At 66.2% G+C, this 109,701-nt stretch carries 117 protein-coding genes and 1 tRNA gene (2 of these 118 cut by a window edge); 60 read left to right on the top strand and 58 right to left on the bottom strand.

Annotation, left to right across the window (positions count from 1 at the left end; all coding sequences use genetic code 11):
• The 3 genes in view from HMUK_RS10840 to HMUK_RS10850 are tightly spaced (each overlapping or abutting the next) and all read right to left on the bottom strand, a layout consistent with a single transcriptional unit that may run on beyond the window.
• Window positions 1-628, bottom strand: the 5' portion of a protein-coding gene (locus HMUK_RS10840) for a class I adenylate-forming enzyme family protein (protein ID WP_015763203.1). Its footprint begins 914 nt before the window's first position; 628 of the gene's 1,542 nt are visible here — the first part of the coding sequence; the start codon lies at window positions 626-628; the stop codon falls past the left edge of the window.
• Window positions 622-1,659 carry a mandelate racemase/muconate lactonizing enzyme family protein gene (locus HMUK_RS10845; RefSeq protein ID WP_015763204.1) on the bottom strand — a complete coding sequence of 346 codons (1,038 nt, stop codon included), beginning with the start codon at window positions 1,657-1,659 and terminating at the stop codon, window positions 622-624. Before HMUK_RS10845 ends, HMUK_RS10840 begins: the two co-directional genes overlap by 7 nt.
• Window positions 1,656-2,606, bottom strand: a complete 951-nt coding sequence (locus HMUK_RS10850) for a 1,4-dihydroxy-2-naphthoate polyprenyltransferase (protein WP_015763205.1) — start codon at window positions 2,604-2,606, stop codon at window positions 1,656-1,658. Before HMUK_RS10850 ends, HMUK_RS10845 begins: the two co-directional genes overlap by 4 nt.
• Window positions 2,607-2,818: 212 nt before the next feature.
• Between HMUK_RS10850 and HMUK_RS10855 the strand changes: the two genes are divergently transcribed.
• On the top strand, window positions 2,819-3,259 hold the full coding sequence (locus tag HMUK_RS10855) for a DoxX family protein (RefSeq protein WP_015763206.1): 441 nt from the start codon (window positions 2,819-2,821) through the stop codon (window positions 3,257-3,259).
• Window positions 3,260-3,313: 54 nt separating this feature from the next.
• On the opposite strand, the gene HMUK_RS10860 is transcribed toward HMUK_RS10855, so the two are convergent.
• The 3 genes from HMUK_RS10860 to HMUK_RS10865 form a co-directional block, all read right to left on the bottom strand.
• Window positions 3,314-4,270, bottom strand: coding sequence for a 1,4-dihydroxy-2-naphthoyl-CoA synthase (locus HMUK_RS10860; RefSeq protein ID WP_015763207.1), 957 nt, complete (start codon window positions 4,268-4,270; stop codon window positions 3,314-3,316).
• 207 nt (window positions 4,271-4,477) lie between these two features.
• On the bottom strand, window positions 4,478-5,062 hold the full coding sequence (locus HMUK_RS17220; RefSeq protein WP_126967098.1) for a hypothetical protein: 585 nt from the start codon (window positions 5,060-5,062) through the stop codon (window positions 4,478-4,480).
• 326 nt (window positions 5,063-5,388) lie between these two features.
• The gene (locus tag HMUK_RS10865; RefSeq protein ID WP_049940814.1) at window positions 5,389-6,636 is read right to left on the bottom strand and encodes a mandelate racemase/muconate lactonizing enzyme family protein; all 1,248 of its coding nucleotides are present in this window, start codon (window positions 6,634-6,636) and stop codon (window positions 5,389-5,391) included.
• A gap of 184 nt (window positions 6,637-6,820) precedes the next feature.
• Here HMUK_RS10865 and HMUK_RS10870 point away from each other — a divergent pair, with 184 nt between their 5' ends.
• The 6 genes from HMUK_RS10870 to HMUK_RS10895 all read left to right on the top strand — a co-directional run bounded on the left by HMUK_RS10870 (window position 6,821) and on the right by HMUK_RS10895 (window position 14,234).
• Entirely contained in the window at window positions 6,821-8,293 is a 1,473-nt protein-coding gene (locus tag HMUK_RS10870; RefSeq protein WP_223270949.1) for a methyl-accepting chemotaxis protein, read from the top strand.
• A gap of 59 nt (window positions 8,294-8,352) precedes the next feature.
• Entirely contained in the window at window positions 8,353-9,318 is a 966-nt protein-coding gene (locus HMUK_RS10875; protein WP_015763210.1) for a sugar phosphate isomerase/epimerase family protein, read from the top strand.
• 178 nt (window positions 9,319-9,496) lie between these two features.
• A complete protein-coding gene (locus HMUK_RS10880) occupies window positions 9,497-10,219 on the top strand; it encodes a TIGR00266 family protein (RefSeq protein ID WP_015763211.1) in 723 nt (240 codons plus the stop codon).
• A 68-nt stretch (window positions 10,220-10,287) separates the two neighbouring features.
• On the top strand, window positions 10,288-11,403 hold the full coding sequence (locus HMUK_RS10885; protein ID WP_015763212.1) for a Gfo/Idh/MocA family protein: 1,116 nt from the start codon (window positions 10,288-10,290) through the stop codon (window positions 11,401-11,403).
• Window positions 11,400-12,497 (top strand): M24 family metallopeptidase, encoded by a 1,098-nt coding sequence (locus tag HMUK_RS10890; protein ID WP_015763213.1) that lies wholly within the window; start codon window positions 11,400-11,402, stop codon window positions 12,495-12,497. The genes HMUK_RS10885 and HMUK_RS10890 overlap by 4 nt, the downstream gene beginning before the upstream one ends.
• A 78-nt stretch (window positions 12,498-12,575) precedes the next feature.
• Window positions 12,576-14,234 carry a glycoside hydrolase family 13 protein gene (locus HMUK_RS10895; protein WP_015763214.1) on the top strand — a complete coding sequence of 553 codons (1,659 nt, stop codon included), beginning with the start codon at window positions 12,576-12,578 and terminating at the stop codon, window positions 14,232-14,234.
• On the opposite strand, the gene gfcR is transcribed toward HMUK_RS10895, so the two are convergent.
• Both gfcR and HMUK_RS10905 read right to left on the bottom strand, forming a co-directional pair.
• Entirely contained in the window at window positions 14,231-14,869 is a 639-nt protein-coding gene (gfcR, locus tag HMUK_RS10900; protein ID WP_015763215.1) for a transcriptional regulator GfcR, read from the bottom strand. The two genes, HMUK_RS10895 and gfcR, sit on opposite strands and share 4 nt — an antisense overlap.
• Window positions 14,870-15,310: 441 nt before the next feature.
• Complete coding sequence (locus tag HMUK_RS10905) at window positions 15,311-16,102, bottom strand: hypothetical protein (RefSeq protein ID WP_015763216.1); 792 nt, start codon at window positions 16,100-16,102, stop codon at window positions 15,311-15,313.
• A 272-nt stretch (window positions 16,103-16,374) separates the two neighbouring features.
• Between HMUK_RS10905 and HMUK_RS10910 the strand changes: the two genes are divergently transcribed.
• The 10 genes from HMUK_RS10910 to HMUK_RS10955 all read left to right on the top strand — a co-directional run bounded on the left by HMUK_RS10910 (window position 16,375) and on the right by HMUK_RS10955 (window position 26,983).
• A complete protein-coding gene (locus HMUK_RS10910; RefSeq protein WP_015763217.1) occupies window positions 16,375-17,451 on the top strand; it encodes a TrmB family transcriptional regulator in 1,077 nt (358 codons plus the stop codon).
• Between the two features lie 284 nt (window positions 17,452-17,735).
• Complete coding sequence (locus HMUK_RS10915; protein WP_015763218.1) at window positions 17,736-19,280, top strand: extracellular solute-binding protein; 1,545 nt, start codon at window positions 17,736-17,738, stop codon at window positions 19,278-19,280.
• Between the two features lie 77 nt (window positions 19,281-19,357).
• The gene (locus HMUK_RS10920) at window positions 19,358-20,347 is read left to right on the top strand and encodes a carbohydrate ABC transporter permease (protein WP_015763219.1); all 990 of its coding nucleotides are present in this window, start codon (window positions 19,358-19,360) and stop codon (window positions 20,345-20,347) included.
• Between the two features lies 1 nt (window position 20,348).
• Complete coding sequence (locus tag HMUK_RS10925) at window positions 20,349-21,341, top strand: carbohydrate ABC transporter permease (RefSeq protein WP_015763220.1); 993 nt, start codon at window positions 20,349-20,351, stop codon at window positions 21,339-21,341.
• Between the two features lie 2 nt (window positions 21,342-21,343).
• On the top strand, window positions 21,344-22,525 hold the full coding sequence (locus tag HMUK_RS10930; RefSeq protein WP_015763221.1) for an ABC transporter ATP-binding protein: 1,182 nt from the start codon (window positions 21,344-21,346) through the stop codon (window positions 22,523-22,525).
• Window positions 22,526-22,527: 2 nt separating this feature from the next.
• On the top strand, window positions 22,528-22,734 hold the full coding sequence (locus HMUK_RS10935; protein ID WP_015763222.1) for a hypothetical protein: 207 nt from the start codon (window positions 22,528-22,530) through the stop codon (window positions 22,732-22,734).
• 49 nt (window positions 22,735-22,783) lie between these two features.
• The gene (locus HMUK_RS10940; protein WP_015763223.1) at window positions 22,784-23,848 is read left to right on the top strand and encodes a Gfo/Idh/MocA family protein; all 1,065 of its coding nucleotides are present in this window, start codon (window positions 22,784-22,786) and stop codon (window positions 23,846-23,848) included.
• A gap of 145 nt (window positions 23,849-23,993) precedes the next feature.
• On the top strand, window positions 23,994-25,058 hold the full coding sequence (locus tag HMUK_RS10945) for a glucose 1-dehydrogenase (protein WP_015763224.1): 1,065 nt from the start codon (window positions 23,994-23,996) through the stop codon (window positions 25,056-25,058).
• Between the two features lie 81 nt (window positions 25,059-25,139).
• The gene (gene trmB / locus HMUK_RS10950; RefSeq protein WP_015763225.1) at window positions 25,140-26,192 is read left to right on the top strand and encodes an HTH-type sugar sensing transcriptional regulator TrmB; all 1,053 of its coding nucleotides are present in this window, start codon (window positions 25,140-25,142) and stop codon (window positions 26,190-26,192) included.
• An 80-nt stretch (window positions 26,193-26,272) separates the two neighbouring features.
• Window positions 26,273-26,983, top strand: coding sequence for a dolichyl-phosphate hexose transferase (locus tag HMUK_RS10955; RefSeq protein WP_015763226.1), 711 nt, complete (start codon window positions 26,273-26,275; stop codon window positions 26,981-26,983).
• On the opposite strand, the gene HMUK_RS10960 is transcribed toward HMUK_RS10955, so the two are convergent.
• Genes HMUK_RS10960 through HMUK_RS10985 form a run of 6 tightly spaced genes read right to left on the bottom strand, consistent with a single transcriptional unit; the run spans window position 26,984 to window position 34,650 of the window.
• Entirely contained in the window at window positions 26,984-27,523 is a 540-nt protein-coding gene (locus HMUK_RS10960) for a gluconate 2-dehydrogenase subunit 3 family protein (RefSeq protein ID WP_015763227.1), read from the bottom strand. It abuts the gene before it with no gap.
• Complete coding sequence (locus tag HMUK_RS10965; protein WP_015763228.1) at window positions 27,520-29,517, bottom strand: ArnT family glycosyltransferase; 1,998 nt, start codon at window positions 29,515-29,517, stop codon at window positions 27,520-27,522. Before HMUK_RS10965 ends, HMUK_RS10960 begins: the two co-directional genes overlap by 4 nt.
• Window positions 29,514-30,647, bottom strand: a complete 1,134-nt coding sequence (locus HMUK_RS10970) for an ABC transporter ATP-binding protein (RefSeq protein ID WP_015763229.1) — start codon at window positions 30,645-30,647, stop codon at window positions 29,514-29,516. The genes HMUK_RS10965 and HMUK_RS10970 overlap by 4 nt, the downstream gene beginning before the upstream one ends.
• Complete coding sequence (locus tag HMUK_RS10975; protein ID WP_015763230.1) at window positions 30,637-32,262, bottom strand: ABC transporter permease; 1,626 nt, start codon at window positions 32,260-32,262, stop codon at window positions 30,637-30,639. The genes HMUK_RS10970 and HMUK_RS10975 overlap by 11 nt, the downstream gene beginning before the upstream one ends.
• The gene (locus HMUK_RS10980) at window positions 32,262-33,455 is read right to left on the bottom strand and encodes an extracellular solute-binding protein (protein WP_015763231.1); all 1,194 of its coding nucleotides are present in this window, start codon (window positions 33,453-33,455) and stop codon (window positions 32,262-32,264) included. The genes HMUK_RS10975 and HMUK_RS10980 overlap by 1 nt, the downstream gene beginning before the upstream one ends.
• Before the next feature lie 34 nt (window positions 33,456-33,489).
• The gene (locus HMUK_RS10985) at window positions 33,490-34,650 is read right to left on the bottom strand and encodes a hypothetical protein (RefSeq protein ID WP_015763232.1); all 1,161 of its coding nucleotides are present in this window, start codon (window positions 34,648-34,650) and stop codon (window positions 33,490-33,492) included.
• 204 nt (window positions 34,651-34,854) lie between these two features.
• Here HMUK_RS10985 and HMUK_RS10990 point away from each other — a divergent pair, with 204 nt between their 5' ends.
• Genes HMUK_RS10990 through HMUK_RS11000 form a run of 3 tightly spaced genes read left to right on the top strand, consistent with a single transcriptional unit; the run spans window position 34,855 to window position 37,533 of the window.
• Window positions 34,855-35,598, top strand: a complete 744-nt coding sequence (locus HMUK_RS10990; protein WP_015763234.1) for a beta-ketoacyl-ACP reductase — start codon at window positions 34,855-34,857, stop codon at window positions 35,596-35,598.
• Between the two features lies 1 nt (window position 35,599).
• Window positions 35,600-37,195 carry an acyl-CoA carboxylase subunit beta gene (locus tag HMUK_RS10995; RefSeq protein WP_015763235.1) on the top strand — a complete coding sequence of 532 codons (1,596 nt, stop codon included), beginning with the start codon at window positions 35,600-35,602 and terminating at the stop codon, window positions 37,193-37,195.
• A gap of 2 nt (window positions 37,196-37,197) precedes the next feature.
• Window positions 37,198-37,533 carry a hypothetical protein gene (locus HMUK_RS11000; RefSeq protein ID WP_015763236.1) on the top strand — a complete coding sequence of 112 codons (336 nt, stop codon included), beginning with the start codon at window positions 37,198-37,200 and terminating at the stop codon, window positions 37,531-37,533.
• A gap of 3 nt (window positions 37,534-37,536) precedes the next feature.
• Here HMUK_RS11000 and HMUK_RS11005 read toward each other — a convergent pair whose 3' ends face one another.
• Window positions 37,537-37,752 (bottom strand): DUF7836 family putative zinc-binding protein, encoded by a 216-nt coding sequence (locus HMUK_RS11005; RefSeq protein ID WP_223270950.1) that lies wholly within the window; start codon window positions 37,750-37,752, stop codon window positions 37,537-37,539.
• 121 nt (window positions 37,753-37,873) lie between these two features.
• Here HMUK_RS11005 and HMUK_RS11010 point away from each other — a divergent pair, with 121 nt between their 5' ends.
• Together HMUK_RS11010 and HMUK_RS11015 are read left to right on the top strand one after the other, a co-directional pair.
• Window positions 37,874-39,025 (top strand): thiolase family protein, encoded by a 1,152-nt coding sequence (locus HMUK_RS11010; RefSeq protein ID WP_015763238.1) that lies wholly within the window; start codon window positions 37,874-37,876, stop codon window positions 39,023-39,025.
• A 79-nt stretch (window positions 39,026-39,104) separates the two neighbouring features.
• A complete protein-coding gene (locus HMUK_RS11015; protein ID WP_015763239.1) occupies window positions 39,105-39,470 on the top strand; it encodes a Zn-ribbon domain-containing OB-fold protein in 366 nt (121 codons plus the stop codon).
• A 170-nt stretch (window positions 39,471-39,640) separates the two neighbouring features.
• Here the strand turns inward: HMUK_RS11015 and HMUK_RS11020 are convergent, their stop codons facing one another.
• Both HMUK_RS11020 and HMUK_RS11025 read right to left on the bottom strand, forming a co-directional pair.
• Entirely contained in the window at window positions 39,641-40,120 is a 480-nt protein-coding gene (locus HMUK_RS11020) for an HTH domain-containing protein (RefSeq protein ID WP_015763240.1), read from the bottom strand.
• A gap of 312 nt (window positions 40,121-40,432) precedes the next feature.
• Window positions 40,433-41,026 (bottom strand): DUF7547 family protein, encoded by a 594-nt coding sequence (locus HMUK_RS11025; protein WP_015763241.1) that lies wholly within the window; start codon window positions 41,024-41,026, stop codon window positions 40,433-40,435.
• Window positions 41,027-41,120: 94 nt separating this feature from the next.
• Here HMUK_RS11025 and HMUK_RS17620 point away from each other — a divergent pair, with 94 nt between their 5' ends.
• On the top strand, window positions 41,121-41,279 hold the full coding sequence (locus HMUK_RS17620) for a hypothetical protein (RefSeq protein ID WP_015763242.1): 159 nt from the start codon (window positions 41,121-41,123) through the stop codon (window positions 41,277-41,279).
• A 48-nt stretch (window positions 41,280-41,327) separates the two neighbouring features.
• Here HMUK_RS17620 and dpsA read toward each other — a convergent pair whose 3' ends face one another.
• Entirely contained in the window at window positions 41,328-41,873 is a 546-nt protein-coding gene (dpsA, locus tag HMUK_RS11030) for a DNA starvation/stationary phase protection protein DpsA (protein ID WP_015763243.1), read from the bottom strand.
• 216 nt (window positions 41,874-42,089) lie between these two features.
• Complete coding sequence (locus tag HMUK_RS11035; protein ID WP_015763244.1) at window positions 42,090-42,467, bottom strand: hypothetical protein; 378 nt, start codon at window positions 42,465-42,467, stop codon at window positions 42,090-42,092.
• 111 nt (window positions 42,468-42,578) lie between these two features.
• Between HMUK_RS11035 and acs the strand changes: the two genes are divergently transcribed.
• Together acs and HMUK_RS11045 are read left to right on the top strand one after the other, a co-directional pair.
• Complete coding sequence (gene acs / locus HMUK_RS11040; protein ID WP_015763245.1) at window positions 42,579-44,678, top strand: acetate--CoA ligase alpha subunit; 2,100 nt, start codon at window positions 42,579-42,581, stop codon at window positions 44,676-44,678.
• Window positions 44,675-45,742 (top strand): phosphotransacetylase family protein, encoded by a 1,068-nt coding sequence (locus tag HMUK_RS11045; RefSeq protein WP_015763246.1) that lies wholly within the window; start codon window positions 44,675-44,677, stop codon window positions 45,740-45,742. The genes acs and HMUK_RS11045 overlap by 4 nt, the downstream gene beginning before the upstream one ends.
• 134 nt (window positions 45,743-45,876) lie before the next feature.
• Here HMUK_RS11045 and bioD read toward each other — a convergent pair whose 3' ends face one another.
• The 8 genes from bioD to HMUK_RS11085 form a co-directional block, all read right to left on the bottom strand.
• Complete coding sequence (gene bioD, locus HMUK_RS11050; RefSeq protein ID WP_079979656.1) at window positions 45,877-46,551, bottom strand: dethiobiotin synthase; 675 nt, start codon at window positions 46,549-46,551, stop codon at window positions 45,877-45,879.
• Window positions 46,548-47,747 (bottom strand): aminotransferase class I/II-fold pyridoxal phosphate-dependent enzyme, encoded by a 1,200-nt coding sequence (locus HMUK_RS11055; protein ID WP_015763248.1) that lies wholly within the window; start codon window positions 47,745-47,747, stop codon window positions 46,548-46,550. The genes bioD and HMUK_RS11055 overlap by 4 nt, the downstream gene beginning before the upstream one ends.
• The gene (locus tag HMUK_RS11060; RefSeq protein ID WP_015763249.1) at window positions 47,747-48,811 is read right to left on the bottom strand and encodes a hypothetical protein; all 1,065 of its coding nucleotides are present in this window, start codon (window positions 48,809-48,811) and stop codon (window positions 47,747-47,749) included. Before HMUK_RS11060 ends, HMUK_RS11055 begins: the two co-directional genes overlap by 1 nt.
• Window positions 48,812-48,815: 4 nt before the next feature.
• Entirely contained in the window at window positions 48,816-49,943 is a 1,128-nt protein-coding gene (gene bioB / locus HMUK_RS11065) for a biotin synthase BioB (RefSeq protein ID WP_015763250.1), read from the bottom strand.
• A gap of 158 nt (window positions 49,944-50,101) precedes the next feature.
• Window positions 50,102-51,529 (bottom strand): phosphomethylpyrimidine synthase ThiC, encoded by a 1,428-nt coding sequence (gene thiC / locus HMUK_RS11070; protein WP_015763251.1) that lies wholly within the window; start codon window positions 51,527-51,529, stop codon window positions 50,102-50,104.
• 88 nt (window positions 51,530-51,617) lie between these two features.
• On the bottom strand, window positions 51,618-52,409 hold the full coding sequence (locus HMUK_RS11075; protein WP_015763252.1) for an Nmad3 family putative nucleotide modification protein: 792 nt from the start codon (window positions 52,407-52,409) through the stop codon (window positions 51,618-51,620).
• Between the two features lie 45 nt (window positions 52,410-52,454).
• Window positions 52,455-53,084, bottom strand: a complete 630-nt coding sequence (locus tag HMUK_RS11080; RefSeq protein ID WP_015763253.1) for an RAD55 family ATPase — start codon at window positions 53,082-53,084, stop codon at window positions 52,455-52,457.
• A gap of 28 nt (window positions 53,085-53,112) precedes the next feature.
• A complete protein-coding gene (locus HMUK_RS11085) occupies window positions 53,113-53,739 on the bottom strand; it encodes a MinD/ParA family ATP-binding protein (RefSeq protein WP_015763254.1) in 627 nt (208 codons plus the stop codon).
• A gap of 82 nt (window positions 53,740-53,821) precedes the next feature.
• On the opposite strand from HMUK_RS11085, the gene pyrB reads away from it, so the two are divergent.
• The 3 genes from pyrB to HMUK_RS11100 all read left to right on the top strand — a co-directional run bounded on the left by pyrB (window position 53,822) and on the right by HMUK_RS11100 (window position 55,644).
• On the top strand, window positions 53,822-54,736 hold the full coding sequence (pyrB, locus tag HMUK_RS11090; protein WP_015763255.1) for an aspartate carbamoyltransferase: 915 nt from the start codon (window positions 53,822-53,824) through the stop codon (window positions 54,734-54,736).
• A complete protein-coding gene (gene pyrI / locus HMUK_RS11095; protein ID WP_015763256.1) occupies window positions 54,733-55,197 on the top strand; it encodes an aspartate carbamoyltransferase regulatory subunit in 465 nt (154 codons plus the stop codon). Before pyrB ends, pyrI begins: the two co-directional genes overlap by 4 nt.
• 75 nt (window positions 55,198-55,272) lie before the next feature.
• Window positions 55,273-55,644 (top strand): TRAM domain-containing protein, encoded by a 372-nt coding sequence (locus HMUK_RS11100; RefSeq protein WP_015763257.1) that lies wholly within the window; start codon window positions 55,273-55,275, stop codon window positions 55,642-55,644.
• 187 nt (window positions 55,645-55,831) lie between these two features.
• On the opposite strand, the gene HMUK_RS11105 is transcribed toward HMUK_RS11100, so the two are convergent.
• Window positions 55,832-56,794, bottom strand: coding sequence for an FKBP-type peptidyl-prolyl cis-trans isomerase (locus tag HMUK_RS11105; protein ID WP_015763258.1), 963 nt, complete (start codon window positions 56,792-56,794; stop codon window positions 55,832-55,834).
• A 132-nt stretch (window positions 56,795-56,926) separates the two neighbouring features.
• Here HMUK_RS11105 and cyaB point away from each other — a divergent pair, with 132 nt between their 5' ends.
• The 4 genes from cyaB (at window position 56,927) to HMUK_RS11125 (ending at window position 60,671) form a co-directional block, all read left to right on the top strand.
• Complete coding sequence (gene cyaB, locus HMUK_RS11110) at window positions 56,927-57,472, top strand: class IV adenylate cyclase (RefSeq protein ID WP_015763259.1); 546 nt, start codon at window positions 56,927-56,929, stop codon at window positions 57,470-57,472.
• A gap of 60 nt (window positions 57,473-57,532) precedes the next feature.
• Window positions 57,533-58,735, top strand: a complete 1,203-nt coding sequence (locus HMUK_RS11115; protein WP_015763260.1) for a methionine adenosyltransferase — start codon at window positions 57,533-57,535, stop codon at window positions 58,733-58,735.
• Window positions 58,736-58,968: 233 nt separating this feature from the next.
• A complete protein-coding gene (locus HMUK_RS11120) occupies window positions 58,969-60,156 on the top strand; it encodes a tRNA sulfurtransferase (protein ID WP_015763261.1) in 1,188 nt (395 codons plus the stop codon).
• 41 nt (window positions 60,157-60,197) lie between these two features.
• Window positions 60,198-60,671 carry a DUF5804 family protein gene (locus tag HMUK_RS11125; RefSeq protein WP_015763262.1) on the top strand — a complete coding sequence of 158 codons (474 nt, stop codon included), beginning with the start codon at window positions 60,198-60,200 and terminating at the stop codon, window positions 60,669-60,671.
• A gap of 15 nt (window positions 60,672-60,686) precedes the next feature.
• Here the strand turns inward: HMUK_RS11125 and HMUK_RS11130 are convergent, their stop codons facing one another.
• Together HMUK_RS11130 and HMUK_RS11135 are read right to left on the bottom strand one after the other, a co-directional pair.
• Complete coding sequence (locus tag HMUK_RS11130; protein WP_015763263.1) at window positions 60,687-61,646, bottom strand: hypothetical protein; 960 nt, start codon at window positions 61,644-61,646, stop codon at window positions 60,687-60,689.
• Window positions 61,647-61,872: 226 nt separating this feature from the next.
• Complete coding sequence (locus tag HMUK_RS11135) at window positions 61,873-62,799, bottom strand: PLP-dependent cysteine synthase family protein (RefSeq protein ID WP_015763264.1); 927 nt, start codon at window positions 62,797-62,799, stop codon at window positions 61,873-61,875.
• Between the two features lie 199 nt (window positions 62,800-62,998).
• On the opposite strand from HMUK_RS11135, the gene HMUK_RS11140 reads away from it, so the two are divergent.
• On the top strand, window positions 62,999-63,382 hold the full coding sequence (locus tag HMUK_RS11140) for a thioredoxin family protein (protein ID WP_015763265.1): 384 nt from the start codon (window positions 62,999-63,001) through the stop codon (window positions 63,380-63,382).
• A gap of 12 nt (window positions 63,383-63,394) precedes the next feature.
• Here the strand turns inward: HMUK_RS11140 and HMUK_RS11145 are convergent, their stop codons facing one another.
• From HMUK_RS11145 to HMUK_RS11155, 3 genes are all read right to left on the bottom strand, one after another.
• Window positions 63,395-64,048, bottom strand: coding sequence for a trimeric intracellular cation channel family protein (locus HMUK_RS11145; RefSeq protein ID WP_015763266.1), 654 nt, complete (start codon window positions 64,046-64,048; stop codon window positions 63,395-63,397).
• A 224-nt stretch (window positions 64,049-64,272) separates the two neighbouring features.
• The gene (locus tag HMUK_RS11150) at window positions 64,273-64,554 is read right to left on the bottom strand and encodes a DUF7322 domain-containing protein (RefSeq protein ID WP_015763267.1); all 282 of its coding nucleotides are present in this window, start codon (window positions 64,552-64,554) and stop codon (window positions 64,273-64,275) included.
• Window positions 64,555-64,605: 51 nt separating this feature from the next.
• On the bottom strand, window positions 64,606-66,753 hold the full coding sequence (locus HMUK_RS11155) for a thioredoxin domain-containing protein (protein ID WP_015763268.1): 2,148 nt from the start codon (window positions 66,751-66,753) through the stop codon (window positions 64,606-64,608).
• 266 nt (window positions 66,754-67,019) lie between these two features.
• Here HMUK_RS11155 and HMUK_RS11160 point away from each other — a divergent pair, with 266 nt between their 5' ends.
• From HMUK_RS11160 to HMUK_RS11180, 5 genes are all read left to right on the top strand, one after another.
• Window positions 67,020-68,057 (top strand): hypothetical protein, encoded by a 1,038-nt coding sequence (locus tag HMUK_RS11160; protein WP_015763269.1) that lies wholly within the window; start codon window positions 67,020-67,022, stop codon window positions 68,055-68,057.
• Window positions 68,058-68,242: 185 nt separating this feature from the next.
• Complete coding sequence (gene purD, locus HMUK_RS11165) at window positions 68,243-69,583, top strand: phosphoribosylamine--glycine ligase (protein WP_015763270.1); 1,341 nt, start codon at window positions 68,243-68,245, stop codon at window positions 69,581-69,583.
• 67 nt (window positions 69,584-69,650) lie between these two features.
• Window positions 69,651-70,169, top strand: a complete 519-nt coding sequence (locus HMUK_RS11170; RefSeq protein WP_015763271.1) for an acyltransferase — start codon at window positions 69,651-69,653, stop codon at window positions 70,167-70,169.
• A 24-nt stretch (window positions 70,170-70,193) separates the two neighbouring features.
• Window positions 70,194-70,928, top strand: a complete 735-nt coding sequence (locus HMUK_RS11175; protein WP_015763272.1) for an NRDE family protein — start codon at window positions 70,194-70,196, stop codon at window positions 70,926-70,928.
• A gap of 27 nt (window positions 70,929-70,955) precedes the next feature.
• Window positions 70,956-71,306 carry a helix-turn-helix transcriptional regulator gene (locus HMUK_RS11180; RefSeq protein WP_018258646.1) on the top strand — a complete coding sequence of 117 codons (351 nt, stop codon included), beginning with the start codon at window positions 70,956-70,958 and terminating at the stop codon, window positions 71,304-71,306.
• Between the two features lie 45 nt (window positions 71,307-71,351).
• On the opposite strand, the gene HMUK_RS11185 is transcribed toward HMUK_RS11180, so the two are convergent.
• The 3 genes from HMUK_RS11185 to HMUK_RS11195 are packed head-to-tail and all read right to left on the bottom strand — an operon-like array spanning window position 71,352 to window position 73,173.
• A complete protein-coding gene (locus HMUK_RS11185; RefSeq protein ID WP_015763274.1) occupies window positions 71,352-71,777 on the bottom strand; it encodes a hypothetical protein in 426 nt (141 codons plus the stop codon).
• Between the two features lie 39 nt (window positions 71,778-71,816).
• The gene (locus tag HMUK_RS11190) at window positions 71,817-72,149 is read right to left on the bottom strand and encodes a hypothetical protein (RefSeq protein WP_015763275.1); all 333 of its coding nucleotides are present in this window, start codon (window positions 72,147-72,149) and stop codon (window positions 71,817-71,819) included.
• Window positions 72,142-73,173, bottom strand: coding sequence for a DUF7490 domain-containing protein (locus HMUK_RS11195; protein WP_015763276.1), 1,032 nt, complete (start codon window positions 73,171-73,173; stop codon window positions 72,142-72,144). Before HMUK_RS11195 ends, HMUK_RS11190 begins: the two co-directional genes overlap by 8 nt.
• A 108-nt stretch (window positions 73,174-73,281) precedes the next feature.
• Between HMUK_RS11195 and HMUK_RS11200 the strand changes: the two genes are divergently transcribed.
• Entirely contained in the window at window positions 73,282-73,764 is a 483-nt protein-coding gene (locus HMUK_RS11200) for a hypothetical protein (RefSeq protein ID WP_015763277.1), read from the top strand.
• On the opposite strand, the gene HMUK_RS11205 is transcribed toward HMUK_RS11200, so the two are convergent.
• Window positions 73,757-74,512, bottom strand: a complete 756-nt coding sequence (locus tag HMUK_RS11205) for a DUF2797 domain-containing protein (protein ID WP_015763278.1) — start codon at window positions 74,510-74,512, stop codon at window positions 73,757-73,759. The genes HMUK_RS11200 and HMUK_RS11205 overlap by 8 nt on opposite strands.
• Before the next feature lie 143 nt (window positions 74,513-74,655).
• Between HMUK_RS11205 and HMUK_RS11210 the strand changes: the two genes are divergently transcribed.
• The gene (locus HMUK_RS11210) at window positions 74,656-75,312 is read left to right on the top strand and encodes a DsbA family protein (RefSeq protein WP_015763279.1); all 657 of its coding nucleotides are present in this window, start codon (window positions 74,656-74,658) and stop codon (window positions 75,310-75,312) included.
• A gap of 24 nt (window positions 75,313-75,336) precedes the next feature.
• On the top strand, window positions 75,337-75,897 hold the full coding sequence (locus tag HMUK_RS11215) for a tRNA (cytidine(56)-2'-O)-methyltransferase (RefSeq protein WP_015763280.1): 561 nt from the start codon (window positions 75,337-75,339) through the stop codon (window positions 75,895-75,897).
• 30 nt (window positions 75,898-75,927) lie between these two features.
• On the opposite strand, the gene HMUK_RS11220 is transcribed toward HMUK_RS11215, so the two are convergent.
• The 3 genes from HMUK_RS11220 to HMUK_RS11230 all read right to left on the bottom strand — a co-directional run bounded on the left by HMUK_RS11220 (window position 75,928) and on the right by HMUK_RS11230 (window position 78,944).
• A complete protein-coding gene (locus tag HMUK_RS11220) occupies window positions 75,928-76,641 on the bottom strand; it encodes a ThuA domain-containing protein (protein ID WP_015763281.1) in 714 nt (237 codons plus the stop codon).
• 92 nt (window positions 76,642-76,733) lie between these two features.
• Window positions 76,734-77,267 carry a phosphate-starvation-inducible PsiE family protein gene (locus HMUK_RS11225; protein ID WP_015763282.1) on the bottom strand — a complete coding sequence of 178 codons (534 nt, stop codon included), beginning with the start codon at window positions 77,265-77,267 and terminating at the stop codon, window positions 76,734-76,736.
• Between the two features lie 267 nt (window positions 77,268-77,534).
• Window positions 77,535-78,944: a PQQ-dependent sugar dehydrogenase gene (locus tag HMUK_RS11230; RefSeq protein WP_015763283.1), complete on the bottom strand. Its 1,410-nt coding sequence runs from the start codon at window positions 78,942-78,944 to the stop codon at window positions 77,535-77,537.
• Between the two features lie 102 nt (window positions 78,945-79,046).
• Between HMUK_RS11230 and HMUK_RS11235 the strand changes: the two genes are divergently transcribed.
• From HMUK_RS11235 to HMUK_RS11260, 6 genes are all read left to right on the top strand, one after another.
• A complete protein-coding gene (locus HMUK_RS11235) occupies window positions 79,047-79,586 on the top strand; it encodes a transcription factor (RefSeq protein WP_015763284.1) in 540 nt (179 codons plus the stop codon).
• Window positions 79,586-80,257 carry a DUF2110 family protein gene (locus tag HMUK_RS11240; RefSeq protein ID WP_015763285.1) on the top strand — a complete coding sequence of 224 codons (672 nt, stop codon included), beginning with the start codon at window positions 79,586-79,588 and terminating at the stop codon, window positions 80,255-80,257. The genes HMUK_RS11235 and HMUK_RS11240 overlap by 1 nt, the downstream gene beginning before the upstream one ends.
• Window positions 80,254-81,027 (top strand): DUF5803 family protein, encoded by a 774-nt coding sequence (locus HMUK_RS11245; protein ID WP_015763286.1) that lies wholly within the window; start codon window positions 80,254-80,256, stop codon window positions 81,025-81,027. Before HMUK_RS11240 ends, HMUK_RS11245 begins: the two co-directional genes overlap by 4 nt.
• A gap of 46 nt (window positions 81,028-81,073) precedes the next feature.
• On the top strand, window positions 81,074-81,766 hold the full coding sequence (locus tag HMUK_RS11250) for a competence/damage-inducible protein A (protein WP_015763287.1): 693 nt from the start codon (window positions 81,074-81,076) through the stop codon (window positions 81,764-81,766).
• A 190-nt stretch (window positions 81,767-81,956) separates the two neighbouring features.
• Window positions 81,957-83,015: an ATP-NAD kinase family protein gene (locus tag HMUK_RS11255; protein ID WP_015763289.1), complete on the top strand. Its 1,059-nt coding sequence runs from the start codon at window positions 81,957-81,959 to the stop codon at window positions 83,013-83,015.
• Between the two features lie 123 nt (window positions 83,016-83,138).
• Window positions 83,139-84,173 (top strand): phosphate signaling complex PhoU family protein, encoded by a 1,035-nt coding sequence (locus tag HMUK_RS11260; protein WP_015763290.1) that lies wholly within the window; start codon window positions 83,139-83,141, stop codon window positions 84,171-84,173.
• A 7-nt stretch (window positions 84,174-84,180) separates the two neighbouring features.
• Here the strand turns inward: HMUK_RS11260 and HMUK_RS11265 are convergent, their stop codons facing one another.
• Window positions 84,181-85,347, bottom strand: coding sequence for an LEA type 2 family protein (locus HMUK_RS11265; protein ID WP_015763291.1), 1,167 nt, complete (start codon window positions 85,345-85,347; stop codon window positions 84,181-84,183).
• 104 nt (window positions 85,348-85,451) lie between these two features.
• Between HMUK_RS11265 and HMUK_RS11270 the strand changes: the two genes are divergently transcribed.
• The 4 genes from HMUK_RS11270 (at window position 85,452) to HMUK_RS11285 (ending at window position 87,312) form a co-directional block, all read left to right on the top strand.
• Window positions 85,452-85,667, top strand: a complete 216-nt coding sequence (locus HMUK_RS11270; RefSeq protein WP_223270951.1) for a DUF7525 family protein — start codon at window positions 85,452-85,454, stop codon at window positions 85,665-85,667.
• 117 nt (window positions 85,668-85,784) lie between these two features.
• On the top strand, window positions 85,785-86,009 hold the full coding sequence (locus HMUK_RS11275) for a DUF7123 family protein (RefSeq protein WP_015763293.1): 225 nt from the start codon (window positions 85,785-85,787) through the stop codon (window positions 86,007-86,009).
• 50 nt (window positions 86,010-86,059) lie between these two features.
• Entirely contained in the window at window positions 86,060-86,503 is a 444-nt protein-coding gene (locus HMUK_RS11280; RefSeq protein WP_015763294.1) for an SRPBCC family protein, read from the top strand.
• Window positions 86,500-87,312 (top strand): carbon-nitrogen family hydrolase, encoded by an 813-nt coding sequence (locus HMUK_RS11285; RefSeq protein WP_015763295.1) that lies wholly within the window; start codon window positions 86,500-86,502, stop codon window positions 87,310-87,312. Before HMUK_RS11280 ends, HMUK_RS11285 begins: the two co-directional genes overlap by 4 nt.
• A 289-nt stretch (window positions 87,313-87,601) precedes the next feature.
• Here HMUK_RS11285 and HMUK_RS11290 read toward each other — a convergent pair whose 3' ends face one another.
• The 3 genes from HMUK_RS11290 to HMUK_RS11300 all read right to left on the bottom strand — a co-directional run bounded on the left by HMUK_RS11290 (window position 87,602) and on the right by HMUK_RS11300 (window position 92,691).
• Window positions 87,602-88,810: a PQQ-dependent sugar dehydrogenase gene (locus HMUK_RS11290; RefSeq protein WP_015763296.1), complete on the bottom strand. Its 1,209-nt coding sequence runs from the start codon at window positions 88,808-88,810 to the stop codon at window positions 87,602-87,604.
• Window positions 88,811-88,981: 171 nt separating this feature from the next.
• Entirely contained in the window at window positions 88,982-90,511 is a 1,530-nt protein-coding gene (locus HMUK_RS11295; RefSeq protein WP_015763297.1) for an aldehyde dehydrogenase family protein, read from the bottom strand.
• Between the two features lie 68 nt (window positions 90,512-90,579).
• Window positions 90,580-92,691, bottom strand: a complete 2,112-nt coding sequence (locus HMUK_RS11300) for a CDC48 family AAA ATPase (protein ID WP_015763298.1) — start codon at window positions 92,689-92,691, stop codon at window positions 90,580-90,582.
• Window positions 92,692-92,844: 153 nt separating this feature from the next.
• On the opposite strand from HMUK_RS11300, the gene HMUK_RS18025 reads away from it, so the two are divergent.
• Window positions 92,845-92,979, top strand: coding sequence for a DUF7128 family protein (locus tag HMUK_RS18025; RefSeq protein WP_015763299.1), 135 nt, complete (start codon window positions 92,845-92,847; stop codon window positions 92,977-92,979).
• A 78-nt stretch (window positions 92,980-93,057) separates the two neighbouring features.
• Here HMUK_RS18025 and HMUK_RS11310 read toward each other — a convergent pair whose 3' ends face one another.
• The gene (locus tag HMUK_RS11310) at window positions 93,058-94,263 is read right to left on the bottom strand and encodes an RNA-guided endonuclease InsQ/TnpB family protein (RefSeq protein WP_015763300.1); all 1,206 of its coding nucleotides are present in this window, start codon (window positions 94,261-94,263) and stop codon (window positions 93,058-93,060) included.
• Between the two features lie 364 nt (window positions 94,264-94,627).
• A complete protein-coding gene (locus HMUK_RS11315) occupies window positions 94,628-95,056 on the bottom strand; it encodes a DUF5796 family protein (protein ID WP_015763301.1) in 429 nt (142 codons plus the stop codon).
• Window positions 95,057-95,152: 96 nt separating this feature from the next.
• Between HMUK_RS11315 and HMUK_RS11320 the strand changes: the two genes are divergently transcribed.
• The gene (locus HMUK_RS11320) at window positions 95,153-96,031 is read left to right on the top strand and encodes a shikimate kinase (RefSeq protein ID WP_015763302.1); all 879 of its coding nucleotides are present in this window, start codon (window positions 95,153-95,155) and stop codon (window positions 96,029-96,031) included.
• Window positions 96,028-96,315: a chorismate mutase gene (locus HMUK_RS11325; protein WP_015763303.1), complete on the top strand. Its 288-nt coding sequence runs from the start codon at window positions 96,028-96,030 to the stop codon at window positions 96,313-96,315. Before HMUK_RS11320 ends, HMUK_RS11325 begins: the two co-directional genes overlap by 4 nt.
• Window positions 96,316-96,368: 53 nt before the next feature.
• Here HMUK_RS11325 and HMUK_RS11330 read toward each other — a convergent pair whose 3' ends face one another.
• Together HMUK_RS11330 and HMUK_RS11335 are read right to left on the bottom strand one after the other, a co-directional pair.
• Complete coding sequence (locus HMUK_RS11330) at window positions 96,369-96,650, bottom strand: hypothetical protein (RefSeq protein WP_015763304.1); 282 nt, start codon at window positions 96,648-96,650, stop codon at window positions 96,369-96,371.
• A gap of 108 nt (window positions 96,651-96,758) precedes the next feature.
• Entirely contained in the window at window positions 96,759-97,145 is a 387-nt protein-coding gene (locus HMUK_RS11335) for a winged helix-turn-helix domain-containing protein (protein ID WP_015763305.1), read from the bottom strand.
• A 137-nt stretch (window positions 97,146-97,282) separates the two neighbouring features.
• Here HMUK_RS11335 and HMUK_RS11340 point away from each other — a divergent pair, with 137 nt between their 5' ends.
• Window positions 97,283-98,056 carry an HFX_2341 family transcriptional regulator domain-containing protein gene (locus HMUK_RS11340; RefSeq protein ID WP_015763306.1) on the top strand — a complete coding sequence of 258 codons (774 nt, stop codon included), beginning with the start codon at window positions 97,283-97,285 and terminating at the stop codon, window positions 98,054-98,056.
• 81 nt (window positions 98,057-98,137) lie between these two features.
• On the opposite strand, the gene HMUK_RS11345 is transcribed toward HMUK_RS11340, so the two are convergent.
• The 6 genes from HMUK_RS11345 to guaB form a co-directional block, all read right to left on the bottom strand.
• Window positions 98,138-98,728, bottom strand: coding sequence for an arsinothricin resistance N-acetyltransferase ArsN1 family B (locus HMUK_RS11345; protein ID WP_015763307.1), 591 nt, complete (start codon window positions 98,726-98,728; stop codon window positions 98,138-98,140).
• Between the two features lie 55 nt (window positions 98,729-98,783).
• On the bottom strand, window positions 98,784-99,692 hold the full coding sequence (locus tag HMUK_RS11350; RefSeq protein ID WP_015763308.1) for a DMT family transporter: 909 nt from the start codon (window positions 99,690-99,692) through the stop codon (window positions 98,784-98,786).
• A gap of 97 nt (window positions 99,693-99,789) precedes the next feature.
• Complete coding sequence (gene surE / locus HMUK_RS11355; RefSeq protein WP_015763309.1) at window positions 99,790-100,581, bottom strand: 5'/3'-nucleotidase SurE; 792 nt, start codon at window positions 100,579-100,581, stop codon at window positions 99,790-99,792.
• Between the two features lie 62 nt (window positions 100,582-100,643).
• The gene (locus HMUK_RS11360; protein ID WP_015763310.1) at window positions 100,644-102,056 is read right to left on the bottom strand and encodes a small ribosomal subunit Rsm22 family protein; all 1,413 of its coding nucleotides are present in this window, start codon (window positions 102,054-102,056) and stop codon (window positions 100,644-100,646) included.
• The gene (locus HMUK_RS11365; RefSeq protein ID WP_015763311.1) at window positions 102,053-102,784 is read right to left on the bottom strand and encodes a prephenate dehydrogenase/arogenate dehydrogenase family protein; all 732 of its coding nucleotides are present in this window, start codon (window positions 102,782-102,784) and stop codon (window positions 102,053-102,055) included. The genes HMUK_RS11360 and HMUK_RS11365 overlap by 4 nt, the downstream gene beginning before the upstream one ends.
• Before the next feature lie 64 nt (window positions 102,785-102,848).
• Window positions 102,849-104,333: an IMP dehydrogenase gene (gene guaB, locus HMUK_RS11370; protein ID WP_015763312.1), complete on the bottom strand. Its 1,485-nt coding sequence runs from the start codon at window positions 104,331-104,333 to the stop codon at window positions 102,849-102,851.
• Window positions 104,334-104,788: 455 nt separating this feature from the next.
• Between guaB and HMUK_RS11380 the strand changes: the two genes are divergently transcribed.
• From HMUK_RS11380 to HMUK_RS11395, 5 genes are all read left to right on the top strand, one after another.
• Entirely contained in the window at window positions 104,789-105,667 is an 879-nt protein-coding gene (locus HMUK_RS11380; RefSeq protein WP_015763313.1) for a DUF5794 domain-containing protein, read from the top strand.
• Window positions 105,668-105,727: 60 nt separating this feature from the next.
• Complete coding sequence (locus tag HMUK_RS11385) at window positions 105,728-105,958, top strand: DUF5795 family protein (RefSeq protein WP_015763314.1); 231 nt, start codon at window positions 105,728-105,730, stop codon at window positions 105,956-105,958.
• 53 nt (window positions 105,959-106,011) lie between these two features.
• A tRNA-Trp gene (locus HMUK_RS17375) sits at window positions 106,012-106,192 on the top strand.
• 549 nt (window positions 106,193-106,741) lie between these two features.
• Entirely contained in the window at window positions 106,742-106,939 is a 198-nt protein-coding gene (locus tag HMUK_RS11390) for a hypothetical protein (RefSeq protein WP_015763315.1), read from the top strand.
• Window positions 106,929-107,225, top strand: a complete 297-nt coding sequence (locus tag HMUK_RS11395; RefSeq protein WP_015763316.1) for a type II toxin-antitoxin system RelE family toxin — start codon at window positions 106,929-106,931, stop codon at window positions 107,223-107,225. Before HMUK_RS11390 ends, HMUK_RS11395 begins: the two co-directional genes overlap by 11 nt.
• Window positions 107,226-107,312: 87 nt before the next feature.
• On the opposite strand, the gene HMUK_RS11400 is transcribed toward HMUK_RS11395, so the two are convergent.
• The 4 genes from HMUK_RS11400 to HMUK_RS11415 form a co-directional block, all read right to left on the bottom strand.
• Window positions 107,313-108,635: a metallophosphoesterase gene (locus HMUK_RS11400; RefSeq protein WP_015763317.1), complete on the bottom strand. Its 1,323-nt coding sequence runs from the start codon at window positions 108,633-108,635 to the stop codon at window positions 107,313-107,315.
• Window positions 108,636-108,756: 121 nt separating this feature from the next.
• Entirely contained in the window at window positions 108,757-109,008 is a 252-nt protein-coding gene (locus HMUK_RS11405; RefSeq protein ID WP_015763318.1) for a HalOD1 output domain-containing protein, read from the bottom strand.
• A gap of 114 nt (window positions 109,009-109,122) precedes the next feature.
• Window positions 109,123-109,599 (bottom strand): redoxin domain-containing protein, encoded by a 477-nt coding sequence (locus HMUK_RS11410; RefSeq protein WP_049940819.1) that lies wholly within the window; start codon window positions 109,597-109,599, stop codon window positions 109,123-109,125.
• A gap of 85 nt (window positions 109,600-109,684) precedes the next feature.
• Window positions 109,685-109,701: the final stretch of a hypothetical protein gene (locus tag HMUK_RS11415; protein WP_015763320.1), read on the bottom strand. The gene runs 433 nt beyond the window's last position; only the last 17 of its 450 coding nucleotides appear in the window; the start codon falls outside the window, past its right edge; it ends in the stop codon at window positions 109,685-109,687.

The following is a 109,701-nucleotide window of genomic DNA, read 5'->3' on the forward strand; positions in this document are numbered from 1 at the left end:
CAGAGACGCCGAGTCGGTGGGCCGAGCCGACGGCGCTGGCGATGAGGTTCCCCCGCGTCAGCCGGACCCCCTTCGGCGTGCCGGTCGTTCCGGAGGTAAAGAGGACGAGCCGGTCGGTACCGGCGTCTGCTTCGGCGGGCGACCCGGCGGGCTCGGTCGGTTCGAGGCGTCGTACGTCTCCGGCCGACGGCTCTCCGATCGAACAGACGGTGGCCTCCGGAGGGGCGACCGCACGGGCCGTCGACTCGGTGGCGGGCGAACAGAGCACCGCGTCGACACCTGCCGTGGTGGCCTGGCGGGCGACGGTCTCGGTCGCCTCGCGGACGTTCAGGGGCACCGCGACACCGTTCCGGCGGGCGATCGCGAACAGCGCCGTCGCGAACGCCGGTCCCGTCGGGAGTACGAGCCCGATCCGGGGCGCTGGCTCGTCGACCAGCGTCGCCAGCCCGCCACGCCACGCCTCGACTCGGCTGTCGAACTCCGCGTAGGTCCACGTGTCCCCGCCGTCCGTGTCGATCAGTGCCGTCGCGTCGGGGGTCGCGCTGGCACGCTCGCACAATAGGTCGTTCGACCGTTCGGGGAGCGGGTTCTCGACTGGCCACTCCTCGGGCTCGGGCAGCGTCACCATCCGACCTCCTCGGGATCGACGCCGAGGCCGTCGCCGTCCGGGACGGCGATGCGGCCGTCGCTCACCGGGGCCGGATCGTCCGTCAGGTCGTCCGCGAGCGCGTCGGCGGTCGCGAGCCCGCAGGGGTCGACGGCCGGAATCGCGGCCGCGACGTGGACCGCCGCCGCCCGCGCGACGGCGGCGTCGATCGTCGTCGTCACCACCGGCTCGATACCCGACTCTCGGGCCCGCATCGCGATCGTGTGGGCGTTGCCGGGGCCGCCAAGCACCATCGGCTTGAGGATCACGGCGTCGACGTCGGCGGCCAGCACCTCGGCCGCCGTGTGCTCGCAAAAGCCCTCGTCGATGGCAACGCCGACGGCCTCGTTCCCGAGGGCTGCGTGGCCGTCGAGATCGGTGGCCGGCAGCGGCTGCTCGACGTAGGAGACGCCCAGCGGGGCGAACGCCTCGAACGCCCGCCGGGCGCTGTCTCGGTCCCACGCGCCGTTGGCGTCGACTCTGATCGTCACGTCGTCTCCGACGGCAGCACGGACCGACCGCACGCGCTCGACGTCGTCTTCGACCGAGCGTACGCCGGCTTTCAGCTTCAGGCAGTCGAACCCGTCGTCGACTGCCGCTCTGGCCGCCCGCGTCGTCTCTGCGACGCTCTCGTCGCCGACCGTCGCGTTCACCGGCACCGAACCGGTCTCGGCGTCCGGATCGAACCACCGAGCGAGGGCCACGCCGTCGGCGCGGGCGTCGGCGTCGAGCAACGCCGTCGCGATGCCGTGGCGCGCCGCCGGCACCGTCGCCGCGTCCAGTTCCAGCAACGCCGCGCTGTGGCCACGCTCCGCGTAGGTCTCCAGTGCCGTCGTCAGCGCCGCCTCACAGTCGTCGAGTGACTCCGTCCAGCCGGGCAACGGCGTCGCCTCGCCGACGCCGACCGCTCCGCGGTGCTCGAACCCGACGACGAATCCCTCTCGGGACTCGATCCGGCCGTGGGCAGTCGACAGCGGCGTCGCGAGCGGGAGCGTAAATCGGTTCAGTGTCATGCTGTCAGTGCGAGGCCGAGGGCGAACAGTACCGAGTGGGCGAACACCGTCTGGCCGACCCGTTCGAGGGCCGGATTGAGCGCCTCTCCGTCGGTGCGACGCAGGACCGTCTTCGACACGGAGACCGCAAGCGGCAGCGAGAGGAGCGGGGCCAGCGCCGGGAGACCGAACGCGCCGTCGAGAGCGAAGCCGATCGGGACGACGTAGGCCATCCCCACGAGCGCCAGGAACTCCAGTCGGCTGAAGCGGTAGCCGAACATGACGGCGAGCGTTCGCTTGCCGGCCTCGGCGTCGGTCTCGCGGTCGCGGACGTTGTTCACGACGAGGATCGCCGTCGAGAGGCCCGCGGCGGGGAGGCTGGCCACCACCGCCGTCGCGAGGCCGATCTCCGAGGGGAGCCACGTCGGGAACAGGCCGGCGTCGCTGGTGGCCACCGCCTGGACGTAGTAGGTACCGGTGACGGCCACGACGCCGAAGTAGACGAACACGAACAGGTCTCCCAGTCCGCGATAGCCGTAGGGGTAGGGCCCGCCGGTGTAGAGGATCCCGGCGGCGATGCTCGTCAGGCCGACGACGAGGATCGGCACGCCACCGACCGCGACGAGGTAGACGCCGACGACCACCGCGAATCCGTACGCGGCGGCCATCGCGTACTTGACCTGTTGGGCGGGGATGAGACCGCCCGCGGTCACTCGCGTAAAGCCCTCCCGGTCGTCCGTATCTGCGCCGTTGACCGCGTCGTAGTAGTCGTTCGCGAAGTTCGTCCCGATCTGGAGGAGCAACGCCCCCGCCAGCGCTGCCAGCCACGGAAGCGGCGCGAACACGCCGTCGTGGAGTGCCAGTCCGGCCCCGACGATCACGGGTGCCGAACCGGCCGGCAACGTCTGCGGGCGGGCGGCCATCACCCAGGCTCTCCGTTTGGACACGTCCGCCGTCGCCGTACTCATTGCTCCGTATTCGGGCTGGGAGGCCCAAAGCGACTGCGGTTCGCCCGGGTCGGGAGCGACACGATCGGACGCGGCGTCGCGGTGGGACGCCCCCGTGACACGGATGTCACCCGGTAACTGCAATGTCGCCAAATCGATATATGCGGCACCGGCGTAGCTGGTAACGTGATGAAAGTAGATAACTTCACGAAACGTCGATGCAGGGTGGTCGCATGATCCCGCTTCAGTCGGAGCTCTTCGCCAGCGCCGGCAGTGGCGAGCTGTTCTTGCTCGCACGCCTCCTCTTTGGCGGCGTCCTCGCGTTCATGGGGATGAACCACTTCACGAACACGGCGGACATGGTCGGTTACGCCCAGTTCAAGGGCCTGCCGGCCCCGAAGCTCTCCGTCGTCGGTTCGGGCGGCCTGCTCCTGTTCGCGGGGGCGGGGATCGCCGTCGGCGCGTTCCCGGTGCTGTCGGGCTTCGCGCTCGGGCTGTTCTTGCTGCTGTCGGGCGTCGCGATGCACGACTTCTGGTCGATGGACGACCCCGAAGAACGGCAAAACGAGATGACGAGCTTCCTGAAGAACCTGTTCGGTGCCGGCGGCGCGTTCGCGTTCGCAGCCCTCGGTGCGATCGCCTGGCCCTACAGCGTCGGGCTGGCGCTGTTCTAGATCGCTGGCTCGCGTCGGGTGGCGAAATCGGTCACAGATGGACAGCCGACAGTATCAGTAGTGCCAGGGATAGTCGTCGAAGTCCGGGTCCCGTCCCTCGTTGAACGCGTCCCGCCCCTCCTGGGCTTCGTCGGTCATGTACGCCAGCCGCGTCGCCTCACCGGCGAACACCTGCTGGCCGACCATCCCGTCGTCGGTCGCGTTAAAGCCGTACTTCAGCATTCGCATCGCAGTCGGTGACTTACCGTTCATCCGTTCGGCCCACTCCAGTGCCGTCGCCTCCAGTTCCTCGTGGGGGACGGCCTCGTTGACCATCCCCATGTCGGCCGCCTCCGCGGCGTCGTAGGTTTTCCCGAGGAAGAACACCTCGCGCGCCTTCTTCTGGCCGACCTGCTTGGCGAGATACGCCGAGCCGAAGCCGCCGTCGAAACTCCCCACGTCGGGATCCGTCTGGAGGAACTTCGCGTGGTCGGCGCTGGCGATGGTCATGTCACAGACGACGTGCAGCGAGTGGCCGCCGCCGACGGCCCACCCCGGGACGACGGCGACGACGGGTTTGGGGATGTGGCGAATCTGGCGCTGCACTTCGAGGATGTGGAGGCGGCCGACGTTGTCGGGTGCGTCCTCGCGAGACCCATCGAGCGAGGGCTCGTCGGTCGCGTCGCTGCCGACGGCGTCCTCGCTCCCGATATCTTCGTCCGCTTTGTACTCGTAGCCAGACTCACCACGGATCGACTGGTCGCCGCCCGAGCAGAACGCCCAGCCGCCGTCTTTGGGCGAGGGGCCATTGCCCGTCAAGAGGACACAGCCCACGTCGGTCAGGCGCTTGGCGTGATCCAGCGCCGTCGAGAGTTCGTCGACCGTCTCTGGGCGGAAGGCGTTGCGCACCTCGGGGCGATCGAAGGCGATGCGAACCGCGCCGGTCTCTCTCGCCCGGTGGTAGGTGATGTCCGAGAAGTCGTAGCGGTCGATCTCGGCCCACGCGTCGGGGTCGAACAACTCCGAAACCATGACCCAACGTGCGGTTTGTCGACTTAAGTAGATAACGTGACTGCGGGAATGATTACTTCGATAGGTACTCACTCACCTCTGAGTCATCAAGCCGAGTGAGTGCATTCGACAGAATTATATAGACCAAATATAGATCTATACTTACCAATTGAGCTGCGATGTTTCCAATAGTTGTTCACTTAATACACATTCAATGGTTATTATTCTCTATTCAACAGTAAATTCCTCAGCAATTGCTTGAACTCTCCTCTCTTCATTGATACCGAAGTAAATAAATCTGTATGTACCTTTAATTATATTCTGACAAAGAGTCAGGCCATCCATACTATGTTTCATGCCTTCCCTGGATAGATTGAATTCCCATGTAAAACCACTGCCTGGCTTGTGAATCTTTTCTACACTTGTCCATAGAATTTGCTCTTTGGATTCGTAAATCGGATGCCACTCTGAGCCTATTTTCTTTTCTATTGTATATTTCCCATTATGCCCAGTTCCTTTCTCAGAATTGCTTATGTTTACGAGTGATATAGCTATATCATCTCCTAGGCTTACACTATCTCTGTTCGATTGAATTTGCAAACCATTGTGTTCTGAATACACAACATTATCAACGCGCTCAAACCGGTCAACTTCCGAGCAGTTTGGAGTCCCATTATTGTCTGCGTTTGTACCTCGGTCAGTATCTTTGATTGGTGTATTGTCCCTCATACTCGGAGTATTATTTGTAGATATACATCCTGAAATAAGGACACTTCCTGTACAAATTTGGGCTACGAACTTCCTTCGGTCCATACCAAAGCCAACACTCCAAATTCATATATATTTTCTTTATGCTCTACTATCAACAAAATGGCAGCCATGGTAATAGCTCGAAAGGGGTAGAGTAACTGACGTACTTATTTGATTTTATCTTCTCGGTGCTGGATGTTTGCCGAGTTTGGTTTCAGTTTATACTTCGTCGAACGAGTCGAATCGAAGATTCGCCGGCTCGATCCGGCTTACTCAGCCGGATCGAACACCGATAGACTCACTCCGTTCGTCTATCCAGCACGACGAAGCTCCACTTCGTTACGCTTCGTCGAACGAGTCGAATCGAAGATTCGCCGGCTCGATCCGGCTTACTCAGCCGGATCGAACAGCGTCTCGCCGTCGACCATGTGTTCCTCGACGGCGTCCATGTCCAGCGTGAGGCCGAGGCCGGGCTCTTCGGGGATCTCGATGTAGCCGTTCTCGATGACGGACTCCTCGACCAGCTCCTCCCACCAGCCAAGCTCGTAGCTGTGGTACTCGACGGCCAGGGAGTTCGGGATGGCGGTGCCCACGTGGGCGCTCGCCATCGTCGCGATCGGGGAGGAGACGTTGTGCATCGCGACGGGGATGTAGTACTGGTTGGCCGCGTCGGCGATCTTCTGGGTCTCGCGCATGCCGCCGACCTTCGGGAGGTCGGGCGCGATGATGTCGACGGCCTGGTTCTCGATCAGGCGGCGTTCCTCGGTGACTCGATAGCGGTTCTCACCGACGGTGATCGGCGTCTTCGTGGACTTGGTGACCTCTTCCTGAACTTCGAGGTTCTCCGGCGGGACGGGGTCTTCGAGCCACCACACGTCGTACTCCTCGATGGCGTCGGCCAGTCGCTTGCCGGAGCCACCGGAGAACGTCCAGTGGCAGTCGAAGGCCACGTCGGCCTCGTCTTTGACTTCCTCGGTGACCTTCTCGACGATCTCGGCCTTGTGGCGGATCTCGCCCGGCCGGAGGTGGCGGTTGGCGCGGTCTTTCTCCAGGCCGCTGGGCACGTCGAGGTCGAACTTCAGGGCGTCGTACCCGAGTTCGTCGACGACGCGGCGGGCCTCGTCGGCACAGGCGTCCGGGTCTGCCTCTTCCTCGGTGTGACAGTCACAGTAGACGCGCACTTCGTCTCGGTACTTCCCGCCCAGCAGCTGGTACGCGGGCACTTCGAGGATCTTGCCGGCGAGGTCGTGCAGCGCGATCTCGATCCCGGCGATGGCCGTGACGGTGATACCTTCGACGGAGCCCTCGCCGGACATCTTCTGAATGAGGTGCTCGTAGAGGCGGTCGATGTCCAGCGGGTTTTCGCCGATGACGAAGGGCTTCATCCGTTCGATGAGCTCCGGCACGCCGGCTCCCCAGTAGGCCTCACCGGTGCCGACGACGCCCGCGTCGGTGTAGATACGCACGAGCGTCCACGGGAAGTTGCCGTCGACCATCGTCGTCTGAACGTCCGTGATCTCGACGTCACGGCCGCCGCCGCGTTTGGCGGTGACGCCCATCGTCTCGGCGGACAGCTCTCGCATCGTGTACTCCGCGTTCGGGTCGTGCAGATCCGCGTAATCGATGTCGTTTCCCATGTCCGAACGTTCCGACTGACCCCTAAAAAGATATTCCATCGAGTTTCCCCACCGTCCACGCCGACAGCCAGCTGAATTATCAGCACCTGAAATGGGACCGTACATCACTTTATACTCCACGATGTATGTGACACAAGACCATGTGTCGGGCCGAGGGAACCCTCTCGAAAACGTGTTACCCATGATGAACGAACTCACTTCGAAACGGGGTGTTGCATTCGCCATCGGCGGACAGTTCTGTCACGCACTGTATCAGATACTCCTCGCCGCCGTCGCACCGAGCGGTCTGTACGTCCCACTGGCGGTGCTTGGCGTCGTCGCTGCCGGCGGGGGTGGCGTCTACTCCGTCCGGCAACTGTCCGGACGGCTGCACGATCTGACCGACGAGGTCGAGGCTCTCAGGGCCGAAACGGAGGCGATCGAATCACGCCGGTCGACGCTCGAAGCGGAGCTACAGTCGATCCGAGACGAGCTCGAAACGGCTCGCTCCTCGCTTCCAGAGACCGCGGGCGAGGCGGCCGCTACGCCCGACGGCGGCGTCGCCGCACAGAACGCCGCGACGATCGAAGAACTGGACGATTACATCGCCCGCAGCTGCGAGATCCTCGACGCCGCCAGTGAGGGGCGGCTCGGACAGCGAATGGCGACGGATACGCCGTCGGACGCGCTGAACGAACTGGGGGTGGAGTACAACGAGATGGCCCAGACGTTCGAGCAGACGATCCGTGCCGGCGGCGACTTCGCCGGAGACGTGGCCGGCTCCAGCGAGCAGGTCACCGCGGCGACGCAGGCGGTCAAGGACGCGAGCAGCAACGTCGCGGAGTCGGTCCAGGAGATCGCCGACGTATTCTACGAACAACACGAGCAGATCTCACAGATCAGCGACGAGATGGGCGAGATGTCGGCCACGATCGAGGAGATCGCGGCCTCCTCGAACGAGGTCGCCGAGATGGCCGACAAGACCGAAAAGCGCACCGTCGAGGGGATCGAGTCCGGGCGCGAGGCCCGGGAAGCGATGGACGAGACCACGGAGCGAACGGAGGACGTGGTCGAGTCGATCGAGGAGCTCAACGATCAGATGGACGAGGTCGGCCAGATCGTCGACCTCATCGACGACATCGCCGAGCAGACCAACATCCTCGCACTGAACGCCTCGATCGAGGCCGCACACGCCTCTTCGGGAGCGAACAACAACGGGTTCGGCGTCGTCGCAGACGAGGTCAAGTCCCTGGCAGAACAGACCAAAGACGCGACCAACCAGATCGAGAGCCTGATGGACGAGATTCAGGACCAGACCGAGCAGGCGGCCGACGAGATCCAGGCGATGCAGGGCTCCGTCGAGAAGGGGCGGACGACCGTCGAGCAGAACCTCGAATCGCTGGAGTCGATCATGGAGCACGTCCAGCGGACCTCCAGCGGCGTCAAGGAGATCAGCGACGCGTCCGACGACCAGGCCGCCAGCTCGGAAGAGGTCGCGTCCATCGCCGACGACGCCGCCGAAACGTCCCGCGAGAACGTCGAAGAGGCCGAACACGTCGCCGCCGTCGCCGAAGAGCAGAACCTCGCGCTCGGCGAGATGTACGTCAACGTCAAGATGCTGTCCATGCGCTCTCAGCAGCTCTCGACGCTGTTCGATCGCTACTCCATCGAGGAGTGACGCCGGCCGCGTGACCCCGCCGCCATGGTTTTATTACAACGACCATTGTAAACTCGTTCATGGACGTAGGTGTACTCACCGTCCCGCTTGGTGACCAGTCTCTCGAAGACGCACTCTCCTATCTCGACGGCGTCGGCGTCGACGCCGTCGAGCTCGGCTGTGGGGGCTTCCCCGGCGACGACCACCTGCCACGCGAGCGGTACCTCGACGACGAGGACGCACAGGCCGAACTGCACGCCCTGCTCGACGAGTACGAGATGCGAGTCAGCGCGCTCGCGACGCACAACAACCCGCTCCACCCGGACGACGAGCGCGCGGCCCGCGCCGACACCGAACTCCGCGAGGCGATCACGCTGGCCGACCAGCTCGGCGTCGACGCCGTGACGTGTTTCTCCGGGCTGCCGGCGGGGAGCGACGCCGGCACGGTCCCCAACTGGATCACCGCGCCGTGGCCCAACGAACACGCCGAGGCCCTGGCGTACCAGTGGGAACTGGCCGTCGACTACTGGTCGGATCTGGCCGAGCACGCGGCCGACCACGACGTGCAGATCGCCATCGAGATGCACCCCAACATGCTCGTCTACGAGCCCCACGGACTGCTGGACCTGCGCGAGATGACCAACGAGCACGTCGGCGCGAACTTCGACCCCTCACACCTGTACTGGCAGGGAATCTCGATCACGGACGCGATCCGACTGCTGGGCGAACGCGACGCCATCCACCACTTCCACGCCAAGGACACGAAAGTCTACGAGGAGCGCGCCCGCACGCGGGGCGTGCTCGACACGACAGCCTACACCGACGAGCTGGAGCGCTCGTGGCTGTTCCGCTCGGTCGGCTACGGCCACGGTGAAGACCACTGGCGCGACGTAGTTTCGACGCTCCGGATGGTGGGCTACGACGGCGCGCTCTCGATCGAACACGAGGACTCGCTGACCTCCGCCAACGAGGGCCTGGAGAAAGCCGTCGACCTCCTCGACGACGTGATCTTCGAGACGACGCCCGGCGAGGCCCACTGGGTGTAGGCTGTCGCTGCTCCGGCGTTGGCCAGCGGTCGCTGGGGGTTTCTTTCATACGGATTATTGTAGCGATTTACCGGTGATCGTCGCCACGGAGTAGACGATCACCGGTAAGCAACTACAAGAAACCGTATCAGCGCCACGCTTATTGGAGCGCTCTGTGAACCCCGGCGCAGGTGATACGATGGAGTTCGAACTCACACACCGCCCGTCCTACACGCACGTCGTCGTCGAACTCGGCAGCGGCGAGACGATCCTCGCCGAGCCCGGTGCGATGACGACCCACTCCTCCAACATTTCGATGGACACGACGACGAGCAACGAGGGGCTACTCAGCTCCGCGAAGTCGATGCTCGGCGGCGAGTCCTTCTTCGCCAACGAGTTCACCGCGGAGGGTGGCACCGGCACGGTCACGCTCGCCCCGCCCACGCCCGGCGACGTGATGCAGTACGAGCTGTCCGACGAGACCATCTACGCGGTCGACGGCGCGTGGCTGGCTTCCGAGCCGTCGATCTCGATCGAGACCGAGTTCGGCGGCCTCAAGTCGATGCTCGCCGGGGCCAGCATCACGCCGCTGACCCTCGAAGGCACCGGCACCGTCTTCGTCGAGGCCTTCGGCGGTCTCGAATCGATCGAGCTCGGGGCCGGCGAGACCTACCACGTCGACAACGAGAACGTCGTCGCCTGGGACGGCTCCGTCGACTTCGACGCCCGTCGCCCGGACGGGGTCAAGTCGACGCTGCTCAGCGGTGAGGGACTCGTCTTCGAGTTCACCGGACCGGGGACGGTCTGGTACCAGACCCGCGGACTCAACGCCTTCGCCTCGGCGGTCGCGGAGCTGCTCCCCGGCGGTGACAGTGGCGGCGGCAACAGCGACAGCGGCGTCGACGTCGACGACTTCCTGTAACTCTCGTCGTCGCCCGCTGGCGTGTCCGAGGACAAGAACTATACTGGCCAGGGGGCGAACCCCCGAGTGTGACACTCGACATCGGCATTCTGGGCTATCGGTTCATGGGCAAGGCCCACTCGAACGCGCTCGACCGCCTGCCCATGTTCTTCGAGGACGCACCGCAGACGAATCGAGACGTGCTGGTGGGCCGCGACGAGGCGGCGCTCGCGGACGCCGCCGACACGCTCGGCTTCGACCGGACCGCCACTGACTGGCGCGAGGTCGTCGACGAGGTCGACGCGTTCTACAACCTCGGACCGAACCACGTCCACGCCGAGCCCTCGATCGCGGCACTGGAAGCGGGCACGCCGGTCCTCTGTGAGAAGCCCCTCGCGCCCACGCTCGCCGGGGCCGAGGAGATGGCCGACGCCGCCAGCGAAGCGGGCGTCACCGCCGGCACGGCCTTCAACTACCGGTTCGTACCGGCACTCCAGTACGCGCGGAACCTGATCGACGACGGCGAACTCGGCGAGATCCACCACTTCCGCGGACGCTATCTCCAGGACTGGCTCGTCGATCCCGAGGCCCCCTGGAGCTGGCGCAACGACGCGGAGATGGCCGGCAGCGGCGCGCTGGGCGATCTCGGTGCCCACACCGTCGACCTCGCGCACTTCCTGCTCGGCGACACCGCGGGCGACATCGAACGGCTCAGCGGACACCTCCGGACGTTCGTCGACGAGCGCCCGGTCGAAGCAAGCGAGGGCGAGACTCGTCCGGTCACCGTCGACGACGCTTACAGCGCCCAGGTCGAGTTCGAGTCGGGCGCGATGGGCACGCTGGAGGGCTCGCGCTTCTCGAACGGTCACAAGAACGACCACACGATCGAGATCGAGGGCTCGGAGGGCAGCCTGCGGTTCTCTCTCGAACGGCTCAACGAACTGGAGCTCAAACGCGGGGACAATCGCGGCTTCGAGACGATCCTGGTGACTGACGCCGACGACCCCTACGTCGAGCACTGGTGGCCGCCGGGTCACGTCATCGGCTGGGAACACACCTTCGTCCACGAGAACTACGAGTTCCTCACCGCCGTCCGGGACGGCACCGACTACGAACCGAGCTTCGAGGACGGGCTCCGCGCCCAGCGGGTCCTCGACGCGATCGAGCGCAGCGACGAGCTCGGGGAGTGGGTGAGCGTCGAATGACCGACGTGACCGTCGCACCGCTGCTGGATCGGCTGGACGACTACCTCGAACGGGAGGGACTCGAAGCGGTCTGGTTCGCGCGGCCGAACTCCTTCGCGTGGCTCACCGGCGGCGGGAACAACGTCGTCGATCGCGCGACCGACATCGGGGTCGCCGCGGTGGGCTACGACGGCGACGAGCGGACCGTCGTGACGAACAACATCGAGGGCCAGCGGCTGATCGACGAGGAGGTCGGTGACGTGCCCGTCGAGACCGTCCAGTGGTACGAGGACGGCGTCGCCGAGGCGATCCGCGCACACAGCCCGACCCCCGCGGCCGCCGACTTCGAGGTCGAGGGGTTCGACACCGTCGAAGCGCGCGATCTGCGACAGCCCCTGACGGCCGACCAGATCGAGCAGTACCGTTCGCTGGCCGTCGACGCGACGAGGGCGTTCGAGAGCGTCCTGCGCGAGGCCAGTAGCGACGCGACCGAACGGGCGGTCACGGCCGACATCCACCGCGAACTCGAAGCGGAGGGCATCTGGGCTCCCGTCGTGCTCGTCGGTGGGAGCGAGCGCGCACCGGCGTACCGACACTACACGTCGACGGACACGGAACTGGGTGACTACGCGCTGGCGAGCATCACGGCGATGCGAGACGGCCTGTTCGTCAGCACCTCCCGGACGATCGCGTTCGACGCGCCGGAATGGCTGGCCGAACGGACCGAAGACGCCGCCCGCGTCGAGACCACGGCGCTGGCGGCGACCCGGCGCGTCGGCCGCGAGAGTGGGACTGCCGGCGACGTGTTCGCGGCCGTCCAGGACGCCTACGCCCAGCTTGGCTGGGCAGGCGAGTGGGAGAACCACCACCAGGGCGGTGCGGCCGGCTTCGCCGGTCGCGAGTGGATCGCGACGCCCACCCACGACGCACCGGTCCACCTGCCGATGGCGTACTCGTGGAACCCGACGGTCCAGGGAGCAAAGAGCGAGGACACGCATCTGGTGACCGACGAGAGCGTCGAGCCCATCTCGGTGACCGGTGAGTGGCCCCGGACGACGGTCTCGGCCGTCGGGACCGACCTGACGCTCGACCGCCACGACGTGCTCCACTTGTAGCTCCGGGCCGACATTCTTTTACAACCACTGTTGTATCTATTGCAAACGTCTAAGTACCCCCTCTCCAGTCGTCTTGATATGGCACAGGAACGCACCTGGTGGAAGGAGGCGGTCGTCTACCAGATCTACCCCCGAAGCTTCTACGACGCGGACGGCGACGGGATCGGTGACCTACAGGGCGTCATCGAGAAACTGGACTACGTCGCCGATCTCGGCGTCGACGTCATCTGGCTCAACCCCGTCTACGACTCTCCCCAGCGTGACAACGGCTACGACATCAGCGACTATCGGTCGATCGACGAGACGTTCGGCGACATGGACACCTGGCGTCGACTGCTCGACGAGATCCACGCCCGCGACATGCGCCTCGTGATGGATCTCGTCGTCAACCACACGTCGGTCGACCACGAGTGGTTCCAGCGATCGCGACGCGGCGATCCGGAGTACGAGGACTTCTACCACTGGCGAGAGACCGAAGACGGCGAGCCGCCCAACAACTGGGACTCCTTTTTCGGCGGATCGGCGTGGGAACGCGACGCGGTCAGGGACGAGCAGTATCTCCACCTCTACGACACGAGCCAGCCGGACCTGAACTGGGCCAACGAAGCCGTTCGCGAAGCGGTCTACGAGATCGTCGACTGGTGGTTCCAGCAGGGGATCGACGGCTTCCGCATGGACGTGATCAACCTCCTCTCGAAGGCCGAGGGGCTCCCCGACGGCGACCCCGACAGCGAGTGGGTCGGCTCCGAGCACTTCGTCGACGGACCCGAACTGCTCGACTACCTCGTGGAACTCGAAGAGCGGGTCCTGTCGAACTACGACGGGCTGACCGTCGGGGAGATGCCCCAGTTGACCGTCGAGCAGGCACGGACCTACGCGGGGGCCGACGGCCCGCTGGACCTGGCCTTTCACTTCCAGCACACGAAACTCGACTACGGACCGGACGGGCGTTGGTCGGTCGGCGAGTGGGACCTGACCGAGCTCAAGGCGATCACGGACCGCTGGCAGACCGAACTCGCCGAGGACGGCTGGAACGCGCTCTACTGGGAGAACCACGACCAGCCCCGCGTCGTCTCTCGCTACGGCGATCCCGACGAGTACCGCCGGGAGTCGGCCACGATGCTGGGGACGTTCGTGCTCACGCTCCGGGGCACGCCGTTCGTCTACCAGGGCCAGGAGCTCGGGATGACGAACGCGCCGTTTCCGACGATCGACGATCTCCGTGACGTGGACGCGATCAACCACGCTCGCGAGCTGATGGCAGCGCGCGACTGCGAGTACGACGCGGTCAGGTCGATCGTCGAGTACCGCACCCGCGACAACGCGCGGACGCCGATGCAGTGGTCCGACGACGACCACGCGGGCTTTACCGACGGCGAGCCCTGGATCGACGCGAACCCCAACTACTCCACGGTCAACGTCGAACGCGAGCGAGCCGATCCGGAGTCGGTCCTGTCGTACTACCGAGAGCTGATCGACCTGCGCTCGTCGACGCCGACGCTGATCTACGGCGAGTTCCTCGACCTGCTGCCGGACGACCGACAGGTGTACGCCTACGAGCGACGCCGCGAGGACGATCGCATCGTCGTCGTGCTGAACACGTCCGGGTCCGCGGCGTCCGTCGAACTCCCGGTCGGGGTGCCCGAAGCGTGTCTCCTCTCGAACTACGACGAGCCTCCGACGGACCTCTCGGGTGCCACCCTCCGGCCCTACGAAGCGGCCGTCTACCGCGTCTAGTCCTCGGAGCCGACCCGGATGACCTGCAGCAGCGAGTACACCGGGACGCCCTTCACGTCGCCGAGTCCCTGCTTGTCGGCCAGGACGACACAGGCGACCGGGTTCCCGCCCTGATTCCGGATCGCCTCGATCGTCTCCGTCATCGTCGTTCCGGAGGTGATCGTGTCGTCGACGACGTAGCAGTCCCGACCGCGAATCTGGGCGAAGTTCCGGGAGAACGAGCCGTCCAGCGACTGATCGCTGTCGTCGTCCCACTGGTGCTTGCTGGGTGCGTACGTCCCCAGGTCGGCGTCGAGTTCGCGGGCGACAGTCGTCGCCAGGGGCGCGCCCGCCTTCTCGATCCCCATCACGAGGTCGACCGCTTCGCCCTGCTTGAGCAGGAGGTCGGCCATCGCGGAGCCGACCGCGGCGAGGCGGCTGCTGTCCCTGCCGATCGTACTCCAGTCGACGTGGATGTCGTACGGGCCGCCGTTGGGCTCGCTCGTCGAGCCGGTGCCGGTGCCGCTCCCGCTTTGCTCGACGAGCCAGCTCGCGGTCTCCCGCGAGACGTTCAGCTCGTCGGCGATCTCGCCCTTCGAAAGGCCGTGTTCTGCCAGATCTGCCGCACTCTCGATCAGATCGTCGATGTTCTTCATGGTGGTCCATCTGACCGGGAGGGATTAATACCCAGGGGGATCTCGACGACCCCGGAACGCTCACGTCTGACGACGGTCACCGCACTCACGGCTCCGATCGTCAGACTTTTGCAACACCTGCTGTTAACTGAGAACGGCTGGGTACACAGACCGTCGTTCGCCCCCCGAGCGACGGAGGCAGACACCCTTTCCCCCCACTACATCTGCCGTTATCCCCCCCCCACACCAAACCCGGCCACCGTTCTGTAGTAGCCACCGTGGATCGGTGGCCGCCGCCGGCACGCGATCGTGCGGTCTGGGGCCACGGTCCACACTATCGCTCGTCGGACACGGACAGTCGCCGGTCATACTACCGGCTGTACATCTGTCACGGATTTCGCCACCCGGGGTGGCGAATATCTGAACGAAGGTACAGCCGGCAGTATCAGCGGGACCGTTCTGTCACTCCGGGTCGGGGAGCCGCAAGAATCGCTGTTCACACTCCGGGCAGACGAGCGTCTCGCGGGGTTTCTCGCGCGGATTCGTGTACCCGCCACAGCAGGACACCTCCGACGATCGATCGAAGGCGGTCCCACAGGCCGGACAGTCGGTGAGGAACTCTCGGAGTGGCCTGGCCATCGCGAGCCGATCCGCGGGGTCGTCGACGTGCGGTTCGAGGGCGGTGACGGCACCGAGTTCGGCGATCGCGACGTGGCGAGCGACGAGTGCGGTCTGTCCGCCGACTGCGAGCCACTCCCGTCCGTCCTGCTCGACCGGCCGTGCCGACGGCACGCTCGGTACCGACGCCAGTTCGTCCGCCAGGTCGTCGAGTGACTGGGAGGCGAGCCGGTCCATCTCGGCGTGCCAGCGGCGCTCGAAGTCCGGATCGAGATACACGCGCTCTTCGTCGGCGTCGAGCAGGCCGGCCCGTCGGAGCTCCCCGAGCAGTCGATCCCCGTCTCGGGACCGGTCCGCGATCGATCCCGGCTCGTTGGTGTCGTGGAACCACGTCGTCGGGATCGGTGACGCCGCGACCAGTCGGGGCGCGAACTGCGGGGTGTATGGAACGAGGTACCCCCGGAGCCAGATCACGACGAGTCCGACGACGAGGACGGCGGCCCCCGCGAGAGGTCGTCCGAGCACGACCACGACGTTGACGGCGAGCCACAGAATCGCGACGTTGACCAGCGTACAGGGGATACAGCGCCGCGAGCCGGTGTGTGCCGGATTCCGGAGCGCGCCGAGGAGACTCATAGCGTCGTCGACGGCTGCCAGTGGCTTCAGCGTTGTCGAAGTCGACGTTGCCCGCCGCCACCAATATTTTTAACAACTGGTGTGGTTAGTAGTTGCATGGCCATCTGGTCACTCACGCTCGACGGCCGTCTCGGTGTCGAGGAACGACGGTCGCCGTCACCGCCCCCGCGGGTTCACGCGAGTGCGCCACCGAACGGGGTGTCAATCACGGGAACGGATGCCGTACAGAACAACGAACATATAACTCATCCTCCGGAAGCGCCAGTCAAACGATGAAAGACGACGATCTCATCGACGTTCTCGAAGACGCGGGTCTGTCTCCGTACCAGGCGGAGGCCTACGTGACCCTGCTCGAACTCGGGAGCGCCTCGGCGACCGACATCGCGGACGCGTGTGACGTGCCCGATCCGCGGATCTATGACGTGCTCCGAGACCTCGAATCCAAGGGATACATCGAGACCTACCAGCAGGACAGTCTCACGGCACGCGCCCACGACCCGGAGACGGTACTCGACGACCTCCGGTCCCGATCCAGCGAGTACCTCTCGGCGGCCGAAGAGATCGAGGACCGCTGGAACCAGCCCGCCGTCGCCGAACACGAGGTGAGCATCGTCAAGCGGTTCGAGACGGTGATGAACCGCGCCCGCGAGATCATCGACAACGCCGAGAAACAGATCCAGATCGCGGTCGACGTCGACCAGTTTCACTCGCTGAAGGACGCGCTCGGGGACGCACGCGACCGGGGCGTCCACGTCAAGCTCAGCCTCTGTACTCGCGAGGGCGATCGACTGCCGTCCGAGGAAGCACTCGCGAGCGTCTGTACCGAAGCCCGCCACCGGGACACGCCCTCCCCCTTCCTCGTGCTCGTGGACCGCCGGTGGACCTGCTTTGCGCCACACAGCCAGTCGGTCAACGAGTACGGCGTCCTCGTCAGCGACCGGACCCACACGTACGTGTTCCACTGGTTCTTCCTCACCTGCCTCTGGGAGATCTGGGACACCATCTACACGCTCCGGACGCCGGAGACGCCGACGACGTACGTCGATCTCCGTCACTGCGTCCGCGACGTGGATCCGCTGCTGGATGAGGGAGCGACGATCGTCGCGACCGTCGAGGGCTACGAAACGGACACACACGAGACCGTCACCCTTCACGGTCGGATCACGCGCGTGCGGTACACGGGCGAGACCGCCGGCCGCGACCAGCAACTCCCGCTGTCACAGCTCGCGGGTCGGGTGAGTATCACGCTCGAAACCGACGACGGACCGGTCGAAGTCGGCGGGTGGGGGGCCGTCATCGAGGAGGTCGAGGCCTCGGAGATCACGATCGAGGACGTTCGCTACGATTGACATCCTCCCCGACGTGTCGATTTCTGGCTCCGGTAACCTCTTCCTAGCGATCGTTTTCACCCCCTGTTAACGCAGATTCGAAAACCAACAACGAGTTTCACGTGGAGCCCCGATTTCCGTCGGCGTTCCCCGACCATTTAAAAGTAAGTTCGCGGTTGTCGTTCTCTTCTTGTATACTATTACAAAATATATGTCTTCACAGTCCGTGTGAATCTCTGTTTACAACAGGTGTGGTTAACTATCGGCAACGCTTAAGTATGATGGCTGCAACTCAACGAAAGACGATGTCAAATAATCATTCGGACGACGACGGACAGCGAAGCAGTGTCTCTCGACGACGGTTCGTCGCAGCCAGCGGTGCATCGGGCGTCGCGGCGACACTCGCCGGCTGCGCAGATCTGGTCGGTGGCGGGGACGGCGGCGACGGTGGCAGCGACGGCGGCGACGGTACCGGAGCGACGACGGGCGAGGGCGGGAGCGACGGCGCGACGACGATCCAGTGGGGCATCGGGCCGACCGCCGTCCAGACGGCCGGCGAGGAGATGAAGACGGCACTCCACGAAGCGGGTGGCCTCAGAGACGACATCGAGATCGAGTGGGTCCCCAGCGCCTCGGACACGGGCGAGGTCCGCTCGAACTACAACCGCATCCTCAACGCGGACCAGAGCGACCCCGATATCTTCCAGATGGACAACGGCTGGGTGAACATCTTCATCCAGCGCGGGCTGATCCAGAACCTCTCGGAGACGCTCCCGGAGGATCTCCTCTCGGACATCAACGAGAACTACTTCAGCGGGTTCACCGACACGGCCCGAGACCCGTCGTCGGGTGACCTCTACGGCGTGCCGCTGTTCCCCGACTTCCCGACGATGCAGTACCGCAAGGACCTCGTCGAACAAGCGGGCTACGACCCGGAAAGCGAGAACTGGGCGACCGAGCCGATGACGTGGGAGGAGTGGTCCCACGTCGTCGCCGACGTGAAGGACAACGCCGACGCCGAGTACGGCTTTACGACCCAGTGGGACATCTACGAGGGCACCGCCTGCTGTACGTTCAACGAGGTCATGTCATCGTGGGGCGGCGCGTACTTCGGCGGCCGCGAGAACCTCTTCGGTCCGGTCGGCGAGCGTCCGATCACGGTCGACGAGCCCGAGGTCCACAACGCGCTCAACATGATGCGGAAGTTCGTCCACGACGAGGAGTTCGACGGGACCTTCGCGGACTACGCCGGCAACATCGCGCCGACGGACATCCTCGGCTGGATCGAGGAGCCCTCTCGCTCGCCCTTCGCCGAGGGCGACGCAGTCTTCCACCGCAACTGGCCGTACTCGCTCGCGCTGACCGGCCGGAACCCCGAGGAGACCGACGATCCCGCACTCGGCGAGGACCTGGGTGCGATGCCGATCCCCTACGCCGTCTCCGAGAGCGAGGCCGCCCAGCCCGGAACCGGTGGCACGACCTCGGCGCTCGGTGGCTGGCACCTCACGTTCAACCCCAACAGCGACAACCTCGACGTCATCGACGAGGTCGTCTCGGCCGTCATGGAGCCGGACTTCGCCCTCGAACTGTTCCGACTGCAGGGGTGGCTCCCGCCGCGTCCCGAGCTGTTCAACTCCGACGAGGCCCGGAACGTCGCACCGGTCGGGCGCTACATGGACACGCTCCAGGTGGCCGGTGAGAACGCGATGGCACGGCCGGTCACGCCGGTCTGGAGCCAGCAGTCCAGCGACATCGCCCAGTCGGCCAACAGGGTCGTCGGCCAGGAAACCTCGGCCGAGGACGCGATGGCTTCGCTGACCTCCAGCCTCGAAGCCACCGAACAGAACTGAGTTTAGCGCCTAGCTTTACAACTCTGGTATGTCATCACTAAACATGGATGGGATGTCGATATGAGAGGTGACCGCCTATGAGTACCGAGACGGCGGGTGGTGAACGCGAATCACGTCGCTCGGGGCCGCTGGTTCGTGTCACCCGCTGGATGGAGAACCTCAGCGACACCACCTACGCGTACCTGCTCTTGACGCCCGTGTTCGTCCTGCTGGGGAGTATCGCCATCTACCCCCTGTTGCGGACCTTCGAGATGTCGCTGTTCGCCCAGACGTTTACCGGCCTCGGGGAGTTCGTCGGCCCGGGGAACTACGTCGACCTGTTCACCGGGAACATGGATCGGTACCTCCCCGGACAGCCGACGTTCCTGCCACAGAGCTACGGCGTGCAGGGCCTCGTGACGAGCGCGCTGACGATGACGCTTCTCTTCGCGTTCGTGAGCGTGTTCTTCGAGACGATCATCGGCATGGGGCAGGCGCTGATCCTCGATCAGGAGTTCTACGGTCGCCGCTGGATTCGTGCCGCGATCATCATCCCGTGGGCGGTGCCGGTCGTCATTCAGGGGATGATGTTCTACCTGATGTTCCAGCCCAGCATCGGATTCCTGACGCCGCCACTGGCGGATCTCGGCCTGCTCGCGCCCACGAACACGCTCAACGACCCCGCGAGCGCGACGTTCGTCATCATCGTCGCCGACATCTGGAAGACCTCGGCGTTCATGGCGCTGCTGATCCTCGCGGGCCTCCAGAGCATCGACCGTGGCCTCTACGACGTGGCGAAAGTCGCCGGGGCCTCGAAGTGGCAGCAGTTCAAGCACATCACCTTCCCGCTGATCCTGCCGACCATCGCCGTCGCGGTGCTGTTCCGGTCGGTCGCGGCCATGCGGGTGTACGGGATCATCGACATCGTCTCCAGCTGTACCGTCGTGCCGTCGCTGTCCTGTATGGTCGTCGAGTCCTTCTTTTCGGGCTTCAACGCGGCCGCCGGGACCATCGCGTTCACCACGGCGGCGATCATCGGGCTGGTCGTGATGTCGCTGATCCTCTGGCAGGGAGAGGAGGCGATCTAACATGGCGACGATAGACGACACCGACGAGCCGGACGGACCGCTCAACCGCTGGGTCCAGCGGGCGATCGAGGACCCGGAACGCGTCTACCGGGCGCTGTTCTACACCGCGATGGTCTTTTTCATGGTCACCACGCTGTTTCCGTTCTACTGGCTGCTGGTGCTGGCGGTGACGCCCAACAGCGAGATCATCGGCGGCGGTTTCATCCCGGAAATCGAGCTGTTCGGGGCGACGGTCCCGTTCCCGCTGCCGGTCCCACAGGGGTTCAATCCGGGCGCGTTCGTCGACGTGTTCAGGGAGATTCCGTTTCACCTGTACATGCTGAACAGCTTCGCGCTGGCGGTGACGACGACGATCATCGTGCTCGTCGTCGCCAGTCTGGCGGGCTACGTCTTCGGCCGCCTGGAGTTCCCGGGCCGGGCAGTGCTGATGCTCGCGATTCTGGCGATCAGCTACTTCCCGCCCGCCGCCTTCGTCGTCCCGCTGTACGACGTCTTCGCCGGCAACGCCGTGAACATCCCCTTCACGGACGTGGCGCTGTTTCAGTCGATCGAACTGCTGAACACGCCGGGGTCGATGGTGCTTCCCTTCAGCGCCCTGTTCATGCCGCTGTCGATCTTCATCCTGACGACGTTCTACGGCCAGATTCCGGACGGACTGGAGGACGCGGCCCGCGTCGAAGGGACGACCCGACTCGGCGCGCTGTTCCGGGTCATCATGCCGCTGTCGGCCCCCGGCGTGGCGACCGCAGCGGTCTTGACGTTCATCTCGGTGTACAACGAGTACTTCTTCAGCTCGATCATGGCGACCTCCCCGCAGGCGGGCAACTGGTCGCCCCTGGTCGGCGGGATCCTCAGCTACCAGACCCAGTACACTACCTCGTTCAACCTGATGGCGGCGGCGAGCGTCGTGGGCGTGCTCCCGATGCTCATCCTCGTCGTCGTCGCACAGGAACGCATCGTCAGCGGACTCACCTCGGGAGCACTCAAGGAGTAATCATGGCACGCCTCAAACTCGAACACGTCACGAAACGCTACGAAGATGTCACGGCAGTCGACGACATGAACCTCGATATCGAAGACGGGGAGTTCGTCTGTCTCGTCGGCCCCTCGGGCTGTGGGAAGTCGACGACGATGGAGACGATCGCCGGTCTCACCATCCCGACCGAGGGGAAGGTGTTCATCGGCGATCGGGACGTGACGAACCTGCCGCCCAAGGACCGCGGGATCGCGATGGTGTTCCAGAACATCGCGCTCTTTCCCCACATGGACGTGTACGACAACATCAGCTTCGGCCTGCGTCTCAGGGATTACCCCAAAGAGGAGATCGATCGCCGCGTCGAGCGGGCCGCCGACATCGTGCAACTGGAGGGGATGCTCGAACGGATGCCGGACGAGATGTCCGGCGGCCAACGCCAGCGCGTCGCGATCGCGCGTGCGATCGTCCGGGAGCCCGACGTGTTCCTGATGGACGAACCGCTGGCGAATCTCGACGCCAAACTCCGGGTCCACATGCGGACGGAACTCCAGCGACTCCACAAGGAACTGGACACGACGATCATCTACGTCACCCACGACCAGGCCGAGGCGATGACGATGTCGGACCGGATCGCCGTCCTCGACACCGGGGAACTCCAGCAGATCGATCCGCCGCTGGTCTGTTACAACGAACCGACGAACCTCTTCGTCGCGGGCTTTATCGGCTCCCCGTCGATGAACTTCCTCAACGGCACCGTCGGGACCGACGCGATCGAGACGCCGAACTTCTCGATCGAGTTCGATCCCGCCCGCGTCGACGGGCTGGCACCTGGCGACGACGTGACCGTCGGCGTCCGGCCGGAAGACGTGTATCCCGAGTCGGTGGCCGACGACGTCGCCCACCCCACCGCCGCGATCCAGGCCCGTTCGGACGTGCTGGAGCCGATGGGCGACGAGATCTTCGCGTACCTCCTGCTGGGCGACGGCGAGACATCGATGTCACAGGAGGCCGCGACGGACGATCAGTTGCTCATGAGCATCGAACCGGACTCAGACCTCCGGGAAGAAGAGGCGGTCAGCGTCGTGCTCGACCGGCGAAAGATCCACCTGTTCGACGACGCGACCGGCGACGCCATCGCCCACGGAATCGTCGACGTGACCGGCGAGGGATCGACGGGGACGCGCGCGGAGAGTGACGACTGACCATGGTCGCCGACACCGCCGCCGTGGTGTACTGGAGCGGGATGGTCGTCCTGTTTTTCTTCTGGGTCTACGGCATCGTGTCGTTCGCCTTCGACCTGCGAAACAAGATCATCCCGGGGGTACTCCAGTACCGACGCGGCCGCCGCAAGCGCAAAGCTGAACGGGAACGCGAACAGGAGCGAGAAGAAAAGGAACAACAGCTGTACTGAATAATTCCCGAGCGTTTTTATCCCCGTCCCACGGAGGCACGGACAGAGAATGACTGACATAGAAGACGTTCGACTCGGCTTCGTTGGACTCGGCAACATCGCACACCTGCACGCGGACCAGGTACTCGACGTGGGGGGGACGGTGGCCGCCGGGACCGACATCGACGAGGACGCTCGCGAGGAGTTCGCGGCGGCCTACGACGCCGACGTGTACGAAGACGAGGGCGCGATGTACGAGTACGTCGACGCCGTCGTCGTCTCGACGCCCAACACGTTCCACGAGGAGTACGTGACCAGCGCGCTCGAAGCGGGCCTCTCCGTGCTCGTCGAGAAGCCACTCGCCCACTCTCTGGAGAGTGCCGAGCGGATCGCGGACGTGGCGGCCGACGCCGAGGGCTTTTGCATGGTCGGGTTCCACAACCGCTTCCGGGGGCCGGTCCAGGTCCTCGACCAGTACCGCCGGGACGGCGAACTCGGCGACGTCTCTCACGTCGAAGCGAACTACATCCGCCGACGCGGCGTCCCCGGTCGTGGCAGCTGGTTCACCCGGAAGGAGGTCTCCGGCGGCGGCGCGGTCATCGACATCGGGACCCACGCCATCGACGTGGCGCTACACCTGCTGGGCTTCCCGGAGATCGAAGAGGTCTCGGCACAGACCCGCGCGCAGTTCGGTCCGGACGACGACTACACGTATCTGAACATGTGGGGCTACGACGAGGGTGCCGGCGGCTTCGACGTCGACGACTCCGCCACGGCGTTCGTCCGCTGTGCGAACGGCACGACGATCTCGCTGGAGGTCGCGTGGGCGAGCAACCGCTACCCGAGTCAGGAACTCGTCGTTCGCGGCGACGGAGGCGGCGCGCACCTCGACATGGCCGACGACTCCCTGACCGTGCTCGATACGGCCGACGACGGCGCGGCCCACCACCGTGACACCGAGATCGAGACCGCAGACCAGGAGGCTCACGGACTCGAACAGGAGTACTTCCTCGAACACGTCGCCAGCGGCGACACCCCCGAGATGAACACGATCGAGCAGGGGCTGACCGTCCAGCGCGTGATGGACGCGATCTATCGGTCCAGCGAGGCCGGCAAAGCGGTCTCGGTGGAGTAGCTCCCCCGGATTGCGGTCCGTTCCCGACGGCGACCCGCGCTGTCAGCAGCGACGGCGCTGTCTGTCGGCGCGAAAGGCGCAAATTACGCCGGACCGCGCGAGAGAGGAAGACTTAATCCCCGGTGCTCACATCTTCCGACCACGTATGAAAGCTGTCGCAATCCGTCGCGGGAGCGACGAGCCAGAACTGATCGAGAAGCCACGGCCGGAGCCAAAACACGGCGAAGCGCTGGTTCGGACGCTCCGAGTCGGTGTCGACGGCACCGACCACGAGGTGTTGAGCGGGTCCCACGGCGGGTTCCCCGAGGGCGAGGACCACATGGTGATGGGCCACGAGGCCGTCGGGGTCGTCGAGGATCCCAACGGCACCGGCCTCGACGAGGGCCAGTACGTCGTTCCGACGGTCCGTCGGAAGCCCAACGGCGAGACAAACGAGTACTTCCGCCGCAACGAGCCGGACATGGCTCCCGACGGCGAGTACTTCGAACGCGGGATCGTCGGCGAGCACGGCTACATGTCCGAGTACTTCACCAGTCCCGCGGACTTCCTGATCCCCATCGAGGCGGAGATCGCGCCGTACGGCATCTTCGTCGAACCGCTGTCGAACACGGAGAAGGCGCTGGAACACGCTCGCGCGACCCGCTCTGCGTTCGACTGGTACCCCGAGTCGGCCGCCGTGCTGGGCAACGGTCCGCTCGGTCTGTTGACGCTGTGGCAGCTCACCCAGGAGTTCGATCGTACCTACTGTCTCGGTCGACGCGACCGGCCCGACCCGACCATCGAGTTCATCGACGAGGTCGGTGCGACGTACATCGACTCCCGCGAGACGCCGGTCGACGAGATCCCCGACGAGCACGAGGGGATGGACTTCATCTACGAGGCGACCGGCTACGCGCCCCACGCGTTCGAGACCGTCCAGGCGCTCGCGCCAAACGGCGTCGGCGCGCTGCTGGGCATCCCCGGCTCCTGGGACTTCGAGATCGACGGCGGCTCGCTGCACAACGACATCGTCCTCCACAACAAGTGTCTGTTCGGCTCGGTCAACGCCGGTATCCGACACTTCGCGGAGGGGGCGGCAGTCGTCGAGGCGATGCCCGACGACCTGCTCGATCACCTCGTGACGACGGTCACCGACCCGGAGAACGTCGAGCCGGCCTTCGAGGACGGCGACGACCAGATCAAGGCGATCGTCGAGTTCGAGTCGCCCTGAGACGGACGGTTGTCGGAGCGATCGCGGTCTGGAAACGTAGCTGTCGGAAGACTTAGTTGGCGCGTCGGTCAACCGATTCGTATGCCCCGCGACGACCTCCGGGACGCACTGGAGCAGGTCATCACCGTCTTCGACCTCGGTGAGTACGAGGTCACGGCCTACCTCGCGGTGCTGGAACACGGCGAGCTCTCCGCGTCGGAGCTGTCCGAACACACGGACATCCCACAGCCACGGGTCTACGACACCGTCCGGAGTCTCAGCGACGTTGGCCTCGTCGAGCTGAAAGACAGCCGCCCGATGACGGTGCTCGCGATCGATCCACGGGAGGCCTTCGACGACGTGCAGTCCTCGCTCGACTCCCTCGTCGACGACCTCTCGCGGCGCTACACCGCGCCGACGCGCAAGCCCGAGGCGGTCTCGCTGGTGAAGTCCCGGCCGACGATACTGCGCTATCTCGAAGACATCATCACCGCCGCCGAGTACGAGCTGATGCTGTCGCTGACCCCCCGGCTGCTCGATCGGTTCGAGGACGCGCTCCGGTCGGTCCACGACGAGGGCGTCGCCATCGAGATCGTCCTCTCGCCGGCCGCCAAAGCCCCGCCTGCCGGCGAGTTCGACTACCGGGGCCTCGCCACGACCGTCAAAGGGCGTCGCGGGATCACGACCCCGGTGGTCGCCGTCGCCGACGGCAACTACTCGATGTACGCCACCCGCGAGAGCGTGCGCGGGAACAACGACCGCTACGGCGTCATCTTCAACCGCTCTGAGCTCGGCTTTCTCGTCTCGGGCTTTCTCAACACGGTGCTGTGGACGACCGCCGAGACGATCGTCGGCAACGGCGAGGACCTGTCGTTTCCCCGGCGTTACGGCACGATCCGACGGTGTATCTCAGACCTGCAGGCCCTCGACGGCGAGTTCTACGCGGCCATCGAGGGACGGGACGTCGAGAGTGGCGATCCGCGCGTCGTCGAGGGCCGAATCGTCGAAGCGGAGTTCGGCCGCAACCGCGAGGTCGCGACCCTGACGGTCGACGGCGAGGACGGACGCGTCGCCGTCGGAGACCGCGTGGCCGCCTACGAAGATATCGAAGCGTTCACGATCAGCGTCGGCCGCGACGAACCGCCCACGACGTAGCGAGACGACGTGTGTCACTCCCTCGCGTTCCCTTTTGGGTAACCTAAATCTCAAGTACGTCCGGCAGAGAGCCCTATCTAATGAGCCAACAGACGGTTTCAGACGGGGAGGATGGGTTCACTTTCGACGACCTGACGGTCGTCATGGGGACGTACAACGAGGCCGAAGCGATCGGGACGGTCCTCTCTGACATCGACGCCGAGACGGACGGCCGCGCGAACGTGATCTGTGTCGACGGGTCGAGCGACCGCACGCCGGAGATCGCCCGGGACCACGGTGCCCGCGTCATCGAACAGGAGCCACAGGGGTACGGCGTCGCCGTCCGCGAGGCGGTGCTGGCCGCCGACCGGCCCGTGGTGGTCACGACCGACTGCGACGACACGTACCCGATGGATCGGCTCGGCGACTTTCTCGATCTGATCGACGACGGCGCGGACGTGGTCAGCGGCGACCGGCTCTACCACGGTGCCGATCCGATGCCGGCGTTCAATCGCTTCGGGAACCACGCCTTCGCCGTCCTGGCGAGTGTCCTGATGGGCGAGCGCGTCCACGATACGACGACCGGCATGCGGGCCTACCGCCGCGAGGTCGTCCAGAAGATCGAGTGGACCGAGAACACCGGCCTCTCGGCGGAGCTGTTGATCCGTCCGCTGATGCGGGGCTACGACGTGCGCGAGGAGCCCATCGCCTACGCCGAGCGAGCCGGCGAGACGAAGCTCGACCCGCTCTCGGGCGGTGCAGCCATCGCGAAGTCGATCGTCAAAGTCTGCCTCCAAGAGAGAGTCCGCTGATCACCGCCCGGGCGGCTGTCGGTAGCTCTCCGTCCCGCCGGGATGCCCCTGCGGGTTTTCCAGGCCGACGAGCCTGCCGCCGGTCGGGGACGAGTACAGCGCGTACTGGAGTTCGTTGATCAGGTAGTACCGGACTCGCTCTTCTGGCCGTCCGTCTGGGTCCGGATCCGCAGTGTCGACGCCGAACTCCCGGAGCAACCCGTCTCTCCCGGCCCGGTCGAGCGCTGCGAAGGACTGTTCCTCCCACGTCTGGGCGTAGGATTCGAGGTCGTCCAGCGCCGTCGCCACGCCACGCCCGTACGCCGGCCGGTCGGTGATCTTCCCGACGACGTACCGCTCGACGAACGCGTCGACGTTGTCGACGGCGTCGGGGTAGATCGTGTCTGCGAGCGCGAGCAGCGTCTCGCGCTGTCGCTCCGATAGCCCCGACTGCTCGTCGTCCCGACGGAGCCGATCCCAGGTCAACGCGCTCCCGGCGGCGACGCCGCCGATGCCGAGTGCGATCACCGCGTCGCGTCGCGTGAGTTCGTAGTCGGTCATGGTGTCGTAAGCGTCGTCTCGATCCAGACGCCGTCCTCGTGGCTGCCGGGGACGTACGCAGCTTCGCCGCCACAGAGTCGCCCGTCCCGACAGACCTCCGCGTACGGCGTCAGGACGCGGACGCGTCCGTCGTCGGCCTCGACGGGGAGTTCGAACCGGTACGTGAAACCCGCACCGGTGCCGTAGTCGACGAACGCCGACAGGACGAGTCGCTCGCGGTCCGCGAGGGGGACGACCGTCCGGTCGAGCCCTTCGCCGGTCAACGCGGCCCGCTCCCCGTCGAGGGTCAACTGCAGCGACAGCGACTCACGGCCGGCCGCGTCGGCCGTCGTGTAGCCGCTCCCGTTCTCGCTGGCCAGCCGAATCGACACCCGCTCTGCGAACCGTGGCACCCCGAGCGTCGTCTCCTGACGGACCGTCTCGCCGCTGGCGTGGTCGACGCGCTGGAGTCGCGGCTCGACGGTCTCGCCGGTCGTGGGCGACCACGGCCCGCGGTAGGTGTACCGATAGATCTCCCGGTCCGGGAAGGCGTCGACGACGGCGAACTGCCGCTCGCCGAGCGCGTACACCGTCCCGTCGTCGTAGCCCGGATCGTTTCGCAGGGCCTGGAAGGGATGGCCCAGCCAGTCGCCGTACGGCGTCGGCAAGAAGACGAGCGCGTCGTCGAGCGCCCGCTCCTCGAATGGCTCGTAGGCCCGCTCGTAGCGGTCGGTGACGGCGGCGTTGTCCGACACCGGCTCCGCGACCATGGCGACGCCCAGACCGGTACAGAGCGTCCCGGAGAGGACCAGCGCCGCGGCGACGTGTCGGGCGCTCGCCCAGGAGCGACGCCGTACCGTCTGGCGGAGCCGCTCCCACGCGACGGTCAGCCCGACCGAGCCGAAGACGACCGTCGGCACGAGGAGGTCGACGTGGTAGTACGTCCCGAGCGTGTGGACCAGTCCGTCGCCGGCCCGATCCAGTTCGCCGAGCGTGTTCAGCGTGCCCCAGAAGAAGAGGTTCCCGACGGGCACCGTCACCGCGATCCCGGCGACGGTCGCCTGTTGCGGCGTCAGTCCCCGCCTGGTCGCCGCCGCGAAGCCGAGGACGGCCGCCAGCGTCCCCAGCGCACCGCCGACGACCCACCTGGTCGCGTACACCCACAGCGCCTCGGCGTTCGATCGCAGCGCCAGCATGGGCGTGTACTCCCGGCTGTAGCCGGCGATCTCTCGGAGGCCGAAGCCCGGTCCGTCCATGGGAGCGAAGACCTGGTAGGGAAAGCGCAGCGGATCGCCGGTCATCACCGCGTTGTGGCCCAGCGCCACGGCGACGCCGACGATCCCCAGTGCCGCCGTCAGTCCCTGTCGCACGAGTGGCTCGCGCTCCAGTTCCCGCAGCGTCCACAGCGCGTGGGCGATGAACGGCGCGGCGAACAGAACCGCGGTGTAGGGGCGCGCGAAGAAGGCGATCCCGATCGCGACGCCCGCCGCGACCGCGCTCGCCCGGCTCTCGGTCCGGTCGGCGTGGAGGTACGCCGCCGCGAACGCGAGGTTCCAGAGCGTCGTCGGGACGTACGGGAGGAACACGGACGCGTCGACGAGAAAGAGCGGCGACCCGAGCAACAGGACGCCGGCCAGCAGTCCCCGCCGACGGTCGAACAGTTCGGTACCGACCCGAACCGTCAGCGCGACGACGCCGCCGGCCGCCAGCGCGAGCGCGACTCGGGCGCTGCCCAGGAGTTTGCCGACGGCGAACATCGCCGCCGGAACCGGCGAGTACTTTGGGTACAGCCGGCCGTCGCCGGCCTCGACGAAGAACCACGGTCGGAAGGCGTCGGTGACGGGCGGATCGAGGAACAGCCGCCCCTCCAGCAACATGGCCGCCTGCTGGAGATAGACGGCCTCGTCGTGGTTGGTCGTGTGGTAGGGAAACACCTGCGTCGCCAGCCCGTAGACGACGATCGCGGCCGTCACCGCCACCCCCGCGACCGCGAGCCGGTGGCGACGGGGCGTCATTCGGTGGGGTACCAGGCCAGCGGGTGGTCGGCCGTCAGGTCGATCTCGACCGGTTCGCCCGGTTCGAACGACTCGCTGTGGTTGTGCAGACAGTGGACTACGTCGCCGCTGTGAAGCGTCACCCGGTAGACGAAGGAGGGGCCGTTGTACTGGCGCTGCGTGACGTAGCCGTCGGCGGTCGACTCCGCGGTCGGGATCGCCCGCAGGTCGTCGGGCCGGACGAGCACGTCGACGGTCGCGCCGTTGTACGCCTCGACGGGGCCGTTGAGCCGCGCCGTCCTGAACGTCCCCATCCCGGTCTCGATGTCGTCGCCGGCCACGCGGGCAGAGAGGAAACTCGCCTGCCCGAGGAAGCTCGCGACGAAGCGCGACTCGGGGTTCTCGAAGACCTCGGCGGGGTCGCCCACCTGCTCGATCGTGCCGTCGTTCATGATCGCGACGCGGTCGGAGATCGACAGGGCCTCCTCCTGGTCGTGCGTGACCGAGATCGCGGTCACGCCGGCTCGCTTGAGGATCTTCCGGACCTCCTCGCGCATCTCGACCCGGAGGCGCACGTCGAGATTCGAGAACGGCTCGTCGAGCAGCAACACGTCGGGCTCGGGCGCGAGCGACCGCGCCAGCGCGACCCGCTGTTGCTGGCCGCCGGAGAGCTTGCTGGGCATCTTCTCGCGGTGGTCGGTGAGATCGACGAGCTCCAGCAGCTCCGTGACCCGCTCGTCCGCTTCGCGGCTGTCGGCGTCCCGGAGCCCGAAGGCGATGTTCTCCGCGACGTTCAGGTGTGGAAAGAGCGCGTAGTCCTGGAAGACGATCCCGACGTTTCGCTCTTCGGGCTTGCGGAAGGTCGATCCGTCGGCGACGGCCCGCTCCTCGATCTGGATCGAACCACCCGAAGGGCGTTCGAGGCCGGCGATCATGCGCAGCGTCGTCGTCTTCCCACAGCCCGAGGGGCCGAGCAGTGTCAGTAGCTCCCCGTCGTTGACCGACAGCGAGAGGTCGTCGACCGCCGTCTCCGCGCCGTACTCGCGGGTGATCCCGTCGAGTTCGACGACGGTCGCGGACGGGTCGTCGACCGCCGATTCGACCGAGTCGAACGCTGCTGTCGTGTTGCGCGTGTCTATGTCAGGTTCCATTCTGTTGTTCCCTCCCGAGGATGACGAGCATCGACAGTCCGGAGACGACGACGAGTACGAGCGCCGGGACCGCGGCCTGCCCGTAGTAGCCGGACTCCTGGACCCGCCAGATGTACGTGACGAAGGTCTCGAATCCCAGCGGCCGCAGCATCAGCGTCGCCGGGAGCTCTTTCATCGTCGTCAGGAAGACCAGCGCGCCGCCGGCCGCGATACCGGGCGCGACCAGGGGCAAGACGACCTTCCGGAAGGCCGTCAGCGGCGGATATCCCAGCGACCGAGCGGCCTCGACGTAGCTGGGATCGACCTGTAACAGCGACGACTTCGTCGTCCCCACCGCCTGTGGCATGAACCGGACGACGTAGGCGAACACGAGCAGGAACACCGTGTTGTAGACGAAGGGGACGTACTTGAGGCTGAGAAAGACCAGCGCGAGGCCCAGCACGACGCCCGGGACCGCGTAGCCGACGTAGCTCAGTCGGTCCGGCAGCGAGCTGATCCGCGAGTCGCCACGGGCCGCGAGGTACGCCAGCGGAAGCGCGACGACGACGCTGACCGCCGCCGCCGCGGCCGCGACGGTCAGCGAGTTCCAGGCAAAGCCCAGCTCGAAGGGCCGGCCAGCACCCGAGTAGCCGACGCCGCCCCTGACGAGCCACTGCAGGAGGATCGCGATCGGGAGCGCGAGTCCGAGCGTCGCGACCGCGCCACAGAACAGCGTCGCCGGGAGCTTCCAGACGCCGAGTTTGATCTCGCCGGGGCGGCGCGCGCCGCGACTGACGTACGCGCCGTCTCGACCGGCCTCGATCCTGGACTCGACGGCGAGGATGACGACGGCCATCGCGAGCAACAGCCACGAGAGCACGGCGGCGTAGTCGATCCGGCGCGCCCCGAACTCGTTGAAGATCATCCGGGTGAACACGTCGTACTTCATGATCGACGGCGTCCCGAAGTCGCCCAGCGTGTAGAGGGCCACGAGCAGTCCGCCGCCCGCGATCCCCGGCAGGATCTGGGGGAGCGTGACGCGCTTGAACGCCTCCCAGCGCGTGTGATTGAGCGACCGTGCGGCCTCGACGATCGTCCCGTCGAACGACAGCAGGGCGGCCCGTGTCGTCAGGAAGATGTAGGGGTACGTAAACAGCGTCAACACCAGCGTCGCACCGGGCAGCCCGTAAATCGCAGGAATCTGGTCGACGCCAAGCGGTGCGAGCAGGTCCGAGAGGTGGCCCTGCGGCCCGAACGCCGAGACGAACGCGAACGCGCCGATGTAGCTGGGGACGACCAGCGGCAACGCGCTCGTGACCGTCCAGAACCGGCGGAAGGGGAGGTCCGTCTGGACCGTCAGAATCGCCAGCGGAACGCCGACGAGCGCGGACAACAGGGTCACGCTGCCCACCAACACGATCGTGTTCGCCGTCACCTCGATCGTCGTCTGGCTGGTGAGCAACTCGATCGCACGCACGGCATCCATCTCGCCGGCCCGGAGGACGAGCCAGGCGAGCGGCGAGAGCACGAGGAGCGTGATCGCGACAGCGACGCCGGAGAGCACCCTGGAGGCGGAGCGTTCGGTGGTCGCTCCCTGGGTCTGCTCGGCGATGCGGTCGCGATCTCCGGTGGCCATCAGAGGACGCCGACCTCACGCAGCATGTCGACCGTCCCGCCCAGATCCGATAGCTCGCCGAGATCGATGTCCGGCGGATTCAGCTCGTCGATCGTCGGGAGGTCGCCGACCGGCTCGACGCCCGAGATCATCGGGTAGGCGTAGGTCCGGGTGGCGAAGAACTCCTGGGCCTCCGCCGAGAGGACGTGTCGGAGGAAGTTCTCCGCGAGCGCCTTGTTCTCGGTGCCGTCGAGGATCTGGGCACCGGAGACGTTGACCAGCGCACCGGCGTCGCCCTCGGTGAACGCGAGGTCGATCGGGGCCGAGGATCGGTCGCTCTGGACCCGCAGCGAGTAGTAGTGGTTCGCGAAACCGGCCGAGATCTCGCCGTCGGCCACGCGGTTCGAGACGGCGAACTCGTTGTCGTAGGTCGTGACCCCGAGGTCCTGCATGGACTGGAGCCACTGACGAGTCGTCTCGTCGTCCTCGATGACACGCATGGCGGTCACGAACGACTGGAAGGCGCTGTAACTGGGTGCCCAGCCGAAGGAGTCTCCGAAGGCGCTCGTCTCGGGGAACGCCGCGACCGTACTCGGCACGTCACTGGCCGAGAGTTCGTTCGTGTTGTACGGGATCGCGCGGGCGCGGCCGGCGAAGCCGACCCAGCGGTCCTCGCTGTCCTTGAAGGCGTCGCGAACGGGATCTGTCACTTCGGCGGACATCGACACGGCGGCACCGTCCTCGGCGACCGACCCCAGCGAACCGGCGTCGACGGCCATGAACACGTCGGCCGGCGTGCTGCCTGCGCGGTTCTCTTCTGCGATCCGGTTGGCGAGGTTGCTCGCCGACTCCTGCTGTGCGCTCACACTGAAATCGGGGTAGATCTGTTCGAGGAGATCGACCAGGTCGAGGTAGAGACCGCTCTCGCCGCCGCCGAGATACATCGTCAGTTCGCCCGAGAGGTCCGGGAGGTCGTCGATGCTGGTCCCCTCCGGGGCGGAGCGTTGCTCGACGAGCGGACCAGAGCCACGGAAGTCACCGAGCGATAGCTCGCTGGCGCTCGTGCCGTCGCTTCCACCGGGGAGCATATCCGTGCATCCGGCGAGCGCGCCGGCAGCGAGCGTGCCGCTGGCGGCCAGGAATCCGCGTCGTGACGACGGACGCGAGCGATCTCGATCCGATCGGTCGGCGTCGTCAGCGTTGTGTTCCATCATTGGATTTAGGCCCTCCTAAAGGACTTATACCTTTCTAATCGTCCGCCGGTACGGCCGCCGGTTTTTCGCTGACGCTTCCGGGGTCGATCTCGTCGAGACAGCTCAGCCAGTCGAGCATGTACTCCCCGCAGTAGTTCAGGAACGGCCCGTTCTCCCAGTCGTCGAAGTCGCCCTCGGCGAGGGCCCGTGCCATCGCTCGGAACACACCGGCGTAGCTGTCAGCGTCGTCGCCGACCTCGTCGACGATCTCCCAGACGTGCTCGTTCAGTTCGAGTCCGTGGACCTCGTTGGTCAGGTCCGAGAACGTCGAGCGCGGGGCCTTGTTGTGCTCACAGAGCGGGTCGCCGTTGTACACCTGCTTGCCGAGCACGTCGGCCGCGCGTTTGAGGAAGAGACCGCTCCAGATGTCGTCGAAGCGGCCCACGTCCCAGCGGTTGTCGTCCATGGGCAACTGGTAGAAGGCGGGGATCACTTCCCGACGGAAGGCGAGGTTCATCGAGCAGACGGTGAGGTACTGGCCCGGTGCGGCGACGAAGTCCGTCCCGTAGTCCTCGCTGGTCGTGCGCGTCTGGGCCTGGCCCTGGAGGTCGCCGTCCATCAGGATCCGGACCGCGTCGAGGTCGGGGACGTTCGTCCAGAGGCCCTGTGAGGCGACGACCTCGTCGACGTGGGCGGTCTCGGTCTCGACGGTCTCGTCCATGGCGGCGTAGGGGTAGCCACGCGGGTAGAGGTCGTGGTCGGACTGATAGAGGACGTTGACCCACTGCTCGTCCGAGCGGACCTGCTCGATCTCGCCGTCGTGGTCGAGGTTTCGCATGTGGGTGCCAAAGAAGTCCACGTCGTCGTGGGGGAGCGTGTCGTCGTCGATGAACACGCCGTACTCGAAGTCGTTGGCCCACATGTACAGCAGGCCGAAGGAGGTCTGTGCGTGACTGGCCTCGGGAATCAGGTGGTCGTACTCGCCCGCGCCCTGCCGTTCGAACCACTCGGTGCGTCGCGAGCCGTCGAACACTTCGCCGTCGACGCCCAGATCGTCGATCAGCGCGGCCATTTCGTCGGTGTCACAGAAGTCCTCTGTCACGAGAACGAACGACAGGCGGTCGGTGTCGAAGCCGTGTCGACGCGCGTTCTCGACGTACGCCTCGATACACTCGTACTCCCTGATCGTCGGAACGACGACGCAGATGTCGGTCATTAGTTGCCCACATCTCTTTAGGCAACCCTAAAATACTTGTCGTTGTCCGCTACCACCCACGAAGGAAGTCCAGAGATAATTTGCCGATCGGTAATGAATGTATGTAGTAAATATCGCCTGGGCAAGGAGAACTATTATTTGCTTGCCCGCGGCGTGTTCCAGTACCATGAACAGACGAACTACTGGGGGTGAGCGCGGCCAGCCATGAATCTCGATGGCCAGACCTGCGTCGTAACCGGGTCGTCGCGCGGGATCGGACGCGGTATCGCCAAAGACCTGGCCGCCCACGGGGGCGACGTCGTAGTGAACTACCGATCGTCGGAAAACGAAGCCGGGGCCGTCGTCGAGGATATCGAAGACGACGGCGGCACTGCGATGGCCGCACAGGCCGACATCTCCGAGCAGGACGACGTGGAATCGATGGCCGCGGCGGTACACGATACGTTCGGGTCGGTGGACGTACTCGTCAACAACGCCGGGATCACCATCGACAAGAAGTTCGAGAACATGACCCGCGAGGACTGGGAGACGGTCATCGACGTGAACCTCGGCGGCGTGTTCAACTGTACGAACGCCTTCTACGACGACATCGAACAGTCGGACACCGGACGGCTGATCAACATCTCCTCGGTCGTCGGCCAGCAGGGCAACTACGGGCAGGCCAACTACGCGACGACGAAGTCCGGTCTGTTCGGGTTCACGCGCACGCTCGCGCTCGAACTCGCCGACACCGGCTCGACGGCCAACTGCATCGCGCCGGGGTTCGTCGCCACGGACATGCTCGAAGAGGTGCCAGAGCGCGTCCAGGAGAAGATCCTGCGAGAGATTCCGCTGAACCGGTTCGCCACGGTCGAGGACATCTCGGGGATCGTCCGGTTCGTCGCCAGCGAAGAATCGAGCTACATGACCGGACAGGTGCTCGGCGTCAACGGCGGCATGGAGTGGTAAGATGAGTGAGCACGACGCGGATCAGGAAGACGAACAGGTGACTGACGACGCGGTCTCGGACCCCATCGAGGAGCTTCGGGAACGCAAACGCGAGGCCCAATTGGGCGGCGGCGAGGACCGCATCCAGGCCCAGCACGACAAGGGGAAGATGACCGCCCGCGAACGGATCGACTTCCTCGTCGACGACGGCACGTTCAACGAGATCGATCCGTTCGTCGAACACCGATCGACGAACTTCGGAATGGAAGAAAAGCAGTTCGCGGGCGACGCCGTCGTGACGGGCTACGGCGAGGTCGACGGGCGGAAGGTCTTTCTGTTCGCTCACGACTTCACCGTCCTCGGCGGCTCCGTCGGCGAGGTCGTCGCCGACAAGATCTGCAAGGTGATGGACAAGGCCATCGAGAACGGCGTGCCCGTCATCGGGCTGAACGACTCCGGCGGCGCGCGCATTCAGGAGGGCGTCGACTCGCTCGTCGGCTTCGCCAAGATCTTCCAGCGCAACACGGAGGCCTCGGGACTGATCCCGCAGATCTCGGCGATCATGGGGCCGTGTGCCGGCGGCGCGACCTACTCGCCCGCGCTGACGGACTTCACCTTCATGGTCGAGGACACCAGCCACATGTTCATCACGGGGCCGGACGTGATCGAGACGGTCACCGGTGAACAGGTCTCAAAGGGCGAACTCGGCGGTGCGGGCTCACACTCCTCGAAGTCCGGCGTCGCCCACTTCGCGTACCCGAGCGAGGAGGCCGCACTGGAGAACATCCGACGGCTCCTCTCGTATCTCCCACAGAACAACATGGAGGACCCGCCGCGGGTCAAACCGTGGGACGAACCGGACCGCGAGGTGCCGGAGGTCACGGACATCGTCCCCGACGCCCCGCGCAAGCCCTACGACATGACGAGAGTCATCGGGAGCATCGTCGACGAGGATTCGTTCTTCGAGGTTCACGAAAGCTGGGCGCGCAACGTCGTCGTCGGCTTCGCCCGCATGGACGGGCGCTCGGTCGGGATCGTCGCTAACCAGCCCCGGGTCAGCGCCGGGACGCTGGACATCGACGCCGCCGAGAAGGCCGCCCGGTTCATCCGGATGTGCGACTCGTTCAACGTCCCGATCGTCTCGCTGGTCGACGTGCCGGGCTTCATGCCCGGGACCGACCAGGAGCACAACGGGATCATCCGTCGCGGCGCGAAGCTCATCTACGCCTACGCGGAGGCGACGGTGCCGCTGCTGTCCGTAGTCGTCAGGAAGGCCTACGGCGGGGCCTACATCGTCATGTCCTCGAAGTTCCTCGGCTCGGACGTGAACTACGCCTGGCCGGGTTCGGAAATGGCGGTGCTCGGACCGCGCGGCGCGGTCAACATCCTCTATCGCAACGAGATCGCCGAGGCCGACGACCCCGACGCCCGCCGGCAGGCGCTCATGGACGAGTTCCGCGAGGAGTTCGCTCACCCCTACGGGCCGGCCAAGCGGGGCTATCTCGACGACGTGATCGAACCGAAGGACACGCGCAAACGACTGATCGACGACCTCGACCTGCTGGAACGCAAACGCGAGGAGTCGCCGCCGAAAGACCACGGCAACATCCCACTGTAACGATGTCGTCACTCGAACCAACTGACGACGAGGAACCGACCGACGACGCCGACGAGACGACGGTGACCGTCACTGCCGGCGACCGGGAACTGGACGTGTCGCTCCCGGACGACGCGTCGTCGTCCGAGGCCGCGGCCATCGCCTCGGCGATCAGTGCCCACGTCACGGATCGCCAGCGCGCTGCGGCCGCCGCGGCAGCGGCGCGCGACGACGGACCCGAGTACGCCAACGAGTGGGTACTCGAAGGGCGTCTCGAACGCTTCGGCAAGCGCCGCCGTCCACAGCGCGTCGAGAAGGGCGACGAGTGGAAGGCGGCCGGTCGGTCGTTCTATCGGTAGGAGCTACTCCTCGCCGTTCATCTCTCGGAGCACTTCGAGGTCGCGGGTGGTCTTCGCGAACTCTGCGGTGGGAGTGTACGCGTCGCAGTGATCACACTGGAACCGCTCTCCTGACGCCGGAAGCTCGGAGAGACGCTGTTCCCACTCGGTCGTGCAGTCGGGACACTGGAGCTGTATCCAGGCTTCCTGCATGTGTTCGTGTGACAGTGGCACACTCATATACTTTGTCCGGGCTCTCGACCGCCGGGAACACGGGCCACAACGACAACTAGAGTGACAGGTCAGGGCAAAGACAACTGGAACCACAACGAACACAATACCCCCGCGAGTCCCCACCCACATGGGAGTCGCCGTAATCGAAGCGTCGATGACGAAGTTCGGCCAGCGCGACGCCTGGCTCCGCGATCTACTCGCGGAGGCGGGCGAGGAGTGTCTGTCCGACGCACCCATCGACAACGACGACGTGGAGCATCTGTACGTCTCGAACATGTCCAGCGGGGAGTTCGAGGGACAGACAGGCGTGATGAACTGGCTGGCTCACGATCTCGGCCTGCTACCGGCCTACAGCGAGCGGGTCGATCAGACGTCTTCCTCCGGCGGTGCGGGGATCTACGAGGCCTGGCAGTCGATCGCCTCCGGCGCGAGCGAGATGACGCTACTGGTCGGCGGCGAGAAGATGACCCACAAGACCACCCCGGAAGCGACCGACATCATCGCCTCGATCACCCATCCCGACGAGTACAAACACGGCGTCACGCTGCCGTCTTTCGCCGGCCTGACCGCGCGTCACTACCTCGAACGATTCGACGCGCCCCGCGAATCGCTGGCGAAGGTCGCCGTGAAGAACCACCGCAACGGCGTCGACAACCCCAACGCGCAGTTCCAGAAGGAGATCACGACGGAGACGGCTCTGGAGTCGCCGATCGTCGCCGACCCGCTGCGCCTGTACGACTTCTGTCCGATCACGGACGGCAGCGCTGCGATGCTCTTTACCACCGAGGAGCGGGCGGCCGAGTTGACCGACGACTACGCCGTCGTCTCCGGGATCGGCGGCGCGACGGACACCCACGTCGTCCACGAGCGCGACGATCCGACGGTGATGGGCGGGGTCGTCGAGTCGAGCGACCAGGCCTACGAGATGGCCGGTCTGGGTCCCGACGATCTCGACGTGGCCGAACTCCACGATATGTTCACGATCCTGGAGTTCCTCCAGCTGGAGGGGATCGGCGTCGCCGAGCAGGGCGAAGCCTGGGAACTCGCGATGGACGGCTACACGGACAGAGACGGCGAACTGCCGATCAACACCTCTGGCGGACTGAAGTCCAAAGGTCACCCGCTCGGCGCGAGCGGGGTCGCTCAAGGCGTCGAAATCTACGAACAGCTCGTCGGCGAAGCCGGACCGCGACAGGTCGAGGCCGACGTGGGACTGGCCTGTAACGTCGGTGGCTTCGGGAACTGTGTCATCACCACGATCATGGAGGCTGCAGAATGACTGCTGTTGCACACTCACTCGTCGGCGGCTCGTGTCGCGCGCAACGATGTCACACTCGGTCACACGGGGGTGACCTCGCGTGACCCTCGATGCACACCGCTGTGAGAACGGTCACGTGACGTATCCCGGCCACACGTTCTGTCCGGAGTGTGGAGAGAAACAGACCGAGACGGTCGACCTCTCGGAACGCCGCGGCGAGGTCGTCACCTGGACTCACTCGACGGCGACGCCGCCGGGCGTGCGCGAACCGAACACGCTGGCGATCGTCGAGTTCGACGTGGCAGACACCGTCGTTCGCGCGCTCGGCCAGGTCACGACCGACGACGTCGAGACCGGCGACGTGGTCGAACCGGTGTACGTCGAGGAACTGCGTGATCCCGAGATCGGGATCAAGGAACCGGAGAGTCAGGACTGGGACGGGTATCGCTTCCGACCAGTCCAGTGAGGCGTCTCGTCGTCGATCAACTGGTCGGAAGCGATCGGTGAGAGCAGTCCAGTGAGGCGTCTCGTCGTCGTGCGGTCGACCGGGAAAACGGCGACGCCGATCAGTGTCATACGAATTATTGTGGCGATTTACCGGCGACGATCGCCGGTAAGCAACTACGATAAACCGAATCAGTCGGCCGTGACGATCGTCCGTCGAACCGGTTCGTCGGAGGACTGTTCGGCCAGTCGGTCCAGACAGTCCGCGACGGATTCGGTCTCGGAACCCGCCGCGTGCGGTGCGACGGTCCGGAGGTCGCCGTTCTCGTAGAGTGCGAGACAGATCGCCGGAAAGACCAGCTCGGTGCGCTTCTCGCCGGTCTCCATCGAGTAGCACTCTCGGGTGTCGAAAAACGGCGTCAGGCGGGCACCGTTAGACCGGGCCCAGTCGCTGAACTCGTTGTACCGACGCCGCTGTTCGGGCGCGTTCTCCCCGTCGACCGGCAGCCGCTTGTCCCACGACGTTACGCTGTAGTCGTCGAGGAGTCCCGTCGACGTGAGTCGCTCCAGCCGAGCGATGGTCCGCTGGCTGCTCTGGGTCGCCGGTGTCGGGAGGGTCTCCCGAACGAATAGCCTCGCCCGAACTCCCCCCGGCTGCTCTGTCGTGGGCATGGTGTCTCTCCGTAGCAGCCCACGCATAATAAAACATGATGTTTTTCAGAATATGTATTTGGGTAGTGGCGACGAACACGAACGCAGTACAGGAGCGGGAAGTTACCGCTGGTAAACTCTGGCATCGAGACGTTTCCATTCGATCTACGCTCACAGTGTCGGGTGGATGCCCGTGTCGCAGTTCGACACACTGACCGGCGAATATCGTCACGAAGTGATATAGTAACAATTGAAACGATTTACACACCGATCGCACTGCTGTCGTGCGATCGGGTGTGCATTGATTTTCAATGGCTACTATAGCTGGCAGTATCAGGAAGCGTCGTCGTCGTCCGAATCGGTCTGATCGCTCACGTCGTCCTTCAGCGAACGCAGTTCCGCGTCCACGTCGACGGGCACGTCCTCGCTCTCGTCTTCGCCGTCGGCTTCGAGGCTGGCCGCCGATCCTCCCTCCGGGCTCCCGTTGGATCGCTCCTCGATGCGGGACTCGATGTCCGCTCGCAGGCGACGGGCTTCGGTCAGGAGCTCGCGCGCCTCGTCGTCCGTGGGCTGGCCCTCGACGGCGTCCTGGAGATCAGCGAGCGCGCCGTCGAGCTTCGAGAGCGTGGTCGCGCTGAGGCGCTCGGCGCGCGCCCGCACGTCGCTCCCCTCCGAGTCCGCCGTCGGTGCTCGACCGTCCGCCATCCGCAGCGCCCGCTGGAGGAGCTTCAGGGCCTCGATGTTGGTCCGCAACAGGAGGATCGTCGCGGGAATGGCGACGTCGCTGGTCAACCGCATCAGTTCGCGCGGCGTCGGCGGACGCAGCCGATCGTCGTCGTCCCGTGGCTCGAACTCGGTTTCGAGCCGCTGTAACGTCGTGACGAGTTCGCCGACCAGGGACGCAAGATCGTCGTCGGAGCTGCTCATACGCGCCCTTGCAGTGTGAGCTATAAAAACCCAGCCGCGGTCGGATTAGGCGAACCAAAATCCTTTTAGCTTTAGGCATACCTAACGTCCGCTAATGGCACCCGTCTCGGAACGCGAACAAGATTCAGACGACGCTCGGACAGAACCGTCGGTCAGCGCGCACCAGAGTTCCCCCGACAGAACGGTCTTCACTGAAGACGGAAACTCCGACGCCTGGATCGCGACCGACCTCACGGTCGAACCCTGGGAGTAACGCGGCTCTTCTCCTCGCTACCCGATCTCGATACCGTCAGTTGCGACGCTACTGCATCGCGTTCTCGGTGACGAGCGTGTCGTCTTCGAGGTAGTGCTCGATGTGGTGGGCGTCCTCTTCGGTCTCGACCAGGATCTCGCGGAGGATCTGTGCCGTCGCGTGGTCGCCGAGGTTGGTCGCCAGCTCGACGTGGTCACGCAGCGACTCGATGATCTCGCCGTACATCTCGAGGTCGTTGGCCAGCGAGGTCCGGATGTCGTACACGTCCTCGTCCTCGGAGTCGACCGGCGCGTGGTCGGCCAGTGCGGCCGGTCCGGCGACGGGCGTCCCACCGAGTGCCTGGGCGCGCTCGGCGAGTTCGTCGGCCGCCGCTTCGGCGTTTGCGGCGGCGTCGCCCAGGAACAGGTGGAGGTCGCGAAACTCCGCGCCCTCGACGTTCCAGTGGTGTTTCTTGAGCTGGTGGTAGAGGACGTAGGTCGCCGCCAGGTCGCTGTTCAGCGCGTCGATGATCTGCTCGGACTTGTCTCGTTCGAGGCGAAGCTCGTTGTCACCGACGGTGCCAAACTCCTGCTGGACGGACGTTTGTTTGCTCATGGCAACTGCGACTACTACCGGACGGCACTTAAAACCTTCGCGATTCCAGAAACTACTTTTTGGTTTTGGCAAACCTAATTCTCGAATCCTGCATAACGTGGCAACTAGATGTAGTGTTTTCCCGCACTCCGTGGGAGCCGATCGGCCGAGACGATCTGCTGTCTGATCGAGAACGACGGTCCCAGAAAGTCGTCTCCGGCGGTGCCGCGTCGCGACCTACAGCGTGCGGTCGAGCGCCACGTACGCGACACCGTCCGGTGGCGTCGACGACACGCCACTCGCGGTCGAGACGGTCCGGCGGTGTACGTCGACGACGGCACCGAGCATCGCGTCGCCGACGCCGAGGGCGTCCCCGAACTCGTCCCACACGGTCGACGGAACTCGCAGGTAGTAGACCCCGGCCGTGCGCTCGATCAGCGGGTCCTCGTACTGCTTGCGCCATTCGTAGACGATGTTCTCGACGCCGGGCAACTCCTCGACTGCCGCCTGGTGGTCGGCGAGTCGCTGGGTCAACGCTGCTGGATCGACCTCGAACTCGCTGGCCGATCGCTCGACTGCGGCGGTGTCGAACAGGTCGCTGTCGGCGGACTCCATCGCGCGACGTTCGCACTCGATGCACAAAAGTCTCAACAATCGATGGTCCGTTCTCACCGCCCGAGACACCGCCAGCAGAATTATCCCGTCACGCAGGGAAGGTCGAACTGCATGGGACGCCTCTCAACGTTGTTCTCGCCCGACCGGGTCGCCGTCGTCGGTGCGACAGACTCCGACGGTGCGGTCGGTCGCGCGATCACGGAAAACTTGCAGGCGTCGTTCGCGGGTGATATCGTCGCCGTAAACCCGTACAAGGAGAGCGTGCTGGGTCTGCACTGCCACGACACCGTGGCCGACGTCGAGGCAGACATCGACGTGGCGGTGATCGTCGTCCCACCCGACGTCGCCGTCGACTCGATCCGCGAGGCAGGCGAGGCGGGGATCGAGAACGTCGTCGTCATCACCGCCGGCTTCGGCGAAACCGGCGCAGAGGGCGCAGCACGCGAGAAAGATCTCAGAGAGACGGCCGCCGAGTACGACCTCAACCTCGTCGGCCCGAACAGCCTCGGCATCATGAGCACGCCGACGGGACTCAACGCCACGTTCGGCAACGAGATGGCAACGAGCGGCGGCATCTCGTTTATGAGCCAGTCCGGCGCGTTCGTCACGGCGGTCCTGGACTGGGCCGCCGAACGCGACGTGGGATTCAAAGACATCGTCTCGCTGGGCAACAAGGCGATCCTCGACGAACGGGACTTCATCGACGAGTGGGGGACAGACCCCGACACCGACGTGATCCTGGGCTACCTCGAAGACATCGAGGACGGCGCGGGCTTCGTCCAGACCGCGCGCGAGGTCACGCAGGACACGCCGATCGTGCTCGTCAAGTCCGGTCGGACCGACGCCGGTGCCAGCGCCGCCGCCTCTCACACCGGTGCGATGGCCGGTTCGGAAGCGGCCTACGAGGCGGGTCTCGAACAGTCCGGCGCGATCCGGGTCGAGACCGTCCAGGAACTGTTCGACTACGCACAGATCCTCGCCGACCAGCCCCTCCCGGAGGGAAAGGAAGTCGCGATCGTCACGAACGCGGGCGGACCCGGCGTGATGACCACCGACGCTGTCGGCGACAGCGGCCTCGAACTGGCCGACCTGACCGACGACACGGTCGAGCGCCTCGCCGAGACGATGCCCGACGAGGCCAACATCTACAACCCGGTCGACATCATCGGCGACGCACCGGCAGCCAGGTTCGAGGCGGCCCTGGAGACCGTCATGGCCGACGACAACGTCGCCATGGCGGTCGTCGTCGCCTGTCCGACCGCGGTCCTCTCGTTCGAGGAGCTGGCGGAGGTCGTCGTCGACTGCCAGCAGGAGTACGACATTCCCGTCGCGACCACGCTGATGGGCGGCCAGAGCGTCGGCCCCGCTGCCTCGACGTTGACCGAGTCGGGCATTCCGAACTACTTCGACCCGGCCCGCGCCGTCGACAGCCTCGACGCGCTGGCCCGCTACGACGACATCCAGTCCCGCGAGTACACCGACCCCGAGACCTTCGACGTGGACCGCGAGCGGGCGCGAGACATCCTGCAGTCGGCCGCGGACCGAAACCAGAACCGCCTCGGCGTCGAGGCCATGGACTTGCTCGACGCCTACGGGATCCCGACGCCGGAGGGCGAGGTCGTCGACTCCCCGTCGGAGGCCCAGTCGGTCGCGGAATCGATCGGCGACGAGGTCGTCATGAAGATCGTGAGCCCGGACATCCTCCACAAGTCCGACATCGGCGGCGTCGAGGTCGGCGTCTCACCGGAGGACGTGTGGGACACCTACGAGGACCTCGTCGTGCGAGCACGCAACTACCAGCAGGACGCGACGATCCTCGGCGTCCAGGTCCAGGAGATGCTGGACGTCGACGCGGGCACCGAGACGATCCTCGGGGTGAACCGCGATCCACAGTTCGGCCCGCTGGTCCTCTTTGGACTCGGCGGCATCTTCGTCGAAGTGCTCGAAGACACCACGCTCCGGGTCGCGCCGGTCTCGGAGCCCGACGCCCGCTCGATGCTCGACGACATCGAGTCGGCCCCGCTGTTGCGGGGCGCACGCGGTCGCGATCCGGTCGACGAGGACGCGCTGGTCGAGACGATCCAGCGCCTGTCACAGCTCGTCACGGAGTTCCCGGCGATCGTCGAACTGGACATCAACCCGCTCGTCGCGACCAACGACGGCGTCGCGGCGATCGACCTGCGGCTGACCCTCGATCAGGAGGAACTATGAACACGCTACTGGTCACCTCGACGAACGACGGCATCGGCAAGACGGCGATCACCCTCGCGCTCGCTCGGCGCGCACAGCGGGCGGGCTACGACGTGGGGTACATGAAACCGAAAGGCACGCGGCTCCAGAGCGCGGTCGGCAAGACCCGCGACGAGGACCCGATGCTCGCGCGCGAACTGCTCGATCTCGACGCGGAGATGCACGAGATGGAGCCGATCGTCTACTCCCCGACGTTCATTCAGGAGGCGATCCGCGGGCGCGAAGATCCCGACGAGCTGCGCGAGCGGGTCGTCGACAGCTTCGAGGACCTGGCCGAGGACAAAGACCTGATGATCGTCGAGGGGAGCGGCGACCTCTCGACGGGGAGCATCGTCGACCTCGACGACGTGGACATCGCCGAGGCCCTCGACGCCCGCATGTTGCTGGTCACGGGGTACGACTCCGTGGCGACGACCGACGCGGTGCTCGGCAGCGCACAGACGGCCGGCGACCGGCTGGAAGGCGTTGTCTTCAACGGCGTCGCCGACGCCAAGATGGACGAGCTCAACGACGACGTGATCCCGTTCCTCGACGGGCGGGACGTGCCGGTGTTCGGCGCGCTCCCGACGGTCCCGGAGCTGGCCGGCGTCACGGTCGAGGAACTCGCCCGGAGCCTGGGCTGTAACGTCCTGACGCCGGATATCGGTCTCGACAGACACGTCGAGCGGTTCACGGTCGGGGCGATGGGCGGCAGCAGCGCGCTCGACCAGTTCCGGCGGACACGAGACGCGGTCATGATCACCGGCGGCGACCGCTCGGAGGTCCAGACGGCCGCGCTGGAAGCGGCGGGCATCAAGGCGCTGTTGCTGACCGGGGGCTTCCGACCGGCCAGTGCCGTCCTCGGTCGCGCACAGGAAGAGGGCGTCCCGATCTTGCTCGTCCAGTCGGACACCCGGACGACGATCGATCGCGTCGAGGACGTTCTCCACGCCGGCCGCACCCGAACCGGAGACACCGTCGATCGGATGGGCGAACTCCTCGCCGAAGGCGTCGACGTGGAACGGCTGCTCTCGGTCGATCTCTGATCTACCGCTCTCCTTTACCGACCGCGGGTCAGCGGTACGCAAGCCAGCGGTCTCATACGGTTTATTGTAGTTGCTTACCGGTGATCGTCGCCACGGAGTAGACGATCACCGGTAAATCGCTACAATAATCCGTATCAGTCGCCGCTCCGTTCGACGCCGCGAAATCGCTCGGGGAGCGCCGACGCCACGGCGTCGACGAGCGCCTCGCCGTCCGCCACGTCGACCGGCGGCAGCGTCGCCACCGGCACGTCGTTGGCCGTCTCGATCTCGCGCGGATTCGTCCGCTCGGCGACGGTCGCGCCCTCGTACTCGTTCAGGACGACGCCTCGAACGGAGACTCCCCGACGACGTAGCGCCTCGACGGTCAGAGCCGTGTGATTCAGCGTCCCTAACCCGGAGCGGGCGACGACCAGCGTCGGCAGGTCGAGGTCGGCGACGAGATCGACGACCTCGTGGGTCGCCGTCAGCGGGACCCGGAGTCCGCCGATCCCCTCGACGACGGTCGCCTCGCTGTCCTCGACGGCTGCGCGACAGCCGGACAGCAGACGGTCGTAGGAGAGTTCGACGCCCGTCTCGCGGGCCGCAACGGCGGGGGCTAGCGCCGGGCCGAGCCGTTCCAGACAGGTCGCGGCCGCCTCGTCGCCACAGACGCGCTCGACGAAGCGCGCGTCGTCGTCCTCGGGAACACCGGTCTGGCAGGGCTTGACCGCGGTCGCGTCGATCCCGTCACGGTGCAGCCAGCCCGTGATGCCGGCCGTGAGGACCGTCTTGCCGACGCCGGTGTCCGTGCCGACCACGAACAGGCTCACAACAGCCCACACTCCGTTCCGGCACGCTCGAAGGCGTCGAGACAGCGGTCGATCGCCGCCTCGTCGTGGGTCGCCATCGGCGCGATTCGGAGCCGCGACCGGCCGGCTGGGACGGTCGGCGGCCTGATCGCCGGTGCGACGATGCCCCGGTCGCGGACGGCCGTCGCGAGTGCCATCGCGTCGTCTCGGTGCCCGACCACCACCGGGAGGATGTGCGTGTCGCCAAGCACCTCGAACCCGGCGGCTTCGAGACCGTCCCGGAGCCGCTCGACGTTCTCCCAGAGCCGCTCCCGTCGAGTTCCCTCGCGTGCGATCCGGAGCGCCTCGCGTGCCGCTCCGGCAGCCGGCGGTGCGAGTCCGGTCGAGAAGACGAACGTCCGGGCCTCGTTGAGCAGGAACTCGATCAGCGTCTCCGCACCGGCGACGTACCCGCCCTGTGCGGCCAGCGCCTTCGAGAGGGTCCCGAGCTGTACGTCGATCCGGTCGCTCACGCCCTGTGCCTGGACGACACCGCCACCGTCGGCACCGACGACACCGGTCGCGTGGGCTTCGTCGACCATCACCCACGCGCCGTGGCGCTCGGCCGCGTCACAGATGTCGGACAGCGGCGCGCGGTCGCCGTCCATCGAGAACACGCTGTCGGTGAGGACGAGCCACGACTCGCTGTCGGCGTCGCCGCTTCGGGCGTCCATCCGCCGCGCGAGATCCGCGGGGTCACAGTGGTCGTAGACCACCGTCTCGTCGGCCCCGATCCGACAGCCGTCGACGATGCTGGCGTGGTTCAGTTCGTCGGAAAACACCACGTCCGGATCGAGCGCGTCGATCACACCGACGTTTGCAGCGTAGCCAGACGAAAACACGAGCGCGCGCTCCGTTCCCTTGCTGTCTGCGAGGTCGCGTTCCAGGGCTCGATGGAGCGTCGTATCCCCCGTGACGAGCCGGGACGCGCCGGCACCGGTGCCGATCGACCGTGCCGCGGTCTCGGCCGCTCGCTGGACCCGTCCGTCGTCGGCCAGTCCGAGGTAGTTGTTCGCGGCGAAGACCAGCTCCGGCTCGCCGAAGTCGGCGGTTCCACCGCCCGGATCGTCGGCCAACCGGGTCCGGCCGGCGACCGATTCAGCCGGGTTCAGGTGGCGTCGCAGGCCGCGCTCCTCGCGCTGTTCGAGCCGTCTCCCGAGCGAAAAGCCGTGTGTCATCAGAACGTCGGCATCAGTTCTGCCGGCCCGTAGACGCCGTAATCTCCCGCACGATTTCGCAACACGGCGGCCTTCAGGTAGCCGATAGCGGGGCCGTTGACGTTGGCTTCCATGCTCGTCGCGTCGTCGAGCTGGAAGGTGTTGGTCCCCGTCTCGCCGTCGAAGGTCCTGCCGGTCACGCTGACGGTCGTCGTCGTCGGCTTCTCGTCCTGACGCACGTCGAGAATCCCGCCGACGGTCACGTCCTCGGCGTCACAGACGCCGGCCCGCTCCAGCAACACGTCGTCGGCGTGTTCCATGTCGTCGAACTCCAGGCGACCGTCGTGCTCGTCGATCAGCGCCTCGATCTCCGCCTCGCTCATCTCGCGGGCCGACTCGATGTCGTAGCCGTCGAGGTGGGCGATGTCCTCCCGGACAGTGCCGCGGTTGTCCTCGTAGCCCGACTTCAGGCCGACGCCCCACCAGATATCGACGGACTCGATCTCGACGAACGACTGGGCGGCAAGCGCCGCCGCCCCGGTGAGCAGCCCCGGCGTCGCACCGGCTCCACAGACGAACGTGATGCCGGCGTCGACGAGCCGTTGCTCGCGGTCTTCCAGCATCCCGATCACGCGCGAGCGTTTGAGCACGTCGATCAGGACGGCCTCGTAGTCGGCGTCTGCGAACCGCTGGGCGACCCGGGGGATGAAGTCGTGCTCCAGGTTGGGCAGTGCCATCAGGACCGCGTCGATCTCGTCGGCCTCGGCGATCACGTCGTCGATCGGCGTCTCGGTCTCCCGGCCCTGGTCGCTGGCGACGATCCCCGCCTGCTCGCCGTGCTGTTTGACGCCGCCGGCCGCCGCCCCGCCGTCTGGGGCCACGTCTCGCTCGTCTGACGGCCCGCTCGCGATGTTGCCCTCAGTGGCGTCGAGCAGTTCGTCCACGTCGAGCCCGTCGTGGTCGATCGCGACCCCGTTGCGATCACACGCCGCGACGGGCGTGAGGCCGTCTCTGTGGGTCGCGACTTCGAGCGTTCGTCTGCCGATACCACCCGTTCCGAGTACTGCGAATCGAATGTCGTCCATGGTGTCAGTCTCCGGATTCCGCTTCGCTGGTCGCCGTCCCCGCCGCCGTCTCGACGACGCCGTCGGGATCGGCAGCGTCGTTGCCGCGCTCCTTGACCGCCGCCGGGTCGAACTCGTTTTCGGCCATGTTCGGCTCCAGTCCCGCCCGCTCGACGGTCTCGATGTCGTCACCGGGCGACTGGCCGTCCGTCGTCAGATAGTCGCCGGTGAGCATCCCGTCAGCTCCCGCCTCGAACGGGAGATGCTGTTCGTCTTCGTCGAGGTTGACCTCCCGGCCGCCGGTGAGTCGGACCCGTGCCTCGGGGTGGAGGAATCGGTACACTGCGATCGTCTCGACGATTGCCTCGGTCGTGATGTCGGCCGTCCCGTTCAGCTTCTCCGAGAGAGGCGTCCCGGCGACCGGATTGAGGATGTTGACCGGGAGCGAGGAGACGCCGATGTCCTGGAGGGCGACCGCCGCGTCGACGCGATCCGCCGGGGACTCGCCCATTCCCAGAATCACGCCGGCACAGAGGTCCATACCCGCCTCCTTGGCGACTTCCAGGGTCGCCACGCGGTCCTCGAAGCTGTGGGAGTCGACGATCTCGGGGAAGAAACGCGGCGAGGTCTCGATGTTGTGATTGTAGTGGTTGAGTCCCTCCTCGGCCAGGATGGCCGCTTCCTCCTCCGTGAGGATGCCGAGACTCGCGTCGACCTCCACGGCCGTCTCGTCGCGGACCAGCCTGATCGCTCGCAGGACTTCCTGCCACTCCTCGGGGCGGTGCTCTTTCGAGACGCCCTTCTCGGCGACGACGATCCCGAAGCGCTGGGCACCGTCGCGTTCGGCGCGCTTGGCCGCGGCGAGGATCTCCTCGGGATCGAGGAAGCCGTAGTTTTCGATCCCGGTGTCGAAGTGGACCGACTGGGCACAGAAGCCACAGTCCTCGGCGCAGTTGCCGGCCTTCGCGTTCACGATCGAGCAGGCGTCGACGGTCCCGTCACCGAACTGTGACCGGACGTAGTCGGCCCCCGCTGCGAGTTCGCCGACGGGCTGGGCCAGCAGCGCGAGCCCGTCGCGGCGATCCAACTGTTCGCCGTCGATCACGCGGGCGACAGCGTCGTCGATCGTTCGGTTACCTGTCTCGTAAACCACATGCTAGGTGGCAGTTGACGGAACCTTATAGGTTCGGGTCGCGGGGAGCGACCGTCGTTCCGGGCGATCGATCGCGGATCACCGCCGAGAGCGTCGTCCACTCGCCGCAGTGTCGGACGGACTGTGAGAGATCCGGAAAAGACCGACAACTTTCCGTATCAGTCGTCGTCGCCGACGACTGTCGGTCGCCCCTCGTGGTGGTGCAACTCGGCGTCGCTGTCGTGGGTGCCGACGGGCGGTCGGTTCACCGACGCGGCGGCCGATCCTTCGAGGTCGGTCTCGTCGGCGATCGACGCCATCTCGTCGCCCTCCCGCGCGTCCTGATCGATCCGCATCGAGCAGAACTCGACGCCACACATCGAACAGAAGCGGGCGTCCTTGTAGTTGTCACCCGGCAGCGTCTTGTCGTGGTAGGCCTTCGCGCGCTCGGGGTCGAGCGCGAGCTCGAATTGCTCCGACCAGTCGAAGGCGTAGCGGGCCTCCGAGAGGGCGTCGTCCCAGTCGCTGGCCCCCTCGCGCCCGTTGGCAACGTCGGCGGCGTGTGCGGCGATCCGGTAGGCCGCGAGCCCTTCGCGCACGTCCTCTCGTTCTGGCAGGCCGAGGTGCTCTTTGGGCGTGACGTAACACAGCATCGCCGCGCCCGCGCGTCCGGCCTCGGTCGCGCCGATCGCGCTGGTGATGTGGTCGTAGCCGGGCGCGATGTCGGTCACCAGCGGGCCGAGGACGTAGAACGGCGCGCCGTCACAGACCTCCTGCTGGCGCTCGACGTTGTCCGCGACCTCGTCCATGGGCACGTGGCCCGGTCCCTCGACCATCACCTGGACGCCCTCGTCCCACGCTTTTCGGGTCAGTTCACCCAGGGTGTCCAGCTCTGCGAACTGCGCCTCGTCGCTCGCGTCTGCGATACAGCCGGGCCGCAGGCCGTCGCCGAGACTGAAGGTCACGTCGTGTTCACGGAAGATCTCGCAGATCTCCTCGTATTTCGTGTAGAGGGGGTTCTGCATCCCGTTTTCCTCCATCCACTTGGCCATGATCGATCCGCCGCGAGAGACGATCCCGGTCTTGCGGCCGTCGGTCAGCGGGAGGTGTTCCATCAGCACGCCCGCGTGGATCGTCATGTAGTCGACGCCCTGCTCGGCCTGTTTCTCGATCACGTCCAGCAGGAGTTCGTGGGTGATCTCCTCGGGGCTGCCCGCTCGCTTGACGGCCTCGTAGATCGGGACCGTCCCGACGGGAACCGGCGAATGCTCGACGTTTGCCTCGCGGATCTCGTCTAAGTTCGCGCCCGTCGAGAGGTCCATCACCGTGTCCGCGCCGTAGTGGACCGCGGTGTGGAGCTTCTCCAGTTCGCCGTCGAGGTCGCTCGTCTCCTCGCTGTTGCCGATGTTGGCGTTGACCTTCGTCGAGAACTCCCGGCCGATGATCATCGGGTCGAGCGTCTCGTGGCCGACGTTCGCCGGGATCACTGCCTGTCCGTCCGCGACCTGCTCGCGGACGAACTCGGCGTCGACGGTCTCGCGCTCTGCGATCCGTTCCATCGCCGACGTGATCTCTCCGTCTCGTGCACGCTGGAGCTGGGTCGTCATAGATAAGCTAGTTATATCACTAGATTATAAAAGTTCCCAGTCTCGTCAGTAGGGCCGTCGCCCCGACGAGAACGAACGCTGGCCGCCGTCAACGGTCGCCCGGCCGACCGACTCGTTCGACGAACTCCTCGCCGTCCAGTTCGCTCACCAGTGCGGGCTTTCGAGTCATGTAGTCGGACCCCTCCGAGACGGCGAAGCGCTCGGCCACGGCCGAGTCGAGGTAGTATCCGCCGGAGCCGTCCGGGCGGTCGCGGTACTCGCTCAGCCGAATCGGATCGCGCTCGAAGAGCCCACCGGGAGTCCGGCCGTCGAGCAACACGAGCCGCTTGTCGTCGTAGAAGGGGACGCCCTCGACGGCGCGCTTCGCGTGGGCGTTCTCGGAGTGGCGCGCGAGCTTCTCACGCTTCAGTTCGGTCGGATCGCCCGGTTCGATCACGGTACGCCCCTCGACGGTGAAGTAGCCGACGAGATAGCGGTGCTTGCGTTCCGACCGCTCCTCGACCAGCGAGGTGTAGAACGCCACCACGTCGCCCTCGCCGAGGCCCGAGAGCCGCGAGACGTACTGCCCGAACCCCTCGCGGTGCTCGCCGTAGGTCATCGCCTCGAAGTTGGGGTCGCGGTGCAGCGGCCAGTCCGCGACGGCCTCGTCGCGAACCGTCTCGGCGCTCCCGTCCTCCGGGTAGGTGTCGAGGCGGTCGGTCAGCTCCGCGGCGACCCGGCCGTCGTAGCGCAGCGCCCAGCTACCGTAGGTCTCTGGCTCGTCGGTGTCGGGCGTCTTCTCCGGAATCGGGACGTATTCGAAGCGGCCGTCCGGGTACAGCGGCGCGTGGGCGTTGACGTTGCTGTCGTCGGCTCCGACACCGGCAAAGACGACTGTCATCGTCGACACTGGGCGGCGGGTCGGCAAATGAACTCCGGTGGCCGGTCACGCGATGTCTCGGGACGTGTCGATGCTGACCTGTTCGACCAGATCGAGCTTGATCACGTCCGAGGGGGCGCGGCCGCCGCGGAACTTCGGAATCGCCAGCCTGTTCTCGACTTCGTCGCCGGAGACGGTGGTGTCGAGCTGGAAGACGACGTCCGCGAAGTGCTCGGTCGTGTCTCGCAACGACGCGACCTCGCGGCCGTCCAGACAGTGGAGGATGGCGATGCTGCCCGTGTTGACGATGTGTGTCTGCAGGTCGTTCATGAAGGCACGGAACCGGGAGTGTGGTTCCTGGGCCTCCAGCACGTCGAGCGGGTCGACGATCAGGTTCGACGTCTCCGGGAGCGCACTGACCAGTTTGCCGGCGTTGTCCAGCGGCGCTTCGCCCGAGATGTGTCGCACCGTCGGGTCGCCGGTCTCTGCCGGGGTCTGCTCGATGCTCGCCTGCACCGCGGTGGCCGTTCGATCCAGTGAGAGCCAGAGCGTCCCCCGCGTCGCGGTCAACTCGTACAGAAACAGCTCTGCCTGGCTCGCTGGATCCGCCGTCAGGGCCACGATGCTCCCCTCCGGGATTCCCCCATCCAGTTTGCGGTCGAGAACGTCGATCCCCGTCCGCAGACGATTCACCATGCCACTGTGAGATACGTCCCGACACGGATTAAATATTCCGTTCGACCACCTCGTCGACGACGCGGTCGTACCGCGCCGCCACGGTCCCGTCGGTCAGCGGCGCTGTCACGTCCGGAACGTGGGCCAGCGTCTGGCAGCCCAGCAGCGGTTCCGGCTCTATTTGTCCCGCGCTCCTGGTCACCACCGCACCGAGGACGCGAGTCCCCAGCGTGCGAGCCATGGCCGCGGTCTTCGCTGCGTCTTCGAGACTCTCCGGCGTGGCCGTCGAGACGACGACGACCGCGTCGGCCGCGCGCAACGCGGTCGCCACGACCGGCGACGCGCCGGCCGGCGTATCGACGACGACCGGCCGCGGCGTCGCGGCCAACTGCTCTAGGGTCGCTTCGAGTGCCCCGACGCCGCCACGACCCGCCGGCAGCACCTCGACGCCGGGCAACTCCACGGCCGAGTGCGTGACTTCGTCGAGGGACGCTCCGTCCTCGTAGGCACCGATGCCCGGCCGTGGGCACGTTCCGGCGACGAGGTGCAGGTCCGGCATGTCACAGTCGCCGTCGACGGCGATCGGAGGAGGCCCCTCGCCCGCCAGTCCGCGAGCGAGACACGCCGTCGTCGTGGTCTTTCCCGACCCGCCCTTCCCGCCTGCGATCGCGAGCATGGCGGGGCCTGTCTCGTCATCCGTCTTGAACGCTCGGGACGGTTCGGGAGATTCAAGGCCGTCGCGGCCACGGTACCTATCGATGCGCCAGGACCACATCATCAGCGCCAAACAGCTCTCCCGCCGGGACATCGAGGCGGTGCTGGACCGCGCTGCCGAGATCGCGGCGGATCCGTCGGCCTACGCGGACCGACACGAGGGGTCCCTGCTCGGCCTCCTCTTTTTCGAACCCAGTACCCGGACGAAGATGAGTTTCAGTGCCGCAATGAAACGCCTCGGCGGCGACATCGTCGACATGGGCACGGTCGAGTCCTCCAGCGTCAAGAAAGGCGAGTCGCTGGCAGACACCGTCCGCGTCGTCGAGGGCTACGCCGACGCGCTCGTCTTGCGCCACCCGAGCGAGGGCGCGGCCCAGATGGCCAGCGAGTTCGTCGACGCGCCGCTGATCAACGCGGGCGACGGTGCGGGCCAGCACCCGACACAGACGCTCCTGGATCTGTACACGATCCGCGAGAACGCCGGCTTCGACGACCTCTCGATCGGGATCATGGGCGACCTGAAGTACGGCCGCACCGTCCACTCGCTGGCACACGCCCTGACGGTCTTCGACGCTCGCCAGCACTTCGTCAGCCCCGAGAGCCTCCAACTGCCCCGCTCGGTGCGGTACGACCTCCACGAATCCGGCGCGGAGGTCCGCGAGCACACCGACCTCGACGACGTGCTGTCGGAACTGGACGTTCTCTACGTCACCCGGATCCAGAAAGAGCGGTTCCCCGACGAGAGCGAGTACCACGAGGTCGCCGGGGAGTACCAGATCGACGCGGCGACGATCCGCGAGCACAACGAGGATCTGACGGTCATGCACCCGCTCCCGCGAGTCGACGAGATCGACCACGACGTGGACGAACTCGACGGCGCACAGTACTTCCAGCAGGCACACAACGGCGTCCCCGTCCGGATGGCGCTCCTGGACATGGTTCTGGAGGAATCACGATGAGCGACGATCCCGAGCTCCGCGTCAGCAAGATCCGCAACGGCACCGTGATCGACCACATTCCCGGCGGCCAGGCGCTGAACGTGCTGGCAATCATCGGCATCGACGGGACCAGCGGCGAGGAGGTCTCCGTCGCGATGAACATCCCCTCGGACCGGCTGGGCAAGAAAGACATCGTGAAAGTCGAGGGCCGTGAGCTCTCACAGAACGAGGTCGACGTGCTGTCGCTGATCGCACCCGCCGCGACGATCAACATCGTCCGGGAGTTCGACGTGGCCGAGAAACACCGCGTCGAGCGCCCCGGCCGCGTACAGGGCGTCCTGGAGTGCCCGAACCGCAACTGCATCACGACCGAGTCCGAGCCCGTCGACTCCGCGTTCGAGGTGCTCGACGACGGCGTCCGCTGTGAGTACTGCGACACGATCATCCGCGAGGACATCGCCGCCCACATTCTGGTAAGTTAGCACCGCCGCGGTGCCAGCGTCCGCCTGCAGCCGAATACCTCCAACTTATTTGCGGCACCCTCCCCAGTCGTCGGTATGAACTCGCTTCCGGTCGACGGTGTGGCCCCGCTCGCGATCGGCGGGGCCGCGGTGCTCGTCTTGGCGTTCGTCGCGATCTGGTGGCGTCGACGCGGCTCCTCGGACCGCCGTCAGTCGAAGAAAGCCCACGAAGCCGCCCAGCAACGTGACCCTCCAGTAGAGATCGGAGAGACCTACGAGTTCGGTATCACGGACTTCAGCGAGCACCACTCCGGTGAAACGAACGCCGTCGGGAAAGTCGAGGGGTTCGTCCTCTTCGTCGAGGACATTCCGGACGGGCTCTCGGAGGGCGATATAATCGAGGCGAAAGTGCTCTCGTTCAACGAGGGCCGGACCTCCGCCGACGCGCGGTTCGTCGAACGCCGCTGATATAGTAACGATTGAAACGATTTACACACCGATCGCACTGCCGTCGTGCGATCGGGTGTGCATTGATTTTCAATGGCTACTATACCGCCGCTCGATTCTCGGTGTCGGTGTTCGGAACGACCGGTAGATTGCGCGACAGCGACGCGACTGGGGGACGTGAAAAAACAGGGTGAGTGATCGGAGCGACTTACTCGTCGGCCGCGCCTTCGACTTCTTCCATGATCTCCTCGGCGTCGACGTCGGCGTCCTCGAGCGCTTCCTCGATGTCAGCGCCGCCGGCACCGCCCATGCCGCCCATCATGCCGGGCATGCCCATGCCGCCACCGCCGAGCTCTTCCTGGACGATGATGCGGTCGATGTCGAGCAGCTGGGTGAGCTGCTGGGCGATCTGCTGTTTGCCCATCATCCACTGCTGGTTCATCGTCAGCTGGGGCGTCGCCTCGATGTAGAGCGTGTCCTTCTCGACCTCGACGGTCTCGGTCTCGGGTTCGGCGTCCTCGTCGTCCTCGTCGGACTCGACGAGCTGCTCTTCCTCGACGGTGTCGGTCTCGAACCACACGTCGAGCTCCATGTCGAGCATCATCGAGAGGATGCCCTGGGCCTGCTCTTCGCGGTCCTCGACCTCGCTGAGGACCTCGTAGTCGTACTCGATGTCCTCGCCGGCCAGCGGGTGGTTGAAGTCGACGCGTGCGCGGCCGCCGATGATCGTCTCGACGTGGCCGTGCTCGCCGTCGACGTCGACGTGTGCACCGGGGTAGCGGTCGTCTTCCGGGATCTTGTCGGCCGCGACGGTTCGGACCTCGCTCTCGTCGTACTCGCCGAAGGCCTCGGCCGCGGGGACGGTGACGGTGCCGGAGTGTCCGACTTCCTCACCGTACACGTCCTCTTCGACGGCCTCGAACAGGTGGCCCTGGCCGAGCACGATCGTTCGCGGTGCGAACTCCTGGTCCTCGCCGACGCCTTCCTCTTCTGCGACTTCCGGGTCCGTCGTGTCGACGAGGTCGCCGCCCTCGACGGTGCGTGCGGTGTAGGCCATCTCGACGAAGTCGCCCGCTTCGAAGCCCTGGGCTTCCTCTTCATCGGCCGCTGATTCTTCTGCGTCCTGCTCTTCGAGTTCTTCTTCCGCGTCGGCCTCGGATTCGTTGCTCATACCCTATCGGTCTGGCGTTGCACTCTTAAGAACAACGTTTCGGCTGCGTGACCTGGGCGGATGGAGCCAGATATCGCACACACTCTCGTGGTTCTCGAATGCGTTTTATCCCCTGGCGGTCAGTTGCGGGGTATGTACGAGGTCGAACTCAAGGTCGAGACCGACCACGAGCCCGTGCGCGAGCGACTCGACGAGCTCGGGGCGACGTTCCTGGGCACCGTCGAACAGGCAGACACCTACTACGACGCGCCCCACAGAGAGTTCGCCGAGACCGACGAGGCACTGCGGGTGCGTCGCGAGACCGTCGACGGCGAGTCCTCGGCGGTGATGACTTACAAGGGACCCAAAGTCGACGCGGCGTCGAAGACCCGCGAGGAGATCGAGACCGCGGTCGGTGACGGTGACGACGCGGCGGCGATCTTCGAGTCGGTCGGGTTCGCGGCCGCGGCGACGGTTCGCAAAGAGCGCGACCGGTATCGGCTCGACGGCTACACGGTCACGCTGGACACGGTGGCGGGCGCGGGCTCGTTCGTCGAGGTCGAGACCGAGGCCGAGGAGATCGACGCCGCGCGCGAGGGGGCAGCCGATCTCGTTCGCGATCTCGGACTGGATCCCGACGAGCAGATCCGGACCTCGTACCTCGGGCTGTTGCTCGACGACGGTGATGCAGGAGAGTAATCAGATAGGGAGGTTTGGTTTCCGCAAGTTATAGAACCGGGGACATCGAACGCAGTACCAATGACAGATCGGAACATCCACGTGCAGCCGTCTTCTGGGCTGGCAGTCGAGGAACAGGGCGTCGAAATCGTCGAGCGAAAGGGAATCGGTCACCCGGACTCGATCTGTGACGGCGTCGCGGAGACGGTCTCGCGGGCCCTCGCACAGACGTACCTCGACCGCTTCGGAACGGTCCTGCACTACAACACCGACGAGAGCCAGCTCGTCGCCGGGACCGCCGCTCCGGCCTTCGGCGGCGGCGAGGTACTGGAGCCGATCTATCTGCTGATCGTCGGACGCGCGACCAAGTCCTACGAGGGCGAGCGCATTCCCGCGGAGACGATCGCGCTCGAAGCGGCCCGGGACTACCTGGAAGCGAACTTCCCGTATCTGGACGTCGGGACGGACATCGTCGTCGACGTTCGCCTCGGCGAGGGCAGCGGCGACCTCCAGGACGTGTTCGGCGACGAGGGCTCCGTGCCGATGGCCAACGACACGAGCTACGGCGTCGGGCACGCACCGCTCTCGGAAACCGAGCAGATCGTCAAGGCCACCGAGCAACGGCTCAACGGCGAGTACTCCGTCGACCACCCGGAAGTCGGGCAGGACGTGAAGGTGATGGGCAAGCGCGAGGGCGACCACATCGACGTGACCGTCGCCGCGGCGATGGTGGATCGACACATCGAGGACCTCGAAGCGTACAAGGACGCCGTCGCCAGCGTCCGCCGATACGTCGAAGACCTCGCCACGGAGTTCACCGATCGCACGGTGACGGTCCACGTCAACACCGCCGACGACTACGAAGAGGGGTCGATCTACCTGACGACGACCGGCACCTCCGCCGAGCAGGGCGACGACGGCTCCGTCGGCCGCGGCAACCGCGCGAACGGCCTGATCACTCCGAACCGACCGATGAGTATGGAGGCCACCTCCGGCAAGAACCCGGTCAACCACATCGGGAAGATCTACAACCTCCTCTCGACGGAGATCGCAAAGAGCGTCGTCGACGAGGTCGACGGCATCGAACAACTCCAGATCAGACTGCTCTCTCAGATCGGATCGCCGATCGACGAACCCCACGTCGCCGACGCCGAACTGGTCACCGAGGACGGCGTTACCGTCGCCGACATCGAAGACGAGGTCGAGGCCGCGATCGACGACGAACTGGCCGACGTGACCAACGTCACCCGACGCGTCGTCGATGGGGAGCTGTCGACGTTCTAAGGGAGACTCCGACCGACGGGAGGAGTCTCCGAGTGCGAGCGGCGAGGCGCGGAGCGACGGGCCTCGAAAACTGCGAGCGGGAGTGAGCGAAGCGGACGACACGCGAGCGGCGAGGCGCGGAGCGACTGACGGGAGCGACGGGCCTCGAAAACTGCGAGCAGGAGAGAACGGAGTGACCCGCGGAGCGCGGTCTGAGGCGACATTCCTTTATCGCGGATCGGTCAAACATCGGTATGCACCCGCCGGGAGCCGACATCGTCCTCGTTCGCCACGGCGAGATCGGGACCAAGAGCGAGCAGGTCCGTCGATCCATGGAGGAGCGGCTGGCGCGGAACCTCTCGGCCCTGCTCGCGGATCGCGGCGTCGACGGCTCCGTCGAGCGCGAACGGACGCGGCTGTTCGTCCACAGCGACGAGCCCAGCGCCGCCGTCGGGGCCGCGACAGACACCTTCGGCGTCGTCTCTGCCAGCGCTGCCGTCCGCACCGAGCCGACGCTCGACGCCATCTGTGAGGGGCTGGCAGCGATCGCGCGCGAGCGATTCGACGGTGGCACCTTCGCCGTCGACGCCCGCCGGGCGGGCCAGCAGTCCGCCCACGACTTCTCCAGCGAGGACATCGAGTCCGACGGCGGCGCTGCCGTGTGGGCCGCGATCGAAGCGGCGGGCGGCGATCCGGCGGTCGATCTCGACGAGCCGGACCTGACGTTCCACGTCGAGTGTCGTCGGGAGGTCGCGTACCTGTTTCTCGACAAGCAGGCGGGTCCCGGCGGGCTTCCCGTCGGGACTCAAGAGCCCGTCGTCGTCTTGCTCTCCGGGGGAATCGACTCTCCCGTCGCGGCCTGGAAGCTGCTCAAGCGCGGCTGTCCCGTCGTGCCGGTGTACGTCGATCTCGGGGCGTACGGCGGTCCGGACCACCGCGCGCGAGCCCTCTCGACCGCCGAGACGCTCGCCAGCTACGTCCCGAACGTCGACCTCTCGGTGCGGGTCGCCGACGGAGGGGCCGTCGTGGAGCGGCTCGCAGACGAGCTGGACGCACGGCGGATGCTCGCCCTGCGGCGGTTCATGCTCGCCGTCGGGGCCCGGGTCGCCGAGCGTACCGACGCCGTCGGCGTGGCGACCGGCGAGGCGATCGGACAGAAGTCGAGCCAGACGAGCGCCAACCTCGCGGTGACGGACGTGGCCGTCGACTGTCCCGTCTTCCGGCCGAACCTGACCGCCGACAAGGCCGACATCACGCAGCTGGCCCGCGAGATCGGGACCTTCGAGGCGTCGACGATCCCGACCGGCTGTAACCGCGTCGCGCCGTCGCTGCCCGAGACGAACGCCGACCTGCACGCCGTCCGCGAACGCGAACCGGACGACCTGTTCGAGCGTGCGAGGGCCGTCGCTGACCGCGCCGAAGTCGTCGCCCTCGACCGCTGAGAGCGAAACCACTATCCCCGGCGACGGTCTCGGATAGCACGATGGCGCGAGTGTGTCTCGTCGGCTCCGAGGACTGCAACCTCCGGTACGAACTGCTCTCGCGCGAGACCGCACGGGAAGCGCTGGCGACCTACGACATTCGGGAGCCGTTCGCCAACACCCTGGCCGTCGAGACCGTCAGCCTGGGGGCCGCGGTGGCGCTTTGCAACGACCTCAACTGGTATCTCGTCCGCTTTACCGACGCTGCGATGGTGCTCGAACCGTCGGTCAGCGAGACGGAGTGGCTCTCGCGGTCGCTGGCGACGGCGATGCGGGACGACGCCGTCGACGAGGACGAACGCGACCGCTTCCTGAAGGTGTACGGCGTCGAACCGCCCGAGGACGACGACGCTGAACCCCGGCTCGTCGAGCCGATGCTGGTGACGCGGACCGGCGATTCGATCCCCGAGTACGATCTGCGTGCGGTCGACGAGACGGTGGTCGTCAGGGTGTCGAGAGACGAGTTCGGGGCGTGAGACTGCCGGCGACCGTCAGCGGACCCACTCTCTGCTCTGGAGCAGCGACCGCTCTCCGTCGAGGGCGACGTACCACGCGTCGTCGTTCGGGTGGGGGAGCTGCTCGACCTCGGACAGGCGCTCTTGGAGCGCCGACAGCGCCGTCGACGCCGGGGCGCACTCCTCGTAGCGGCCGTCAATCGCGGCGGTGAGGATCGACCGCTGGGCTTCGGGCAGGTCGTCGAGCGCGACGAGATACCGCTCGGCGGCGAACGAACGGAGCGCGGACTCGTCCGCGGCGACCCGTTCGAGAGTGTACTCGAACGTTCGCCGCTCTTTGGTCCCCTCGGAGTCGCCGGCCACGTCGACGCGCATCGTCCGGTCTCGCCACCGGACCCAGGTTCGACTTCCGACGAGCCGCGAGTCCGTCTCGCCGTCGGGGTAGGGTGCCGGGTACGCTCGGATCGAGAGCTGGCGCTGTGGGAGCCCGTCTCCCTCGCCCTCAGACTCGGGATCTAACGCTGCCGATTCGAGCGCGGCCCGGTCAGATTCGGGCAGCTCCTCGAAGTGGACGACCGTCGCGCCGTCGGGCGCGGTCTGTCCCTCCTCCCAGGACACGTCCATCTCGTAGGCCGGGATCGCATCGACGGCGACGATCTCGGATTTCGTCCGGTAGAACGCGCCGTCGTGGCGTACGATCACGCCGTCACGCAGGGGGCTAGCGCCGTCGGTCGTGTACGACGCGGGCCCGTCGCTGGCTGCCCGTTCGACGATCGACCGCTCCGTCTCGTTCAGGTTGGCCGGGAGGTCGGCGGCCGGTGCGTACGGCCCGGTCGTGAGGACGATCCCCGACGTACAGCTGTCCGTTTCGGAGCCGTTCGGGCTCGAAGTCGGCGATCGCTGGTCCCGGCGGTCGCTCTCCGGATCGGTCCCGACACAGCCGGCCGCCAGCAGCGAGGCGCTGGCTGCGAGGACGCGGCGGCGAGATCGTTGCATACCCGTCCCTGCCGTCCGTACTGATAAACTCCTTGTGGAGGCTCAAAACGCGGTCGAGGCGACCTCGGAGGGGACTGTCGCGGCCATCGAACGTCGATGCAGACCCGACCGCACGACGGCAGTGCGATCGGTGTGTGAATCCGTTCATACGGAACGTTGTAGTTGCTTACCGGTGAGCGTCGCCACGGGGTAGACGCTCACCGGTAAATTCCTACAACCGTCCGTATCAATCGCTACTGTACTCGTCGAACATCCCCGTCGACATGTAGCGCTCGCCGCTGTCCCAGTAGACGGTCACGACGAGCGGGTCCGCGACGCCCTCGTCGAGCAACTCGGCGGCCTTCTCTCTGGCGGCGAGGTTCGACGCCCCGGAGGACTGGCCCACGAGGATCCCCTCCTCGCGCGCCAGCCGTCGGCACTCGGCTTCGGCGTCGGCGAGTTCGACCGTCGTCACCGAATCGAGCAGCTCCACGTCGAGGTTCGGGCTGACGAAGCCCGGCCCCATCCCCTGGAAGCTGTCCTCGCCGGTCCCGGGCTCCTGGCCCGAGAGGACGGCGTTGTCGGCCGGCTCGACGCCGACGATGTCCACGTCCGGGAACGCCTCGCGGAGCCGCCGGCCGACGCCGGTGACGGTCCCGCCCGTGCCGATGCCGGCGACGAACGCGTCGATGGTCCGGTCGCCGACCTGCTCGACGATCTCCGGCCCCGTCGTCTCGTAGTGTGCCCGGGGGTTGGCCTCGTTCTCGAACTGCCGGAGCTGGACGTACCCCTCTTCGGCTTCGAGTTCGTCGGCACGGTCCTTCGCTGCGGAGATGTCGCCGTCGACGAGTTCGATCTCCGCGCCGTAGGCTGCCATTATCTGGCGGCGCTCGGGCGACTTCGAGCCCGGCATCACGAGGCGCACGTCGTACCCCTTGGCCGCGCCGGCCATCGCGAGCCCGATCCCCGTGTTGCCACTCGTCGGCTCGACGAGCGCGTCGCCCTCGGTCAGCTCGCCGGCCTCCTCGGCGGCCTCGATCATGAACCGCGCCGGTCGGTCCTTCGCGGAACCGCCGGGGTTGAACGACTCGACCTTGGCTGCGACCGTCGCTCCCTCGGGAGCCGCGACCGAGACGAGCGGCGACCCCAGCGTCTCCAGGATTGTCTCGTTCATTACCGCCCTCTTGACGGTCCCCGGTTAAAACCCTCCCCGTCACCAGCATGGCGTGCCGTTACCGGTGACGACTGATACGGATTATTGTAGCGATTTACCGGTGATCGTCTACTCCGTGGCGACGATCACCGGTAAGCAACTACAATAAACCGTATGAGAGAGCGCGAGCGTTAAGCGACTCCGGGCGCTACTCCGGGGTATGCCACTGACAACGATGGAACCCAACCCCGTCTGGTCGGAGGGTGCCTACGAGGACACCGTCGACGTGCTGGCCGAGCACCGCGACGAACTGGTCTACAAGGTCTGGGGCGGCGACTGGTGCAAGGACTGCCGCTCGCAACTGCCCGACTTCGGCGCGGCGCTAGACGCCGCCGAGGTCCCCGAAGAGAACGTCGTCCACCACGAGACCGAGAAGGAAGACGACGGCTCGAAGACCGGCCCGGGCGTCGAGGAGTACGGGATCGAGTACATCCCGACCGTGGTGGTCGAACGCGACGGCGAGGAGATCGCACGCTTCGTCGAGGACGCCGACGTTCCGATTGCCGTCTCTCTCGCCGAGGAGATCCAGGCGGCACTCGACTGATACTGCCGGCTGTCACTCGCTGCATCTGAGCGTTTGGACGGTCGGGAGATTCCAGCTGAAGGTAACCGCAGCCAACCGCGTTACCACAACTACCCCCGCGCACACGCCAGCAGCAGTGCCCTCGGCCACACCGACCGTGCCCGCAAGCCAGTACGCGATGCCACCGAGGACTGCGCAACTCGCGTAGAAGTCTTCGAAGAGGATGAACGGCGGTCGGTCGAGTAAAATATCCGCAAATGCTCCGCCTCCGACGGCGTTTATCGTCCCGATAGCAACGATACCGAAGGCTGACACGCCGGCTTCGGTGGCGACGATCGCCCCCGCCGTCGTAAATGCCGCCAAGCCGATGGCATCTGAGACGACCGTCACCGGATGCGTATCTGGCGTCGGCAGAACGATACTCAGCGTGACGGCCAGGCCAACGCCGAGCAGTCCCAGTCCGATTTCGACTGGCGACTGGAGGGCAAGCGGGATTCGGGTCACGAGTAGATCGCGTGTCGCCCCGCCAGCAAACGCCATCGCCAATCCGACGATGGTGATGCCAAACAGGTCGAACTCTTCGCGGATCGCTTTCGAGGCCCCGACGAGTGCGAACGCCACCAGACCGATCGTGTTCATCACCGCGAACGGATCGCCGAACAGTGTCTGGAGGGCGCTCTGACCCATTACGTTCGCCTTTGTGGGTGTCTCTCTTGAGTGCTACGTATCAGCGAACGCCACCTCGTACGATCGGCTGTCCATCTGTGACAGCCGGCAGTGTTAGACCGTCCGGTTCAACTGTCCCGCAGGGGCCTGCGATCTGGAGAGTGACCCGCGCGTCGGTGGATCTGTTGCCGGCGACCATCGTCGGACGGCCGTGACGACGGTGTGGCGGATTCGGGTTGGTTTTCCTACTCGCTCCTCCCGGTCCGGTGCCACCAGTAGAGCACGCCGACACCGGCGAGCGCGGCGACACCGACGGCGACCAGCGCACCGGCCAGGGACCACTGGCCGAGGACGACGCCGTACAGCGCGCCGAGGCTGACGGCGGCGAGCCCGAACTGTGACAGCACCAGCGCGGCGACGAACGCCCAGAACGTCCCCCGCGAGACCTCGCCGACGGTCGCAGCCGTCACGTCCGGCGACGCATCGTCTTCGGTCAGCAGTGAGAAGGGGTCGAGCACGTTACGCACCGCTCGAAGGCGGCCACGCCGACGGAGACGATCCGGAGACGGTGCGCCGTCTCACGCCTGCTCTGTCGCCCAGTCGAGCGCGTTCCGCAGGTGGTGTTGTGGCGGCGAACACGTGAACTGGCGGCAGGCGTAGACGGTCGCCTCGCCGTCGCGCTCGGTCCGATCTGCCCAGATCGGTGGGACATCGTCCAGCCCCAGCACGTCGAGCCACGCGTCGAGGTCGCCGTCGCCCGGCGGCCGCCACGCGAGCAGTCGGTCCGGGAGGTACGTCTCGGCCAGCGTCGTTCGCCACTCCGCCGGGACCTCGTCGGCGACCAGCGTGAGTTCGAGGTCGCCCCGCAGATACCGGTCGGCCGCGACGACCAGCGAGGCGTGTTGCATCGGATTCGCCTCGATCTTGTTGGCGTGTGTCTCCAGGACGCCCGCCGCGATCGTCTCGAAGCGATCGTGCGGGACGAACGCCGACAGCGAGAGCAGCGCCTGGACCGCGACGCCGGTGCTGGAGGGCGTCGACTGGTCGGTGAGCTCCTGTGGGCGGGCCACCAGCGACTCGCCGCTGGTCGGGGTGAAGTACAGCGTGCCGTCGTCCGCGTCCCAGAACTCTCGCTCGATGGCGTGGGCGAGGTCCAGAGCGAAGGCGAGGTGTTCGACTTCGCCGGTCGCCTCGAACAGCGTCAGCGCGCCGCGAGCGAGGAAGGCGTAGTCTTCGAGGTACCCGTCGATCGCCACGTCGCCGTCCTTGTAGCGCCGCGCCAGCCGTTGCTCGCTCTCGTCCCAGAGGTGTTCGCGGACGAACGCGAGGGCGTCGGCGGCCGGGTCCGGATCGACATCATCGAGGACGATCGCGCCCTCCGCGATGGCCGTGATCATCAGTCCGTTCCAGCCCGCGAGCACCTTCTCGTCGCGTGCGGGGCGTGGCCGCTCCTCGCGTGCCTCGAAGACCTGCTCGCGTGCGCTTGCCAGCGTGCGCTCGACGTCGCTCGCTTCGAGGCCGCTGGACTCGCTCAGGGCCTCGATGGAGGCGTCGACGGTCAGCACCGTCTTGCCCTCGAAGTTGCCCGACTCGGTGATCCCGAAGCGGTCACACAGCAGGTCGGCCGCCGTCTCGCTGTCCACGGCCGCGCGGACCTCATCGGGGATCCAGACGAAGTACGCGCCCTCCTCGGGCTCGGCGTCTGCGTCCTCGCGACGGCCGGCGGGTGGGACGCTCTGTGCGTCGAGCGTGCTGAAGAAGCCGCCGTCCTCGTGTGTGAGTTCGCGCTCGACGAAGGCGAACGTCTCCCGAGCGACCTCCGCGTACCGCTCGTCGCCGGTGAGCTGGTAGCCCGCGAGGTAGGCTCGCGGGAGCGTCGCGTTGTCGTAGAGCATCTTCTCGAAGTGGGGAACGACCCACTCCCGGTCCGTGCAGTAGCGGTGGAAGCCGCCGCCGACGTGGTCGAAGAGCCCGCCGTCGGCCATCGCATCGAGCGTCTCGGTGACGACCGAGCGCACGTCGTCGCGGTCCGAACGGGCGACCTCGCGCATGAGGTAGTGGAGTCGCCCCGGCTGTGGGAACTTCGGGCCGTTCCCCCAGCCGCCGTGTTCGCGGTCTGCGGCCCGAATCGCGGCGTCGACGGCCGCCTGCAGCGCCTCGTCGTCGGGCACGTCGCCCGGCTGCCCCACGTCGCCGACGTCGCTCTCGATGGCGTCGGTCCACTGCCGAGCGCGGTTGTACATCTCCTCGCGTTGCTCCGAATCGGACCACGAACCCGCGATGTCTTCGAGCAGCTGACCGAACGCCGGCATCCCGCGGCGCTCCTCGGGTGGGAAGTAGGTCCCGACGTAGAATGGTTCCCCGTCGGGAGTGAGCCACGCCGACAGCGGCCAGCCACCGCGGCCGGTCACCTGCTGACAGATGCTCATGTAGATGGCGTCGAGGTCCGGGCGCTCCTCGCGGTCGACCTTGATCGGGACGAAGTGCTCGTTGAGTAGCGTCGCCGTCTCGGGGTCGGAGAAGCTCTCGTCTTCCATGACGTGACACCAGTGACACGCCGAGTACCCGATCGAGAGGAAGATCGGCGCGTCGTGTTCTCTGGCGGTTTCGAGTGCCTGTTCGTCCCACGGCTGCCAGTTGACGGGGTTGTCCGCGTGCTGGCGGAGGTAGGGACTCTCCGCCTCGTCGAGGCGGTTCCGGTCCGTCGGACCCGAGTCGCTGCTCATAGCCGACCGTCCGGGTGGCAGACGGGAAAGCCTGTCCGTCTCTGGGGTCGTCGATCCGCGTCCGAACGTGACCGGTGACACGATGTCTCTCGGTCGCACTGTCGCCCCACGATCGGCTGTCGGTTGGCTTTCATGGCCGCTACAGTTTGGTCCGATCGATAGCCGACTACCTTCGATCTGGGGTCACTGAACTGACCGATTAGTGGCGGACTTACCGGCCGTACACGACCCATTACGAAATCGATACGCCGAGTAGGGTACCACCGATGAGTCCAACAGACGACGCGACCGACGAGAACGGCGTCGACCGACGACGCGTGCTGAAGACGATCGGAGCGGCGACCGCGGGGCTGCTCGCCGCCAGCGGCACTGCAGCGGCACACGAGGCCCAGTTCGAGGGCTGTGATCGCGTCTGTACGGGGACGGAGGGCAGTTTCGCCGTCGTCGCCGTCGACGGGAGCTTCACCTGTCGCCCGATGACGGCGACGAGCGGCGTCGACGTGCCCTGGAGCTGGCAGAGCTACTGTTACGAGGCGTCGGCCGACGAGGCGATCGTCGGGCTGCTCGAAGAGAACGTCGTCCGGGGCGGAACTACCGATTCGAGCGGCTCGTGTAGCCTGTGTGTTAACCCCAACGACTGCGCCGCGTCGGCCTACGACAGCGTCGACGATATCGTGGCGGCCCTGGACCAGAACGACGCCTGTGGCGTGTGCGCAGGACACGTCGAGGCAGGGGGCGACTGTACGACGTACGCGGTCGACGGCGACAGCGGCAGCGACGGCAGTGGCGGATCGGACGGCGACGACACCGATGGCGGCAGCGACGGCGGCGACGGCGATGGGAGTGACGAGACGGACGGCAGTGAGACGGGCGACGATAGCTCGGACGGAGACGACCCAGACGGCGGTGGTGTGGACGATGGCGACGAGGACGACGGAGACGATGGCGGCGGTGACGACGGTGGTGCGGACGATGGCGACGGGAGCGATGACAATAATGACGACAATGACGACGGAGACGATGGCGGCGGTGACGACTACGATACGAACCAGCACTACTCGGACGACCGAGAGCTCTGGCGCAGCGACCTCGTGGACGACGGCTCGGACGACGGCCCGGCGTGGGAGTGTGAGAACACGACCGAGAACCCGACCGCGATGGAGTTGTGGTACGATCGAGACGACACGCCGGTCGATCCCGCGGACAGAGAACGTTGCGGGTCGGGAACCGACGAGGACGACGGCCTGCTGACGGCGATGCAGCGGTGGCTCGCTCGCGACGACACGCCCGACAGCCTGGACTGATACTGCCGGCTGTCACTGTGTCACGAGATTCGCGATACGGAGTCGCGACATTCGTCACAGACGGACAGCCGGTAGTATGAGACGGAGTATCGTCGGTGTCCGGGAAGGCGGCCGTGAGATACGGAGCAGCCGCCGACGCGAGGGGAAAGGCAAGGTTTAGGCCCCTCCCAGTCGCCCCCTCAGGTATGACAGAGACCGTGGTGCTGATCGGTGGCGGGGGCCGCGAGCACGCGATCGCCCGCTCGCTGGCCGAATCAGAGGCCCGACTGTACGCGTGTGCCGGCAACAGGAACCCCGGAATCGCGGCGCTGGCCGACGGGTTCGAGACGCTGGACACGACGAACCCGACGGCGGTCCGGACCTACGCCGACGAGGTCGACGCGACCCTCGCGGTGGTCGGCCCCGAGGCCGCACTCGAAGCCGGCGTCGCCGACGCGCTCGACGAGGCGGGCGTGTACACGTTCGGTCCCCGGCAGGACGCGGCTCGCATCGAGACGGACAAGGCCTTCCAGCGGCGGTTCATGCGGGAACACGACATTCCCGGCTGTCCAGACTTCGAGACCTTCGACGACATGGCGGCCGCCTGCGCGTACATCGACGACTACGACGGCGACCTCGCGGTCAAGCCGGCCGGGCTCACCGGCGGCAAGGGCGTCCGAGTCATCGGCGACCAGGTCACCGCCGAGGAGGCAAAAGAGCATCTCCGGAGTGCGGACTACGATCGGGTCGTCCTCGAGGAGCGCCTCGTCGGCGAGGAGTTCACCGTCCAGGCGTTCGTCGCCAACGGTCAGCTCCGGGTCACGCCCGCCGTACAGGACCACAAGCGCGCCTACGAGGGCGACGAAGGGCCTAACACCGGCGGGATGGGCAGCTACTCCGACGCCGGACTGGAGCTGCCCTTCATGTCGGAAGACGACTACATGGAGGCCGTCGACGTGCTCCGGGCGGTCGTCGACGCGCTGGACGACTACAAGGGCGTCCTCTACGGGCAGTTCATGCTCACCGCCGACGGGATCAAGGTCGTCGAGTTCAACGCTCGCTTCGGCGATCCGGAGGCGATGAACACGCTGCCCGTCCTCAACACCGACTTCCTCGACGTGCTGACGGCGGCCCGCGAGGACGAGCCCCTGCCACAGCTCTCGTTCGCCCCGAAGGCGACGGTCTGCAAGTACGCCGTCCCCGAGGGCTACCCGACCGAGCCGAAAGCCGGTGCGAAAGTGAAAATCGACGAGGACAGCGTGGCGAAAGCCACGGAACGGTCGAGCGGCGACGAGCCGCGAGACAGCGCCGGTGACGCGCTCCTGTTCTACGCCAGCGTCGACGAGCGCGACGACGGCATCTACACGACGACGTCCCGGTCGTTCGCCGTCGTCGGCCTGGCGGAGACGATCACCGAGGCCGAGGAGATCGCGGAGGCGGCCCTCGACGCTGCCGGCGAGGACGGGGTCCGGATGCGCCACGACATCGGCAAGCCCGACCTCGTCCAGCAGCGGATCGACCACGTGAACGAACTGCGCGGCGAGTAACGCGGGCCGAGATCGAACCGTCCGCGACGACGCGGGTTTTTAGACGGCTCCTGACGAACGGTCGGTCGTGACTGGGCCACGACGACACGACCGCCTCGACCGGACGGCGACACCGGGGCCGCACAACTCCCTGCACCACTGGCCGTCGGCCAAGCACCCGCTCAGGCTGGTGGTGAACTTCCTCGTCGTCTGGACCCTGCGGTACTCTCCGAGCCTCGCGCTCAAGCGGTGGCTGCTCCGTCGACTCGGCGCGACGGTCGGCGAGGGGGTCTCGCTGGCGCTGACGGCCACTCCGGACGTGTTCTGGCCCGAACTGCTGACGATCGAGGACCACGCGGTCGTCGGCTACGACGCAACGCTGCTGTGTCACGAGTTCCTCAGAGACGAGTATCGGACCGGTGAGGTCGTCGTCGGCGAGGGCGCGATGATCGGCGCGGGAGCGATCGTCCTCCCCGGCGTCGAGATCGGTCACGACGCCAAGGTCGGTGCCAACGCCGTCGTCACGGCAGACGTTCCGCCGGAGACGACGGTCGTCGGTGCGCCGGCCGAGCCGGTCGACGAGGACGGAACCGACAGCACCCTTTAGCCCTCGGGGACCCTACCTCCGGTCGTGTGTACGCTCGTCTTCGCCTGGCAGGTCTTCGAACAGCCACTCGTCGTCGCTGCCAACCGTGACGAACGGCTCGACCGGGAGTCGAATCCGCCCGCCGTCCGCGACTGGCGCGCACGGGCCGTCGCACCGACCGACGCGGAAGCCGGCGGCACGTGGATCGGCTACAACGAGCACGGCGTCTTCGTCGCAGTCACCAACCGCTGGACGGACGCCGACCTCGCGGGCGAGCGCTCTCGGGGCCTGCTCGTGCGCGACGCGCTGGGCGAGCGATCCGCGGAGGACGCTGCTCGTCTCGTCGAGCGCGCCGTCGACGCCGACGAGTATCAGGGGTTCAACCTCGTCGTCGCCGACGCGTCCGCGGCCGTCTACACCGAGTGGGACGGGACCCTCTCGGTTCGCACGCTGACTCCCGGTGTCCACGTGGTCGTCAACGTCGGTGCCGACGGCGACTACCGGATGCCCGACGATCGACGGGCGGCGGCACAGCGCCAGGCCGACAGCGCCGGTCGACTGGTCCGGGCCCTCCAGCCGGAACCAGACGAGAACGGGGGCTCGTGGCTCGACCGCGCGGCCGAGACGGTCGCGGACCACGACTACGGCGTCTGCGTCCACGGTGAGGGGTTCGGCACCCGCTCGTCGTCGCTCGTCGTCCTCGGCGACGAGCGGTGGTTCCGCTACGCCGACGGACCGCCCTGTGAGACTGCGTATCGTCCGGTCGAAGGTCAGGTTTAAGCGGCCGACCCTCCCATAACGGAGTATATGAGCATGGCAGCCATCGAGGAGGAGCTCTCGGACGACGAGCGTGCCGGCCTGGAACTCATCAGAGAGTCCGGTGGCATCCACCAGAGCGACTTCTGGAAGGAACTGGACGTGTCTTCGCGCAAGGGGAGTCGGATCGTCGACTCGCTGGCGGACAAGGAACTGATCCAGCGCGAGGAGACCATCTACGAGGGGCACAACACGTACCACCTCACGCCGGCACCCAGGGATCTGGACTTCTCGCTGTTGATGGCCGGCGATCAGCTCTCGCCGTTCATCGGCGACGAAGAGGTCGACGCCCGGAGCGACGCCTTCTCGCAGTGGGTCATGAGCCTCGCGTACAACGAGTAGCGCCGCTTCTCGAACGGCAAAACGCAGAACGGACTGTTCGAAGCGCTAGTCTTCGAGCGCGTCGGCGATCCGGTCGAGCGTGCGGCGCACGTCGTGGACCTCGTCGCGCAGCTTTCGGACTTCGCGGGTCAGCTCTTCGTTGTCGCCGCTCTCCTCTTCTCGACCGCCCGGTCCCATGCCGCCGGCACCGCCGGGGCCGCCTGGACCGCCGCCCATCATGCCGCCCATCATCTGTGCGAAGGGGTTCCCGCCGCCACCGCCGCCGCCCATGCCGGGCGGGCCGCCGCCACCGCCCATCATCTCTTCCATGCGCTCCTCGCGGCTCATCTCGCCGTCTTCGCCCTCGCGTTCCTCTGCCCGTTCCTGACGGATCTCCTCGACGCGCTCGCGGAAGGACTTCTCCTCGTCCCCGCCCGCGTCGGAGGGTTCGTCTGCCGGCGATTCGTTCTCCTCAGGGTCGTCTTCTGCCATGGACGGCCGTTGGCGTGCGGGTCGGAAAAGGGTTGTCGTCTACGTGATCCGACGGACGAGCACGGACAGGCCCAGCGCGCTGGCCAGCAGGATCACGAGATTGAAGATCGCCTGGAACAGCGGCCGGTAGTCCGGCGTGACGAAGTTCCGGATCGCGTTCGAGGCCGCGAAGTAGAACTGCAGCGTCGCGATCAGGGCCACGAGGATCAGCATGGCGAAGGCGGCCCACTGGAGCGCGTCGATGACTCGCTGGCCGGTGTTGGACGCCGCCGTCTCGTCGTCCTCGTCGTCGTTGCGACGCTGGGCCGGACTCTCGAACGGCTCGTCGTCGTGCTGTGCCTCGGTCGCGCCGCCGGTGTCGTCGTCACTCATTGGTCTGTCTCCGTGCAGTCAGCAGTGCGGTTGCGAGCAGTGCCACGAGGGCGAGGGCGACGCCGAAGCCGGGACCGCTACCAGTGGTCGTTCTGGTCTCTTCCCGTCGGCCAGCGTCTCCCCCGTCGGTGGTCTCGTCGTCGAAGTCGCCGGTGTCGAACTCGACCTCTCGGCGCGTCTCGTTGGCCTCGACGACGCGGGTCGGATCGAGGTTGGCGACGCCGATGGCGGTGTCGATCACCACGCCGTCACGCAGCAGGATCGCGTCGATGTAGTAGTTGTAGCCGTCGGGGACCGTCAGCGTCGTGCCGGGCTCGACGGTCCGGCCCGGACGGATCGAGCCGACCTCCTGTCGGGACTGTGCGGCGACGAGGTTCGACTCGGCCTGGCGGGCCCGGAGTCGCAGCGTCACGTCGCCGGCTTCCGTATCGCCGTCGTTGGTCAGTGCGGCCGTCACCGACAGCTCCGAGCGGTTGTCGCTCGTCGTCGTCGGATCGACGGCGATCGTCGGAATGTCTGCCGGGGAGTTCTCGTACCGCTCGAACGTCACCGTCGAGTCGGCGTAGTCGGGCGTCAGTGCCTGGACGCCGCTGATCGTCCGCGTGCCGCGGGCGACGCGGTCGCCGTCCTCGTAGACGATCGTCTCGATGCGATAGCCGCCCTGGCGCTCGACCGAGAGGTCGGTCAGCACCGAGATCGATCGCTCACCCGTCACGTTCCCGACGGACTCGTGGACCTGATCTTCCAGCAGGCCCGACTCGGCGTCGATCGCGCGGACTTCGAGCGTGACGTTTCGCGCCGGCCCGCCGCGATGGACGAGCCGGGTGTCGAGCTGGAGGTTCGCCGTCCGACCGGGCACCGAGGTGACGTTGATCGTCGAGTCCTCGGTCTGGAGGTGGAGGTGGCTCGGACGGACGTTCTCGTCGTCGGGCTCGTCGAGAACCCCGGGAACCGCGAGCGGTGTGACGAGCATGGCGACGACGAGAACGACCATGCCGCCGGTGAGTATCGTTTCGCGTTGCACGTCCCAGTGCCCTCCACGGAGTCATAAATGTTTTCTGACTAACCGACTCGGTGTGCAATTCGGTCGGTGGGGGCAAAATTCATGCCGTCGCAGTGAGACCCCAACGACATGAACGGACGAACTGCCCTCTCGATCGCCCTCTCGGTCGTCGGCCTCGCCGCCGTCGTCGTCGGCATTCACCAGGAGTTGCTGCAGTTCCGGCCGATGTACGACGCGACCGTCGAGACCGGCTGGGGCGGCCCGCTCAATCACGAGGAGCGCCTGCTCGCACGCGTCGCCGTCGTCGGCGTTCTCGGTGTCGTCGCTTCTCTCCGGTGGCGGCGGGCCGCGCTCGCAGCGGTCGCCGCGAGCGGCGTCGTGCTGTTCTACGCGGCGAAAGCGGTCGGCTACTACGCCGCCGACAGGTCGCTGTACACCGGCTTCTCGGTCGCTGGCGGCGACGCCGGACGTTTCGTACTGGGTGCCGAACCGTACTGGCTCGTCCTGGGGGCCGCCTGCCTCCTCGCGGGCGGCGTGGCCCGGCTCTACACGGGACGAAACGGGACCGCGAGTACCACCGTCCCAGCTGACGCCGACGCCAGCATCAACTGAACGCGCCGAGGCTGGCCTGGAGTTGCCGATCGGCGCTGTCCTCGCTGACCTCGTAGCCGACGGTGTCCCGGAGGTCGACGGCGTAGGTTCCGCCGCTGTTCTCGACGACGAGGAGACGCCCCTGGGTGCCGACGACGGTACCGGACAGCAGCGTCTCGGCGATCGGGCGGTCGGTCAGGGCCAGCCCGTACTCGAACTCGAACGTCTCGATCGGCTCGAACTCGTCGAGCAGCGTCCGCCAGGCGGCCTCCTCGACCGATCGGTGTAGCCCCTCGATCTTCGTTTGCACCCGGACGCTGTCGCCCACCGTCGCGGCGATCTCGGCCTCGATCTGGCGAGCGACTCGTCCGTTCGCGACGGTCCGGAGGTGGGCCGCCCGGTCAGCCCCCTGTTCTCGCAGTCGCCGTTCGAGCCGCCACGAGCGGGTGACGCCGACTTTGAACGTCGCGGGGGCGAAGGCGGCCAGGTAGACGGCGTGTTCCTCGTGACAGCTCTCCAGTGGCATCGCACAGTCCCCGCGACACCGCGCACAGGGCCAGCGGTCAGTGTGTCTGTCACAGTAGGGTGCCGTCGGCTCCTCGCAAGCGACGTGCGTTCCCTCGTCGATCGTGCCCGCGCAGTGGCGCTCGCCGAGCGAGTACGACACCTGCTGGCCGGGCTCCAGTGGTTCCGTTCGAACGGTTCCGTCGGTACCGAGCAGGAGCGCGGCCGACTCGTCGACGCGAGCGCGATAGCCGACGACTTGCACGGCGGCGGCTACGTGGTGGCGGGCAAAATACCCGTGGATCGTCGCCGTCCCCGACGCCCGCGTCGGACTCGCCCCCGCTCTCGGCGCGGATTCTACAGCACACAGACCGCGAAACTAAAGTGCGCGAACCCCGATTGCCGACTATGGACGAGCACTCTCCGACGCGGCGCTCGCTGTTGCTGGCCGGCGGTGCGGCGGCCGCCTCGCTCGCGGGCTGTCTCGACTCCTCGAGTGGTGGCTCCGAGCAACCGGACGGAACGGCGACGGTGACGACCGGTTCGATCTCGACGCCGGTGGCGGGCGATCCCGAGGCCGACGTGACGGTCGCCGTCTACGAGGACTTCGCCTGTCCACACTGTGCGACCTTCAACCAGGAAGTGTACCCCGACATCCGCTCTGAGTACGTCGACAGCGGGGCGATCCGGTACGAACACCACGACTTCCCTCTGCCGGTCGATCAGAGCGTCTCTCTGGAGGCTCCGAACGCGGCCCGAGCGGTACAGGACGGCGTCGGCGACGAGGCGTTCTTCGAGTACGCCGACCTCCTGTTCGAGAACCAGGGCTCGCTGGGTCCGGACCGCTACGCGTCGCTGGCTCGGGAGGTCGACGCGGACCCGTCCACGGTGAAGACCGCAGCGGTCGAGCAGGCCTACGAGGCGACCATCGAGGCCGATCGCGAGGGCGGCATCGACGCGGGGGTCGACCGGACGCCGACGGCGCTGGTCGACGGCGAGAAGGTCGAGGCCAGCTACGAGGCACTCAGCGCCGCGATCGACGCGGCCCAGTCCGACAGCACTTAACGGCCGACGCCCCTCCTCTCGGGTATGCAAGGCGAACCCGAGGTCGCCGTCCTCCGACTCGGCCACCGTCCCGGCCGGGACGAACGGATGACGACCCACGTCGGACTCACGGCTCGGGCCCTGGGTGCGGATCGGCTCGTCCTCGCGAACGCGGGCGCGAGCCGGCAGGACACCGTCGAGGACATCACCGACCGCTTCGGCGGCCCCTTCGATGTCGAGGTCACCGAGCAACCGAACCGCTTCCTGAAAGACTGGTCGGGCTCGATCGCCCACCTCACCATGTACGGCCTCCCGGTGCAGGAGGTCGAAGGCGAGATCCGCGCGGCCCACCGCAGCGAGCCGCTGCTGCTGGTCGTGGGCGCGGAGAAGGTCAGTTTCGAAGTGTACGAGCGGGCCGACTGGAACGTCGGCGTGACGAACCAGCCCCACTCAGAGGTCGCCGGGCTGGCGGTCTTCCTCGATCGACTCTTCGAGGGGCGCGAACTCGACCGCGAGTGGGAAGACGCGGATCGCGTCGTCCAGCCCCAGCCGGAGGGAAAGCGGGTCGTCCCGGCCGAGGAAGCGGCCGAGACAGCCGACGAGTAGTCGCCGAGGGCGGGGAGCCGCCGGTCGCGCTCACTCGCTGGCGTCGACGTTGACGTTGGCCCACTGCGTGACGCCGCGATCCGTCGGTGCGGCCCACTCGACGGCGTTCGCGAGCACGTCCTGAATCGTCTCGTCGTGGTAGATCGGGTACGTCTCGTGGCCCGGCCGGAAGTAGAAGATCCGGCCGCTGCCGCGGCGATAGCAGACGCCGGACCGGAACACCTCGCCGCCCTCGAACCAGGAGCTGAGGACGTGTTCGTCGGGCTGTGGGATCCCGAACGGCTCGCCGTAGGTCTCGGCCTCGGGGACGACGATCGGCGTCTCGATGCCGTCGAGGATCGCGTGGTCGGGATCGATCGCCCAGAGACGCTCACGCTCGCCGGCCTCTCGCCAGTTCAGGGTACAGGGCGTCCCCAGCAGTCGACGGAAGGGCTTCGAGAAGTGCGCGGAGTGGAGCACGAGCAGGCCGAGGCCGTCGGTGACCGCGCGACAGACCCGCTCGACCACGTCGTCTGCGACCTCGTCGTGAGCGGCGTGCCCCCACCAGAGCAACACGTCGGTGTCGTCGAGCACCGACTCGGTGAGGCCGTGCTCGGGTTCTTGCAGGGTCGCCGTTCGCGTCTCGTGGCCGCGCTCGGCCAGCGCGTCGGCGATCGTCTCGTGGATGCCGTCGGGGTAGATCTCCGCGACGGCGTCGTTCTCCCGCTCGTGTACGTACTCGTTCCAGACAGTGACAGCGACCATGCGTGACCTCGGTCGGGACGTGTGGAAAAGTCTGGCGGCCCGTCACAGCGGTGTCCTGACACTTCGGTGGCCGGCTCTCGTCGACACCTTCGCTACGCGGACTCGCCGTCGGACAACTGGAGGGAGTCGTTCCCGTAGACCCGTTCGACCAAGAGCAGCGCGACCAGCGCGAGAATGATGATCGCGTACGACCCGGCGGCCAACACGGCGTCCTCCAGCGTGGCGTACTCTCCGGTGCGGAAGATGATGGCCTTCCGAACCATCGCGATGACACCGGTGTAGATGACCAGTCTGACGACTCTCCGGGTGTCGTTCTGTTCGACGTAGGCCAGCACCGTCTGGTACACCTCGACGATGATCAACAGGAGGAGCCCGGTGTCGATGAACCTGATGACGACGAGCGGATCGGTGATCCTGCCCGATCGCACGGTATCGAGTATCTCCAGAATCAGGTCGAACACCCCGACCGCAAAGAGCAGTGCAAAGACCGTCGCGGCAGCGAGTTCGACTCCGTGGACGAATTGATCCACGACACGTGAGTACCGCTCTCCCAGCGACACCGAAGATCCACTCTCGACGGGATCAGACGAGCTCTGAGCGGGCGAGGGCTGCTCGTCGCCGCTCATTCGTCCAGACCCGTCTTCCGAGGGCCGTTGTCAAACATACACCGTCTCGTACGTGTCTTGGACACATATACCATTTGTCGCGCCGGGACCGTCCCTCGCTCCAGAACTCTCCCGTGCCCTCGTCTGCTGGTACCGCTCCTCTACTACCGTCTTCCCAGCTCGTACTGCCCCGTCTCCGTATCGTTCCACGGGACGGAGACGCTCGCCGGTACGTTCCGACGACCGTCCGTATACTCGGGCCAGCGCCTCGGCGGACAGTCCCCGGAGTCAGGCCGGACGGATCCGGACCAGTCGATCGTCGTCGTCGCGCGGGAACGGTCCGTTCGCGCGGCCGTCACGGTTCGACGTGATCGCGTAGAGATCGCCCTCCGGTCCCTGTTCGACGTGGCGGACACGGCCGAGTTCCTCGCTCAGGAGCCCGCTGGTCCCGGCCCGGTAGTCGGCGTCGTACCACGAGGCATCGTGGCGTCGCTCGTGTCCGTCTGCGGGCTGTGGCCCGTCGGCGGGCGTGATCGTCGCGGCCGTGACTCGCTGACTGATCAGGCCACCGAACACGAACCGGTTCCGCAGGCTCGGAACGCTCTCGCCGGTGTAGAACACGCCCCCGGCCGGGGCCCACGACGAGGCGTCCGCGACCGGCGACTGGAACTCGGTCTCTGGGTATCGCTCGTGATCGCCGCTGTTCCGGACCACTGGCCAGCCGTAGTCGACGCCCGGCCTGAGGACGTTGAGCTCGTCTCCAGCGCCGGGTCCGTGCTCGGTGATTATCGGGGTCCCGTCCGGGAGCCAGTCGATACCCTGGGGGTTCCGGTGGCCGTAGGTGAACACGCGCGGGTCGGCGTCCGACGTGCTGTCGGGGTTGTCCGGTGGTGGCGACCCGTCGGGCCGAACGCGGAGGACTTTCCCGGCCAGGGAGGCGGGGTCTCTCGTCTGTTCCGTGTGTTCGAGTCCGGGATCGGCGTCGCCGGTCGTAATCCACAGGTAGTCGGCCGGTCCGAACGCGATCCGACCGCCGTTGTGGTAGGTGTCGGCCGGGATCTCGTCGACGACCGGGACGACAGTCTCGTCGGGAGCTGGTGCGCTGGCGTCGAAGGCGACCACCCGATTGCGCTTCCCCTCGCTCGTCTCGGCCGTGTAGTAGACGTAGACGACCGGCGGATCCGGATACGACGGGTGGGCGGCGACGCCGAGCAGACCGCCTTCTCCGCCGGTGAGCCGCCACCGACTCTCGTCGGAGCCCGCCTCGATCGCGGCTGCGTCGATGATGTCGGACGGCTCGGCGACCGTCCGCAGCGTCCCGCTGTCGAACTCGGTGATACGGCCGGTCCGCTCTGTCACGAACAGCGTGTCTTCGCCCGCAAACGAGAGGTCCCAGGGCACTTCGAGCCCGGTCGCCAGCACCTCCGCGGTGTACTCCTCTCGGGGCGAGTCGCTCGGCGGTTCCCAGTCGGGATCGTAGCGGTCCCACTCTGTGAGCTCGTGGGTCACCGAGAGATCGTATCCGAGCGCCGCGGGGCCGGCCGGCGTGTCGGTACCGCCCTCGCTCGTCGTTCGAGTGCCGTCGTTCGGATTCGATCCCGTACAACCGGCGACGAGGCCGACGCCGACGATCGCACCGCTCCGTCGGAGAAACCGACGGCGACTGATCCCCCTGCTGCTGGCTCGATTGCCACCCATGGACTTTGGCTCTCCTAAAAATATATCGTACTTGCGGTTTCGACCCCGGGAGTCGTACGGGAAAGCTAAAACTTAACCGGACGACGGCCCGAAGAGCATACAATGGCTTTTGAGGACCTCCTGGAGGATCCTGTGATACAGAAATACCTCCACGAACTCGTCGGACCGAAAGGGATGCCGGTCGCCGCCGCGCCGCCGGACGGCGAAGTGACCGACGAAGAACTCGCCGAAGAGCTGGGACTGGAGCTCAACGACGTGCGTCGGGCGCTGTTCATTCTCTACGAGAACGACCTGGCGTCGTATCGGCGACTCCGGGACGAAGACTCGGGGTGGCTCACCTACCTCTGGACGTTCAAGTACGAGAACATCCCGGAGAAGCTCGAAGAGGAGATGCACCGCCTGCTCGACGCGCTCGAAGACCGCGAATCGTACGAGCGAGACAACGAGTTTTACCTCTGTGAGCGCTGTGGCATCCGCTTCGAGTTCGACGAGGCGATGGAGTTTGGCTTCCAGTGTCCCGAGTGCGGTGACCAGGTCGAATCGATGGAGAACACGCGACTCGTCGACGCCATGGACGAACGGATCGCGAAGCTCCGCGACGAACTCAACGTCGACCACGAACGAGAGGACGCCGAAGCCTGATGGTCGTACTCGCAACGAAGCTGTACGTCGACGGCGACGCTCGCCAGCGTGCGCTCGACTCGCTGACCTCGCTCGTGGGGAACGAACTCGCGGATCTGGACGTGGAGTACGACGTGGGGATCCGCGACGACGACTTCCCGAGCGTCACGATCACGGGGCCAGACGAGACGATCGCCCGGAACCTCCTGGGCGAGGAGTTCGGCGAGATCGTCCCGACCCTCGAAGCCGGCGAGACCTACGTCGGCACGCTCGACTCCTGGGACGACGACGGGTTCGTCCTCGACGTCGGCCACGGCGACTCCGTCCGGATTCCGGCCGACGAGATCGGACTGGGCCGGGGGAGTCCCGAACAGGTCCGGACCCGCTTCGGACTTGTCCAGCATCTCCCGCTGGAGTTCGTCAACGACGATCCGCCACGGCTCAGTGACGCCGCCCAGGACGAGCTGTACGAGTGGACCCGAGGCCAGGGCCGCGTCAACGTCAACAGCGCGACCCGGGCAGAGGTTCGAGCGACCGTCAACCGCGCCGGCCACGCCCAGGACATCGTCACCGTCGAGCGCGTCGGCCTGCTTGAACAGAGTATCGTCTGCCGTGACGAGACCGATCCGCCGGGGCTGGTGTCCAGCATCGGCCAGTACCTGCCCTCGGAGCTGCTCTGTATCGTCCCATGAGGCGTCGGGGTCTCGTGCTCGCTGCGGTGCTCGCACTCGTCGCCCTGAGTGGCTGTACCTCGCTTCTCGGGCCGGGCGAACCGGACCCCCAGCAGCTCAACGAATCCGCCGACTACGACTGGGATTCGAGCGTCAACGCCTCCATCACTCTCGAAAAGAACGCCTCTGCCCACGTGTACGGTACCGAGAACCGCTCGGAGCTACGTGTGTACGAGCGCGACGCGCTGGGCCAGGAGACCCACCTCGAAATCAGGGCGCTCCAGTACCGATATCCGAACGGGACCGTCGTCACCGCCGACCACTCGGCGCTGTCGGTGAGCCAGACCCGCGAGCGGACCATCATCGACGTACCCAACGAGACCGCCGGACAGGTCGCGTTCACCGCGCCTCGACAGGGCAAACGCTACTCGACGCCGGTGTTCGTCGAGGGGGCGACGAACCTCACCCTTCCGCCGGGGGCTCGCGTCGGGGTCCCGCTGCTCTCGCAGGTGAACCCACCGGCCGGCGAGCGATCGGTGACGGACAACCGGATGACGCTGACCTACGAGAACGTGACCGCCCAGACGATCCGCGTGCGCTACTACCTCCAGCGTGACCTGCTGATCTTCGGCTCGGTCTTCGGGGGTGGGATCGTCCTGGCGATCGGCGGGAGCGTCTACTACTGGCGACAGATCCAGTCGCTGAAACGAAAGCGCGAGGAGACCGCCATCGACATCGACACGGACGGCGACGACTTCGGCGACGACGGGCCGCCGCCGGGCATGCGGTAGCCGCGACGACGAGAGGCTTTTACTCGGTGACGACCAACGCCGCGACATGCACGTCGCGCTGGTCACGGTCGGCGACGAACTACTCGCTGGCGACACCGTCAACACGAACGCCGCGTGGCTCGGCCGCCAGCTCGCCGACCGCGGAGTGTCGGTCGAACGGACGACGGTGGTCCCGGATCGGCTGGCGGACATCGCCCGCGTCGTCAACGAGTACCACGCCGAGTACGACGCCGTCGTCGTCACCGGCGGGCTCGGACCGACACACGACGACAAGACGATCGAGGGCGTCGCCGCCGCCTTCGGCCGTGACGTGGTCGAGAGCGAGGAAGCGCTGTCGTGGCTGGAAGAACACGGCGGCTACGAGCGTGCCGATCTCACCGACGGCACCGGCCACGTCCCCGAAGGGGCGCGTGTGCTGCCCAACCACGAGGGCGTCGCGCCGGGCTGTATCGTCGAGAACTGCTACGTACTGCCGGGTGTCCCCGCAGAGATGAAACGGATGTTCGAGGAGATCGAAGACGCGTTCGACGGGGACGGGCGACACGTCACCGTCGTCGAGACCGACGAACCCGAGAGCGCGCTGCTGGATCGCCTCGCCGCGGTCCAGGAGCGGTTCCCGGTGAAAGTCGGCAGCTACCCTGGCGAGCGTGTCAGCGTCAAGTTCGAGGGAACCGATCGGGAACTCGTACAGGAAGCGGCGGCGTGGTTCGAAGCGCGGGTCGACTCCGTCGACGACTAGCGCGCGAGGAACTTGAGCCAGAGCGCCGTCGCGAGGATCCCGCCGAGCGTGATGACGTAGCCGGCCGCGTCGATGATCCCGGGCTGTACGGTTTCTTGCAGCGGAACGAACATACGACTACGTCCATCGCCCTCCCGCTTCAAAGATTCGTTCCCGGGTGGCTTTTGCGAGTGGCGACCGAACGCGTGGTATGCGCCGAATCGGTGTCGTCGTCAACCCCATCGCTGGGATGGGTGGGCGGGTCGGACTCAAAGGGACGGACGGCAAGGTCGAAGCGGCTCGCGAGCGGGGGGCCGAGCCCCGCGCACCCGAGCGTGCGGCCACCGCGCTGGCCGCACTCCGGGAGTACGGCGACGAGATCGAGGTGCTCACTTGGGGCGAGCCGATGGGTGCCGGGGCGGCTCGGGACGCGGGGTTCGAGCCGGTCGTGCTCGGGGAGCCAGCGGGCGACGAGACGACGAGGGAGGATACGCGGGCCGCCGTACGTGCCTTCCGCGAGCACGGGGTCGATCTCGTGTTCTTCGTGGGCGGGGACGGCACCGCTGTCGACGTGGCCGAGGAACTCGGCGAGGAGACGCCGATGCTCGGCGTACCGGCCGGCGTCAAGGTGTACTCGTCTGTCTTCGGCGTCTCACCGCGTGCGGCCGGCCGTATCGCCGCCCGCTTTACCGACACCGAACGGGCGGAGGTCAACGACATCGACGAGGACGAGTACCGCCGAGGCGAGGTCGTCACCGAGCTTCGGGCCGTCGTTCGCGTCCCACAGGCAGACGAGCGCCAGTCCGCGAAGCAACTCGGCGGCGGCACCGTCGAGACGCTGGCCGAGGCCGTCGCAGAGGAGGCACGATCGGGAGTCACCTACGTCCTCGGACCCGGCAGCACCGTCGGCGCGATCAAGTCCGCGCTGGGGTTCGACGGCACGACCCTGGGCGTCGACGTGTGGCGAGACGGGGCGGTTCTCGTCAGGGACGGCGGCGAGGCGGAGATCGTCGACGCGCTCGGCGAGGACAACGTCGTGATCGTCTCGCCCATCGGCGGACAGGGGTTCGTCTTCGGCCGGGGGAACCAACAGCTGTCGCCGGCCGTCATCGAACGCTGTGAGATCGAGGTCGTCGCATCGCGGGCCAAGCTCGACGACATCGGCGTGTTGCGCGTCGACACCGGCGATCCGGAACTGGACGAGCAGTTGCGGGGCTGGCTCCGGGTGCGCGTCGGGGCCTTCGAGCGCCGTCTCGTCGAGGTCGCCTGACGCCGCGACGATCGGTGGATGTTCGTCCACCGATTCCCGGCAACGAATCTCAATATTATTATTCGCGGAATGTATTCGTCCGTATGGACAACATTAAGGTGAGCTGGGACAAGTAAAGGACATATGGAAACCCGAAAGGTACAGCGGTTGGGCCCTTCGACGCTCGCGATGACGTTGCCGGCAGAGTGGGCCAGCGCCCACGACGTGGAGAAGGGCGACGAAGTGTCGCTGCGAATCAGCGGCAACGGTGCCCTCACCGTGTTGCCCGAATCGGTGCAGGCAGAGGAGTCCGAGGCGATCATCTACGCCGCCAATCTCGACGCCGACGCCGTCGAGCGAGCGATCGTCGCCCAGTACGTGCTGGGCCGCCGGATCATCCACATCGACGCTGGCGAGGGCGAGACGCTCCCCTCGGAACACATCAACGCCGTCTACAACGCCGAGACCCAGCTGATGGGGCTGGGCGTCATCGAGGAACGCCCGGAACGCATCGCCATCCGGTGCTCGGTCGACCCCGAAGACTTCACGCTGAACAACCTCCTCGAACGGCTCGAATCGACCGGCAGCACCATGCGAAACGAGGCCGTCAAGTCGCTGGCCCACGGCAACCCCGACCTCGCACAGCGCGCACTCAACCGGGAACGCCAGGCCAACAAGATCTTCGTGCTCCTCCTTCGGCTCATCTTCACCTCCTACCAGAACCCCAATCTGGCGCGGGCGGTCGGCCTCGACGACGGCTTCCCGCTGATCGGGTACCGATCGATCGCGAAGAACCTGGAGTTGACTGCCGACAACGCCGAGGACATCGCCGAGATCGCCCTGGAGTCCGACGATCACACGCTCACGGTCGAGTCGTCGACGATGCGTCGGATCCGCGATTTCACCGATCAGGTCAACGAGATCACGGAGAAAGCGGTGACCGCCACCGTCGAGCGCGACTACGACACCGCAATCGAGGTCCGCGAGACCTACGCCGAGATCGGCGACCGGGAGACCGAGATTCTTGACGATCTGCCGGAGATGGGCAACGAGTCGCTCCTGCAGGTGCGAGAAGTCCTCGTGAGCCTCCAGCAGACCGCCGAGTACGCCGTCCGAAACGCCGAAATCGCGACGAACCTCGCGCTCAACGAGGAGTCCGAGCACACCGAGATCAAGTAATCGTCCGTCAGAGCACGCCGTCGCCGGTCTCGGATCCACCATCGAGGATGCCGTCGTCGGTCTCGGTCGGCGTTGCCGTTGGCGTCGTCTCCGTCCCGGTGACGGTCGTTTCTGTTACCTCCGAGCCCGTCGGATCGAGTCCGTCGTCGGAGTCTGTTTCTGTGGTTCTGCTATCTGCTCCTGTCGTGGCGCTGTCGTTCGACGCTGACGCCGGCGTCGCCTCGTCAGTCGTCGCACTCTCGTTTGTCGCCTTGGTGCCGAAGATGTCGGTCTCGATCCGCTGCTCGTAATCGATCGCGTCGAGATCGATCCTGAACTGTTCCTCGCCCACCTCGACGAGCAGATAGAAGTCGATCCGTAGATCCGTGACCTGGTCCCGATCGATGTGGCTGACCCACCACTCGTCGAGTCTGTCGTTGCGGATCGCCGCGTTCGCTCGGATCGTCTCTGTCGTCCGCGGTTCGAGGAGATACCCCCTGTCGGTCTCGCCCTCGCCGACGGGGACGCCGTTCATCGTGACGTCGTAGCCGACCTTCGAGACGGTGTAGGGAACGGACTTGGGGTTGTAGACGGTGAAGCTGAGGTCCAGCGGCGTCTGCTGGCGCGTCACGTTCGGTCGGTCCCAGGCCCCTCGCGTCCGATTGATGTACAGGACGGGGTCGCGAACGAACGGGCGATTCGCCTCGACCGGTCGCGTCTCCGTCGAGTCGAACTGCCCGGCGATGTCCGTCTCGATCGCCCGTGACTGACCCAGAGAGGCCTCGCCGAGCGGCGTCTCGACTCTCGCGTCGATATCGACCGCCGTCGTCTCTCCGTTGTCGACGTGGGTGTACCACCAGACCGGAATCTGCTCGTTGTCTATCGCCGTCGTGAGGTTCAGCGTCGAGTTCCCGGTCGGCACCCGGACGCCGTCTCGCTGTCCGCTGGCGAGTGTCACGTCGTTCATGGCGACGCTGTAGTTGACGCGTACGTTCCCCAGTCTGACCCCGATCGGATTCGGGTTGCGCAGGTGCAGATCGGTGTGGACGACCGTCGTCGTCTCGTTGACCGGCCCGAACTGGTTGTCGACGCCCGCGAGGCTGGGCGTGCCGAGGACACCGAGCGCGACGCCGCCACCGAGGACCAGCGCGATCCCCAGGACGCCAGCGAGGCCGACTGTGAGCGATCGACGCATACAGTAGCGACTCCACGTCGGACTGGATATATCTTCGGGCACGGCGTCGCTCTCGGGACGCTCGCTCCGTATGAATTAAGTGGCCACTCGGGATAGCAGTTCGTATGGCAACAACGTCGTCGAAGACGGACATGAGCGTCGGACTGGGGCTGCTCTTCTCGATCGTGGCGGTCGTCGCTTCGGTCGCGACAGGGGTCTTCGGCTACTCGTACGCGCTGGAACACGCCCGTGCAGTGCAGGTCAACGGCGGGATCGCCTTCGGCGTCGCGATGCTGGCGGCGGGCCTGGCGATCGTCGCGATCCACGCGTTCGACGACTGATCGACGGGCCGACGAGTCGTCGCTTGACCATCCTTTTGTTCCCACTGCCCACCCGTCTACTCCGCTCCGATAGCTCGGAAAGGAACGGTTAAGACTTCGAAGGCCCTACTTGGAGGCATGGGAGAGATCAGCGAGGAAGACCGGCAGATCCTCGACTACCTGAGGGACAGCGTCTCCCGCGGGCAGAGCTACTTCCGCGCGAAGAACATCGCCGATCAGCTCGGTCTCTCGTCGAAGCAGGTCGGTGCCCGGTTGCCGCGACTCGCCGAGGAGGCCGACGAGGTCGACATCGAGAAGTGGGGACGATCCCGCTCGACGACGTGGCGCGTCACGCTGAGCTAGCCGTGGCCGTCTTCGCCGTCTTTTTGACCACGTACCCCTGACGACATCGTATGACTGTCCGGGTCGAGCGGACGATGACGGTACCGGCGTCGCCCGAGCGTGTCTGGGAGTTCATCGCGGACCCGGACCGACGCGCTGCGCCGATCAGCGTCATCGAGCGATGGGAGACACACGACGACGGCTCGGCCACGTGGCACCTCGCGCTCCCGATCCCGCTGATCGACAGCACGGTCGCCGTCGAGACCAGCGACGACGAACGGCGGGCTCCCGACTACGTCAGCTTCACCGGCCGATCGAAGGTGATGTCGGTGCGGGGAGAACACGAACTGGAAGCGATCGAGCGGGACGACGCGGACGTGGCGACGCGACTGACGAACCGGTTCGTCGTCGACGGTCGAATCCCGGGCGTCGAGCGGTTCTTCAAGCGCAACTTCGACGCCGAGCTGGAGAACCTCGAACGCGCGCTGCTGGCCGACATCGAGGACCGCCCATGAAGATCGCGCTCGCACAGCACCGCGTCGAAGCGGGCACCGTCGAGGCGAACGTCGAGCGAGCGACGGCGATGATCGAACGAGCCGCCGACCGGGGTGTGGGACTCGTCGCGCTGCCGGAGCTGTTTGCCACCGGCTACTTCGCCTTCGACGCCTACGCTCGCACCGCCGAGTCCCTGACGGGGCCGACGCTGACGCGCCTCCGAGAGACGGCGGCCGAGCAGGACCTCGCCCTCCTCGCGGGGTCGATCGTCGAGGATCTGGCTGCCAGCCACGCGGCCGGCATCGAGACGCCGGCCACGGAGGGGTACGCCAACACCTCGGTACTGTTCGACAGCGACGGCCGGCGACGCAGCGTGTACCGCAAACACCACCTCTTTGGCTACGGTTCGGCCGAGCAGGACCTCCTGGAGCCGGGCGAGCGCATCCAGACTGCCGACATCGGGGGTTTTACCGTCGGCGTCACGACCTGCTACGACCTCCGGTTTCCGGAGCTCTACCGGGAACTGGCCGACCGCGGTGTCACGCTCGTGCTCGTCCCGAGCGCGTGGCCCTACCCCCGCGTCGAGCACTGGTCGGTCCTGCCGAAGGCACGTGCCGTCGAGAACCTCACGTACGTCGCGGCGGCAAACGGCGTCGGCACGTTCGACGGCGAGGCGCTGCTCGGTCGCTCGACGGTGTACGATCCGTGGGGGACGCCGATCGCGTCGACGGGCGACGAGCCGGCACTCGTCACCGCCGACCTCGATCCGGATCGGGTCGCCGCCGTCCGCGAGTCGTTCCCGGCGCTCGACGATCGCCGTCAACCCTGAGCTTTATACGTGCTCGGTCGAGAGTAGCAAGTGCCGGCACGGCGCTTTTCACGTCTTTGCCGGCGAACTAGCTCGGCTCGCTCGACTCGCTGCTCGGCCACGGTGGCGATCGCCCAAGGCTGTCCGGACAGCCTTTCTCGGCGTCCTTCCATCGTGTTGGGTCTCCAGCCCTTTTGACGCTCACAACCGTCCTCTCTCGTCCTCGGAGCGCCGCTCACACTGTCGGCTGACACTCTGGGAGAGACTCGCCGTGGTGGCGAACTCGTTTACAGACGGACAGCCGGCAGCATCACGCAGGCGAGAGGCGCACGATCGGCGCGTCGTCGGCGTCGACGGCCACGTAGAGGTGTCCGTCCTCGACTCCCTGTGCCACGTCTCTGATTCGCCACCCGCGTCCCGACAGCAACTGCTCGGCCTCGGTCACGTCGGTGCCGTCGACGGTGAAGCGAGCGAGAGACTGCGAGGCCAGCCCGCCGACGAACAGATCGCCGTCCCACTCCGGGAACGCCGCGCCGGTGTAGAACGTCATTCCGCTGGGTGGGAAGCCACCGCTCCCGCAGGGCCAGGAGTAGACCGGCCCGACCACGTCGTCGCGGTCCGCGTGTGCCACGCCGATGGGATCGCCCGAACCGTACGTACAGCCTTCGTCGGCGACGGGCCACCCGTAGTTGCCCCCGGGCCGGAGGACGTTGATCTCGTCGCCGTCCTGCTCCCCGAACTCGCTCTGCCAGATCGCGCCGGTGTCGGGATGGACGGCCATGCCCTGGGCGTTGCGGTGGCCGTAGCTGTAGACGGCGTCGGCGGCCGCCGGCTCGTCGACGAACGGATTGTCGTCCGGGACCGAGCCGTCGGGTTCGAGGCGCAGCGTCACACCGAGTTCCGTCGTCAGGTCCTGGGCGACGTGCTGGGGGCCGAAGTCCTTGAACTGTCGATCACCGACCGTCTGGTAGACTGTGCCGTCCCGGCCGAAAGCGACCCGGGAGCCGAAGTGGCCGTTCGACTCGACGAAGGGCTCGGCGACGTGGAGCCGCTCGACCGCTTCGAGCGAGCCGCTGTCGACGTTCAGCCGTCCGCGAGCCAGCGCCGTCGTCGACTCTCCGCCGTCGTTCGCGCTGGCGTAGGTCAGGTACACCCACGGCGTCTCCTCGAACTCGGGGTGGAGTTCGCTGTCGAGCAAGCCGCCCTGCCCCCGAGCGTGGACCGACGGCACGCCGGTCAGTTCGCTCTTCTCGCCGTCCGGCAGCGACACCAGCCAGAGCCGACCCGGCCGTTCGGTCACGAGCAACCGATCGCCCGAGGGCAACGGTGTGACGCTCCACGGAGCCGTGAACGACTCCGCGACGCGATCGACGGCGACCCCGGCGTCGTCGTCGGTCTCGGTCGGTGATCGCTGTCCGACCGACCGCCCGTCACAGCCGGCCACGAGGCCGCCGAGGCCGGTAGCGATCGTGGCCAGCATCGAACGACGCCGCGTGACTGCTGTCGTCTCGTCGGTCATACTGCCACTTCGAGTCCCACGTTCACAAACCTCTCGTCGACTCGCTCCCGCGGGTCGAACTCTCTCGGAGCACACGCCACCGCTACTCGCGGCTCGTCCCGCTCGTCGAGCGCATCACTCCTCTGCTCGCAGTGAACCACTGGTCGGCGATGAAACGCCTCCCTGCGTCGTTCACTCCTCGGTCCGTATATCAGCCGACAACCCCTGTGCCATCTCGATCTCCTTCGAGTTGTTGATCGTCCAGGCCGTTCGTTCGGTGACCGCCTCGATCACCTCGCGGGCGTGTGGCGAGCCGCTGCCGGACTTCTTGACGCCGCCGAAGGGGAGGTGAACCTCCGCGCCGATACACGGGAGGTTCCCGTAGGCCAGTCCGAGGTCGGCGTTGTCTCGGAAGTAGTTGATCTGGCGGTAGTCCTCGGCGACGATCGCACCGGCGAGGCCGTACGGCGTCGCGTTGACCATCTCGACTGCGCGTTCGACCCCGCCGGAGTACTCCAGCAGGGCGACGTGGGGGCCGAACACCTCTTCGGTGAGACAGCGCAGTTCGGGATCGTACTCCATCTCGTAGACGAAGGGTCCGACCCAGTTGCCCTCCTCGCGGCCGTCGGGGATCGCGTCGGGCGACAGCTCCTCCCGGTCGACGAGCACTGTCGCACCCTCCTGTCGGGCCAGTTCGTTGTACTCCGCGAACTTCTCGACTTGCTCTTGGTCGACGACCGGGCCCATGAACGTCGACTCGTCGAGGGGATCTCCGACCGTCACGTCTTCCGCGAGGTCGACGAAGCGGCGCTTGAACTCGTCGTACACGTCTTCGTGGACGATCAGGCGCTCCGCGGAGACACAGCGCTGGCCGGCCGTCTTGAACGAGGACATCACCGCCGAGTGGACCGCGATATCCAGGTCGGCGGTGTCGGTGACGACGACCGCGTTCTTGCCGCCCATCTCGCAACACGCGCTCCGGCCCGGCCGGCCGCCGATCTTGCCGGCTACCTCGTGGCCGACCGCCGCAGAGCCCGTAAAGAGGACGGTGTCGACGCGGTCGTCCTCGACGACGGCGTTGCCGGCGTCGCCGTACCCCTGAACGAGGTTGAACACGCCGTCGGGGATCCCCGCGTCGTCGAACATCTCCGCGACGATCTGGGCACACCACGGTGTCTGTTCGGCGGGTTTCCAGACGACGGTGTTGCCCTCGACGAGCGCGACCGCCATGTGCCAGAACGGGATGGCGACGGGGAAGTTCCAGGGCGTGATGCAGCCGACGACGCCGCGGGGCTTGCGCCGCATGTAGGCGTCCTTGCTCGCGACCTCGCTGGGAACGACGTCGCCGTGGGGGTGGCGGGCGTTGCCCGCGGCCCACTCGACCATGTGGTAGGCCTCGACCACGTCGGCTCGGCCCTCGGAGAGTTCTTTCCCGCACTCCCTGCTGACGACTTCGCCGAGTTCGTCGGTGCGGTCTCGAAGCTCGTGGAAGATCTCCCAGAGGTGTTCCGCGCGATCGATGTAGGAGAGGGACTGCCACTCGTCGGCGGCGGCCTCGGCGGCGGCGACGGCGCTGGCTACGTCGTCGCTCGTTCCGCGCTGGAACTCGGCCAGCACCTCGCCGGTCGCGGGCTCGCGACTCTCGAAGATCGTCGTACTGTCGCCGTCTGTCCACTCACCGTCGATGTAGTGGCGGCCGGGGACCTCGCTGTCTCGAGTCATGTGAGCGTGTGGACTTGACCCCCGGTAGACAAAAATCTATGTCACGAGACGGGTGTGGGTCGCTGGCGTCAGACCGATTCGAGCGCAGCCTCGAAGTCGGCCGTCTCGATGACGACCGATTCGGCGCTGGCTGCAACGTCGTCGGGATCGATGTCGTCGGCGACGGCTCGGATCGCTCGCATCGAGGCTTCCCGGACGAGTGCCTCGATCTGGGCTCCCGAGTACCCCTCCGTCTGGGCCGCCAGCCCGTCCAGATCGACGCCGTCGCCGAGGGGCTTGTCGGCGGTGTGGACCGCCAGGATCTCGCGACGCGCGGCGCGGTCCGGGTTCGGCACTTCGACGTGCTGCTCGAACCGACCCGGCCGCAAGAGCGCGTCGTCCAGCGTCTCGCGGCGGTTCGTCGCCGCCAGGACGACGAGGTTGGGGTTCTCCGTGATCCCGTCGAGCTCGGTCAGCAGCTGGGAGACGACGCGCTCGGAGACCTCGTTGCTCTCCCCGCGCTGGCCCGCGACGGCGTCGATCTCGTCGAGGAAGACGATGCTCGGGGCGGTCTGGCGCGCTCGCTCGAACATCTCTCTGACCGACTCCTCGGACTCGCCGACGTAGCGATCGAGCAGTTCGGGACCGTTGACGTGGATGAAGTTGACGCCGCTCTCTCCGGCGATCGCGCGGGCCAGCAGGGTCTTGCCGGTCCCCGGCGGACCGTAGAGGAGCACGCCGCTGGGCGGATCCGTGTCGGTCGCCGAGAAGAGCGGCCCGTAGGCGAGTGGCCACTCGACGGCCTCCGTGAGCCGCTCTTTCACGTCGTCGAGCCCGCCGACGTCGTCGAACGAGACCGACGGCGACTCGGCGACGTACTCTCTCATCGCCGAGGGTTCGACGGCCGCCATCGCCGTCTCGAAGTCGGCTCGATTCACGTCCGGGTCGTCGCTCTCTCGTCGCAGCGCCGTCATCGCGGCCTCCGTGGTCAGCGTCGCCAGGTCCGCGCCGACGAAACCGTGGGTCTGACTCGCCACGTCGTCGAGTTGGATGTCGTCGTCGATCGGCATCTCGCGGGTGTGTACGTCGAGTATCTCTCGCCGGCCCGGCTCGTCTGGTACGCCGATTTCGATCTCGCGGTCGAAGCGCCCGCCCCGCCGGAGGGCGTCGTCGATCGTGTCGACGCGGTTGGTCGCGCCGATGACGACGACCCGCCCGCGGTCTTCCAGCCCGTCCATCAGCGTGAGCAACTGGGCGACGACGCGGTTCTCCATGTCGGCGTCCTCGTCGCGAGAGCCCGCGATCGAGTCGATCTCGTCGATGAAGAGGATCGACGGCGCGTTGTCCTCGGCGCGCTCGAAGGCCTCTCGCAGCCGCTCCTCGGATTCGCCCTTGTACTTGGAGACGATCTCCGGGCCGGAGATCGTGTCGAAGTACGCGTCGACCTCGTTGGCGACGGCCCGAGCGATCAGCGTCTTCCCGGTGCCGGGCGGCCCGTGGAGCAAGACGCCACTGGGCGGGTCGATTCCGAGCCGACGGAACCGCTCGGGCTCGGAGAGTGGCATCTCGATCATCTCGCGGATCTGGTCGAGCTCTTCGTCGAGGCCCCCGATATCCTCGTAGTTCACGTCGATGTCGGCCGTTTCGGTCGCCTCGTCCTCGGACGGGGGATTTACCGACGACGCGGTCGCCGACTCCTCGCGGTCGCCGCTGTAGGGCAACACTGTGACGCGGGTGTCGTCGGCGACGCGCACGGACCCTTCCGGCGAAGTCGAGCGTACGAGGAACGTCCCCAGCCCCTCGACGTGGACCTGCTCGTCTCGCTGGACGAGTCGGTCGACGAGCCGGTCGCGGACGGCGTGCTCGTAGGACTCGCTGCCGGGGAGGGGCTTTGCCGGCTGGACGGTGATCGTCGTCGCGTCGTCGACGCTCGCGTTCGAGACCGTCACGGTGTCGCCGATGTTGACACCGGCGTTGGCCCGCGTGTCCGCGTCGATTCTGACGAACTGGCCGCCGTCGTCGCTGGCCGGCCAGACCTTGACGACGGTCTTCCTGTCGCCGCCGACGATGATCGGGTCGCCGCTGAGGACGTTCAGTTCGTCCCGGACCGAGTCCGGCAGCCGGGCGATGCCACGCCCCGCGTCGCGCTTGTTGGCCCCTTCGACTTCGAGCTCGATCCCGCCAGACGGGTGACCACTCATGCGCTCGGGTAGAGGTCCGACGGTCTTGATACCGTCGCCTGGTAGCTGGGTGGCGTCCAGCGGTCGCGGTGTCTACCGACGGCGATCTGGTGGTCGTCTGTCGAACGCAGCCCCGGAGAAACGCCTATACCGGAGGCGTGTGGAACACATGACATGGTCTCTCAAACCGAGCGTGACGAGATGACCTGGTACGAGTGCGAGCACTGCGGGCTCATGTTCGACGACGAGAGCGACGCCGACCAGCACGAGCGCAACTGTGACTCGGAAGAACCGTCCTACATCCAGTAAACTACCCTCCCCTACTTCGCTCGGGGGTAATTACCCCGCTCGCTCGTTGAGGGGAGGGCTTTCGCGTGGACTCCCGTTCTACGCCTCGGATGAGGCGGGAAGGTCGTACTCTCCACTCACGTTCAGCGTCCCGCGATTCAAGCGCACGTCTACGGGTACGCCTCCGGCATCTGCGTTTTGCCGACGCCGGAGATACTGCAAACCGATGTTCTTGGAAGCGTTGTAGTCCGCGTGGTTCTTGTACCCACACTTCAGACACTCGAACGACTCTTGATGGCGATTGTCGTCGTGGGTGAACCCACAGGTCGAACATCGCTTCGAAGTGTTGCGTGGGTCCACTTGGACGGATTCGACGCCTTGCTCTCTAGCTTTGTATTCGACGTACTCATAGAGGCGACGGAACGCCCACAGATGATGCCACGACGCGTCTGGCACGTTCTCACGAATATCGGTCAGATCCTCGAACACGATATGCGAACAGTCGTGTTCGACGGCTTCAGCGACGATTTCGTTGGCGACACGGTGCAGGAATATCTCGAAGCGCCCGTCCTCTTTCTGTTCAACTCCTTCTATCGCGTCGTGTGCAGCCCGTGTCCCGCACTGCTGGAGGTCGCCACGCCGTTTCTCGTACTCTCGCTTCCAGTGGTTGAACTCGTCTGCCGACCAGAACCGACCAGTCGAAGCGACCGCGAGCTGGTTCACACCGAGGTCCACACCGAGGACTGTTCTGTGCCCGGTCGTGGTGTCGGTGTCGTCCTCTTTGAGCATCGATGCATGGAGATACCAGTCGCCATCACGTCGATGGAGAGTCGCCCGCCGAAACTCGTACTCCTCGTCTGTGACGTACTTCGTCGGTGGTACGTCAGCGTCGTCAGGGAGGATATAGTCACACCCGATTCGTCCGTCCACTGTTGACAGCGAAACGTGGTCACGATGGAACGTGGCACTTCGCTTGTCGTAGATTGCGGTATCCGCAGTGAACGTCGGGCGAGACGTATCTTGGTCGTTTGTGAGCCGTTCGACGCCGCTTTTGACGGCTTCGACGGCTTGGCGAATCCCCTTCTGGACGAGGTTCGCGGTCAACTCGGTGTCCTCGCGTAGCTGGTCGTACAGGCCGCGTTCGGCTTTTGCTTTCGAGGTAACGTGGTAGCCGTCGTCGCCGTGCCAGCACCACCTACTCGCGGTGTTGGCGCAGTATTTGAATTGCTCGACAGTCTCCTGAAGGTGTGCATCCGCGCCTTCGGGCGTGTCGAGCTTGATAACGGCAGTACGACGGTACTCCACTGTATTTTCACATATATACCTGTAGTTAATTAATAGTTGGGAGTTAGCAGGCAACAGTTTGGTGGCTAGTCAGTACCATGTCGGCTTCTGCTCACGGCTTCGCCGTTCGCACGGCCCGCGGAACGGAGTTCCGCGCTGTCCTCCCCACCCTACTCGTTTGTGCTTCCGACGTATCGGAAGCCCGGCACTCCTTGAGGGTGGGGCCTCCACCTTGAATTAGGTGAACTGCTCCGGGGTCAAGCCCCGGAGCTTCTTCCCGTAGACGACTCGTCGATCGACCGCCTCGACGGTCAGAGCGACGCGTTCGTGCGGCCGCGCACCGCTTTGCGACCCAGCGGCCGCGGATGGCTCGAAACCCCGGAGATCACTCGCTGCTGACGATCTCGTAGCTCCGCTCGCCCATCTCGTCTTCGACGAACACGAAGACGCGCCCACGGGCGGTTTCGGGATCGGCCTCGACTTCGACGCGCATCGACGTGTCCGTGATCGTCACGCCGGGGAACACCTCTTCTTGCTCGCCCGTGTCGAGCATGATCCGGCCCACGCCGGTCTCTTCGAGGATGTCGTCGTGGGTGTTGAGATCGTTGACGTACAGCAACACGCCCTCGGTCTCGTTGGGATCGGTCACGAGGACGTGGACCTCTTTGGCCGGTGCTGCCACGACGCTGTCTTCGACTCGCTCGGGGACGCCGTGGTAGAACACCTCTCGGCCGTCGGTGTACTCGACCACGACGCCGTCTTCCGTGAGTTCGACCGACAGCGTCTCGGGGGCTACGTCGTTGCGGGCGCTCATTGGCGACGGTTCGCCTCGGACCGGCAAAAGCGCCGCGTTCCACCGGCAGCTACCAGACCGCCACAGGTAAATACGGTCGTGTGGGACAGTGAGACGATGCAGGGGAAGGCTGCGGCCCCGGCGGCCGGGACGGTGCTGAACGCGCTCGCCACCCACCGCGGGTCGGCGTTCGCCATCGACGAGTACACACACGCGACGGTCGATCTGTTCACCGAGGCGGAGATCGACGACGACGAGGAGGCGATCGTCGGGGAGATCGCTGGCGCGCCCGACGCCGACACTCGCCTGATCGAGACCTGCGTCGAGTACGTCCTCGACGCTCACGGCGAACCAGAGGTGGCCGGTGCCGTCGTCAGAACCGAGAGCGACGTGCCGATGGCCTCGGGTCTCAAGAGCAGTTCGGCGGCCGCCAACGCGACCGTCATGGCGACGCTGGACGCGCTCGACGGGACCGACCGGATGACGCGAGAGGACATGGCCCGCCTCGGCGTGATGGCGGCGCGAGACGTGGGCGTCACGGCCACCGGTGCGTTCGACGACGCCTCCGCCTCGATGCTCGGGGGCGTCACCGTCACGGACAACGACGCCGACGAGCTACTGGCACGCGACGAGATCGACTGGGACGTGCTCGTCTACACGCCCCCAGAGCAGGCGTTCAGCGCCGACGCGGACGTGCGCCGCTGTGAGCACGTCGCTCCGATGGCCCGGCTAGTCGAGGACCTCGCGCTCGACGGCGACTACGAACGAGCGATGACGGTCAACGGACTGGCCTTCTGTGCGGCGCTCGACTTCGACTCGGAGCCACTCATCGAAGCGATGCGGCAGGTCGAGGGCGTCTCGCTCTCCGGCACCGGCCCGTCCTACGTCGCCGTCGGCCCACGACCCGCGCTCGAACAGGTCCAGGTCTACTGGGAGCAGCGCGACGGCAACACCTGGCTGACCACGACCCAAACGGAGGGAACCCACACACTATGAGCACGAATCCAGAGGACATGAGTCTCGACGAACTGCGCACAGAGATCCAGACGATCGACCGCGAGATCGTCGAGAAGATCGCACAGCGGACCTACGTCGCCGACACGATCGCCGAGGTCAAAGACGAGAAGGGCCTGCCCACGACGGACGAAGACCAGGAACAGTCCGTGATGGACCGGGCCGGCGAGAACGCCGAGCGGTTCGACGTGGACGCCAACCTCGTGAAAGCGATCTTCCGGTTGCTGATCGAACTGAACAAAGTGGAGCAGCGGGAGAGTCGGTAGCTAGCAGCAAGATTGCGTCGCTATTTATTGGAGTTAATAACTTTTAGACGCCCTCAAATGACCTCGTGAAGGTGCTGGCCGTACTGTAGATAGAACATTCCGTACACGAGACTTCCGCTAACCAGAAAAACGTAGAGCGGTCGGAGACTCAATCCGAGGGTGGCGAGCAGAAACCCTATCGCAAGCGGGACGACGAAAAATCCGAGTGCGACGACAACGAGGACCCGTCCAAGCCTGTCGATAATATCTCTCTCTTGTGAGGCCATAATAGCAATTTTCGAGGTGGAGGGGGTGGTAAATTTCACCACACTCGCCACCTTGTCGGTGAGGTCCATCTCTGCAGACACCGACGGGTGAAGACATCATTTTTCCCAGATGCTGTTACACCAGTCCGTGACCTGAACACGGTCGAGCAGCCAGAGCGTCGGTACCACCGGATTCGTTCACTCTGCTGTCCGTTCCTCGGTAGACTCGACGTCGACACCGATACCGTCGTCTTCGACCGCCAGTGTGACGCGCGTGACGGCCAGCCCGAACTGCGTGGGGTGGTTGCTCGACCCGTCGACGCTCACTTCCGTATCGACGATGCCAGCCCGGTAGAGCCGTCGCAGTCGACGATACACCGTCGGCTGTGACACGTCGGTGGTCTCGGCGATCTCCTGGGCCTCCATCGGTTCGTCGGCGATCGCGTCCAGTATGTCGAACGTGTACGGATCGCCGACCAGTTCGAGCAGGTCCTGCCCGTCGGGAACCGTCGGGCGAGTTGCATCGTCCGTCTCCTCGGAGTGTCGGCCAGACAGCGGGCAATCGGTAGCGGGAAAGTTACTCATCGATGTATCCGGGCGCGCGTGCGCCCCGACTCGGTGTTGCCCCGAACACGTATTCATGTCTATTACGATACTATTTGAACTATCGATACTATCGTAACTATTTGTACGAAGCGATCGAAGGCACATACGTGCCAGACATGCACGGCTCGGATTCGCTTCGTTCTGTCGAGGAGGTACACATCGCACCGCTTGGCTACGAGTACGACCGCATCGGTGACCCGGTCGTCGAGTACGGGGTCGACACGCTCCACCTGTTGACCGACAGCGAGCTGGAGACGACCGGGTACCACGAGCGCCTGGAGCGGGAACTCACCGACCACGGCGTCGCGCTGGCGTACCACGAGACCGATCTCGACGACGTGTACGACGTACTGGGCCGGATCACGACCCTCATCGACGAGCACCAGGGAGACATCGTCCGGGTGAACGTCTCCAGCGGTCCGAAGCTCGCGACCGTCGGCGCTGCACTGGCGTGCATGGCGACGGACGCGAGCGGCTACCACGTTCGAACGGCCGAGCACCTCCACCCGGTGGCCGAGACGCCACAGACCGGCGAGACGATCATGGCCGAGCAGCTCCCGTCGTATCCCCTGGAGACGCCGACGACGGACCAGGTTCGAATACTGAACTACGTCGACGAGCACGATACCGCCGCACACACGCCGAACAAGAGCGAGCTCATCGACTTCGCCGAGCGGGAGGGGCTGGCGTTCATCAGCGACTCGGACCCGGCCAACGACAAAGCGAAGTTCGCACTGCTGAACAACCGCATCGTCGAGCCGCTCCTCGAAGACGGCTACGTCGCCGTCGAGTCGGTCGGACGGACCAAACGGATCTCGCTGACGGAGACGGGGGGGAACGCGTTACGGGCGTTCCGGCACAAGCTGCCCGCCGAGTCCGACGGCGAGTGAGCGCGGGACGGTCTCGTCGCTGGTCGCGTCGCTGGACTGCCCGGTGAGAGCGAACGCTCAGATCCGTCGCCAAAATCGGGATCAGGTGTCGAGCGAGTCGACGCCCGCGGTGACGGCTGCCTCGAACTGTGCGGTCGGGAACTCCGAGAACGGTACTGGCGGCTCCGGGTCGTCCTCGGGGTGGCGCAGCTGTGTGCGCCACCACTGCACGTCCTGCCACTCCCCGGCAGTGTATCCGACGTTCTCGTACGTTCCGACGGGCTCGAACCCCATCTCCCGGTGGAACTCGACGCTCGCCCGGTTCGGTAGTGTCACACCGGCGTACCCGTTGTAGAACCCCTGCTCGCCCAGCACGGCGAACAGCGACTCGTAGAGGGCGGTCGCGATCCCGGCGCGGCGGTGATCGCCGTCGACGTAGATCGAGAGCTCGACGCTCCACTGGTAGGCCGTTCGGTCCCGGTGGTCGCTGGCGTACGCGAAGCCGACCACTCGATCCTCGCGTTCACACACCAGCCACGGGTACGTTTCGAGGGTCGCACGGAGACGGTCTCTCATCTCCCCGCTGGCGGGTGGCGTCTCCTCGAAGGAGACCGCCGAGTCGCGGACGTACGGTGCGTAGATGTCCGCACACGCGGTCGCGTCGTCGGGGCGAGCGCGTCGGATGGTGCTCATCGTGTCGCCCTATCGACCGTGGCCGCTTAAATTGCCACAGATCGAGTGCGCCGAGTCATCGAAGCGCGGTCAGTTCCTCGCGGATCGCGTCCCGCTTCAGGAGCAGGAAGCCGACGAGGACGACGAGGAAGCCGGTCACGGTCGTGGCGTCGATCGTCTCTTCGAGCAGGAGCCAGCCCGTGACCGCGGCAAACACCGGCGTCGCGTACGAGACGAGGTTGATCTGGATCGCACCGAGCCGTCCGAGCAGGCGAAAGTAGACGAAGTAGCCGATCACGCTGGCGAACACGGCGAGGTAGACGATCGCGACGACCGACTCCGCCGTCAGGGTCAGTCCCCCCAGGGACTCGTTCGGGAGCGCGCCGCTGATAGCGTGTAGGAGGACGGCACCGACGCCGTTCGACCAGGCGACGAGTCCCTCCGTCCCGAGCCCGCTGTCGACCCGCTGGAGCAGGACGCTCCCGAGAGCGATCGACAGCGCGGCCAGCAGGACGAATCCGGACGCGACGAGTTCGGCGCTGAGGCCGCCGGTCACGTCCGGACGCGTGACCAGTCCGACGCCGACAAAGCCCAGTAGCAGTCCCACAGTTCCGACAGTCGACAGGCGCTCGTCCGGGAGTAGCGCCCGCGAGAATGCCGTCGCGAGGATCGGATTCGTCGCGATCAGAATTGCCGCGACTGCGCTGGTCACGTCCCGCTCGCCGACGAACAGGAAGGCGTTATATAGTGCGATCACGAGCGTGGCGCTGATCGCGACGGCGATCCAGTCCGCTCGGGAGCGTGGCAGCCAGTCGTCGGTCGTGGCGGCCGCGTAGGCGAGCATGAGGACGCCCGCGAGATCGTAGCGAACCGCCGCGAACAACACCGGCGGCAGGTCTTCGAGCCCCGCCTTGATCGCGACGAAGGAGGTCCCCCAGAGCATCGCCAGCAGGACGAACAGAAACGTCTCTCGGCGTGTGCTCATCGTAGTGGCACCGTTCTCGTACTGCCGGCTGTCCGTCTGTACAGGATTTTGCGACCCCGTGGTCGCGAATATCGTGGAACAGTTACAGCCGGCAGCATCACGAGCGGTCGTAGGTCTCGGCGAGTCCGTCCAGTGCCTCGTGGTGCTCGGTCGTGTGCGGGGCCGTCAGCGGCGAGACGCTGACTTTGCCGTCGACGACGGCCCGGCGGTCGGTCCCTTCCGGATCGGGGATGTCGCCCTCGGCCATCCGCTCCCAGATCCGGTCGTGGAGGGTCACGGTCTCGCCGTTTCGCTCGGCCCCCATCTGGTAGACGCGTGACGGCTCGGTGATCGCCATCTCCGCGGGACCCCGGTCGGCGACCGGCGCGTTGACGTTGAGGTAGTCACACTGTTCGAAGACGCCCGCGCCCATCGAGTGGGCGGCGAGATAGCTCGCGGCCCGGGTCGCCTCGGCGTAGCTGTCGTAGTTCTCCTCGACATCGGCGAAGGCCGCGTCCTCGCGGACCGGAATGTACATCGAGACGGCGATCGCGGGCACGTCGAAGAACGTCGCCTCGACGGCGGCACTGACGGTTCCCGACCGTCCGAGGACGTAGGCTCCGAGGTTCGCACCCCGGTTGCAGCCGGCGACGACGAGGTCCGTTTCGGGGACCAGCGACTCGATGCCGGCGACGACGCAGTCGGTCGGCGTGCCCTCGACGGCGTAGCCCAGTTCGTGCTGGTGGACAGGGACTTCGTGTGAGATCGCGCGCCCGACCGCGCTCTGATCGCTGTTCGGTGCCACTGCCGTCACCGATCCCACCTCGGTCAGTGCGTCGTACAGCGCCCGGAAACCGACGCTGTCGATCCCGTCGTCGTTAGTCAGGAGGATCGACGGCTCGTCGTTCATACGTTCCGTCGGGCCGAGAGCGGGAAAAACACTCCGGCGGCGGCAGCCTCTCGGTCGATCGGCTACGCCGGCACGCGGTCGACGACGGTCTCGCCGTCGACGACGACGTTGTACGCGCCCTCGTCGTCGTTCCAGAGCACCAGCGCGTTCTCGAAGAGGAGGAGGTCGCCGTAGTCGGCGTCGCGGAGATCCTCGTTGAGGATCGACGCCTCGGTGAGGACGGCGAAGTGGTCCGTCGACTGACTCCCGTCGCTGATCAGGTAGAGGGGATTGCCCGCCTCGGTGAGATCGCCGCTCAGCTTCACGCCCAGCAGGTTGATCCGGTCGGTGACGTAGGAGTCGGCCTCGGCCATCTTCGCGACCTGCGAGCGGTTCCCGCGCGCGTCGATGGCGGTTCGTCCGTCGGTCCGCAGGATCGAGTAGGCGTACTGTACGTCCACGTTGACGAACTCTCCGGGCTGGTGGTCCGGGCCGCTCGCACCCTCGTCCAGCCGGCGCTGGAAGGGCGGCACGTCGATGTCGGGTCGTACGTCGAACGACCACGACTCGCCGGTCGGAGACTCGTGGGCCCAGAGCCGGACTGTCGGGCCGTACACCGTCGCCGGCCCGTCGTCGGCGACGGCCCGCTCGATCTCGCGGAGCCCGATCGCGGTGTTCCTGTCTGCCGGTTCGATCGCCGCCAGCGACCCCGCCGGAGCCAGCCAGTCGAGCGCCCCCTCGACGACGGACGCCGGCTCGTCGAGTTCGTTCAGGACGTTGGCACAGACCACCAGATCGAACTGGTCGTCGGGCTCGAACGACTCCACGGTCGTCCGGTGGATCGTCGTCTGGACGCTCGGAGGCGTCGTTTCGAGCATCGCCTCCAGCACGTCCGCCGCCGCGCTCGGCTCGACGGCGTGGTAGTCGACGAGACACTCCTCGCCCAGCAGGTCGAGCAGCCCCAGCGCCGGGCCGCCGACGCCGGCACCCACGTCCAGGACGCGAATCCGCCTGTCGAGGAGCCCGTCGCTCAGGAGGTCCGCGATCACGTACTGCGTGACGGCGTAGTAGTCGGGCAGGTGGTAGATCGCGTACGCCAGCGCCGTCAGGTCGTCGTACTCGACGGGCTGTTGCCGGAGGTACCGCTCTTTGATCGCCCGGATGCGGTCCCGGAGCCGGTCGCCGCTCTCGCCGTCGGGCCAGCCGACGCCCTCGCGCTCGACGAGCAGGTCCTCCAGTCGGCGGACGTGCTCGGCCGGCAGCGCGTCGACTCCCTCGAAGGCCGGTGACGGCGGTTCGTCGCCGATCGGTTCGAACGTCCCGTCCTCGCGTTCGACCAGCCCCAGATCGAACGCCTCCTCTCGGAGGACTCGTCGAACCACGGCGGGGTGGGGCCGACCGTCGACGTATTCACAGATCTCCTCGGGATCGATCGGGCGGACCTGGCGGAGGTACTTCGCGTTCGAGCGGATCGAATCTCTCGTCTCGTCGTTCATTGTAGGCTCTCGTACAGTTCGGTGAACGTCTCGTCGTCGGCCCGCGCGATCTGTCGTGCGGCGGCCGCCACGTCGTCGGCTCCCTCGAACGCCGCCTGGATGTCGGCGTAGACCCGCGCTTCGCCGTCGGTCAACTGCTCGACGAGGTCGAACAGCGCCTCGGAGATCGGCGTCTGGAACGTGTCCGGTACGTCCTCGGCCGCGAGCGCGAACGCCAGCACGGCCGTGTGGGCGCGTGCCTGTACCGTCTCCATCGCCTCGTCGTGCTCGGCCGGCGTCGTCGCGACCAGTTCGTTGCCCCGCGCCGTGAGCCGATCGCGGATCGTCTCGGCGATGGGACCGTCGGCGTCAGTCACCACTGCGAGGTTGCCGGGCGCGTTCTCCGGCGCGAACAACGGGTGGAGGCTGACGCGTTCGATCTCGGGGGCGTGTGCTCGCATCGCGTCGATCGGATCGCGCATACTCCCGGTCACGTCACAGATCGCCCGGTCCGCTCGATCGGCGTACTCCTCGATCACGCTCGCCGCCGCCGGGAGCGGGACGGCGACACAGACGAGGTCGAAGCGCTCTTCGACGGGCGGTGTCAGCGCGCGACCGTCGAGCGCGTCGGCCGCCGCCGCCGCCGCGGTCTCGTCGGCGTCGACGAACGCGATCTCGTCGTCGGCCGTCGCGACGCTGTCAGCGAACCACCGTCCCATCGCTCCCGCGCCGACGACGAGGACTCTCATTGGCACGGGGTAGCCAACGACCGCTCAAAAGCAGTTCGGTCCGCTACATCGCCGGGCCCGTCGATCAGTTGCTGTCGGGGCTGTAGTTGGGCGCTTCGTCCGTGATCATCACGTCGTGGGGGTGACTCTCCTGCTGGCCCGCCGCGGAGACGCGGACGAACTCCGAGCGGTCCTTGAACTCCGGAATCGTCTCCGCGCCGACGTAGCCCATGCCAGAGCGCATCCCGCCGACGAGCTGGTGGAGCTCCGACTGGACCGAGCCCTTGTACGGCGTCGCGGCCTCGACGCCCTCTGGGACGAACTCCTCGTCTTCTTCCTCTTCCTTGAGGTAGCGCTCGCCGCCACCCTCGTTCATCGCGCCGACCGATCCCATGCCGCGGTACTGCTTGTACTTCTTGCCGTTCATCGTGATGACGCGGCCGGGTGCCTCGTCGGTACCTGCGAAGTAGGAACCGAGCATCACCGCGTCCGCACCGGCGGCGATCGCCTTGATCGCGTCCCCGGAGTAGCGGATGCCGCCGTCGGCGATCACCGGCACGTCGTGCTGGCTGGCCACGTCGGCGACCTGCGAGACGGCGGTGATCTGGGGCATACCCGCACCGGTGACGATGCGGGTCGTGCAGATCGATCCTGGGCCGATGCCGACCTTGACGCCGTCGGCGAAGTCGACGGCCTCGGCGGCGGCTTCGCGGGTCCCGATGTTGCCCACGACCACGTCTGCGTCGACCTCCGCCTCGATCTCGCGGGAACTGTCGATGACGTTGCGGTTGTGTGCGTGAGCACAGTCGATAAAGAGCACGTCGACGCCAGCCTCGTCGGCAGCGCGCGCACGATCCAGTTCGAACGGGCCGACTGCCGCCCCGGCGACCAGTGCGCCCTCGTCGTCGCGAGCGGCCTGGTCGTACTCGCGGCGCTGGAGGATGCCCTGCATCGTCACGAGGCCGATGAGTCGATCGCCGTTCTCGACGATCGGGACGCGCTCGATCTTGTGCTCGTACATCAGCTCCAGGGCTTCGCGTGCGGTCACGTCTTCGGGTGCGGTGACGACCTCGTCGGTCATCGCCTCGCTGACGAGGTCCTCCTCGCCGACTTCGAGGTAGGGGCGGATGTCGGTCGCGGAGATGATCCCCAGGACTTCGTCGTCGTCGCCGACGACCGGCGCGCCCGAGACGCCGCGTCGGTCCATCATCTCGTCGACCTCGCGGACGGTCTGGTCCGGCGAGGCCGTAACCACGTCGCGGATGATCAGCTCGTCGGCGCGCTTGATGCGCTCGATCTCTTCGACCATCGTCTCGACGTCCATGTTGCGGTGGAGGACGCCGAGGCCACCGTGTCGGGCCATCGCGATGCCCATGTCGCCCTCGGTGACCGTGTCCATCGCCGCCGAGAGGACCGGGACGTTCAGTTCGACGTTCGTCGAGACGCGTGTCGCCGTGTCGGCCTCGTCCGGCTCGACGCGGGACTCTTTGGGCCGTAGCAGTACGTCGTCGAACGTCAGCGCTTCTGGAACGCGGAGCTTCTCCGAGAAGGGTTCGGACTCGTTCGCCATGTCAAGGGTGGCAGACGGGCGCTGAAAAACGTTCCGAGATTTGCTCCCGAGTGCCGACCGGTGTCACACGCAGGCGGCGCGACGAGAACCACACGGCACTCTAAAAACGGAACTTATCACGTGTGAAACGTGGACAATCTCCATCCAGACGCTAACATCTCCTATCGTCCGTTGTGTATGAGTCGCAATCTCACACAACGTTTATCCGCTGACAAAAGATAATGATGAACATGAACTGTGCTGTGTCTCCCAGCGCTGGTTCCGTTCGTCGACAGACCACCGACTCCGTGGTTGTCACAAACTGGTTTATGGGAGACACAGGCTTCGAGGGGTTCTCGAAGGGGTGGAATATGCGGTCCCCGAACGGTTGGACGATGCCGTCCCAGCCGTCGGCAGTACCGTCCCCACGCAGCGAGTACCCGACGCCCACGGGTGAGGGCAGACTGTAGCACGAAATGAGTAGCTCCCAACATCCGGTCGCGCTCGCACTGGAGCGACGCGTCGGCGGTGCCACCCGCCTGCTCGCGACGGTCATGTTGCTCCCGCTGCTGGACGGCGTCTTCGCTGCCGTCGTCCTCGCTGGCGGACTCGCGTCGGTGACCGGCATCATCGAAGTCGGCCTGCTGGTCTTCGGCGGCTCCGCCACCCTCGCCGTGATCCTCGCCGAGATGGAAGGCTCTCCCAGAGAGGTCGTCACCCCGATCCTCGCGGTCGGTGCGATCGTGATCATCGGCTCCGTCGTGGTCGCCGCCCTCGCGCCGACGATCCAGACGGTCCTCGATCCCGCCGTCTTCGAGCGCTTCGCGGCGATCATCATCCTCGCGATCGCCGGCCGGACCGCCAGCGCGAAGATCGGCGACTGGCTCCCGCGCCCGTCGATGATCCTGCTCATCGGCTTCGTCGCCAGCGTCAACGCTTCGGGCTTCTCGCTGGTGGTCCAGACCGATCCCGAACTCATGCTCAGAGCCGCCGCCGCTGCCGGCGTCGGCGTCGCGTTCGCACTCGCCGCCGCCGTCGGCGCGCCGTGGCTCCGCAACGCCGTCGACATCGACCGCTTCCGCTTCGGGAGTGCCGTCGCACTGGGTGTGCTGCCGATCAGCATCCTCACGTCGGTCGAGGCACCGGTCTCGCTGGCCGTCCTCGCGGTCACGACGCTGCTCTCGCTGGACCCACAGCGCGCTCGCGAACGCGACGAACACTACGAGCCCGACGCCGTCGACGTGACCGCCGCCTTCGCCGACGGCGGCGCGTCCCAGGGGGTCGACCACGACACCACCGACGCCAGCTCCCGTCCCACGGTCGACGACGACGACGACCGCGCGCCCTGGCTCTGACCGCGCTCGACGCGACACGAAGTGACAACCCTTAGGTTGCTCAGCGCCCCCGTTGTTGCTATGGCTGACAACCGCGTCGTGCAGGGCCGCATGGTCACGCCCGAGTCGCTCGCCGAGTTGATCGAAGACGACGACATCATGGACGCCGAAGCGATCGATGACGCCGACCGATCGTGCCCCGATTGCGGTGGAGACGTGCTCTCGGTCGGCTACATGCCCGGTATCACGGAGTTCGTCACCGGCTTCAAGTGTCAGGACTGCGACTGGAGCGAGACCGATCGCGACGACTAACCTCCGGACGCAACCGTAACCCCTTTCATACAGGTGGGCTTACGCCGGAGTGCGGGGTCGTGGCCTAGTCCGGGAAGGCGGCTGACTCCAGAGGCAACGTGCCCGGTGACGACACTCCAGGGTTGATATACTGAGCGGCCGACTGATCATCGGCTCGCGTTGATGACCCTCTGGAGTTCCGAGGCACACACCGGAGATATCAGCCGATCGGGGGTTCAAATCCCTCCGACCCCACTCCGTATAAAAGTGAAGCGGTCTATTTCACCGCTTTTCACTCGACACTCTCTAGCCGTCACTCTCGACTTGGATGGTGAAATTGACTTCCTGATGGTGTAGCATTCCGAGAAACAACGTTGGTTGTGGTGCAGACACCGAAAGCCCTCGACGCGCTCGGTCCTCCTCACCGGCCGAGACCGTCTACCCCTCGCGCTTCAGCGTTCCGTTGATCTGGCCGGCGAGACGCGCAATCTCCGGCGTCGGCTTCCTCGTCCGAGAGGATGCCAGCGATCTCCAGCAGCGACGTGCCGCCGACGTGCCGCTCGACAGCCTCCGAAAAAGTCTCGTCCCAATCCGGATCGCGCCGAACAGAACGGGCATGAGGGTGCGACGAACTGTGTTCTCGAGTGTGAATCGTGGGGTGTCTGTCCAAAGGACTTATGCTGTAAGCGTTGTAAGGATTGCACACGAAGCGTCGGCGATAACGTGTGTTGGGGGCACACGTTTAGACTCGTTTCGTCACTCTCACCGAAGCGAGAGTGAAAGACGCGTGGAACGTGTGACACCATGGCTCAAGCAAACAAACGAATTCCGGTCACAGAAGAACGATGGCAAGAACTGAACGAACTCAAGCAGGCTGGCGAAACGTACGACGAGCTACTCGACGAGTTGATTCAAGAACATCAGCGGCGACAACTCGCCGAGCGAACCCGCGAGGTTCGCGAAGCCGACAGCGAGGAACTGACGCCGCTCGATGAGCTATGAGATCCTGCTCGCGGAAGACGCCCGTGAGTACGTCGCCGCCTTAGACGACAAGAGCAAGCGTATCGTCAAAGACAACCTTCGAAAGCTGGCCGAAGAGCCCTATCCGCGGCCCGACGCCGGTCGTGGCGACAGGGAGACACTCACCGTCGACGGGGAGGAACTCTATCGACTCCACATCGGCCGAACGCATACAGCCTTCTACGAGGTACTCGAAGACGAGCGAGAGGTCCGGGTGATCGAAGTGCTCGACATCGACGAGGCCCACAAGCGCTACGGATTCGACTGATACCGTCGAAAGCGGTCGGTGTGTCTCTGGAAGTCGCGGTTCTGGATCAGTGTCGACCGATTTGTCGCTGTCGTTGTGACGATCCGTTCACTCAGCGCTTGGCTCCGCGTCGTCGCCAGCGACGACTGTCCGGTCGGGCAACTCCACATTGGGCGTCCGACCGAGCGTCAGCAGTCGTTCGGTGAGGGTCAGTTCTTCGGGACTCGGCGTCGGCTTCTCGATCTGTTCGTACTCGACGGCGACGCCGTCCTCGGTGGGGGCGATTCTGACCGCACAGAGCTGATAGGAGGGGTAGAACACCGGCGGGAGCAGGCCGATGACGCCGTCCCGCCGGTGGAGGCGTTTGAGCCACGTACCGGTGTTGACGACGAGGCCACCGTCGACACTCTGGACGGAGGGGCGGTGGGTGTGGCCGTAACAGAAGATGGTCGTCGCCGGCTGCTCGTCGAAGACCGTTCGGGCGGCCGCGGCATAGGGTGCCTCTGCGTCGACGGTCAGGCCCGTCTCGAAGACGCCAAAGCGGTCGATGGTCTTTCTGATGTCGCGCCGTAGCAGGGACAGCGGGATCGCGACGAGCAACAGGACACCGGCGACGGCGGTGTTGATCGCGAGCAAGAACCACACTGCGGTCCCGATGGTACCGAACTGGCCGAGGAACGCGGTCGTGGCGTCGACGGGGAGCGACCAGATGTTCAGGAGATCCAGGCCGGCCAGGACGGCCAGGACGGCACTGACGTTGAACAGCAACAGGAACGGGATCAGTGCGTACCGCAGTACCGGATTCATCTCGCGGTAGAAGTACTTCGAGAGCATCCAGACCGGCACGCGCTCCGTGGGTGTGACCGCCTGGACGTCCTTGAGCCAGTTGTACTTCCCCCGGTTCGAGAGCTGGCCGGCCCGGCTCGTCACGAGCGTGTTGTAGTAGTAGCCAAGCGGCGTCACGTGTGGGTCGCCCCAGTTGTCGATGTGGTTGTTCGGATCCTGCTGGTGGCCGTGTTCGAAGTGGATCGCGTGGTCGCCGACCGTGCGCGTGACAGATTGTGACTGGACGAGGTCGACGTTGTACTCGGCGAAGCGATCGACATAGGCGTCGTAGGCGGCGAGTTCGTGGTCGTGGTTGCCGGGGACGAGCGTGATGGGGATCTGTTCGCCGGTCGCGCGCAGTTGCGCGAACAGCTCCGGGTAGGTCGATTCGAGCACGTCGAACTTCGCCATCCCCTCGACGGTGGTGAACTCCCAGAGACCGAACGCGTCGCCGTTGATGACCAGCGCGGCGTTCTCTTCGGTCCGTTCCAGCCGTTGCAGGAAGGCGAGCAGTTCGTCGAGAAAGTCGATCTCCTCCAGTTGCTCGTCGCCGCCGATGTGGAGGTCGCTGATCACGTAGTAGACGCGGTCGTCGTCGCCGGCCATTGCACCATGGTGACGGGGCCACCGCAAAAGGCGTTGCTCTCGGTGGATGTGACCGCCGGCTGTTCGGCTGTCGTAGGTCACGCCGAGATGGGTCGTTTCGGAGCAGTGACAGTCGGCGGTGTCAGTGTCGACCCGTCCTGGTCACGTCGATGCCGACACCGGATTCTCGAACCGAGACGCTGACGCTGGTTCCGAAGTACTCGAACTGGAGTTGGCTCCCTTCCTCGGCAGTGGTCACGAAGTCGTCGATCGCTTCCGGATCGAGCGCGTCGTAGAGCGGTGGGAGGTCGGTTCGGGGCACGTCCCGCGTGTGTGCGACAGTCTTGATGATCCGATCGCTCGGTGTCAGCGGCTCGCCGTCCGTCTGTAGCATTGTTCTCGTCGTGAGGGTACACGGCAGAGCGTGAAAAGTGACGTTCATTCTGATAGTGCAGGCATCATTTCTTCTTGGTTGCCAGAACGGGGAGATGTACGCGCAGCCAGCTGATCAGGCGGCCGCTTCGACGGCGGCCAGCACGTCGTCGTAGTCGGGTTCGTTGGTGGGATCGTCGGCGACCCAGCTGTAGCTGACGGTCCCGTCGTCGTCGATCACGAACACCGCGCGATTGGCGATACCGTGGAGGCCGAGCTCTTCGATGTCCATCTCCAGGTCGTAGGCGCGGATCGCCTCGCCGCTCATGTCGCTGACGAGGTCGAACTCGATGCCGTGTTCCTCTCGGAACGCACCCTGTGAGAACGGCGAGTCGGCGCTGACACCCAGCAGCGTCGCGCCGGCCGCTTCGAAGTCCGCGAGGTGGTTCTGGAGAGCCACCATCTCGTTGGAGCACGGCGGCGTGAACGCACCGGGGAAGAAGGCCAGCACGACCGGCCCGTCGCCGACGTGGTCCGAGAGGTCGAACGGTTCGTGATCGCTCGTTCCGACAGTCGCCGTGAACATGGGGGCGGAGTCTCCTTGGGATACCATCGCTCGACGCTACACACGGCGCGGTTGTAAAACCGATCCCAAACGGACGGCGCGTCGTCGCGCCGATCGTAGCAGCCCCTCGTCGTCACTGGTCGGCCGCGG

The sequence above is a fragment of the Halomicrobium mukohataei DSM 12286 genome (assembly GCF_000023965.1).
Taxonomy (GTDB): domain Archaea; phylum Halobacteriota; class Halobacteria; order Halobacteriales; family Haloarculaceae; genus Halomicrobium; species Halomicrobium mukohataei.

Bases quoted from the DNA above. Each gene is read 5' to 3' on its own strand.
- HMUK_RS11185 (WP_015763274.1), bottom strand. From the start codon at position 71,777: ATGGCAGAAGACGACCCTGAGGAGAACGAATCGCCGGCAGACGAACCC.
- HMUK_RS10845 (WP_015763204.1), bottom strand. From the start codon at position 1,659: ATGACACTGAACCGATTTACGCTCCCGCTCGCGACGCCGCTGTCGACT.
- HMUK_RS10955 (WP_015763226.1), top strand. From the start codon at position 26,273: ATGAGCCAACAGACGGTTTCAGACGGGGAGGATGGGTTCACTTTCGAC.
- HMUK_RS11140 (WP_015763265.1), top strand. From the start codon at position 62,999: ATGCCACTGACAACGATGGAACCCAACCCCGTCTGGTCGGAGGGTGCC.
- HMUK_RS11270 (WP_223270951.1), top strand. From the start codon at position 85,452: ATGGCAACAACGTCGTCGAAGACGGACATGAGCGTCGGACTGGGGCTG.
- HMUK_RS11035 (WP_015763244.1), bottom strand. From the start codon at position 42,467: ATGGAGTCCGCCGACAGCGACCTGTTCGACACCGCCGCAGTCGAGCGA.
- HMUK_RS11225 (WP_015763282.1), bottom strand. From the start codon at position 77,267: ATGAGCGGCGACGAGCAGCCCTCGCCCGCTCAGAGCTCGTCTGATCCC.
- HMUK_RS11365 (WP_015763311.1), bottom strand. From the start codon at position 102,784: ATGAGAGTCCTCGTCGTCGGCGCGGGAGCGATGGGACGGTGGTTCGCT.
- HMUK_RS11390 (WP_015763315.1), top strand. From the start codon at position 106,742: ATGGCTCAAGCAAACAAACGAATTCCGGTCACAGAAGAACGATGGCAA.
- surE (WP_015763309.1), bottom strand. From the start codon at position 100,581: ATGAACGACGAGCCGTCGATCCTCCTGACTAACGACGACGGGATCGAC.
- HMUK_RS10905 (WP_015763216.1), bottom strand. From the start codon at position 16,102: ATGAGTCTCCTCGGCGCGCTCCGGAATCCGGCACACACCGGCTCGCGG.
- HMUK_RS11405 (WP_015763318.1), bottom strand. From the start codon at position 109,008: ATGCTACAGACGGACGGCGAGCCGCTGACACCGAGCGATCGGATCATC.
- HMUK_RS11045 (WP_015763246.1), top strand. From the start codon at position 44,675: ATGAACACGCTACTGGTCACCTCGACGAACGACGGCATCGGCAAGACG.
- HMUK_RS11210 (WP_015763279.1), top strand. From the start codon at position 74,656: ATGGACGAGCACTCTCCGACGCGGCGCTCGCTGTTGCTGGCCGGCGGT.
- HMUK_RS11260 (WP_015763290.1), top strand. From the start codon at position 83,139: ATGGAAACCCGAAAGGTACAGCGGTTGGGCCCTTCGACGCTCGCGATG.
- HMUK_RS11385 (WP_015763314.1), top strand. From the start codon at position 105,728: ATGGCTGACAACCGCGTCGTGCAGGGCCGCATGGTCACGCCCGAGTCG.
- HMUK_RS11380 (WP_015763313.1), top strand. From the start codon at position 104,789: ATGAGTAGCTCCCAACATCCGGTCGCGCTCGCACTGGAGCGACGCGTC.
- HMUK_RS10915 (WP_015763218.1), top strand. From the start codon at position 17,736: ATGTCAAATAATCATTCGGACGACGACGGACAGCGAAGCAGTGTCTCT.
- HMUK_RS11020 (WP_015763240.1), bottom strand. From the start codon at position 40,120: ATGCCCACGACAGAGCAGCCGGGGGGAGTTCGGGCGAGGCTATTCGTT.
- trmB (WP_015763225.1), top strand. From the start codon at position 25,140: ATGCCCCGCGACGACCTCCGGGACGCACTGGAGCAGGTCATCACCGTC.
- HMUK_RS11055 (WP_015763248.1), bottom strand. From the start codon at position 47,747: ATGACACACGGCTTTTCGCTCGGGAGACGGCTCGAACAGCGCGAGGAG.
- HMUK_RS11005 (WP_223270950.1), bottom strand. From the start codon at position 37,752: ATGAGTGTGCCACTGTCACACGAACACATGCAGGAAGCCTGGATACAG.
- HMUK_RS10870 (WP_223270949.1), top strand. From the start codon at position 6,821: ATGAACGAACTCACTTCGAAACGGGGTGTTGCATTCGCCATCGGCGGA.
- HMUK_RS11060 (WP_015763249.1), bottom strand. From the start codon at position 48,811: ATGGACGACATTCGATTCGCAGTACTCGGAACGGGTGGTATCGGCAGA.
- HMUK_RS10890 (WP_015763213.1), top strand. From the start codon at position 11,400: ATGACCGACGTGACCGTCGCACCGCTGCTGGATCGGCTGGACGACTAC.
- dpsA (WP_015763243.1), bottom strand. From the start codon at position 41,873: ATGAGCAAACAAACGTCCGTCCAGCAGGAGTTTGGCACCGTCGGTGAC.
- HMUK_RS11285 (WP_015763295.1), top strand. From the start codon at position 86,500: ATGAAGATCGCGCTCGCACAGCACCGCGTCGAAGCGGGCACCGTCGAG.
- HMUK_RS11105 (WP_015763258.1), bottom strand. From the start codon at position 56,794: ATGAGCAACGAATCCGAGGCCGACGCGGAAGAAGAACTCGAAGAGCAG.
- HMUK_RS10930 (WP_015763221.1), top strand. From the start codon at position 21,344: ATGGCACGCCTCAAACTCGAACACGTCACGAAACGCTACGAAGATGTC.
- HMUK_RS10850 (WP_015763205.1), bottom strand. From the start codon at position 2,606: ATGAGTACGGCGACGGCGGACGTGTCCAAACGGAGAGCCTGGGTGATG.
- HMUK_RS10965 (WP_015763228.1), bottom strand. From the start codon at position 29,517: ATGACGCCCCGTCGCCACCGGCTCGCGGTCGCGGGGGTGGCGGTGACG.
- HMUK_RS11345 (WP_015763307.1), bottom strand. From the start codon at position 98,728: ATGAGCACCATCCGACGCGCTCGCCCCGACGACGCGACCGCGTGTGCG.
- HMUK_RS11245 (WP_015763286.1), top strand. From the start codon at position 80,254: ATGAGGCGTCGGGGTCTCGTGCTCGCTGCGGTGCTCGCACTCGTCGCC.
- HMUK_RS11255 (WP_015763289.1), top strand. From the start codon at position 81,957: ATGCGCCGAATCGGTGTCGTCGTCAACCCCATCGCTGGGATGGGTGGG.
- HMUK_RS10910 (WP_015763217.1), top strand. From the start codon at position 16,375: ATGAAAGACGACGATCTCATCGACGTTCTCGAAGACGCGGGTCTGTCT.
- HMUK_RS10895 (WP_015763214.1), top strand. From the start codon at position 12,576: ATGGCACAGGAACGCACCTGGTGGAAGGAGGCGGTCGTCTACCAGATC.
- HMUK_RS10995 (WP_015763235.1), top strand. From the start codon at position 35,600: ATGAGTGAGCACGACGCGGATCAGGAAGACGAACAGGTGACTGACGAC.
- HMUK_RS11125 (WP_015763262.1), top strand. From the start codon at position 60,198: ATGGCGCGAGTGTGTCTCGTCGGCTCCGAGGACTGCAACCTCCGGTAC.
- HMUK_RS11180 (WP_018258646.1), top strand. From the start codon at position 70,956: ATGAGCATGGCAGCCATCGAGGAGGAGCTCTCGGACGACGAGCGTGCC.
- HMUK_RS10860 (WP_015763207.1), bottom strand. From the start codon at position 4,270: ATGGTTTCGGAGTTGTTCGACCCCGACGCGTGGGCCGAGATCGACCGC.
- HMUK_RS11230 (WP_015763283.1), bottom strand. From the start codon at position 78,944: ATGGGTGGCAATCGAGCCAGCAGCAGGGGGATCAGTCGCCGTCGGTTT.
- HMUK_RS11335 (WP_015763305.1), bottom strand. From the start codon at position 97,145: ATGAGTAACTTTCCCGCTACCGATTGCCCGCTGTCTGGCCGACACTCC.
- HMUK_RS11250 (WP_015763287.1), top strand. From the start codon at position 81,074: ATGCACGTCGCGCTGGTCACGGTCGGCGACGAACTACTCGCTGGCGAC.
- HMUK_RS10855 (WP_015763206.1), top strand. From the start codon at position 2,819: ATGATCCCGCTTCAGTCGGAGCTCTTCGCCAGCGCCGGCAGTGGCGAG.
- HMUK_RS11080 (WP_015763253.1), bottom strand. From the start codon at position 53,084: ATGGTGAATCGTCTGCGGACGGGGATCGACGTTCTCGACCGCAAACTG.
- thiC (WP_015763251.1), bottom strand. From the start codon at position 51,529: ATGACGACCCAGCTCCAGCGTGCACGAGACGGAGAGATCACGTCGGCG.
- HMUK_RS17620 (WP_015763242.1), top strand. From the start codon at position 41,121: ATGGCACCCGTCTCGGAACGCGAACAAGATTCAGACGACGCTCGGACA.
- HMUK_RS10985 (WP_015763232.1), bottom strand. From the start codon at position 34,650: ATGACCGACATCTGCGTCGTCGTTCCGACGATCAGGGAGTACGAGTGT.
- HMUK_RS10940 (WP_015763223.1), top strand. From the start codon at position 22,784: ATGACTGACATAGAAGACGTTCGACTCGGCTTCGTTGGACTCGGCAAC.
- HMUK_RS11360 (WP_015763310.1), bottom strand. From the start codon at position 102,056: ATGAACGACGAGACGAGAGATTCGATCCGCTCGAACGCGAAGTACCTC.
- HMUK_RS11145 (WP_015763266.1), bottom strand. From the start codon at position 64,048: ATGGGTCAGAGCGCCCTCCAGACACTGTTCGGCGATCCGTTCGCGGTG.
- HMUK_RS10920 (WP_015763219.1), top strand. From the start codon at position 19,358: ATGAGTACCGAGACGGCGGGTGGTGAACGCGAATCACGTCGCTCGGGG.
- HMUK_RS18025 (WP_015763299.1), top strand. From the start codon at position 92,845: ATGGTCTCTCAAACCGAGCGTGACGAGATGACCTGGTACGAGTGCGAG.
- HMUK_RS11235 (WP_015763284.1), top strand. From the start codon at position 79,047: ATGGCTTTTGAGGACCTCCTGGAGGATCCTGTGATACAGAAATACCTC.
- HMUK_RS11265 (WP_015763291.1), bottom strand. From the start codon at position 85,347: ATGCGTCGATCGCTCACAGTCGGCCTCGCTGGCGTCCTGGGGATCGCG.
- gfcR (WP_015763215.1), bottom strand. From the start codon at position 14,869: ATGAAGAACATCGACGATCTGATCGAGAGTGCGGCAGATCTGGCAGAA.
- HMUK_RS11000 (WP_015763236.1), top strand. From the start codon at position 37,198: ATGTCGTCACTCGAACCAACTGACGACGAGGAACCGACCGACGACGCC.
- HMUK_RS11120 (WP_015763261.1), top strand. From the start codon at position 58,969: ATGCACCCGCCGGGAGCCGACATCGTCCTCGTTCGCCACGGCGAGATC.
- HMUK_RS11300 (WP_015763298.1), bottom strand. From the start codon at position 92,691: ATGAGTGGTCACCCGTCTGGCGGGATCGAGCTCGAAGTCGAAGGGGCC.
- HMUK_RS11325 (WP_015763303.1), top strand. From the start codon at position 96,028: ATGAGCACGAATCCAGAGGACATGAGTCTCGACGAACTGCGCACAGAG.
- HMUK_RS11340 (WP_015763306.1), top strand. From the start codon at position 97,283: ATGCACGGCTCGGATTCGCTTCGTTCTGTCGAGGAGGTACACATCGCA.
- HMUK_RS10875 (WP_015763210.1), top strand. From the start codon at position 8,353: ATGGACGTAGGTGTACTCACCGTCCCGCTTGGTGACCAGTCTCTCGAA.
- HMUK_RS11100 (WP_015763257.1), top strand. From the start codon at position 55,273: ATGAACTCGCTTCCGGTCGACGGTGTGGCCCCGCTCGCGATCGGCGGG.
- HMUK_RS11275 (WP_015763293.1), top strand. From the start codon at position 85,785: ATGGGAGAGATCAGCGAGGAAGACCGGCAGATCCTCGACTACCTGAGG.
- HMUK_RS11320 (WP_015763302.1), top strand. From the start codon at position 95,153: ATGCAGGGGAAGGCTGCGGCCCCGGCGGCCGGGACGGTGCTGAACGCG.
- HMUK_RS11290 (WP_015763296.1), bottom strand. From the start codon at position 88,810: ATGACCGACGAGACGACAGCAGTCACGCGGCGTCGTTCGATGCTGGCC.
- HMUK_RS11215 (WP_015763280.1), top strand. From the start codon at position 75,337: ATGCAAGGCGAACCCGAGGTCGCCGTCCTCCGACTCGGCCACCGTCCC.
- HMUK_RS11295 (WP_015763297.1), bottom strand. From the start codon at position 90,511: ATGACTCGAGACAGCGAGGTCCCCGGCCGCCACTACATCGACGGTGAG.
- HMUK_RS11410 (WP_049940819.1), bottom strand. From the start codon at position 109,599: ATGGTATCCCAAGGAGACTCCGCCCCCATGTTCACGGCGACTGTCGGA.
- HMUK_RS10880 (WP_015763211.1), top strand. From the start codon at position 9,497: ATGGAGTTCGAACTCACACACCGCCCGTCCTACACGCACGTCGTCGTC.
- HMUK_RS11190 (WP_015763275.1), bottom strand. From the start codon at position 72,149: ATGAGTGACGACGACACCGGCGGCGCGACCGAGGCACAGCACGACGAC.
- HMUK_RS10990 (WP_015763234.1), top strand. From the start codon at position 34,855: ATGAATCTCGATGGCCAGACCTGCGTCGTAACCGGGTCGTCGCGCGGG.
- HMUK_RS11160 (WP_015763269.1), top strand. From the start codon at position 67,020: ATGAGTCCAACAGACGACGCGACCGACGAGAACGGCGTCGACCGACGA.
- HMUK_RS11240 (WP_015763285.1), top strand. From the start codon at position 79,586: ATGGTCGTACTCGCAACGAAGCTGTACGTCGACGGCGACGCTCGCCAG.
- HMUK_RS11115 (WP_015763260.1), top strand. From the start codon at position 57,533: ATGACAGATCGGAACATCCACGTGCAGCCGTCTTCTGGGCTGGCAGTC.
- HMUK_RS11330 (WP_015763304.1), bottom strand. From the start codon at position 96,650: ATGGACCTCACCGACAAGGTGGCGAGTGTGGTGAAATTTACCACCCCC.
- HMUK_RS11025 (WP_015763241.1), bottom strand. From the start codon at position 41,026: ATGAGCAGCTCCGACGACGATCTTGCGTCCCTGGTCGGCGAACTCGTC.
- HMUK_RS10865 (WP_049940814.1), bottom strand. From the start codon at position 6,636: ATGGGAAACGACATCGATTACGCGGATCTGCACGACCCGAACGCGGAG.
- HMUK_RS11200 (WP_015763277.1), top strand. From the start codon at position 73,282: ATGAACGGACGAACTGCCCTCTCGATCGCCCTCTCGGTCGTCGGCCTC.
- HMUK_RS11155 (WP_015763268.1), bottom strand. From the start codon at position 66,753: ATGAGCAGCGACTCGGGTCCGACGGACCGGAACCGCCTCGACGAGGCG.
- HMUK_RS10970 (WP_015763229.1), bottom strand. From the start codon at position 30,647: ATGGAACCTGACATAGACACGCGCAACACGACAGCAGCGTTCGACTCG.
- HMUK_RS11350 (WP_015763308.1), bottom strand. From the start codon at position 99,692: ATGAGCACACGCCGAGAGACGTTTCTGTTCGTCCTGCTGGCGATGCTC.
- HMUK_RS11280 (WP_015763294.1), top strand. From the start codon at position 86,060: ATGACTGTCCGGGTCGAGCGGACGATGACGGTACCGGCGTCGCCCGAG.
- HMUK_RS11220 (WP_015763281.1), bottom strand. From the start codon at position 76,641: ATGGTCGCTGTCACTGTCTGGAACGAGTACGTACACGAGCGGGAGAAC.
- HMUK_RS11130 (WP_015763263.1), bottom strand. From the start codon at position 61,646: ATGCAACGATCTCGCCGCCGCGTCCTCGCAGCCAGCGCCTCGCTGCTG.
- pyrI (WP_015763256.1), top strand. From the start codon at position 54,733: ATGAGCGACGATCCCGAGCTCCGCGTCAGCAAGATCCGCAACGGCACC.
- HMUK_RS11400 (WP_015763317.1), bottom strand. From the start codon at position 108,635: ATGGCCGGCGACGACGACCGCGTCTACTACGTGATCAGCGACCTCCAC.
- acs (WP_015763245.1), top strand. From the start codon at position 42,579: ATGGGACGCCTCTCAACGTTGTTCTCGCCCGACCGGGTCGCCGTCGTC.
- HMUK_RS17220 (WP_126967098.1), bottom strand. From the start codon at position 5,062: ATGGACCGAAGGAAGTTCGTAGCCCAAATTTGTACAGGAAGTGTCCTT.
- HMUK_RS10960 (WP_015763227.1), bottom strand. From the start codon at position 27,523: ATGACCGACTACGAACTCACGCGACGCGACGCGGTGATCGCACTCGGC.
- cyaB (WP_015763259.1), top strand. From the start codon at position 56,927: ATGTACGAGGTCGAACTCAAGGTCGAGACCGACCACGAGCCCGTGCGC.
- HMUK_RS11315 (WP_015763301.1), bottom strand. From the start codon at position 95,056: ATGAGCGCCCGCAACGACGTAGCCCCCGAGACGCTGTCGGTCGAACTC.
- HMUK_RS11135 (WP_015763264.1), bottom strand. From the start codon at position 62,799: ATGAACGAGACAATCCTGGAGACGCTGGGGTCGCCGCTCGTCTCGGTC.
- HMUK_RS11085 (WP_015763254.1), bottom strand. From the start codon at position 53,739: ATGCTCGCGATCGCAGGCGGGAAGGGCGGGTCGGGAAAGACCACGACG.
- HMUK_RS10925 (WP_015763220.1), top strand. From the start codon at position 20,349: ATGGCGACGATAGACGACACCGACGAGCCGGACGGACCGCTCAACCGC.
- HMUK_RS10945 (WP_015763224.1), top strand. From the start codon at position 23,994: ATGAAAGCTGTCGCAATCCGTCGCGGGAGCGACGAGCCAGAACTGATC.
- purD (WP_015763270.1), top strand. From the start codon at position 68,243: ATGACAGAGACCGTGGTGCTGATCGGTGGCGGGGGCCGCGAGCACGCG.
- HMUK_RS11010 (WP_015763238.1), top strand. From the start codon at position 37,874: ATGGGAGTCGCCGTAATCGAAGCGTCGATGACGAAGTTCGGCCAGCGC.
- HMUK_RS11075 (WP_015763252.1), bottom strand. From the start codon at position 52,409: ATGACAGTCGTCTTTGCCGGTGTCGGAGCCGACGACAGCAACGTCAAC.
- HMUK_RS10980 (WP_015763231.1), bottom strand. From the start codon at position 33,455: ATGATGGAACACAACGCTGACGACGCCGACCGATCGGATCGAGATCGC.
- pyrB (WP_015763255.1), top strand. From the start codon at position 53,822: ATGCGCCAGGACCACATCATCAGCGCCAAACAGCTCTCCCGCCGGGAC.
- HMUK_RS10935 (WP_015763222.1), top strand. From the start codon at position 22,528: ATGGTCGCCGACACCGCCGCCGTGGTGTACTGGAGCGGGATGGTCGTC.
- HMUK_RS10975 (WP_015763230.1), bottom strand. From the start codon at position 32,262: ATGGCCACCGGAGATCGCGACCGCATCGCCGAGCAGACCCAGGGAGCG.
- guaB (WP_015763312.1), bottom strand. From the start codon at position 104,333: ATGGCGAACGAGTCCGAACCCTTCTCGGAGAAGCTCCGCGTTCCAGAA.
- HMUK_RS11395 (WP_015763316.1), top strand. From the start codon at position 106,929: ATGAGCTATGAGATCCTGCTCGCGGAAGACGCCCGTGAGTACGTCGCC.